This window comes from Haemophilus influenzae, from assembly GCF_019703545.1.
Taxonomy (GTDB): Bacteria; Pseudomonadota; Gammaproteobacteria; order Enterobacterales; family Pasteurellaceae; genus Haemophilus; species Haemophilus influenzae_E.
Map to the genome: position 1 here is coordinate 403701 of NZ_AP018771.1, position 115343 is coordinate 519043.

Consider the following 115343-nt stretch of genomic DNA (forward strand, 5'->3'; position numbering starts at 1 on the left):
GAACATCATCCGTAAACAAATATTCTACATCACTTAATTCGCCCAAGCGAACAATCGCTTGGCGCGAAAATTTAGAGTGATCGGCCACTAATAAGGTCTGACGTGAACTTTCAATAATCGCTCGCTTTACTTGTACTTCATGGTAATCGTAATCCAATAATGAACCATCTGCATCGATCGCACTAATTCCTAAAATCCCGAAATCTAGGCGAAATTGAGAAATAAAATTCACCGTAGCTTCGCCAATAATTCCACCATCCATTCGTAACGATCCGCCCGCCATAACAATATCAAAACTTTCATTTTGGCGTAAAAGATGAGCGGCATTCAAATTGTTCGTCACAATTCGGAGTTTTTCGTGGCCAAGCAATGCATTGGCGACAGCCTCAGGCGTGGTACCAATATCAATAAACAACGATGCACCGTTAGGAATCAACTTCGCAACTTCTTGTGCAATATTATTTTTTTGTAATGAAAAGAATTGTTTACGATCCACGTAATCAGAATTTTCTGCAGAAGATGGTGATGCCGCGCCACCGTGATGGCGACGGATTAAATCCAACTCCGCCAAAATATTCAAATCACGGCGAATCGTTTGAGGGCTAACATCTAAGGCTGCAACCAATTCTTCCGTGCTTAAATAGCCAGATTGTCCCACCAGTTTAATAATTTTTTGATGGCGTAACGATTGTTTCATAGCGAATCCTTTATCCAAATTAAACGGGCTTACTCTAGCGAATTTTTGCACAATTTGCTATCAATAAATCCCCAAATCAAGCCAACAATCAAGCCTGATATATGCGCTGCATTTCCCATTTCAACACCAAATAAGGGGCTAATAAAACCTAATGCGATCCCCACCAATAACATTGTGAAAAAACCTTCTGGCAGATCAAATAAATGATGATTCAATTTATCACGTATAAATACATAACCTAGAACCGCATATACAACACCAGAAAGCCCAAAGAAAGTGGGGCCAGACACATAATTTTGCACATAGCCTGTTATGGCAGATGCTACAACATACAACATCAATAATTTGACCGAACCAAAAGTGCGTTCAATCATTCCACCGAAAATAAAAAACCAAGACAGATTAAACAAAATATGCAAATTAGATAAATGTACCAATGTATGTGAAATATAACGCCACACTTCGCTATCTTGCTCTTCGTAAGCGGGATAATGCATCAAATACATAATATCGTCTTCAAACCCCAGCTGTTGAGCAAGATAAATAAGCGCACAAAGTGCGGTAAGAATTAACGTGATTTTTCCTTGTTGAGCTAAAAAGTTTTTCATTCGTGATCTCATACTTCTGTGCAAATTTAAAAATCGGACTTCGCATTAAAAGTCATTGTTTCCCCTGTAATGGGGTGGGTAATCGTCAATTCTTCTGCGTGCAAACATAATCTTGACGACATAGCTTTAGCCTGTGGATGAGAATAAAATTTATCGCCTAGAATTGGATGCCCCAATGCTAACATGTGCAAGCGTAATTGATGAGATCTGCCTGTCACGGGCGTCAGTTTCACGCGAGTACTGTTATTCGGCAAACGTGCTAAAACTTCGAATTTTGTGACCGCTCTTTTTCCTAAAACGAAATCCAAACGTTGGCGAGGTCGATTTTCCCAATCACAAATCATCGGCAAATTTACCTCGCCATAATCGTTCTCCAAATGCCCCCAAACAATCGCTTGATAATGTTTTTTCGGTTCACGTTCGCGAAATTGACGTTTTAATTCACGATCCGCCGCCTTACTTAAAGCAAACACAATAATACCACTCGTTGCCATATCCAAACGATGAGCAGGCTCACAAAAGCCAAATTTTTCTTTTACTCGACTCATTGCGCTATCATAATATTGTGGTTGATTGCCCGGCACGGAAAGCAAACCGCTCGGTTTGTTTACCACGCACAAATGATTATCTTGATAAATAATATCCAAATAAGGTTCAAGAGGCGGATTGTATTCAATCAATGCCATTTTTATTCCTTGTTCGTCACAATGACACGCAAGCAATCCAAACGCCAATTTGCTTTAGAAAGCTCATCCAGTGATTGTGTTCGTTGTTGTTCCAAAATATCAATTTCGCTTTGGCGAATATTTTTATTCACTGCTCGCAAAGCCTGTAAACGATTAATTTCTGCGCTTAATTGTTGATCTGCTTGATTTTTAGCTTCAGCAATAATCGGTTCAGCTAAAGATTTTACGAGTTGATCGCCTCGTGTAATCAAGGCTTCAATATTGGCACGTGCCATTTTCACCATTTGATTAGCAATATTTTTACCAAGTGGTTTCAATTTGCTATGCAATGTTTCAAAAGCAACCTGCTCACCAATGTTATTTCCTTTGTTATCAAGCAGCAGACGAATAGGCGTTGGCGGCAAGAAACGATTGAGCTGTAATCCTTTTGGCGATTGGCTTTCCACCACGTAAATCAATTCAATTAATAAGGTTCCAGCGGGCAGTTGTTTATTCACAAGCAATGCCATTGCGGCTTTGCCAATATCACCCGAAGCAACAAGATCAATACCTTGACGAATCATAGGATGATCCCAAGTCAAGAATTCCATTTCTTCGCGGGCAAGGGCAAGTTCGCGATCAAAGGTAACCGTCACACCTTCTTCTTTTAAACCTGGAAAATCGGGCACAAGCATTGTCCCAGTTGGACTAATTACAATACTATTAGCCCCAAGATCTTCTTGCTCTACGCCAATAATATCAAATAATTTTAAAGCAAAATTCACAAGCTCTGGCGAATTATCTTCATCAGCAATTTGATCCGCTAATGCTTGTGCTTGCTCACCGCCATGAGAATTTAGCTCTAATAAACGATCGCGACCTTTTTCTAACTCAATCTTGAGTTTTTCCCGTGCGGTTTTAGTTTGTTTTAATAATTCGGAAAATTCATTCTCTGAAAGTGCGGTAGAATTTGACCGCACTTTTTCCAACTCATCGGCAAACTGAGAAAATAATGCCATTCCCATTGGACAAGTTTGTTCAAAAGCATTCAATCCCTCATTGTACCAACGTGCTAAACGACTTTGAGGCGAATCTTTCGCACAAGGCACATAAATTTGCACATCACGTTTTTGTCCAATACGATCTAATCGGCCAATACATTGTTCCAATAAATCGGGATTTGTCGGTAAATCAAATAACACTAAATTTGTTGCGAATTGGAAGTTACGCCCTTCCGAGCCAATACTCGAGCTCAGTAAAACCTGTGCGCCGTTTTCTAAATCCGCAAAATAAGCCGCGGCTCTATCACGTTCAATAATCGACATTTTTTCGTGGAACACTGCGGCGCGAATCGCCTCACGTTCACGTAAAATTTGTTCTAACTGAATCGCAGTTGCCGCCGTCTGGCAAATCACAAAGATTTTTTCATCGCGATGTAGTTTGAGGAAATCAATCAGCCAATCAATTTTATCATTCTCTTCAGAGAGAGTAATTTGATGATAAACACGGTGCGGAAAACCTTTCACCCCTTGACGTGTATTGCGGAATAACATTCGCCCCGTGCCGTGACGATCAATTAAGGCTTGAATCAATTCCTGACGGGCACGCTGTTGTTCTTCATCATTATTTGATGCAATTGCTTTAAAAAGTGGCTCGACATCTTGTTCAAGCAATAAATCAGAAATATGATTTTTTTCGACCGCACTTAATGCCTTATTTGCCAACAAAGATTCAACGGCATTAACCACAGGTTGATAGCCTTTCTGCTCTTTCACAAAGGTTTGATAATCAAAGAAACGTTCTGGATCCAGTAAGCGCAAACGAGCAAAATGACTTTCTTGCCCAAGTTGTTCTGGGGTTGCCGTGAGTAACAAGACGGATGGAATGATACGAGCAAGCTGTTCAACTAATAAATAAGCTGCACTTGGCGAGGTTTCAGACCACACCAAATGATGGGCTTCGTCCACAATTAAACAGTCAAATTGAGCATTGAGTGCCTGCTCCACTCGGTTTGGATGAGTTTCTAACCAATTCAGCGAACAGATAATTAAACTTTCAGTCGTGAATGGATTAACCGCATCAAGATCAAAATCGTTGCAACGTTCTTCATCAAAAAGTGCAAAATGCAAATTAAAACGACGAAGCATTTCCACCAGCCATTGATGTTGCAAGGTTTCTGGCACGATAATAAGAACACGTTGCACTTTCTCAGCAAAAAGTTGATTCTGCAAAATCATTCCTGCTTCAATGGTTTTCCCTAAACCAACCTCATCCGCCAATAACACGCGAGGATTAACTCGATTACCAACCTCTGTTGCAATATGAAGCTGATGGGGAATTAAACCCGCACGCGTTCCGTGTAAACCACGCAATGGCGATTTAAATTGTGCTTGCTGATGACAAAGCGTGCGATAACGCAATGCAAAATGAGTGCTGCGATCAATTTGTGCTGAAAACAGACGATCTTTCGCTTGACTAAAAGAAATAATCGGCGAAATATCACGTTCTTGCACAATAACATCTTCATCTTGTGGATTTTTAACTAAATAAAACAACAAACCGTTCATATTTTGAACGTCTAAAATCTCGCCTTGCCAGCCAGCTTGATGGGATAATGTTTCGCCTTTGCTAAATACAATTCGACTTAAAGGCGCTTGTGCAGCAGCATATATCCTCGTTTCATCCGCCGCAGGGAAATAAATCATGACGGTTCGTTGATCTAATGCGGTAATGATACCTAATCCTAAAGCGTTTTCACTTTCACTTAACCAACGCTGACCAATGGCAAAGGGCATAATTATTCTCTTTCTGATTTACATTGATAAAACTTGGGGGCGTATTGTAGCTTGCATACTCTTGAAAAGAAACTCACAAAAAATTGACCGCACTTTTAGGAAGATATACGTCACCCCAATATAATTTATCCTTGGATTTTCAATATACTCAAGCGTAAACTAGAATCTCGACTAAATCCACCGTATAGGGAAAAGAGATGAATTATCGTGATGAATTAATTTTACAATGGGTAAATCAACAAGGAAAAGCCAGCGTAATAGAACTTGCACAGCATTGTGATATTTCGGTGGAAACCATTCGTCGCGATTTGAACAAATTAGCGAACAAAGGCTTATTGCACCGAACCCACGGAGGAGCAGTAAGTAATAAAACCAAAGATTTAGGTTCATTTTTCCAAACTCGAAAACATATTAATGCAACAGCTAAACGACATATTGCCCAAAAAGCCTTGGATTTGCTATATGAAAATGCCGTTATAGGTTTAGATGCAAGCTCAACAAGTTGGTATTTTGCTTATTTAATGCCCGATATTCCTTGTACAGTAGTAACCAATTCAATGTTTAACATTAATGCCCTAGTTAATAAATCCAATGTTAAAACTATTGTTACTGGCGGAGTTTATTCAGCAAAATATGAAGCATTTTACGGTCCCTTATCTGAGTACTTATTACAACGATTACATATTAATTTTTCAGTGTTTTCTTGTTCAGGAATTGATAAAAACGGTAATATCTGGGAATCAAACGAGCTGAATGCCTCTTTAAAACGAAAAATGATGGAAGCTTCAGAACGTGCTTATTTGTTAATTGATTCTTCTAAATTTGAAAAAACAAGTTTGATTCAACTTGCCGATTTAAGCAAAATTAATACCATTTTTTCTGATCGGTCACTTCCCGATAACTTACAAAAATATTGTGAGCAACACGATATAATGACCGTTTTATAAAAATAGATGACCATTTTGACCGAAAATTACTAAAAATTGAAAGAATCGGTCATATACATTTCCTTAAATATAGTCAATTTTCGTGATCTGCTTCGCAGTTTTGCAACAAAATTTCATTTCTTACTGTTTTCCTTATCATTTTTCTTTCACACTCTAATTCAATGAAAACACAATTTGTTCTGCAGTGATTTCATCATTCTTACTTAAGCACAAACAAAGGAGTGTAACTATGGCTCTTGCTACTCAATCAAATCGTATAAAAATCGGTATTCGTCCAACTATTGATGGTCGTCGAATGGGGGTTCGAGAATCTCTTGAAACCCAAACAATACGTATGGCTCAATCTGTTGCTCAATTATTACAAACACATATTCGTCATACAGATGGTACTTTCGTTGAATGTGTAGTTGCAGATAGCACTATCGGCGGTGTAGCCGAAGCTGCCGCCTGTGCGGATAAATTTAAACGCGAAAACGTTGGATTAACCATTACCGTTACCCCTTGTTGGTGTTATGGCTCAGAAACCATTGATATGGATCCTCACATGCCTAAAGCAATTTGGGGATTTAACGGTACGGAACGCCCAGGTGCGGTTTACTTGGCTGCCGCCCTTGCTGGTCATTCTCAATTAGGACTACCAGCCTTTTCCATTTACGGCACAGAAGTTCAAGAAGCCGATGACACAAACATTCCTGAAGATGTAAAAGAAAAATTATTGCGTTTTGCTCGTGCTGGGCTTGCTGTTGCAAGTATTCGAGGAAAATCCTATTTATCTATTGGGTCAGTTTCCATGGGAATTGCAGGTTCTATTGTAAATCAAGCTTTCTTCCAAGAATATTTAGGTATGCGTAATGAATATGTGGATATGATGGAAATTAAACGCCGTTTAGACCGCAAAATTTATGATCAAGAAGAAGTTGATTTAGCCTTGAGTTGGGTTAAACAATATTGCAAAGAAGGGGTTGATGTAAATAGCCTAGAGAATCAACGCAATGCGGAAGAGCGTGCAGAACTTTGGGAAAATGTTGTGAAAATGACCATTATCACTCGTGATTTGATGGTAGGAAATCCAAAATTAGCAACATTAAATTATGCAGAAGAAGCCTTAGGTCATAATGCCATTGCAGCAGGTTTTCAAGGGCAGCGTCATTGGACTGATCATTTGCCAAACGGCGATTTTATGGAGGCAATGCTCAATTCAACTTATGACTGGAATGGCGTTCGTCCACCTTATATTCTTGCCACGGAAAATGATAGTTTAAATGCAATAGGAATGTTATTTGGGCATCAATTAACTGGCAAAGCTCAAATTTTCGCAGATGTGCGTACTTATTGGAGTCAAGATTCGGTTGAGCGTGTTACTGGATGGCGACCTGAAAGTGGATTCATCCATTTAATCAATTCAGGTTCAGCTGCACTTGATGGAACGGGAGAACATCAAGATGCTCAAGGCAATCCAACTTTAAAACCAGCATGGGATGTTACCGAAGAAGAAGCAAAACGCTGCTTAGAAAATACACGTTGGTGCCCTGCTGTTCACGAATATTTTCGAGGGGGCGGTTTATCTTCTCAATTCCTAACCAAAGGTGGCATACCGTTTACAATGCACCGTATTAATCTTATTAAAGGTTTAGGTCCCGTTTTACAAATTGCGGAAGGCTGGTCAATCGACTTACCTCAAGATGTACATAATAAATTAAATCAACGTACTAATGAAACTTGGCCAACAACATGGTTTGTTCCACGTTTAACTGGAAAAGGTGCATTTACTGATGTGTATTCAGTCATGGCAAATTGGGGAGCAAATCACTGTGTAGCGACTCACGGTCATGTGGGGGCTGATCTAATCACTCTTGCTTCAATATTACGCATTCCAGTCTGTATGCATAATGTATCAGAGAAAAATATTTTCCGCCCTAGCGCTTGGAATGGATTTGGTCAAGACAAGGAAGGGCAAGATTATCGAGCTTGCCAAAACTTTGGTCCGCTTTATAAATAACCCCTAATTTGTTTTTATAAAAAAGTGCGGTCAAAAACATAATGATTTTTGACTGCACTGAGGAGAGTTTTTATGGCTATCGCATTGATTTTTGACTGTGGCGCAACAAATTTACGCACCATTGCGATAAATGAAACGGGACAAATTCTTGCCTCTCATCACCTTGCTAATAATACAAAACAAGGAATGGAATCATCTGATTATCATATTTGGGATATTGAAGAAATCTGGCAAAAATTAATCTCTTGTGCAACTCAAACCTTCAATCAATTAATGCAACAAGGTATTGATTTAAAAGATATTGTAGGAATATCTGTTACCACTTTCGGCGTAGATGGCGCACCTTTTGATGAACATGATCAACAACTTTATCCGATTATTTCATGGAAATGCCCACGAACCATACCAGTAATGGAAAATCTATCTAATCAATTAGATATCAAATCTCTTTATCAACGTAACGGCATTGGTCAATACAGTTTTAATACTTTATTTAAATTACATTGGTTAAAAACACACAAGCCAGATGTTTTCCAAAAAATGGCTAAATTCGTTTTTATTTCGTCAATGCTCACTCAACGCTTAACTGGTCAATTCACTACAGATCACACAATGGCGGGAACATCAATGATGACAAACCTTACTAGCGGTAATTGGGATCCATCGATTTTAGCATCGCTGGGTTTAAGTAATAACCATTTCCCTCCTATGCGTTATGCAGGTGAAAAAGTTGGAAAATTACGTACACCGTTAGCCCAGAAATGGGGATTAAATCCCGTACCTGTCATTTCTTGTGGACATGATACTCAATTTGCTGTGTTTGGGTCTGGTGCAGGGCTGAATCAGCCTGTGTTAAGTTCTGGCACCTGGGAAATCTTAATGGCTAGAACCCAGCACGCAGAACCTAGATTTGAGTTTGTTTCTCAAGGCTTAACCACTGAATTTGATGCACAATCCAATTGCTTTAATCCAGCGGTACAATGGGTGGGTTCTGGCGTCATAGAATGGTTAGGTAAATTATTATTTTCCGATGTTTATGGTAGCGATCACTATTACACCACAATGATCAAAGAGGGAGAAAAAGCTTTTAATGCGGGAAAAAGAGCGGTCAATTTTGAAGGTATTTTTAGCCAAAAAGGACAAGGTAATATCAGTGGACTTTCCATGTTTGCTACTCGTGGAGAAATTTATGTCAGCGCATTACAACATATGGCAAATAAACTCAAAAACGGTTTATCCGTGCTACATCAAGTCAGTCAGTTCCAAGCTAAAAGCTTAATTTGTGTTGGGGGTGGTTCAAAAAATGTATTGTGGAATCAAATCCGTGCAAACACCTTAAATTTACCGATTGATGTTGTGGACATTTCTGAAAGTACTGTACTTGGTGCCGCAATGTTTACCTTTGCAGGCGTAGGCATTTACGAAAATGTAAACGCGGCACAGCAAGCGATGCAACCAACAAGAAAACGAATTTACCCAAACTAGAAGGAACAACAAAATGCTAAAAGGTATTCACCCAGCTCTTTCTCCTGAATTACTAAAAACCCTAGCCGAAATGGGGCATGGCGATGAGATAGTTCTAGCTGACGCCCATTTTCCCGCACATTCACTACATAAAAATGTAATACGTGCAGATGGTATATCTATAGATATTTTACTTGAAGCAATAACTCCCTTATTCGAATTTGACGCTTATGTTGATGCCCCTCTGTTGATGATGAAAGCAGTTGAGGGAGATTCTTTAGATCCGAATGTTGAAACTCGTTACTTAAATGCGATTGAAAGTGCGGTCGGTTTCACACCAAATTTAACCTGTCTAGAACGCTTCGATTTTTATACACGTGCCAAACAGGCTTATGCTGTTGTTGCCAGTGGTGAGATCGCAAAATATGGCAACATTATCATTAAAAAAGGGGTTACTCCCATTTTATAAACAATAGAGGTACTACAAAATGAACAGAGCAGAATTATCACAAAAAATCATTGATACTTGTCTTGAAATGACAAAATTAGGTTTAAATCAAGGCACAGCGGGAAACGTTAGTGTTCGTTATAAAGATGGAATGCTGATTACCCCGACAGGTATGCCATATCACTTAATGAAGACAGAAAATATTGTTTATGTTGATGGAAATGGCAAACACGAAGAAAATAAATTACCATCAAGCGAATGGCAATTTCACTTGAGTGTTTATCATACTCGCCCTGAAGCAAATGCCGTTGTCCACAATCATTCCATTCACTGTGCAGGCTTATCCATTCTCGAAAAACCTATTCCTGCAATTCATTACATGGTAGCCGTAAGCGGCACAGATCATATTCCTTGTGTACCTTATGCAACATTTGGTAGTCACGAATTAGCTAGTTATGTCGCAACGGGAATCAAAGAAAGCAAAGCCATTTTACTAGCACACCATGGTTTAATCACTTGCGGAGAAAACCTAGATAAAGCCTTATGGCTCGCACAAGAAGTAGAAGTATTAGCGTCTTGGTATTTGAAATTACTCTCTACAGGCTTAGAAATTCCACTGCTCAGCAAAGAGCAAATGCAGGTAGTGTTAGGTAAATTCCACACCTATGGATTACGTATTGAAGAATCCTAAATCTTGTTATACCCCATCACTTACATGAGGAAAACATTATGAACGCCAAAGTTTTAGAAAAGAAATTCATCGTCCCCTTTGTGCTTATTACTAGCTTATTTGCTCTTTGGGGATTTGCCAACGACATTACCAATCCGATGGTTGCGGTATTTCAAACAGTAATGGAAATTCCAGCCTCAGAAGCGGCATTGGTACAATTAGCTTTTTATGGAGGATACGGCACAATGGCTATTCCTGCGGCATTATTTGCCAGTCGCTATAGCTACAAAGCGGGGATTCTTCTGGGGCTTGCTCTTTATGCAATAGGTGCATTTTTATTTTGGCCAGCTGCACAATATGAAATATTTAATTTCTTTTTAGTCTCCCTTTATATTTTAACCTTTGGGCTCGCTTTTTTGGAAACCACTGCCAATCCTTATATTCTCGCAATGGGAGATCCTCAAACAGCTACTCGACGTTTAAATTTCGCACAATCATTTAATCCACTTGGTTCAATTACAGGTATGTTTGTTGCTTCCCAGTTAGTCCTAACTAATCTTGAATCTGACAAACGTGATGCTGCAGGTAATTTGATTTTCCACACCCTGTCTGAAGCAGAAAAAATGGGGATTCGCACCCATGATTTAGCTGAAATTCGCGATCCTTACATAGTACTTGGTTTTGTCGTAGTTACAATGTTTATTATCATTGGGTTGAAAAAAATGCCTGCTGTAAAAGTAGAAGAAAGTGGACAAATTAGCTTTAAAAGCGCAATAAGCAAACTGGCTAAAAAAGCTAAATATCGTGAAGGCGTGATCGCACAAGCCTTTTACGTGGGTGTTCAAATTATGTGTTGGACATTTATCGTACAATATGCTGAACGTTTAGGTTTCACTAAAGCTGAGGGGCAAAACTTTAACATCATTGCTATGGCTATTTTTATTAGCAGTCGCTTTATTAGCACGGCATTAATGAAATATTTAAAAGCAGAATTTATGCTGATGCTCTTTGCTATTGGTGGTTTTTTAAGTATTCTCGGAGTTATCTTTATTGACGGTGTATGGGGTCTATACTGCCTAATTTTGACCTCAGGTTTTATGTCTTTAATGTTCCCTACCATTTATGGTATTGCCCTCTATGGCTTAAAAGAGGAATCGACATTAGGAGCTGCAGGTTTAGTAATGGCTATTGTAGGCGGCGCATTAATGCCACCACTACAAGGAATGATTATTGACCAAGGCGAAGTTATGGGACTTCCAGCAGTAAATTTCTCCTTTATCCTACCATTAATCTGTTTTGTAGTAATTGCCGTTTACGGCTTCAGAGCTTGGAAAATACTTAAATAACCAAAATATTGTTTTTATCTGCATCATCAAGAGTGTATTTAAGCTTCTTCACTCAAATGATGCAGATCACGAACATAAAATCTAACAAACTAAAAGACTTATATTTGAAAAAACTAGACAGAGTCTAGTTAAACAAATAACAAATGGCACGCCCTAAAGGATTCGAACCTTTGACCCACGCCTTAGAAGGGCGTTGCTCTATCCAGCTGAGCTAAGGGCGCATTCAAAGGATTTCTTTTGTAAAAATTTCAAGAAAATATGAAAGAAGTGGTCGGCGAGATAGGATTTGAACCTACGACCCACTGGTCCCAAACCAGTTGCGCTACCAAGCTGCGCTACTCGCCGACAAGTGCGGTCAATTATAAGTTTGTTTTTATTTCAGTCAATGAAATTTTTGATTTTTCAACTTGATTGTTCAAAATTATTCCACTTTAGGAAAAATCCCCCCTTTTTCATTGTAAAAAAATCATTGTTCGTTAAAATAGCAAACGCTTTCTTTTTCATCACATAATCATATTAAGGATAGCTCAATGGCCGCAAAAATCATCTCTGGTACTGAACTTTCAAAACAAATTAAAGCTCGTTTGGCAGATAAAATAACCCATTATATTGAACAAGGAAAACGCGCTCCGGGACTTGCTGTAATCCTCGTTGGTGCTGATCCTGCTTCGCAAGTTTATGTGGGCAATAAACGTAAAAGTTGTGAAGAAATCGGTATTCTCTCTAAATCTTATGACCTCCCTGAAACAACTACGCAAAATGAATTATTAGCGATTATTGACCAACTTAACGCAGATAAAAATATTGACGGTATTTTGGTGCAGCTCCCCTTACCAAAACAAATTAATGCAGAAGCCATTATTGAACGTATCGATCCTAAAAAAGATGTAGATGGCTTTCATCCTTATAATGTTGGGCGGTTATGCCAACGTATTCCAACTTTACGTGCTTGTACACCTTATGGTGTGATGAAACTATTAGAAACAACGGGCATTGATTTACACGGCAAGCACGCAGTAATTGTAGGCGCATCTAATATTGTCGGTCGCCCAATGTCTTTAGAATTATTACTAGCAGGTGCAACCGTCACAGTAACACATAGATTCACTAAAGATTTAGAAAACCACGTTCGCCAAGCAGATATACTTGTCGTCGCGGTAGGTAAACCAAATTTAATTTCTGGCGATTGGATCAAAGAAAGTGCGGTAGTAATTGATGTTGGAATTAACCGTGTAGATGGAAAATTAGTAGGCGATGTAGAATTTGACAAAGCAGCCGAAAAAGCGGCGTATATTACGCCAGTACCTGGTGGTGTTGGGCCAATGACTGTTGCAATGTTGATGAGCAATACGCTTTATGCTTATGAACACAATAAATAGCTTTTGTATAGAACTGTTATAAAAAATGGGTTAAAGCTTTCATTTGCTTTAACCCATTTATTTAAATGGCTTTATTGTACTTCTCACGTTTAAATTTATAATCTTCAATCATCATTTAAACTTAAAAGTAAACAATCCTATATCATTTAAGCCAGAACATATAAGCTACAGTGGCAATCACGACAACACAGACTAAATTCAGTAAGAAACCAACTTTGACCATTTCACTTTGTTTTACTTGACCAGAGCCAAATACAATCGCATTTGGTGGTGTCGCCACTGGTAGCATAAAGGCACAAGATGCACCAATACCAATAATTAATGCTAAACCAATTTCTGGCATACCCAATGATTGAGCGATAGAAATAAAGATAGGTACAAGTAACGCCGCACTCGCTGTGTTAGAAGTAAATTCAGTTAAGAAAATAATGAACGCCGCAACTAATAAACCAATAAGATAGAAATGTTGTCCATCAATCATAAAAACAATACTATCCGCTAAAATTTTACTTGCACCAGAATCCTTCAATACAGCACTTAATGTTAATCCACCACCAAAAAGCATTAATACGCCCCAATCGGTATTTGATTGAATTTGTTTCCAACTTGCAACACCTGTTGAACAAATAACAATTGCCGCCAATAGGGCTACGATACTATCAAAACTTGCAATATTTTTTTGTAAGCCTAGCAATCCTGAAATAAACGGATTAATTTTACCGCTAAATATCCACGTTAAAGCAATGACTGAAAAAATAATAAACGTCAATATACGCATAGGATTCATTTCAATATTTTCAAAGGTCTGTTCAAAATTGAGATGAAGTTTTGGTTTGAAAATAATGTAAAGAATCCCAATCATCAACGGCAACAAAATAATCATTATTGGTAAGCCATACCATAACCAATCAGAAAAAGTTAAATTTAAATTACTTGCTACAATTGCATTTGGTGGACTTCCTACAAGGGTTCCCATACCACCAATTGATGCACTATAAGCGATCCCTAATAGCACAAACACATAAGTATTATGATCTTTTTCACGATCAAGCTGGCTTAAAATACCCATTGCAAGCGGTAGCATCATTGCAGCAGTTGCAGTGTTACTCATCCACATAGAGAGAAAAGCTGTAATCAAAAAGAGATAAATAACTGCGATAAATAAATTACCGCGTGCTAGTGCCATAATCTTATTGGCAATCAATTTATCAAGTTTTTGAATATGCAATGCTGTCGCCAAGGAAAAGCCACCAAAAAATAAAAATATTGTCGGATCAGCAAAACCAACTAAAGCTTGTTTAGTGCTAACTAATCCCAATGCCACAGCCAAAAGTGGAACTAATAACGCAGTAATAGTAACGTGCAATGCCTCACTTAACCAAAGTACTGCGATAAAAGCTAATAATGCCAAACCAGAATTAGCTTTTGGTTCAAAAGGTAATACATTTAATAACACAAAAAACAGCACAATATCTAAAATAAAAATAATGCCGTTTTTATGACTTTTTAAAGATGCCATCTCACCCATAAAGTTCCTCCGTTAGGGCTATCACTTAAATAGGGTTCAATGTTAAATGAATGTTATAAAGATGCAACGAGCAATATTCAGAAATGTGATCGAGAGCAACAAATTTTAATAAAAAACACAATGTACCATATCTTTATTTCAAGATTTTGCTCGAGCAAACGCCGCAGCTTCAGCGATTAATTCATCGCTTGGGCGTTGATACGTATAAAGTTCAAATTGTTCTACAGCCTGAAGTACAATCACTTCTGCACCAGAAATAGTTTGTTTTCCTCGTGCTTGAGCATAACGAATAAAGGGCGTTTCAACAGGCATAGCCACTACATCAAACGCGACACTAGCATTATCAATGAACGCTTTTGGAAAGGCTAAATCCATTTCTTCCTTGCCGCCTTTCATGCCGATTGGCGTAACATTGACTAAAATATCTGCCTGTTGGTTTTCTAAAGAATTGATGTATGCGTAGCCATAAAGTGCGGCGAGATATTGACCTGTTTTTACGTTGCGTGCGTAAATTTTTAATTTCTCAAAACCTGAATTTTTAAAGGCAGCCACAACAGCTTTTGCCATACCACCACTGCCATGAACAATGACGTTAGCATTTTTATTTAAGTGATATTTTTCAATTAATTTTACGATGGCAATGTAATCAGTGTTATATGCACGCAAAAAGCCATTATCGTTCACGATGGTGTTTACGGATTCAATGGCTTGTGCTGACGGATGAATTTCATCTAAAAATGGCATACAAGTTTCTTTGAATGGCATTGAAACAGCACAACCACGGATGCCTAATGCACGAACGCCTTTGATGGCGTGCTCAATATCTTGCGTGGTGAATGCTTTATAAATGAAATTCAATCCTAGCTTGTCGTACAAATAATTGTGAAAGGTAGTACCGAAATTACTCGGACGACCTGATAAAGACATGCAGAGTTGGGTATCTTTATTAATCATTTTATTTCCTTAAATATTCAAATTCATGTCATCATCAATGCCGATAAAATATTGGTTCATATCAAAAGCAGGTTTTGCTGCTTTATCTTGACTTACAATTCGAGCAGGTACACCAGCTGCTGTGGCATATTCCGGCACAGGGTTAAGCACAACAGAGTTTGCCCCAATTTTGGCGTATTTGCCCACTTCAATATTACCGAGAATTTTTGCACCCGCTCCAATCATAACACCCTCGCGTACTTTGGGATGACGATCGCCTGATTCTTTTCCCGTACCGCCAAGCGTTACCCCTTGCAAAATTGAAACATCATTTTCGATTACAGATGTTTCACCCACAACAATACCTGTTGCATGGTCGAACATAATACCGTGGCCAATTTTCGCCGCTGGGTGAATATCTACATCGAAAGCTACTGAAATTTGGTTTTGTAAATAAAGGGCAAGGGATTTACGATTTTGATTCCATAAATAATGGGTAATTCGATAACTTTGAATCGCATGGAAACCTTTTAAATAAAGCAATGGAGTAGACCATAACTCCACAGCAGGGTCTCGGTGGCGGACAGCTTGGATATCGCAAGCAGCGCAATCAATAATCGAAGGATTAGATTGATAGGCTTCCTCGATAATTTCACGGAGAGAAATAGCTGGCATAATAGGATTGGCTAATTTATTCGCCAATAAATAACTTAGTGCACCGCCCAGATTTTGATGTTTTAAAATCGTAGAATGAAAAAAACTGGCAAGCATAGGTTCGTTTTCGGCAAGTTCTTTAGCTTCTTGGCGAATATGTTGCCACACATCTAATGTCATAATTTCTCCTTTTATTTTATTCGCCTTTACATGCTCGCCCCAAAAGGCTGATGGCTACATCTTGTGCGCTTTTGCCACAAAACAGCATTTGATAAATTTGTTCTGTAATCGGCATTTCCACACCTTGTCTTTGTGCAAGCAAATAGGCTTCTTTTGTATTATAAAAACCTTCTACGACTTGCCCGATATTTTCCATAGCCATTTGGGCATCTAATCCTTTACCTAGCATTAATCCAAAACGTCGATTGCGCGATTGATTATCGGTGCAAGTTAGCACTAAATCGCCCAATCCAGACATTCCCATAAATGTATTGGTATTTGCACCGAGCGAGATACCTAAGCGGGTAATTTCTGCAATACCTCGAGTAATCAGTGCTGTGCGAGCATTTGCGCCAAATCCCATACCGTCTGAAATACCCGCGCCAATTGCGATCACATTTTTAATTGCACCACCAAGTTGAACGCCAGTCATATCCGAATTTATATAAACTCGGAAACCTTTACTACAATGAATACGAGACTGAAATTCCCGCGCGAATTGCTCGTTATTGGCAGCAAGCGTAATAGCTGATGGTAGACCTTGCGCTAATTCTTTTGCAAAAGTTGGTCCAGAAAGTACAGCTAGTGGATATTGCGTTCCGAGTTGTTCTTCAACTACGGTTTGTAGTAAACGCCCTGTGTTACGTTCCAGACCTTTTGTTGCCCAAATTAATCGGTGATGGGCTTTTAAGTGCGGTTTGATTTTTATAAGAATTTCACCGAAAGCATGGCTTGGCACCACGATTAAAATATCTTGAGAATATTCCATTGCTTGTGCAAGATTACTTTCTAAATGAAGATCCTCAGGAAAGATGACATCCGGCAAAAAACGATAATTTTGTCGTTCTGTCTGCATTTGTGCGATATGGGCGGGATTGTGCCCCCATAAGTGAGTGGGAGAACCATTTCGAGAAAAGGTAATTGCCAGTGCAGTTCCATAAGATCCCGCACCTAGCACAGTGATTGGTGTTTGCGAAGTTATCATATCTACAATTTATCTAGTAAAAGAGGAAATAAGTATAGATATCTTTCGGTAACCTATCAACCACAGGAAAATATTACTTATTCATTTGGCGGAATTTAAACGGCACAATGGATATGCCATTTTTTCCATTTTGTAGTTGATAAAATTGAGGGTAGTTAAAATTATGTTGAACGATATTGTAAGGATTTTTATCGCCTTCCTGTTTGGCGTTTTGATAAAGTTGATTAATCTCCCGCACTTTTTCATCTTTTTCACCATCGCAGTGGCGATAGATTTCGAGATGATTAGATTCATCTAAAATATAAACATTGAAGCTGTGATCAGAATTATCTTCAAAAAAGAATTGTAGGAATCCTTCACTTGCGAAGGCATCCATTTCTGGTGGATAGCGACGACTTTCTTGGTTTGTCTCGCCATCTTCAATTGGTGTTTGTAAAACTTCGTCAAAATCCACCGCACTTTCAGCGTCATTACAGACCGATTCATTTCCGATTTCTTGTAAGCTGATGCCGCGATCTTCAAAAAATAATTGCCAGTTTTTACCCGCTACGCGTAAACGTGACGTTTGGCAAGGTTGTTGAATATCGCCGACTTGGATGCTAACGCATCGATTGACTAATCCCATCACTAATTGACGTAAATCTTGGCGATAACGTTCGCTATAGCAATAGACTTGGATGGAATCTGGGCGATTAACGCCACGATAAATTTTGTTAGAAAGTACTTTTAGCGCAAGCAAAATGGCATTTTGCCCTTCAAAATGGAGCGTTCGGATTTCGTTCCACACGTTACGATAAGTAAAATCGATACTGCCCACAAGGCTTTGCTCGAGGGATCCAAAACTAAATAAATCTCGCGATGAAATACCCGTTAATACTTCTTCTATTTTGGATGTTGGATCGGTCGTGAGATTTATGGCAATAAACAAGCTACGAATTTCACATTGATTTAATAAATCGCTGTTTTTAGGTTGTTTGGCGATAGTGCTTGGAAAAGACTGACGCAAGTTAGTGACAAAGCTTTGTAATGTACTTAAAGTCACATTCTTGCTAAAAATTGACAATTCGGTTTTTTCAGTGAGTAAATGATTGAAATAAGCCCAAGAAACTAATTTATTCAGGCTTTCTCCGTATTCGATCACCCGTTCTTTGGAGAACATAATATGGTGTATTGGTTGATTGATAAGGTACCAACCATCTTTAAAATGTTTATTGCCACGAACTTCCACAAAAGTCAGGTGTGTTTCTGATAAATTGTGAGATATCTGTGTGTTGAGTAAGGACACTTTGCCGGGAAGTTCTTCAAAAGCAGTATAAAGTTTACGAGAAAGAATGTTGATATCTTGTGGCACGACGCTCGAGTGAATATGATGCTTTCGAGCAAATTCCACTAAATTACGATAACTCAACATTAAAAATTTCATTATGTTATCGTGGTTTTCTTTTACTGCCTTAATTTTCCAAAATGGACGCTTATTGAGATGTTTTACCGTTTCTGCAGACCATCCCCATTCTTGCGCAAGGATTTCCATATAACGAATACGCCAATTATTGGCTTGGTAACGTGCAAAATCTTCCGTTGCTTTCACATAGAAACAACGGTGCACAAAATCCAAACGTTTAAATTCAGAAAGTGCGGTTAAATATTGGGTTACTTTTGCAAGAATGGCAATGTAAGGATCAAAATGGTGATCAGGATTGGTATTGCCTGAAAGTAAATCTCGCTTAAAAGTGCGGGCAATTAAGCAAGTGTTTGGGTATTCCTTGGAATAGGCTTCCAACAACAAAATTTTGAGCACAGATTTATAAGGTGAATCAATCCCTTTATAAAGATGCCATAAACTGGCACCGAAATATTCGTTTGCAGAAAATTGTCCTAAACCGCCGAAATCTACCCAATCATTTGGATCGATTTCCCCTTCCGTAATTAAACGTGCCACCTCTTTTTCATAGTCTTTTTCATTTTCCACCCATAAATGCAACCAAAGTAGAGGTTTACCAGCCAAGCGTACGGCGGAGCGATAGAACTCATCAAGCAATAACATATATTGCGCAGAGCCGCTATTTTCAATAGTTAGTGGGTCAGCATAATGTTCATTGCGGAAACGTTGTTGATCCATCAGATAAAAATTAATTTCCACATTAAATTGCATTGCCCATTCACTAATCCGTTTAGTTTTTTGGGTAAGAAGCGCGTGTTCATCAGGAGTTAAGCCGTCTCGGACACAAATCCAAGTATCAAGATCTGAAGAAGAGGTTTGACTTATTGAGCCAAAGCTACCCATTACATAAACACCTAAAATTGGTGGAAAAACTTCGTGAAAATTTACCGCACTTTTGAGTGTTGATGGCTTATGATCGGCATAGTGAATACCGTATTCATTGGTGATCCATTTTTTTTGATAATCAGAAGCAAGGAAATTCGCAATGCCAGAGGGGGCGTGAATAACATAGCCGGGAAGTTGCGGATGGTTTAGGTGTAGAAGTAAAGGTGCAATCGCTAAAACGTGTTGGAATGCATCGCCTGAACCTTGTAATGCACGCTCAAAACGGCGTTGATCCAAGGCGCTAACCCATTGTTTTGCTTGTGCTAGATTACATTCCACGTGGCGTCCCTACCAGAACAACAAAAATTGGCGAACAATTTACCACTTAGGGAGTATAAATGCAAAAAAATGTGACATAAATCACAATTTTTTTAAAATATATTATAAGTTTTACCTATCAACAATCAAAATGACTTTTTTACCTAAGAGTGGTAGGATAGCAGCTAATTTTATTGCGTAAATAGCTTAATTCTGCCGATATAAAAATCTATATTTTCTATTATTAGTGGATAGCTTGATATTTTTCTTATCAACGCAAAGTATTATAAAATACCTTACTCAATATCACTTATTAAGGAATTGATATGGCAAAAGAGCAACCTAACGATCTCACTGAACAACTTACAGATACGCCAAAAACAGCTGTTGAACAAACTGAAACAATGCAGTCTGTTCCGCAAACTATTGTAAAAAAAACGGGTACAGCATTGAGTTTATTAGCAATACTTGTTGCGCTAGGTATTGGTGGAGCTGGATACTATTTTGGTCAGCAACAAATAGCTGAAATTCAACAGAAATTAACCGCACTTGAAAATCAAACGGGAGCAAATCTTTCCTCAAATAACACCAACAACAATAAACGACTTACACAATTAGAACAGAGTTTAAAAACTGCACAAGAAAATATAGCGCAACTGGAACAATTAATTGTAAGCAAAACAGGGGAAATAACATCCTTACAAACTCAAATGAAACAAGTAAGTCAGCTTGCCATCGCACAACAACCAAGCGATTGGTTATTTTCCGAAGCTGATTTTTTACTAAATAATGCCCTGCGTAAACTTGTTTTAGATAACGATGTTGATACAGCGGTTTCTTTATTAAAATTAGCTGATGAAACCCTCGTCAAGGTTAATAATTCACAAGCAAATGAAATTCGTAGTGCAATCAATCAAGATTTAAAACAACTTCTTTCACTTTCAAGTGTGGATCAAAATGCGATAATGCAAAAACTGTCACAACTTGCAAACACAGTCGATGAATTACAGGCTTTGAATGTAAATTTTGATGAAACATCTAAAAATAATGATAAATTATCCAACAACATTACTGACTGGCAACAAAATATTGAAAAAAGCGCAACCTCTTTCCTAAATCATTTTATTCGTATTTCGCCAAAACAAAATTCAAATAAAAAAGAATTACTTGCACCAAATCAAGATATTTATCTTCGTGAGAACATTCGTCTACGTTTACAGCTTGCGATTATGGCAGTTCCTCGTCAGCAAAATGAACTTTATAAGCAATCTCTAGAAGCTGTTTCTTCTTGGGTTCGTAGCTATTTTGATACAAACGCTGAAGTAACACAAAATTTCTTAAAATTAGTAGATGGATTGACTGATACTTCTATTTATGTAGATGTACCAGAGCAATTAAAAAGTTTAACATTACTTGACAAATATCTTAATCGTACAGCTTTAGATCTACAAAAAGTGGAAATTGAAGCAGACAAGGCGATTGATACAATGCCTAAAGTAGAAGCTGTTAAACCAACACAATCTGAATCACAACAATAAGGATAAGTCTATGTTTAGAGTGCTTTTTTTAATGCTGACATTGCTTGTAGGACTTGTAGCAGGGCCTTATATTTCTGGTCAGCAAGGTTATGTGCGCATTGAGACAGCAAATCGTATTATAGAAATGTCCATCACTACCTTAGTGATTTTTTTCATTATTTCTTTAGCAATAATTTATGCTTTTGAATGGGGCATCACTCGTTTCTTTCGTTTAAGTCGTAGCTCTTATCAATGGTTTTCTAATCGCAAACGTGTAAAAGCACAAAAACAAACCCTTGAAGGCTTGGTAAAAATGAATGAAGGGGATTACGCTAAAGCAGAAAAATTAATTGGCAAAAATGCTAAACATTCTGCTGAACCTGTACTAAATCTCATCAAAGCAGCAGAAGCCGCTCAACAACGTGGCGACGAATTTAGTGCAAATCGCTATTTAATTGAAGCAACAGAATTAGCCGGCTCTGATAATTTGCTCGTGGAAATTGCCCGTACTCGCATTTTATTGCAACAAAACAAGTTACCTGCAGCGCGCAGTTCTGTAGATAGCTTATTAGAAATGGCTCGTCGCAATAAAGAAGTATTAAAACTTGCGGTAGAAATTTATCTTCGCTCTAAAGCCTATCAAGCTCTAGATAAAATTTTAGACAATGTTGCGAATAGCGGTTTATTCAATGATGAAGAATTCAAAGATCTTCGCTCTAAAACCGAAAATGGTTTACTCGACGAGAAAATGAACGAAGAAGGAATTGATGGCTTACTAACTTGGTGGAATCAGCAACCTCGTCATCGCCGTAACAATATTGAACTTAAAATTAGCCTTATTCAACGTTTAATTGACTGTAATGATCATGAATCAGCTACTGAATTGACATTTGAAATACTGAAAAAACTCGGTGACAATACAGCAATCAGTTTACCTCTTTGTACTCAAATTACACGTTTACAACCAGAAGATAACAGTAAACTTCTCAAGCTAATAGAAAAACGTGCAAAACGTGTGGATGAAAAACAAAAATGCTGTATCAATCGTGCTTTGGGCTATTTATATGTTCGTAACAATGAATTTCTTAAAGCAGCAGATGTATTCAAAAACGTCATCGCTTGCCCTGAACAATTAGAACAAAATGATTTGATGATGGCATCTTATGTATTTGAACAAGTGGGCGATAAAGCATTAGCTGAACAAGTTCGCCAAGAGAGTTTGAAATCAGTGATGGCAATTCAGGATGTCATTCCAGAAAGTGCGGAAGAAAAAACAGAAGAAAATTCAACCGCACTTTTAGAAAGCAAATCTGAGTAGCTCAACTAAAAAGACAAAACGCACTTCAAATGAAGTGCGTTTTTTGTTGTTTTGAATCTAAAACTATATATTTTTCAGTTTATTAGAATATAACACCAAAAAGAGTGCGATCACCATAATCAAAATTGCTCCTGCAAATAAGATGGTATCCACCGAGCTTTCATGATTAACAATGATTAAACGCAACATCGCAGTGATCCCAGCATAAATAAAATAGCGTAAAGGGAAGTCATATCCGCTTTTAAAATACTGCACAATCAAACCAATAAACCCGAAATATAAGAAAAACATTACTGCTTGTTCAGCAACATCATAAGGTACAACAGACGAAGTGTTAAGCACCATCATAGATAAAGTATAAGTTATTTTTACAAGGGCAATAATAAGCACAATCGCTAGCGCAATCAACGCTGTACAAAGCACAATTTTCAATACATCAGTAATGATTCGTGGCAATTTTTCTAATTCTGGGACTCTTCCATTTTTATTCCTTACAACAAAATTAAGACTCGTATACTAATGTAAAATTATAAAACTGGTCAAAATTATTTAAAAATAATGTTCAAAAAACTATTACTTATAATATTAAACAAAATTAATTATTAGAAATTATTATATTCCCACGCATTTAAATGCGATCACTAATAAAGTTTATGAATAAATGTCACATTTACACTACAAGAATAGGATTATTTCTCACAAGAAAATTTTTACAATGTAGTAAATTATTGAAAATGAAAGGTTTTTTATGGCAGGGGCGGAGAGGCTCGAACTCCCAACACCCGGTTTTGGAGACCGGTGCTCTACCAATTGAACTACGCCCCTATTGGTATCAATAAACTATGATATGAATTGGCGGAATGGACGGGACTCGAACCCGCGACCCCCTGCGTGACAGGCAGGTATTCTAACCAGCTGAACTACCACTCCGCTAAAAATGATGATTGGCAGTGCCTTACTCTCACATGGGGAAACCCCACACTACCATCAGCGTTACAACATTTCACTTCTGAGTTCGGTATGGTATCAGGTGGATCTATTGCACTATCTCTGCCAAAAATTTTTTATTTTTTTAATTTACTCAATGAATAAACTAAAAAAATAAAACCTGGCGGTGCCCTACTCTCACATGGGGAAACCCCACACTACCATCGGCATTACAGCGTTTCACTTCTGAGTTCGGTATGGTCTCAGGTGGGTCCACCGCACTATCGCCGCCAGGATAATTCTTTGATAACTCGTCTTCTCTTTTATCTCTCGTCTCTTTTATCTCTCGTTACTCAGTCTTTCCTCTACCTTTCACTCGTTCTTATTGGTCACAAGCTGAATCCGATTTTCTTTCTATTGAGTCTTCTTATTTGATTTGTTTGTCTAGCCTTCTCTTTCGCTCTTTCACAAAAACACTTGAGCGTTGTATAGTTAAGCCTCTCGGGCAATTAGTATCTGTTAGCTCAATGTATCACTACACTTACACACCAGACCTATCTACGTCTTAGTCTTAAACAACCCTTACAATCTCTTAGATTGGGAGAACTCATCTCTTGGCAAGTTTCGTGCTTAGATGCTTTCAGCACTTATCTCTTCCGCACTTAGCTACCCGGCAATGCGTCTGGCGACACAACCGGAACACCAGTGGTGCGTCCACTCCGGTCCTCTCGTACTAGGAGCAGCCCCAACCAATTCTCCTACGCCCACGGCAGATAGGGACCGAACTGTCTCACGACGTTCTAAACCCAGCTCGCGTACCACTTTAAATGGCGAACAGCCATACCCTTGGGACCTACTTCAGCCCCAGGATGTGATGAGCCGACATCGAGGTGCCAAACACCGCCGTCGATATGAACTCTTGGGCGGTATCAGCCTGTTATCCCCGGAGTACCTTTTATCCGTTGAGCGATGGCCCTTCCATTCAGAACCACCGGATCACTATGACCTACTTTCGTACCTGCTCGACTTGTCTGTCTCGCAGTTAAGCTTGCTTATACCATTGCACTAACCTCACGATGTCCGACCGTGATTAGCAAACCTTCGTGCTCCTCCGTTACGCTTTGGGAGGAGACCGCCCCAGTCAAACTACCCACCAGACACTGTCCGAGACCACGTTTCGTCATCTTCGTTAGAACATCAAACGTTAAAGGGTGGTATTTCAAGGTCGCCTCCACAATGACTGGCGTCACTGCTTCAAAGGCTCCCACCTATCCTACACATCAAAATTCAATGTTCAGTGTCAAGCTATAGTAAAGGTTCACGGGGTCTTTCCGTCTAGCCGCGGGTACACCGCATCTTCACGGCGATTTCAATTTCACTGAGTCTCGGGTGGAGACAGCCTGGCCATCATTATGCCATTCGTGCAGGTCGGAACTTACCCGACAAGGAATTTCGCTACCTTAGGACCGTTATAGTTACGGCCGCCGTTTACTGGGGCTTCGATCAGGTGCTTCTCTTGCGATTACACCATCAATTAACCTTCCAGCACCGGGCAGGCATCACACCCTATACCTCCACTTTCGTGTTTGCAGAGTGCTGTGTTTTTAATAAACAGTTGCAGCCAGCTGGTATCTTCGACCGGTTCAACCTTCAGGGGCTAGCCCTTACAATCTACGCCGGCGCACCTTCTCCCGAAGTTACGGTGCTATTTTGCCTAGTTCCTTCACCCGAGTTCTCTCAAGCGCCTGAGTATTCTCTACCTGACCACCTGTGTCGGTTTTCAGTACGGTTTAGTAAAGCCTTTCGCTTAGTGGCTTTTCCTGGAAGTGTGGTATCAGTTACTTCAGCTCCGTAGAGCCTCGTCATCATCTCTCTGTGTTAAGGAAGTCCGGATTTGCCTAAACTTCCCACCTACCAACTTAAACGCACATATCCAACAGTGCGATAACCTAACCTACTCCGTCCCCACATCGCAGCTTTACCAAGTACAGGAATATTAACCTGTTTCCCATCGACTACGCTTTTCAGCCTCGCCTTAGGAGCCGACTCACCCTGCCCCGATTAACGTTGGACAGGAACCCTTGGTCTTCCGGCGAACGGGTTTTTCACCCGTTTTATCGTTACTTATGTCAGCATTCGCACTTGTGATACGTCCAGCCCACCTCTCGATGAACCTTCTTCCGCTTACACAACGCTCCCCTACCCAACAGGCGTATCACTAATAATCCTCACTCTAAGATGCCCGACTCAACGTTCGGGTTGCTTGAACAACCTTTCATGTCGCTTCGCACCATTCTAGCTTGTTAATCGTAAGGCGTATTAGTGATACGCCTGATGCCGCAGCTTCGGTGCTATATTTCAGCCCCGTTACATCTTCCGCGCAGGCCGACTCGACTAGTGAGCTATTACGCTTTCTTTAAATGATGGCTGCTTCTAAGCCAACATCCTAGCTGTCTAAGCCTTCCCACTTCGTTTCCCACTTAATATAGACTTGGGGACCTTAGCTGGCGGTCTGGGTTGTTTCCCTCTCCACGACGGACGTTAGCACCCGCCGTGTGTCTCCTGAGTATCACTCTTTGGTATTCGTAGTTTGCATCGGGTTGGTAAGCCGGGATGGCCCCCTAGCCGAAACAGTGCTCTACCCCCAAAGGTGTCACCTCAAGGCTCTACCTAAATAGATTTCGGGGAGAACCAGCTATCTCCCGGTTTGATTGGCCTTTCACCCCCAGCCACAAGTCATCCGCTAATTTTTCAACATTAGTCGGTTCGGTCCTCCAGTTAGTGTTACCCAACCTTCAACCTGCCCATGGCTAGATCACCGGGTTTCGGGTCTATACCTTGCAACTACTCGCCCAGTTAAGACTCGGTTTCCCTTCGGCTCCCCTATTCAGTTAACCTCGCTACAAAATATAAGTCGCTGACCCATTATACAAAAGGTACGCAGTCACCCCATCACTTAATCCCACTGCTTATTTTGGGTGGTTTGACTCGCTTCGCTCCTCTTACCATTGTTTAAGTGCGGTTGCTTTTCATCACCTTCCAATCGGATTAAGTGATGGGGCTCCCACTGCTTGTACGTACAAGGTTTCAGGTTCTATTTCACTCCCCTCACCGGGGTTCTTTTCGCCTTTCCTTCACAGTACTGGTTCACTATCGGTCAATCAGGAGTATTTAGCCTTGGAGGATGGTCCCCCCTTCTTCAAACAGGATATCACGTGTCCCGCCCTACTTCTCGTTAGCTTAGTACCACAATATGGTTTTTAGATACGGGATTATCACCCTCTTTGATTGTGCTTCCCAACACATTCTCCTAACTATACTGCTATCACTTACTGGCTCTTTCGCTTTCGCTCGCCGCTACTGACGAAATCTCGGTTGATTTCTTTTCCTCGGGGTACTTAGATGTTTCAGTTCTCCCGGTTTGCCTCAACAAGCTATGAATTCACTTGTTGATAGTAGATTCTTCATCTACTGGGTTTCCCCATTCGGATATCTTGGATTAAACGCCTCTTATCGACTCATCCAAGCTTTTCGCAGATTAGCACGTCCTTCTTCGCCTCTGATTGCCAAGGCATCCACCTTGTACGCTTAGTCACTTAACTATACAACCTCAAATGTTTTCTATCACTTTAAGTTTTCACTTCAAAGTGCGGTCAATTTGATGCGTATTTTCATTCAACTAAACACTTGATTGCTTTTGTTCAATCAAGATTTTATGCAAAACAGGTTTTGTTTTTAGAGTTTCCTTTTCAGTTCCCTCCTCTCACTTTCCTATCTTGCCTACTCAGACTTTCTCTCGAAAATCTCTTGTTTTCAGCTTGTTTCCAATTTTTTAAAGAACAGTTGATAAAACTTTTCAGTTATCATCGTTAAATAAACTAAAAAAATTAAATTTAAAATTAAACTTAAAACTAAGAATAAAATAACCTAATATTTAAAATAGCTTAATACTATCTCAATACCTTATTACTTTGTCTTTTTCTAATTTACTTAACGATGATAAGTGGTGGAGATAAGCGGGATCGAACCGCTGACCTCCTGCGTGCAAGGCAGGCGCTCTCCCAGCTGAGCTATATCCCCATTTCATCATAATTTAATAACTAATCATTTATGTCTTAGTTATTAGTTATTTACACTACACCTTTCGTTTCACTCACTCTCAGAGTGGTGGGTCTGAGTGGACTTGAACCACCGACCTCACCCTTATCAGGGGTGCGCTCTAACCACCTGAGCTACAGACCCAAGGGTAATGTTTTCTTCTGCTCATTTGTCTACAACTATCAGCCAATCTGTGTGAGCACTCGCTGTCTCTCGTCTTCAGTAAGGAGGTGATCCAACCGCAGGTTCCCCTACGGTTACCTTGTTACGACTTCACCCCAGTCATGAATCATACCGTGGTAAACGCCCTCCAAAAGGTTAAGCTATCTACTTCTGGTACAACCCACTCCCATGGTGTGACGGGCGGTGTGTACAAGGCCCGGGAACGTATTCACCGCGACATTCTGATTCGCGATTACTAGCGATTCCGACTTCATGGAGTCGAGTTGCAGACTCCAATCCGGACTTAGACGTACTTTATGAGATTCGCTCCACCTCGCAGCTTCGCTTCCCTCTGTATACGCCATTGTAGCACGTGTGTAGCCCTACTCGTAAGGGCCATGATGACTTGACGTCATCCCCACCTTCCTCCAGTTTATCACTGGCAGTCTCCTTTGAGTTCCCGACCAAGTCGCTGGCAACAAAGGATAAGGGTTGCGCTCGTTGCGGGACTTAACCCAACATTTCACAACACGAGCTGACGACAGCCATGCAGCACCTGTCTCTAAGTTCCCGAAGGCACAAGCTCATCTCTGAGCTCTTCTTAGGATGTCAAGAGTAGGTAAGGTTCTTCGCGTTGCATCGAATTAAACCACATGCTCCACCGCTTGTGCGGGCCCCCGTCAATTCATTTGAGTTTTAACCTTGCGGCCGTACTCCCCAGGCGGTCGATTTATCACGTTAGCTACGGGCGCCAGAGTTAAACCCCAACCCCCAAATCGACAGCGTTTACAGCGTGGACTACCAGGGTATCTAATCCTGTTTGCTCCCCACGCTTTCGCACATGAGCGTCAGTACATTCCCAAGGGGCTGCCTTCGCCTTCGGTATTCCTCCACATCTCTACGCATTTCACCGCTACACGTGGAATTCTACCCCTCCCTAAAGTACTCTAGTTACCCAGTCTGAAATGCAATTCCCAGGTTAAGCCCGGGGCTTTCACACCTCACTTAAATAACCGCCTGCGTGCCCTTTACGCCCAGTTATTCCGATTAACGCTCGCACCCTCCGTATTACCGCGGCTGCTGGCACGGAGTTAGCCGGTGCTTCTTCTGTATTTAACGTCAATGATGTGTACTATTAGCACACACCCCTTCCTCAATACCGAAAGAACTTTACAACCCGAAGGCCTTCTTCATTCACGCGGCATGGCTGCGTCAGGGTTCCCCCCATTGCGCAATATTCCCCACTGCTGCCTCCCGTAGGAGTCTGGACCGTGTCTCAGTTCCAGTGTGGCTGGTCATCCTCTCAGACCAGCTAGAGATCGCAGGCTTGGTAGGCATTTACCCCACCAACTACCTAATCCCACTTGGGCTCATCCTATGGCATGCGGCCTCTCAGTCCCGCACTTTCATCTTCCGATAATACGCGGTATTAGCGACAGTTTCCCGTCGTTATCCCCCTCCATAGGCCAGATTCCCAAGCATTACTCACCCGTCCGCCACTCGTCAGCAAGAAAGCAAGCTTTCTCCTGTTACCGTTCGACTTGCATGTGTTAAGCCTGCCGCCAGCGTTCAATCTGAGCCATGATCAAACTCTTCAATTCAAGTTCAATCGCTCAATAAACTGCTTAGCTATAAATAAAAACACTACTTAAAAAAGTAATGATGAATTTTCAGTTAAGCACCTATTAAGACTTCAAAATTAAAAAATAGTTTTAAAACAAGTCAATCAACAAGTGCCCACACAGATTGTCTGATATATTGTTAAAGAGCAAAAAATAACGACGCACTTGGAAACTTAAAAAACTTCACAACAGTGCGTCGTTGTGTGCGGTGCATTATAGGGATTTTCAAATCCCTTGCAAGTACTTTTTTGTAAAAAATTATTTGAATGAACAAATTTTATTCATCATCTAATTTTCTATAGCCTTTTAAACCATTTTTTCTCAAAACTTCGTTTAATTTCTTCAATAAACGCTCTTTTTCAGCTTGACTTAACATCTGACTATTTTTATTTTGCAAAGCACATACTAATTTCCAATAAAAATCAAGCGTAGCACCACTGCCACTTTTCTTTAATTCCACCAATGCATTTTCTGCGCCAATCTCTCTTAGCATCGCAACATTTGTAATACCAACTTTTATTAAAGCTCTTTCATGTTTAATCGTTAAATTGGGTAAATCCTTTAATCGATTCAATTTTCTTAACGTACATTCTAGCTTCTGCTCAAGAATCTGCTTAATAGAAAGAATAATCAATTTTCTACACAATCTATTACTACGTAAAACCTGATCAGAAAGTGCATAATATTGTGAAAGCACAAACCGTTTATTCAATTCATTCGTTGTAAAAGGTTCACAACCTAATTTAGTTAATTGAATTGCGAGAACACCCTCACCGCGTAAATAAAGTTTTTTATTTTGCCAAATGGCAAACATTGTCTCTTCCTTGTGAAACAAACCGTAACCAGTAAAAAGATTTTTAAAGGAAACATTTCCTACTAACTGATCTAACAAGGAGCAAACGCTATCTATATGCTCATCCTTTATATTCATATTAAACCTCCAATGAATAATTATTTTAAAAGAGTCAGTAGAAGTACTTCTGATTTCATTTATATCATGAAATTTTTACTACACCTAAATATAAATCTCAGATTTGTGAGCCAGATCGTAAATTTAAAATTTATTTTTATCTAAACGATTGGTTTATATATAAATATACTATATTTAAAACTTTTTCTGAGATTATTATTGTATATAATTTAATCTAATTCTTCTGTTAAAAACTTTTATTTTAAGCCTTCCCTATCCTCTTTACTGAAATGTGTATCTCATATTTTTTTATTAATATAAACATTTTTCTTGACCTGTACATCAATACAGATATAATCATAAAAAATTGAACATTCAAACAGGATTTTAATTATGGCAACTCAAGAAGAAAAACAAAAAGCACTAGCAGCTGCATTAGGGCAAATCGAAAAACAATTTGGTAAAGGCTCAATTATGAAATTAGGCGATACCAAAACGTTAGACGTAGAATCTATTTCTACTGGATCACTTGGCTTAGATGTTGCACTAGGAATTGGTGGTTTACCTATGGGACGAATTGTAGAAATTTTCGGGCCTGAATCATCGGGTAAAACAACATTAACTCTTTCCGTCATTGCTCAAGCACAAAAAGCAGGAAAAACCTGTGCATTTATTGATGCAGAACACGCACTTGATCCTATTTATGCAGCAAAACTTGGTGTAGATGTAAAAGAACTTTTTGTTTCTCAACCAGATAATGGGGAACAGGCACTTGAAATCTGTGATGCATTAGTTCGCTCAGGTGCAATTGATGTAATTATTGTGGACTCCGTTGCCGCACTGACACCAAAAGCTGAAATTGAAGGGGATATGGGCGATTCTCATATGGGTCTGCAAGCACGTTTAATGTCTCAAGCTTTGCGTAAACTCACAGGTCAAATTAAAAATGCAAACTGTCTAGTTGTGTTTATTAACCAAATCCGTATGAAAATAGGTGTGATGTTTGGTAATCCTGAAACTACTACGGGCGGTAATGCATTAAAATTCTATTCTTCTGTTCGCTTAGATATTCGCCGTACAGGTTCTGTAAAAGATGGCGAAAATATTATTGGAAATGAAACCCGCGTAAAAGTAGTGAAAAACAAATTAGCGGCACCATTCCGCCAAGTGGATTTCCAAATTCTCTATGGAGAAGGCATTTCAAAAGCAGGTGAATTATTAGAACTTGGTGTAAAACACAAACTTGTAGAAAAATCAGGTGCTTGGTATTCCTACAATGGTGAAAAAATTGGTCAAGGAAAGGCTAATTCAATGAAATGGCTTAACGAAAATATAGAGAAATCAGATGAATTAGAAGCTCGTTTACGTGCTGAATTAGTGGCTAATCCAGAACAAGCCTTAATGGCGGATATTGAACAATCTGAAAATAACACTGAATCAGAAAGTGATTTTGAATAAAGAAAATTACAAATGCCAAAAGTGCGGTTAAAAATGACCGCACTTTATATCAACTCAATAAAAATAAAGGAATCATTCCTTGTCATCCCTTGCTTTTAATTACATAGTTAATCTTCTTTCTCGCAGAGAATATAGTGAATTCGAGCTCCGCAATAAAATGCAGGAAAAGAACTTTTCGGAAGAAGAAATTGATGAAGCTTTATCTCGATGCCAAGCAAAAAATTGGCAAAGCGATCGTCGTTTTTCAGAAAATTATCTAAATTCACGCTCACAAAAAGGTTATGGTGTAGGAAGAATTCGACAAGAATTACGCCAATTAAAAGGTGTGTCTTCTGATATTATTGATGAAGTTTTAATGGAATCAGAAATTGATTGGTATGAAATGGCTGAGAACTTGTTACGTAAAAAATTCCCAAATTATAACGAGCAGCAAACGCCTAAAATGAAACAAAAAATTTGGCAATATATGCTATCACACGGATTTCGTAGCGATGAATTTGCTGATTTAATTGGGCAAAACCAAAGTGAATGGGATTAAGATAAAAGTTGAGAACAAATTTTATATATCCAAATGCCTAACACAGTCATAGCTAAACATCCGAATAAATGCATCATTAATACACAAAATCCATTTAACCACTTGTCATTAAAAAATAATTCCACAACTTCGGAAGAAAAAGACGAAAATGTGGTTAGCGATCCTAAAAAACCCGTAATTAAAAATAACCGCCATTCAGAACTAATTTGTGGAAATTGCCAAAAAAGCCCAAGTAATACACCAATAATTAAACAGCCAAACAAATTAGCGATTAAAGTCCCAAAAGCAAACGAAGAAAATAAAGGATTAAATAACAATCCTATAGCCCAACGCAATGACGCGCCTAATATTGCACCACAACTTATGAATAATAATGCCTGCATTAATAATCTAATCCAAATTGGGTTCGCAAATAACGAGCGACTGATTCTTCTTTATTTGAGCCAATAACTTCTAACTCTGGACAAGCTTTTTTTAAACGAATATCTGCATCTTGCATGATACAGCCTTTACCAGACCAAGAAAGCATTTCTACATCATTCATTCCATCACCAAAAGCAATACAGTCTTTTAACTCATACTCGCGTGATTCGAGTAAATGTTTTAATGCATCCCCTTTTGAAACATTCTTATTCATTACTTCCAAACAAGCTAATGCTGAATAAACAATTGTCGCTACGTCACCAAACTTATCTCGTAAATAAGTTTCTACTTCAACTAAATCCTCTGGAGTTTTACCAATAAAAAAGACTTTTTCTGTCCCACGTCCATGATGTTTAGAAAAATCGACAACGTTATAATCAAATCCAGATTCTTTATGGAACTGACGCATTGCAGGAATATCTTTATTAGTAAACCAACCTTCATCTTGATAGCTATTCATGCATACTTTGGAAGTATCAAATGGCGTTTTGTAAAGCTCAAGAACTAATTCTTCAGGCAAACTATTGCTATAAAGCAAATTACCCTGTAAATCCCGTACACGAGCACCGTTTGATGTAATCATAGCCGCACGTTCCGCACCAATTTTTCCAAGAATGGATGACACATCGGTATGATTGCGTCCTGTTGCCAAAATAATATCTACGCCTTTTTGCTCTAATGCTCTCAGCGTATCAATGGTAAGATCACCCACTAAATGTTCAGGTGTTAAAAGTGTGCCATCTAAATCAGACACCATTGCTCGAAAAGGTAAATTCATAAAAACCTCAAAAAATAAACAATGTTTATCATATCACTAAATATACAAATGGTACTTGCTGAAGATCAATATATTAAAAACTGCAATAAAAATAACCGCACTTTTATTAAGTATAGATAGACACATTCCTCTTCATCAAAAATAAACTAAAACATATTTTCGTTTAAATTCATCTACTATTAGAAATCAAACAAATAACAATAAAGAGTTAGATTATTTTTATTAAATTCTAATAATACTAAAAATCTCGCAATAAAATTCTACATACTGGCATTACCAGTTGAAAAACGACAACAAATTTCATTTTACCTCTCTTATAATGCAACTGTTCGAACAACAAGCAGTATCTCGAATGATGTATGTTTATTCCCCAATGTATAGTCAAAACACAAGGAGATTATTATGGCTTTCAATATGAAAAATAGACATTTACTTAGTCTTGTTCATCACACAGAACGTGAAATTAAATATCTCTTAGATCTCTCCCGAGATTTGAAACGAGCCAAATATGCCGGCACAGAACAACAAAAATTAAAAGGCAAAAATATCGCGCTCATCTTTGAAAAAACCTCCACCCGCACACGCTGTGCATTTGAAGTCGCCGCTTATGATCAAGGCGCACAAGTCACCTACATCGACCCTAATTCCTCTCAAATTGGCCACAAAGAAAGTATGAAAGATACCGCCCGCGTATTAGGCAGAATGTATGATGGCATTGAATATCGTGGCTTTAAACAAAGTATCGTTCAAGAACTGGCTGATTATGCTGGAGTGCCAGTATTCAATGGTTTAACCGATGAATTCCACCCAACACAAATGCTTGCCGACGTACTTACCATGATTGAACATTGCGACAAACCATTAAGTGAAATTAGCTATGTATATATTGGGGATGCTCGCAATAACATGGGTAATTCACTTTTATTAATTGGTGCAAAATTAGGTATGGATGTTCGTATTTGTGGACCTAAAGCATTATTACCAGAAGCAAATCTTGTGGAAATGTGCGAAAAATTTGCGAAAGAAAGTGGAGCTCGTATTACTGTAACTGAAAATATCGACAAAGCGGTGAAAGGCGTAGATTTTATCCATACTGATGTGTGGGTTTCAATGGGTGAACCATTAGAAACTTGGGGCGAACGCATTAAATTATTACTTCCTTATCAAGTCACACCTGAATTAATGAAACGCACTGGTAATCCAAAAGTGAAATTTATGCACTGCTTGCCAGCCTTCCATAACAGCGAAACCAAAGTTGGTCGTCAAATTGCTGAAAAATATCCTGAATTAGCTAATGGTATTGAAGTAACTGAAGAGGTATTTGAATCGCCAATGAACATTGCATTTGAACAAGCAGAAAACCGTATGCACACAATTAAAGCGGTAATGGTAGCAAGTTTGGCATAAGGAGAACGTATGAGAATAGTGATTGCATTAGGCGGTAATGCATTATTACGACGCGGAGAACCAATGACAGCCGAAAATCAACGACAAAATGTTCGCATTGCTTGTGAGCAAATTGCTAAGATTTGGCCAAATAATGAATTAGTGATAGCACACGGTAATGGCCCACAAGTGGGTTTGCTCGCCTTACAAGGTGCTGCCTATACTGATGTGCCAACCTATCCTTTAGATGTATTGGGAGCAGAAACAGCTGGAATGATTGGTTATATGATTCAACAAGAACTCGGTAATTTAGTTCCATTTGAAGTGCCATTTGCAACGTTATTATCTCAAGTAGAAGTTGATATCAACGACCCAGCTTTCAAAAATCCAACTAAGCCAATAGGCCCTGTTTATACGAAAGAAGAAGCTGAACGTTTGGCAAAAGAAAAAAATTGGTCTATCGCACAAGATGGTGATAAATATCGTCGCGTTGTGCCAAGCCCATTACCAAAACGTATTTTTGAAATTCGTCCGGTCAAATGGTTGCTTGAAAAAGGCAGTATCGTAATTTGTGCGGGGGGCGGTGGCATTCCAACCTATTATGATGAACACCATAATTTACAAGGTGTTGAAGCCGTTATCGACAAAGATTTATGTTCAGCTTTACTTGCAGAAAATCTTGACGCTGATTTATTCATCATCGCAACTGATGTTTCCGCAACTTTCGTAGATTGGGGTAAACCTAATCAAAAAGCAATTTCAGTTGCCTCACCTGAAGCTATTTCAGAACTTGGTTTCGCTTCAGGTTCCATGGGGCCGAAAGTACAAGCCGCGATCAACTTTGCGAAACAAACAGGAAAAGATGCAGTAATAGGATCTTTATCTGATATTGTGGACATTGTGAAAGGCAAAGCTGGTACTCGTATTACGAAAAAAGCTGAAGGCATATCCTATTATGCTTAAATAATAAAGGAACTTTGGGAAGCCATTCTCAAGGTAAAAAGTGCGGTTGGTTTAACCAATGTTTTACCAACCGCACTTTAAACGTTAAACATAAGGAGCTCGCTATGGATGCGTCCAAAAAGAAGAAAACGTTTAATTTCCCATCAGCGTTTACCATTTTATTTGCAATATTAATTCTCGCTGTTGGATTAACCTGGGTTATTCCATCCGGTTCATATTCAAAATTAACATATAATTCCACTGATAATGTATTTGTTGTCAAAGCTTATGGCGTTGATGATAAAACTTATCCCGCCACAACAGACACTCTTGATAATCTCAATATCAAAATTAAACTCTCCAACTTCACCGAAGGCGTGATCAAAAAACCAATCGCTATTCCTGGCACCTATCAACGTGTAGAACAACACCACAAAGGCATTGAAGACATTACCAAAAGTATGGTAGAAGGTACCATTGAAGCCGTTGATGTTATGGTCTTTATCTTTGTATTAGGTGGTATGATTGGTGTCATTAACCGTACTGGTTCTTTTAATGCTGGTTTGATGGCTCTCGTGAAGAAAACCAAAGGCAATGAGTTTTTTATTGTATTCTGCGTATCCGTCTTAATGGTGTTAGGCGGCACAACCTGTGGTATCGAAGAAGAAGCAGTGGCATTTTACCCGATTCTGGTGCCAGTATTCTTGGCTCTGGGATATGATGCGATAGTCTGCGTAGGGGCTATATTCCTTGCTGCATCTATGGGAACTGCATTCTCTACAATTAACCCATTCTCCGTTGTTATCGCATCAAATGCGGCTGGTATTCAATTTACTGAAGGTATTGGTTTCCGTGCTCTAGGTTTAGTTTTAGGGGCAACTTGCGTAATCGCATATCTTTATTGGTACTGTAAAAAAATCAAAGCTGACCCAAGCTTTTCTTATACTTACGACGATCGCGAAGAATTCCGTCAACGTTATATGAAAAACTTTGATCCGAACACAACTATCCCATTCTCAGCTCGTCGCAAATTAATCTTAACGCTTTTCTGTATCTCATTCCCTATTATGATTTGGGGTGTAATGATTGGCGGATGGTGGTTCCCTCAAATGGCTGCATCTTTCCTTGCCATTACCATCATCATTATGTTTATTAGTGGATTGTCTGAAAAAGATGTTGTGGAATCTTTCACTGAAGGTGCATCAGAATTAGTAGGCGTATCCTTAATCATCGGTCTTGCTCGTGGCGTGAACTTAGTGCTCGAACAAGGTATGATTTCTGACACTATCCTTGATTATATGTCTAATGTGGTTAGTGGTATGCCGGGTAGCGTATTCATCTTAGGCCAATTAGTCGTATTTATTTTCCTAGGTTTAATCGTACCGTCTTCTTCTGGATTAGCTGTACTTTCAATGCCAATTATGGCGCCACTTGCTGACTCAGTGGGTATTCCACGCGATATCGTGGTTTCAGCTTACAACTGGGGACAATATGCAATGCTATTCTTGGCTCCGACAGGATTAGTGTTAGTGACACTCCAAATGTTGCATATTCCATTTGATAGATGGGTTAAATTCGTCATGCCAATGATTGGATGCTTATTGCTAATTGGTTCCATTTTATTAGTAGTACAAGTATCCTTATATAGCGTTTAATTAGTCAAAAATACCTATCTTAATTCTAGGCTTGGCATTAAAACCTTAAAATCAGAAGTTACTCTAAAAACGGTCAAATCAACAACTGAGTTGCCTTTATAAAATCATCATAATGATTGCTCCTAAAATAAAAAGAAGCACGCATAGAATGATGCGTACTTAATGTAGGGTGGGCTTCAGCCCACCAAAATATCTTACGATTGTTTGATGGTGGGCTGAAGCCCACCCTACAACTACTAACGCCACCCAATTCCACAACACCGTGACGCCAATCCATTTTTTGCTGTCAACCACCGTGTTAATTAGGCGTTTATCTATCATCATAATGATTACTCCTAAAATAAAAAGAAGTACGCATAGAATTATGCGTACTTAATGTAGGGTGGACTTCAGCCCACCAAAATATCTTACGATTGTTTGATGGTGGGCTAAAGCCCACCCTACAATTACTGAAGCCCACCCTACAATTACTAATATCAACAATCAACGGCTCGCATTATAGGAAACAAGCACGTTTAAATACAGAAAATAATGAGAATAGTTTTTATTTCTTGATTTTGATCAAAAATACACTTTTAGTATTGTGAGAGAATACTTTTTTCTATAATATATTTGAGAATTATTATTATTTTTTTATGGGATTAAATATGACCAATTTTAGATTAAACGTGCTTGCCTATTCCGTTATGCTTGGGCTAACGGCAGGCGTTGCTTATGCTGCCCAACCAACCAACCAACCAACCAACCAACCAACCAACCAACCAACCAACCAACCAACCAACCAACCAACCAACCAACCAACCAACCAACCAACCAACCAACCAACCAACCAACCAACCAACCAACCAACCAAAATAGTAATCTTTCTGAACAACTAGAGCAAATTAATGTATCTGGTTCTACCGAAAATAGTGATACAAAAACACCACCAAAAATTGCTGAAACGGTAAAAACGGCTAAAACGCTGGAAAGAGAACAAGCAAACAATATTAAAGACATCGTTAAATACGAAACGGGCGTTACTGTTGTTGAAGCTGGGCGTTTTGGGCAAAGCGGTTTTGCCATTCGTGGTGTAGATGAAAATCGCGTCGCAATTACGGTTGATGGTGTCTCTCAAGCAGAAACATTATCTTCTCAAGGCTTTAAAGAGCTTTTCGAGGGTTATGGTAACTTCAATAATACGCGTAATGGAATTGAAATTGAAACTTTATCTGATGTCAAAATTACCAAAGGTGCAGATTCTCTCATGTCTGGTAGTGGTGCATTGGGTGGTTCCGTCATCTATAAAACTAAAGATGCAAGAGATCTTCTGCTTAACAAAAACTACGCTTTTAAATATAAAACTGGTTTTACCAGCGAGAATGATGAAAGATTAAATTCTATTACTTTTGCAGGGAAAGCCAATATCTTTGATGTACTAGCTATCGGCACTTGGCGTAATGGTCATGAAATCAAAAATTATGATTACAAATCTGCAGACGACATTCTAGGAAAACTCAGAGAAAGGACCGATCCTTATAATAAAAAAGACCGCAGTCTTTTATTGAAAATTGGTACAAATCTTGGTGAAAATAATCGTATTGCCGTAGCCTATGATAGAAGACGGGTTGAAAATAAAGGTCTAGACAAATCTTACTCATTACATGGATGCACTAGATATGTTTGCAATGATAATGAAATAGATACTCGTCATACTCATGATGAGAGCATTAGAACTAGTAAATCTATCACATTTGAAAATACAAATGTAAACCCACTTTGGGATACTTTAAAACTCTCTTATACAGATCAAAGCATCACTCAACGAGCAAGAACTGACGATTATTGTGAAGGAGAGCAATGCCCAGGAGTACAAAATCCACTTGGATTACATTATAACGATAATAATAAACTTGTTGATAGAAATAATAATCCTGTAACCTATAAATTAGAAAATACTTCAAAAATACACTACTCTTATATTGATAAAAATATTTTTAATAAATACGCTAACTTTAAGAAAGAAGTTCCAGAAGAACTTGCTACCAAGTGGAAACTTCGGAAGCAATATGATGAAAAATACTATCTTGAAGGATCTTGCTATGACAGACACAATGATCCTGGACAAATGGGAAAATGCAGACTACGAGTGGATATAAAAGAGAAAAAGGAAACGCTATTAGCCAATAATATCACTTATGATTTAAACAAAGATTCTTTTATCAAAAACAGTATCAACCAAAGAATAACCAATTCTGATAATTTATTATCTTGCGATGGTATTAATTGTGATAAAGGGATGATTCAAGGTTTCGAAGCTGATGGAACGCCTAAGAATTTACCAATAAAAATAATCCAAAAAGAAGGTAAAAAATTTGCACTTATTAAAAAAATTTTAGATGCAAATGGCTTCAATATTGGTCCAGAGAAAGCATCTCGTTTTCTAGTACCTAATTCGCCTGGTTATAATAGAAACCTCTGGAAAAAACGTGACCTTGATACTCGTACTCAACAAATTAATTTGGATTTAACAAAACATTTTGAACTAGGAAAAAGCCAACATGATTTATCTTATGGTTTAGTTTGGAGTAAAACAACAAAATCAATGATAAATAAAGAAGGGTTAAAAGTTAATAGTGGAAAATGGTGGATTGATTATCCAAAAGACTGTGAATCGAGTACATCAGATTTATGTACAAAAAATAGTACAGCATCATTTCTTATTCCTGTAGAAACAAAAGATGGGTCTCTCTATTTTAAAGATGAATTTAGAGTAAATAATTATCTTGGTTTTGATATTGGTTATAGATATGACAAAGTCAAATACAAAACCAATTATCAACCGGGTATAACGCCAAAAATCCCTGATGATATGTTAGTTAATTTATTTATAAAAGAACCTGTTGTAAAAAACGAACGGAGTCTAGACCCTAATAATCTAAATGAAATTAATCGACGAAAAAATGCAGAAGCTAATATTAATTATATTTCTCAACCCAAAAAATTTAGTGCAAGTTCTTATGCTTTCAGCACAAAATTCGATCCGTTAGATTGGTTACAAATTCAAGCAAAATATAGTAAAGGTTTTAGGGCACCAACAGCTGATGAATTATACTTCACGTTTAAGCATCCTGATTTTACGGTACTCCCTGGTTCTCAATTAAAAGCAGAAATTGCAAAAACTAAAGAATTATCATTAACTTTACATGATGATGAAATTGGTTTCATTTCAGGAGGCTATTTCATTACGAACTATGACAATTTTATTGATCTAGACTATAGAGGAGATACGGATTTTGGTTCTGCAGCTACTGGAAATAATGCAGAAGGGGCATCAGGCGGGCAATCTAAATATCCAACATATCAAACTGTGAATTTTGCGCATGCAAAAGTAACTGGCTTTGAATTAAAAGCTAAATTTACATTAGGAAAATGGGTATCATGGCTGAAAAATGTTGATTTTGGCTATAAATTAACCAAACAAAAAGGTAAATCAAGCGGTCTTCGTCATGTTAGAGATAATCCTCCTCGTTATATAACTAGCCCAATGAATGCCATTCAACCAATGACACAAGTGGTAAGTTTAGCTTATACACATCCTGATAATTTATTTGGTTTGAATTTATATGTGACCCATGTTTCCCACAAGAAAAAAAATGAAACATATAATATCCTTTCAGAAACAGCAGAAAAAGGGGATAAAAGTTATGTGAGAGATAAACATCTTAGATGGCGTAATAAAAGTTATACGGTGACAGATTTTACTTTCTTCGTAAAACCAATGAAGAATTTAACTTTACGAGCGGGTGTTTACAATTTATTTGACAAAAAATATATTACTTGGGATTCAGCTCGTTCAATTCGTATGTTTGGTACAAGTAATTTGATTAATCAAGAAACAGGAGCAGGTATCAACCGCTTCTACGCGCCAGGTAGAAATTATAAGATGTCAGTTCAATTTGAATTCTAATCTGTGGTAAAAATAACGAGCATTTCCTGTTTAGATTGAGTTTGACACTCATATACTAAACAGGAAATGCTCATTTTTATTGTGATTTGTTAAATACCATAATGATCATACGCATCTATTGATCTATAAATAGCATTTCTTAATGAAACCTCATATATATTACATAGTTCAAGAAAATAGCCAGCTATTTCAGAATTCCATTCATATAAAGCAACGATGTTATCATTAATACTTTCTGATGTTTTATTTTTCACATAGTTTTTGTATGTAGATAATCTTTCCTTACTAAGTGCTTTTTCTAAAACAAGAAATTGCGTTGCTGATAACATATAATCCTACTTATCACTTGACATTTGAATTATTTAACCATACGACTCCGCCCCCGACGATAGGGAACGTTGGTCACTGATAGCATTATCAACCCCCCCTACAATATTGAGGCAAGGCCACCTAAAAGGTGGCTTTTGTCATTTTTAATTCCTGAAAAGCATCTTTTTCAACTAAATCAATAATGCTACGCAATCCATAAAAATCCAGCTTTTATGCTGGATTTTGTTTTTAGCTTAGGCATAATAGTAATAACTTTTCATCCCTAAAAAGGATTATAAATATGAAAAATATGTTACTGCTCAGTAGCTCAAAATACAAGAACACGGGTTATCTTGAACACACCCTACCTTGGTTACAAAATTTCTTGGCTGATTATCGTGGTAAAACAATTGCTTTTGTACCTTATGCTGGGGTGAGCCGCACTTTTGATGAATATGAAAAAACTGTGCAAAATGCACTTTCTGATTTAGGGATGAATATTGTTTCCGTTCATCATGGTAAACAGCATCGGGATATTATTGAACAAGCAGATGTCATCGCTATTGGCGGCGGGAATACATTTTGTTTGTTAAAACAGCTTTATGAACACAATTTGATTGATATCATTCGTGAAAAAGTAAATAACGGTACGCCTTATTTTGGTTGGAGTGCTGGGGCCAATGTAGCTGGCGCATCTATTATGACAACTAATGATATGCCGATTACTTATCCTCCTTCATTTCAAGCGTTACAAATTTTTCCTCATCAAATTAATCCGCACTTTATTTCAGGTAAAATGCAAGGCCACAATGGTGAAAGCCGAGAAGAACGTTTAGCCGAATTTTTACTCGTTAATCCAACCGCACTTGTATATGCATTACCTGAAGGTTCTGCGCTTAATATACAAAATGAAATGGCAACCGTATTGGGCGAAAATCCTATTTTGTGCTTCAGTGAAAATATGGAATGTGGCACATTTGATATCAATACAACTTTTTCTTATTAACTTAAAGGGAACATATAATGGAATTATTTAAATCCATCGTTGCAGTGATTGGCATTATTGCCACAATTTATTTTCTGATTAAAAAAGCCGAAACCCGAACTGTTTTGATTGGTGTCGGTTTAATAATGTCCATTCTAACGCTGAATCCAATGGGTGCATTAGATGCTTTTGCCAAAAGTATGACATCTGGCGGATTAATTATGGCTATCTGTTCCAGTATGGGTTTTGCTTATGTAATGAAATACACTCAATGTGATACTCATCTGGTACATTTACTTACCAAACCATTAAGCGGATTAAAATTCTTCTTAATTCCAATTGCAACCGTCATCACCTTTTTCATCAATATTGCTATTCCTTCTGCTGCTGGTTGTGCTGCTGCGGTTGGCGCAACATTAATTCCCGTTTTAAAAAGTGCGGGTGTTCGACCAGCTACTGCTGGTGCAGCTATTTTAGCAGGGACTTTTGGATCAATGATGAGCCCAGGTTCTTCTCACTCAGCAATGATTAGTGAAATGTCAGGCTTAACTATCACTCAAGTAAACCTTTCACATGCACCATATAACATGATTGCGGGAGCAATAGGTGCTATTGTTTTAACAATTCTTGCGCTTGTTTTTAAAGATTATGGTGAACAACATCGTAAAGCTTATCTTGCAGAACAAAAAGAAAGTGAAATTAAAGTTGTTGAAGGCGTCAATGTACTTTATGCTCTTGCACCATTAATACCATTAGTTATTTTAGTGATTGGTGGAACATCATTACAACAAGTGCCAGGTCTTGAATGGACTAAAATGGGCGTTCCTCAAGCAATGCTAATTGGTGCAATTTACGGCATTATCGTCACTCGTATTTCCCCAGTAAAAATCACTGAAGAATTTTTCAATGGTATGGGAAATTCTTATGCAAACGTACTTGGTATTATCATTGCAGCCAGTGTATTTGTGGCAGGATTAAAATCTACGGGCACAGTGGATGCTGCAATTTCTTTCTTAAAAGAATCCAACGAATTTGTACGTTGGGGTGCAACAATTGGACCATTCTTAATGGGCTTAATTACAGGTTCTGGCGATGCAGCAGCGATTGCCTTTAACACTGCCGTCACGCCACATGCTGTAGAACTCGGCTACACTCATGTAAATCTTGGTATGGCAGCAGCCATTGCTGGTGCAATTGGTCGTACAGCTTCACCAATTGCAGGTGTAACCATTGTTTGTGCAGGCCTTGCGATGGTAAGCCCAGTAGAAATGGTAAAACGTACCGCACCAGGCATGATACTTGCTGTTTTATTCTTAGCATTATTTATGTTGTAAAAATAGTAAAAAATTGACCGCACTTTATTTAAGTGCGGTCTGTTTTTATAGCCTTTTAAAGGAAGAAAAAAATGAACTTAGATTTAAATCAACTTGTTAAATGGCGTCGTGAATTTCATCGTTTTCCAGAAATTGGCTGGAGTGAATTTTGGACAACTTCTCGCATTGCGGATTACTTGGAAGACTTAGATTGTTTTGAAATTTTTCTTGGCAAACAAATTATAAATCCAGACTTTGTTCGTGGACGAAAACAAGCCGTAGTAGATAAAGGTTTAGCTAATGCAAAAGCCTATGGAGCCAATGAAAAATGGCTCGAAAAAATGGAAGGATACACTGGTTGTGTGGCATTATTTGATTCAGGTAAACCAGGAAAAACCATCGCGTTACGTTTTGATATCGACTGTGTGAATGTAACGGAAACTCGCTCACCCGAGCATATTCCAAATAAAGAAGGTTTTGCCTCAATTAACGATGGTTTTATGCATGCTTGTGGACATGATTCACATATTACAATAGGTTTAGGTGTTGCATTATGGATCGCTCAGAACAAAGATAAACTCACTGGAAAAGTAAAAATTGTATTCCAACCAGCAGAAGAAGGTGTTCGAGGTGCAGCAGCCATTGCACAAAGTGGCATAATTGATGATGCAGATTATTTTGCTTCTTCACACATTAGTTTTTGCGCGAATACAGGCACAGTTATTGCTAATCCAAGAAATTTTCTTTCCACTACAAAAATTGATATTCGCTATAAAGGTAAACCTGCACATGCAGGTGCTGCGCCCCATTTAGGTCGTAATGCTTTATTAGCTGCAGCGCATACAGTCACTCAACTTCATGGTATTGCACGCCATGGTGAAGGCATGACAAGAATTAATGTGGGTGTGCTAAAAGCGGGTGAAGGACGAAATGTCATTCCATCTTCTGCTGAATTACAATTAGAAGTGCGGGGAGAAAATAAAGCAATTAATGAATACATGACTGAACAAGTCATGCAAATAGCCAAAGGTATCTCCATAAGTTTTGATGTCGCATATGAAACTGAAATTGTAGGTGAAGCCGTGGATATGAATAACGATGTTGAACTTATAAAACTCATCGAAGAAATATCTCTTGAACAACCACAAATAAATAACGTAAATTCAGATTATGCTTTCAATGCAAGTGAAGATGCGACTATTTTAGGTAGACGTGTACAAGAACACGGAGGCAAAGCTATTTACTTCATTCTTGGTGCAGATCGCACAGCAGGTCATCACGAAGCTGAATTTGATTTTGATGAAAATCAATTACTTACTGGAGTTAATATTTATACTTCCTTAGTACAGAAATTATTAGCTTAATTAAATAAAAATATTTTTACTCCTTTCTTTTAAGAATCCGCTATTTTTCTTAGAATAAAGGGAATATTTACTCACCCTAATAAGGAAAACTCTATGATGAACAGACGTCATTTTATTCAAATTGGTGCGACCAGTATTCTTGCATTAAGTGCAAACCGTTTTGCGATGGCAAAAGGAAAGAGCGATGTTGAACTACGCATTGTGGCAACAACAGACGTTCATAGTTTCTTGACCGATTTTGACTATTATAAAGATGCACCAACCGATAAATTCGGTTTTACTCGTGCAGCCAGCCTTATTCGTCAAGCACGTGCTGAAGTAAAAAATAGCGTATTGGTAGATAATGGGGATTTAATTCAAGGTAATCCAATTGCAGACTATCAAGCCGCACAAGGCTATAAAGAAGGCAAATCTAACCCTGCGATCGATTGTTTAAATGCGATGAATTATGAAGTGGGTACATTAGGTAACCACGAATTTAACTATGGTCTCAATTATCTTGCAGATGCCATCAAACAAGCTAAATTCCCGATTGTGAATGCTAACGTAGTAAAAGCGGGGACAGAAGAACCTTATTTCACACCTTATGTCATTCAAGAAAAATCAGTTGTTGATAATCAAGGTAAAACACATAAATTAAAAATTGGTTATATCGGTTTTGTACCACCGCAAATCATGGTTTGGGATAAAGCAAACCTTCAAGGCAAAGTTGAAACCCGTGATATTGTAAAAACAGCGCAAAAATATGTACCTGAAATGAAGAAAAAAGGGGCTGATATTGTCGTTGCATTAGCTCACACTGGCCCATCTGATGAACCTTATCAAGAAGGTGCTGAAAACTCTGCATTCTATTTAGCGGATGTTCCACACATTGATGCGGTTATTTTTGGTCACTCACACCGTTTATTCCCAAATAAAGAATTTGCGAAATCACCAAATGCAGACATCGTAAATGGTACCGTAAAAGGCATACCAGAAAGTATGGCTGGTTACTGGGCAAATAATATCAGCGTGGTGGATTTAGGCTTAACAGAACACAAGGGTAAATGGATCGTGACTTCTGGCAAAGCGGTGCTTCGTCCAATTTATGATATAGAAACCAAAAAAGCACTTGCAAAAAATGACCCAGAAATTACCGCACTTTTAAAACCAGTTCACGAAGCGACACGTAAATATGTTTCTCAACCTATCGGCAAAGCCACAGACAATATGTATAGTTACCTTGCATTAATACAAGATGATCCAACCATTCAAATTGTAAACCAAGCACAAAAAGCGTATGTAGAGAAAGTTGCACCAAGTGTTGCAGCAATGGCTGGCTTACCTATTTTAAGTGCAGGCGCACCATTTAAAGCAGGCGGTCGTAAAAATGACCCAACGGGCTATACCGAAGTAAATAAAGGTGAATTAACTTTCCGTAATGCAGCAGACTTATACCTTTATCCAAATACGCTAGTGGTTGTTAAAGCGACAGGCGAGCAATTAAAAGAATGGTTAGAATGTAGTGCTGGTATGTTTAAACAAATTGATCCTACAAGTGATAAACCACAATCATTAATCGACTGGGAAGGTTTCCGCACTTATAACTTTGATGTGATTGATGGTGTCAATTATGAATACGATCTAACCAAACCAGCTCGTTACGATGGTGAATGTAAATTAATTAACCCTGAATCGCATCGTGTAGTGAATCTCACTTATCAAGGTAAACCAGTTGATCCAAAAGCAGAATTTTTGATTGCAACGAATAACTATCGTGCTTACGGCAATAAATTCCCAGGTACTGGCGATCAACATATTGTTTACGCATCACCAGATGAAAGCCGTCAAATTTTGGCTGATTATATTAAAGCAACCAGTGAGAAAGAGGGTTCAGTCAATCCAAATGCGGATAAAAACTGGCGTTTTGTTCCTATCACAGGTAACGATAAATTAGATGTTCGTTTTGAAACCTCACCAAGCGAACAAGCGGTGAAATTTATTGCAGAAAAAGCACAATATCCGATGAAACAGGTGGGTACTGACGAAATCGGTTTTGCAGTGTATCAAATTGATTTATCTAAATAATAATTAGGAAAATAAAATGCCATCTAAATATTAAAATTTAGGTGGCATTTTTTCTTCCTAAAGAGCGGTCAAATTTTTGAGTATTTTTACAAATTGCATTCGCTTTTCAATCCTTCTATTGCTTTACATTCCTCTTCATTATGTTCACTTTCAGTAACAATTGACTGTAAAAAATCTTTAATTTTATTTCCTTAACTATTTGATTTGAAGGAAGTATAAAACCTGTAGTAACTACAAAGCCAAATCATAAAACGTACATTTAATAAAATTAATTGTTTAAAAAAACTAAATTATAGGGATTTCAATAAAAATTCATTTTTATCTGTGGATAACTCATAAATAATCTGTCATAAAACTGTTTTTACTCACTTGGTAACTTTGAGCAAAAATAAAATTGTTAATAACTTTCCATTTTACACACAAGATTTTTAAAGAAAATGATCGCATTTTCACAAGATTTTTGGATCCTATAACACCTGTTTCCGTAAGGATCTAATAAGGTTACTCACAACCAAAAAAGATCTTAATAATAACAATAATAAGATCTTTATATATAAAAAGAGATCTTATTTACTAATACAAACCTGATCTTTCAAAGGATCAATAGATCCATTCTTTTTTTGTCAGGTGTTTTAAATTTCTGTAGAATAACGCCAATTTTTTGATCCGAATAAATAGAGATAGATATGTTTTACACTGAAACTTATGATGTGATTGTGATCGGTGGTGGCCATGCGGGTACAGAAGCCGCGCTTGCACCAGCTCGTATGGGATTTAAAACCCTTTTATTAACACATAATGTAGATACTTTAGGGCAAATGTCTTGTAACCCTGCAATTGGTGGGATCGGTAAAGGTCATTTAGTAAAAGAAGTAGATGCAATGGGCGGTTTAATGGCGCATGCTGCAGATAAAGCAGGGATCCAATTTCGTACTTTAAATAGCAGTAAAGGCCCAGCAGTGCGTGCTACTCGAGCTCAAGCTGACAGAGTTCTATATCGCCAAGCTGTTCGTACTGCATTAGAAAATCAACCTAATTTAGATATTTTCCAACAAGAAGCGACTGATATTCTGATTGAGCAAGATCGAGTTACAGGCGTTAGCACAAAAATGGGATTAACTTTTCGTGCTAAATCAGTGGTATTAACTGCAGGTACTTTCTTAGCTGGTAAAATTCATATTGGTTTGGAAAATTATGAAGGTGGCCGTGCAGGGGATCCTGCTTCTGTAAATCTTTCACATCGATTAAGAGATCTCGGATTACGTGTAGATCGCCTTAAAACGGGTACACCACCACGTATTGATGCGCGTACGATCAATTTTGATATTTTAGCTAAACAACACGGTGATGCTGTTTTACCTGTGTTTTCTTTTATGGGATCAGTGGATGATCACCCTCAACAAATTCCTTGCTATATCACCCATACCAATGAACAAACCCATGAAGTGATCCGTAATAACTTGGATCGCAGTCCAATGTATACTGGTGTGATTGAAGGGATCGGTCCGCGTTATTGCCCATCTATTGAAGATAAAGTGATGCGTTTCTCGGATCGTAATTCACATCAAATTTATTTAGAACCAGAAGGCTTAACCAGTAATGAAGTGTATCCAAACGGGATCTCTACCAGTTTGCCGTTTGACGTGCAAATGGGCATTGTGAATTCTATGAAAGGTTTAGAAAACGCACGTATTGTGAAACCAGGTTATGCCATTGAATACGATTATTTTGATCCACGCGATTTAAAACCAACATTAGAAACTAAATCAATTTCGGGTCTATTCTTCGCAGGTCAAATTAACGGTACAACCGGTTATGAAGAAGCTGCGGCACAAGGTTTATTGGCCGGGATTAACGCAGGTCTTTATGTACAAGAGAAAGAGGCATGGTATCCACGCCGTGATCAATCTTATACTGGCGTATTGGTGGATGATCTTTGCACACTTGGTACCAAAGAACCATATCGCGTATTTACTTCTCGTGCGGAATATCGTTTATTATTACGTGAAGACAACGCAGACATTCGTTTAACGCCAATTGCCCATGAATTAGGTTTAATTGATGAGGCTCGCTGGGCACGTTTCAATCAAAAAATGGAAAATATTGAACAGGAACGCCAACGCTTACGCAACATTTGGTTGCATCCGCGTTCTGAATATTTAGAAGAAGCGAATAAAGTGCTTGGTAGTCCACTTGTACGTGAGGCTAGCGGTGAAGATTTATTGCGTCGTCCTGAAATGACCTACGATATTTTGACTTCTTTAACGCCATATAAACCAGCAATGGAAGATAGAGAAGCCGTAGAACAAGTGGAAATAGCTATTAAATATCAAGGCTATATCGAGCATCAACAAGAAGAAATCGAAAAACAAAAACGCCACGAAAATACGGCTATTCCAGCTAACTTTGATTATAGCAAAGTGTCTGGTTTATCTAATGAAGTACGTGCGAAATTGGAACAACATCGTCCGGTTTCCATTGGACAAGCGAGCCGAATTTCAGGTATTACCCCTGCAGCAATTTCAATTATTTTGGTTAATTTGAAAAAACAAGGGATGCTGAAACGTGGGGAATAAAATTTTTTATTAAAAAACAAAAGTGCGGTAAATTTTAATCTAGTTTTAATCCTAGAGCATATTGTTTAATTATTGACAATAAAGCGTAAAACTATTAGAATTCGCCGTCTATTTCTGTATAGAAGTAGATTTTTTGAACAACATTCTATTCTTGAATAACATTTAAACTGGAGCTTTTTTAATGGCAACTATCAACCAGCTAGTACGCAAACCGCGTGTGAAAAAGGTTGTAAAAAGCAACGTTCCTGCATTAGAGGCTTGCCCGCAGAAACGTGGTGTATGTACTCGTGTATATACTACAACTCCTAAAAAACCAAACTCAGCGTTACGTAAAGTATGTCGTATCCGCTTAACTAACGGTTTTGAAGTAACTTCTTATATCGGTGGTGAAGGTCATAACCTTCAAGAGCACAGTGTTGTATTAATCCGTGGTGGTCGTGTTAAAGACTTACCGGGTGTGCGTTACCACACAGTACGCGGTGCATTAGACTGCGCAGGCGTTAAAGATCGTAAACAAGGTCGTTCTAAATACGGCGTTAAACGTCCTAAAGCTTAATGGTTCTCCGTTAAGTAAGGCCAAACGTCTAAATTAGCAAAACAATTTAAACCATAAACTCCAGTCAAAAAGCGCTTTGCGCTGCAAATTTTCTCAATGAGAAATATTGCTGATGGGTTTTGGATATCCTGAAGATTAAAATACGGAGAAATTCGCAATGCCACGTCGTCGTAGTGTTGAAGCACGCAAGATTCTTCCAGATCCGAAGTTCGGTTCAGAATTACTTGCAAAATTTATTAATGTAATCATGGTAGACGGTAAAAAATCCGTTGCTGAATCAATCGTTTATGGTGCTTTAGAAACTTTAGCACAACGCACAGGTAAAGAGCCTTTAGAAGCGTTTGAAGTTGCACTTGAAAACGTACGTCCAACTGTTGAGGTTAAATCTCGTCGTGTTGGTGGTTCTACTTACCAAGTACCAGTTGAAGTGCGCCCTGTACGTCGTAACGCATTAGGTATGCGTTGGATCGTTGAAGCAGCACGTAAACGTGGTGATAAATCAATGGCTTTACGCCTTGCAAACGAATTATCTGATGCTTCAGATAATAAAGGTGCGGCAGTGAAAAAACGTGAAGATGTTCACCGTATGGCTGAAGCTAATAAAGCATTTGCTCACTACCGTTGGTAATAAGTTTTTGAATTTAAAGGGCTTCATCGTTGATGAAGCCTTACCCTTATATAAACTGATATTAAATAAACAAGGTTATAATAATGGCTCGTACAACCCCTATTGAAAGATATCGTAATATCGGTATCAGTGCGCATATTGATGCGGGTAAAACTACTACTACTGAGCGTATCTTATTCTATACTGGTGTTAGCCACAAAATCGGTGAAGTGCACGATGGTGCAGCAACGATGGACTGGATGGAACAAGAACAAGAGCGTGGTATCACCATTACCTCTGCGGCAACAACTGCATTCTGGTCTGGTATGTCACAACAATTCCCACAACATCGTATCAATGTTATTGATACTCCGGGACACGTGGACTTTACTGTTGAAGTAGAACGTTCTATGCGTGTTCTTGATGGTGCGGTAATGGTTTACTGTGCGGTTGGTGGTGTTCAACCACAATCTGAAACCGTATGGCGTCAAGCTAACAAATATGAAGTTCCGCGTATTGCGTTCGTAAACAAAATGGACCGTACTGGTGCTAACTTCTTACGTGTTGTTGAACAATTAAAAACTCGCTTAGGTGCTAATGCTATTCCTCTTCAACTCCCTGTTGGTGCAGAAGAAAACTTCACAGGTGTAGTTGATTTGATCAAAATGAAAGCGATCAATTGGAATGAAGCAGACCAAGGTATGACTTTCACTTATGAAGAAGTGCCTGCTAATATGCAAGCAGACTGTGAAGAATGGCGTCAAAACCTTGTTGAAGCGGCAGCTGAAGCGTCAGAAGAATTAATGGAAAAATACTTAGGTGGCGAAGACTTAACTGAAGAAGAAATTAAGTCAGCATTACGTCAGCGTGTATTAGCAAATGAAATTATTTTGGTAACCTGTGGTTCTGCGTTCAAAAACAAAGGTGTTCAAGCAATGCTTGATGCAGTTGTTGAATACCTACCAGCACCAACTGATATTCCTGCTATTAAAGGTATCAATCCAGATGAAACTGAAGGTGAGCGTCACGCAAGTGATGAAGAACCATTCTCTTCATTAGCATTTAAAATTGCAACTGACCCATTTGTAGGTAACTTAACATTCTTCCGTGTATATTCTGGAGTGATTAATTCTGGAGATACAGTATTGAATTCTGTACGTCAAAAACGTGAACGTTTTGGTCGTATCGTACAGATGCATGCTAATAAACGTGAAGAAATTAAAGAAGTTCGTGCAGGTGACATCGCAGCTGCTATCGGATTAAAAGATGTAACTACTGGTGATACATTATGTGCAATTGATGCGCCAATTATCCTTGAGCGTATGGAATTCCCTGAGCCAGTAATCTCTGTTGCGGTAGAACCAAAAACTAAAGCTGACCAAGAAAAAATGGGCTTAGCATTAGGTCGTTTAGCACAAGAAGACCCTTCATTCCGTGTTCACACAGATGAGGAATCTGGTGAAACCATTATTTCTGGTATGGGTGAGTTGCACTTAGATATCATTGTTGATCGTATGAAACGTGAGTTCAAAGTGGAAGCTAATATTGGTAAACCACAAGTATCATACCGTGAAACTATCCGCACTCGTGTTAATGATGTCGAAGGTAAACACGCTAAACAATCTGGTGGTCGCGGTCAATATGGTCATGTTGTTATCGACTTATACCCATTAGATCCAGAAGGTCCTGGTTATGAATTTGTAAACGAAATCAAAGGCGGTGTAATTCCTGGTGAATACATTCCAGCCGTTGATAAAGGTATTCAAGAACAACTTAAATCTGGTCCATTAGCGGGTTACCCAGTAGTTGATCTTGGTGTACGTTTACACTTCGGTTCATACCATGATGTGGATTCATCTGAGTTAGCATTTAAACTTGCTGCGTCTTTAGCATTTAAAGCAGCATTCTCAAAAGCAAACCCAGTATTACTTGAGCCAATTATGAAAGTTGAAGTTGAAACTCCACCTGAGTATGTTGGTGATGTAATTGGTGATTTAAGCCGTCGTCGTGCTATGGTTAACGGTCAAGAAGCGAATGAATTCGTTGTTAAAATCGATGCGGAAGTTCCACTTTCAGAAATGTTCGGTTATGCAACAGACTTACGTTCACAAACTCAAGGTCGTGCATCATACTCAATGGAACCGTTAAAATATGCTGAAGCTCCAACAAGTGTGGCAGCTGCAGTAATTGAAGCGCGTAAAAAATAATTTTTGTAAACCAGCGGTGTAAAATATGATTGTTTTATACCGCACTTCTTAGGAAACATTAGCAATGTCTAAAGAAAAATTTGAACGTACAAAACCGCACGTAAACGTGGGTACAATCGGCCACGTTGACCACGGTAAAACAACTTTAACAGCAGCAATCACAACCGTATTAGCAAAACACTACGGTGGTGCAGCGCGTGCATTCGACCAAATTGATAACGCACCAGAAGAAAAAGCGCGTGGTATTACCATCAACACTTCACACGTTGAATATGATACACCGACTCGTCACTACGCACACGTAGACTGTCCGGGACACGCCGACTATGTTAAAAATATGATTACTGGTGCGGCACAAATGGATGGTGCTATTTTAGTAGTAGCAGCAACAGATGGTCCTATGCCACAAACTCGTGAACACATCTTATTAGGTCGCCAAGTAGGTGTACCATACATCATCGTATTCTTAAACAAATGCGATATGGTAGATGATGAAGAGTTATTAGAATTAGTAGAAATGGAAGTACGTGAACTTCTTTCTCAATATGACTTCCCAGGTGACGATACTCCAATCGTACGTGGTTCTGCATTACAAGCATTAAACGGCGTAGCAGAATGGGAAGAAAAAATCCTAGAATTAGCAGGTCACTTAGATACTTATATTCCAGAACCAGAACGTGCGATTGACCAACCGTTCCTTCTTCCAATTGAAGACGTATTCTCAATCTCTGGTCGTGGTACAGTAGTAACTGGACGTGTAGAACGTGGTATCATCCGTACTGGTGATGAAGTAGAAATCGTCGGTATCAAAGATACAGCGAAAACTACTGTAACAGGTGTTGAAATGTTCCGTAAATTACTTGACGAAGGTCGTGCAGGTGAAAACATCGGTGCATTATTACGTGGTACCAAACGTGAAGAAATCGAACGTGGTCAAGTATTAGCGAAACCAGGTTCAATCACACCACACACTGATTTTGAATCAGAAGTATACGTATTATCAAAAGATGAAGGTGGTCGTCATACTCCATTCTTCAAAGGTTACCGTCCACAATTCTATTTCCGTACAACAGACGTAACTGGTACAATCGAATTACCAGAAGGCGTGGAAATGGTAATGCCAGGCGATAACATCAAGATGACAGTAAGCTTAATCCACCCAATTGCGATGGACCAAGGTTTACGTTTCGCAATCCGTGAAGGTGGCCGTACAGTAGGTGCAGGCGTTGTTGCGAAAATCATCAAATAATTGATGAATTCTTGAATGTCTTAAAGATAAAAGACAGAAGAAGTAAAAAGAAAAGTGCGGAGAAAATTCTCCGCATTTTTTTATTCTATATTTGATACTTTGCTTGAGTATTTACTATATTATTTGATTTTTATAGTGATAGCTGTGGTAAATAATTTTCAGTGATTCCAACAAGTTCTTCTATTGATATTAATTTTATCTTGTTGCTTTGAGGTAAAAGTGCGGTGAGATTTCTTGCTAAAATATCTTGTTTTAATATCATGCAATTCCCTTTACATTTGGCAAAATAATCAGGATATTTTATTGCCAATAACACACCGTCTTGCCATAAGACTACCGCATCTTTTTCTGTAATATATGAAAAATAGTCATCGAGTTCAGTTTTGGGATAATCTGATTGAGAAAATGTATAAAGCATAATATTCCTTAGAAAGTAAACAATTTTTCTGCTTGATTAAGCTTTTCTAGCAATAAAGAGCGGTCAATTTTTTCACAAGATAGGATAAGTTCTCTATTATCTAATTTAAATTTCTGCAAAGACGCTGTGCAGATAAAGCGTTGTTCTACATCATATAAATCTAATAATTTAAAGGTTCTAATGAAATCTTTTTGTTGAATGATTTCGGGTTGTTGGTTATCGATAAGATTTAATACGCCATCATCGATAAAAAATATCCCAATATCATTGGGTTCACAAAAAGCTGTTGTGGCAAGAATTGCATCTAAGCCTTCTCGTGAAATGGATGTGCCATGTGGAGATGTGCGAAATAAAAAGGCTATCTTCATAGGGTTATTACTCGATCTGCGTTTAAACTTGCTACTATAAATTCTCCAAGACCTGCAATTGTGAATCCCTCTGCAAGATTGTAGTGAGCTGTAGTTGGTGTAGTTAAGTTATCAACAACACCTCGTCTTTGAGATGCTGCAACACATAAATGTAAAGGAACATTGTAGGTAATAGAAAACATTTGCCAATGTTTTTGTAAATTAACTTCATCATTGGCTGGATACACTAATGCATTTCCGTTACTTACTCCATCTTGGAAGAAAAAAATCTGTGAGATTTCGTGTCCTTTTTTGATTAAGGCATCTGCAAATTGATAAGCTAAAAATGCCCCTTGTTTTCCGTAAATAGGGCTTTTGACGGCGATAACATAGCGCATTATTCTTGCTCTTGTTTGATTTGACGGATGTACAGGTAAACCGTATGTCGGGAAATATCTAAACGTTCAGCGACTAAATTAATCGCATCTTTAATATCAAAAATACCTTTTTCGTAAAGAGAAAGGACGATTTGTCGGTTTTTAGTATTATTGGCAACAGCTCGATCCGCATTGACTTCTTCTATTGTTTTTTCAATAGTCTGCGCAACCAAGTCTTCCACTGAATTCGCAAAGTTCACTGAAGATGTTTCATTCGTATGCTCCGTTGGCATAAAGCATTGCAAAAATTGAGACATGGGTACATCTAAATTGATATTGATGCAAAGCAAACCAATAATACGTTGAGTTTTATTACGAATAGCGATAGTAACTGATTTCATCAGTACGCTGCCTTTTGCTCGTGTAAAATAAGGTTTTGAAACACTTTCGCTTTGCATATTTCGTAGCGAACGTAAGGCAAGATCAGTAATTGGCGAACCAACTTGTCGATTAGTGTTATGTCCGTTGGCAATACAAATAGCAGAATGTTCAATATTTTCCAGAGAATGAAGCACGATTTCGCAGTGCTCGCCAATCAGTGCGCTGACACCATCAACGACTGCTTTGTAGGAATTTATGATAGCCTGATCTTCATCAGTGAAAGGATATTTATCGTTTAATGTCATAGCGTTAGGTTAAAAGTGCGGTAAAAATTCCGCTCGTTTTTTATAATAAAAAGCACGCGTTAAAGAACGCGCGCTATTAAACTTATCCGTTATTTTTCAGATTTCGGATTGACGTCTAATACTTCCACATCAAAAATTAATGTTGAATTTGGTGGAATAGATGCGCCAGCACCTTGTTCGCCATAGCCTAATTCAGGTGCAATAACTAATTGAATTTTTCCGCCTTTTTTCACTAATTGAAGACCTTCAGTCCAGCCTTTAATCACTTGATCAAGTTGGAATTCTACAGGTTGTCCGCGCTCGACAGAGCTATCAAATACTTTTCCATTTGGTAATTTACCCGTGTAATGTACTTTAACCGTATCCGTTGATTTGATTGTATCGCCTTTACCTGCACTTTCAATTTTATACATTAAACCAGATTGCGTCGTTTTTACATCTTTCCCTTTAGCAAATTCAGCACGGAATTTATCGCCTTCTTCTTTTGCTTGTTTAGCAATCGCTTCTGCTTTTGCTTTTGATGCAGCCACTAATTTTGCTTCAATAGATTCTAAGGTTTTTTGGATTTTTTCATCTTTACGAACATCCACTTTGCCTTCTAAAGCATCTTTTAAGCCATCTAAAATACGTGCATTATCATATTTAATGACTTCTTTGTGGGAATCAACAAGATCTTTCATTTGACTGCCCATGAGCGTACCTACTGCATAAGATGCCGCTTTTTCATCGAATGTGTTATCTTCTGCAAAAACTTGACCAGAAATTACCGCACTTACCATTAATGCTGCGATAGATAATTTTTGAATTTTTAACATATAAGTTAATCCTTTATAATGAATGGAATATTACAGGGAATAGATTAAATGGCTTTCTATCTATTCTCAACTTTTTTTTAGAATTTAGAGAAAATTTATGCAAATTCAACAAATGTTAGAAAATCGCATCGAAGAACTTGAAATGAAAATTGCATTTCAGGAACAGTTATTAGATGAATTAAATCACGCTTTAGTTCAACAGCAATTTGATATTGATAAAATGCAAGTCCAATTGCGTTATATGGCAAATAAATTAAAAGACTTTCAACCCTCTAATATTGCAAGTCAATCTGAAGAAACGCCACCGCCCCATTATTGATTTTTGCAATAAATTCGTACAAATGAAAAGGGCGCTTAATGCGCCCTTTAAATTACATTCTCAAATAATAATCAGCTAAATACTTGCCTACTTATGCAAAGTATTTTTCCAAATCGTCGCTACCGCCAATGTGTTTACCACCGATAAACACTTGTGGAACAGTAGCACGACCTGAAACTGCACGTACGCTCACGATTGTTGCATCGTGACCTAATATGATTTCTTCAAAGCTTAAGCCTTTATCGTGTAAAAGTTGTTTTGCTTTTGCACAGAAAGGACAGCCAGGTTTTGTGAAGATTGAAATAGACTCTTGCACTTGGTGTTGTGGTGCAAGGTATTTCAACATAGTGTCAGCATCGGATACTTTGAACGGATCGCCTGGTTCGTTTGGTTCGATAAACATTTTTTCAACTACGCCGTTTTTCACAAGCATAGAATAACGCCATGAACGTTTACCGAAGCCTAAATCTTCTTTACCAACTAACATACCCATGCCTTCGGTAAATTCACCATTACCATCTGGAATGAAAGTGATGTTTTCAGATTTTTCATCTTCTTTCCATGCGTTCATTACGAAAGTATCATTTACAGATACAACAAGAATATCGTCTACACCGTATTTTTTGAATACTGGCGCTAATTCGTTGTAACGTGGTAAGTGTGATGATGAGCAAGTTGGAGTGAATGCGCCCGGTAATGAGAACACGATCACTGTTTTGTTATCAAATAACTCTGAGGTAGTTACATCAACCCATTTATCACCCTGACGAGTGCGGAATGTCACTTGAGGGACTTTTTTTCCTTCCATACTAGACATTGTTTTTTCTCCTATTGGTTGTTAATTTAAATTTTACGTGCTGTATTATAGGGAAAATTATGATATAGTCATAATCAATTAATTCTATTCTTTTAATTGAATTTTTCTATAGGGAAAATCTCATGAATATCCGTGATCTAGAATATCTTGTTGCCTTATCTGAATATAAACATTTCCGCCGTGCTGCCGATTCTTGTAATGTGAGCCAACCAACATTAAGTGGGCAAATTCGTAAGTTAGAAGATGAGCTTGGTATTATTTTGTTAGAACGTACTAGCCGTAAAGTGTTGTTTACTCAATCTGGGATGTTATTGGTTGATCAGGCTCGCACAGTTCTTCGAGAAGTAAAATTATTGAAAGAAATGGCGAGTAATCAAGGTAAAGAGATGACCGGGCCATTACACATCGGTTTAATTCCAACGGTTGGTCCTTATTTGCTCCCTTATATTGTGCCAATGTTAAAAGCGGCATTCCCTGATTTAGAAGTTTTTCTTTATGAAGCGCAAACGCATCAATTATTAGAACAATTGGAAACGGGGCGTTTAGATTGTGCTATCGTTGCCACTGTTCCAGAAACTGAGGCTTTTATTGAAGTACCTATTTTCAACGAGAAAATGTTACTCGCCGTATCAGAGCATCATCCTTGGGCTCAAGAAAGTAAACTTCCAATGAACCAATTAAATGGTCAAGAAATGTTAATGCTTGATGATGGTCATTGTTTGCGCAATCAAGCGCTAGATTATTGCTTCACTGCTGGTGCAAAAGAAAATTCCCATTTCCAAGCAACTAGTCTTGAAACTTTGCGCAATATGGTGGCAGCGAATGCTGGTATCACTTTTATGCCTGAATTGGCAGTACTAAATGAAGGTACGCGCAAAGGTGTGAAATATATTCCTTGTTATTCGCCAGAGCCATCACGCACCATTGCGTTGGTTTATCGTCCTGGTTCGCCATTACGTAATCGTTATGAGCGTGTGGCAAGTGCGGTCAGCGATGAAGTTAAATCTATTCTAGGTGGGTTGAAATAATGGCTGGTGTTCGTGCTGTTCAAAAAGAAAAGACTCGTCGCGCTTTAGTGGATGCGGCATTTAATCAACTTAGCGCAGAAAAAAGTTTTTCTAATTTAAGTTTACGAGAAGTGGCACGCGAGGCTGGTATTGCGCCTACCTCTTTCTATCGCCATTTTAGTGATATGGATGAACTTGGCTTAGAAATGGTGGATGAAGCTGGTTTGATGTTGCGCCAATTAATGCGTCAAGCGCGTAAACGTATTGATGCTGGCGGTAGCGTTATTTCTGTTTCTGTGGATACATTTTTTGAATTTATTACTAATAGCACGAACGTTTTTCGCTTGCTATTACGCGAAAGTTCAGGCACTTCTCAAGCTTTTCGTACTGCGGCAGCACGAGAAATTAAGCATTTTGTTGATGAGTTAGCAGAATATATTTCCTACAAACATCAATATTCGCAATATGTTGCTTATGTTCAAGCGGAAGGCATCGTAACAATCGTATTCACTGCAGGGGCGAATGCTTTAGATATGAGTAAAGCTGAACGTGAGCAACTTAAAGCTCGAGTGATTTTGCAGTTGAGAATGCTTGCAAAAGGCGCTGATTTTGCAGCGAATAAGGAAAGAGGCAAGTAAGATAGTTTATACCTAGCCTATTAGTTTTCTCTTTGTGCTTAGATATTCACCATCTTTTATTTTTCCGAGTTATTATCATACCAAATTTTATTCACATAAAGTGTGATAAAACCTGATGGCGTTTCTACCCGCACTTCGTCGTCTAATGTTTTTCCGATTAAAGCTCGAGCAACTGGGGAATCAATGGATATCCAATTTTTCGCAGGGGCAAATTCATCACAACCGACGATACGGTATTGCTTAATTTCACCTTCTTCATTTTCTAATTCCACCCACGCACCGAAGAAAACTTTTCCCTCTTGCTTTGGATTGTAATCGACAATTTGTAGCACTTCCAATCTTTTGGTTAAAAAACGCACGCGGCGATCAATTTCACGTAAGCGACGTTTACCATAAATATATTCGGCATTTTCGCTACGATCGCCTAGTGCAGCTGCATCTGAAACGGCTTGAGTGACTTTTGGGCGTTCTTCTTTCCATAAAAACTTGAGTTCTTGGTCAAGCGCAAGCCAGCCTTGACGGGTAATATAATTTGATTTTGCCATAATAAAATAAAAGAAAGTTTTTTGAATTATATTTGAGCCAGCCCGCTAAAACCAGTATTCTATCTTCGTTTTTTTATAATAAAGAAGTACGACAATGTTAAATCAACAAATTAGCCAAATTATTGCGGCAGAATTAACCGTTCAACCCCAACAAATTCTTGCTGCCATTCAATTATTAGATGATGGCAACACCATTCCATTTATCGCCCGTTATCGTAAAGAAGCCACAGGGGGCTTAGATGACACCCAACTTCGTCATTTTGAAACCCGTTTAATTTATTTGCGTGAATTAGAAGATCGTCGTCAAACTATTTTGAAATCTATTGAAGAGCAAGGAAAATTGACCGATGAATTGCGTGACAAAATCCATGCGACACAAAGCAAAACCGAATTAGAAGATTTGTATTTGCCGTACAAACCAAAACGTCGCACCAAAGGGCAAATTGCCATTGAAGCTGGTCTTGAGCCATTGGCTAATTTACTTTGGAATGAGCCAAAAAATGATCCAGAATCAACCGCACTTTCCTTTGTTGATGCTGATAAAGGCGTGACAGACACCAAAGTAGCCCTTGATGGTGCACGCTATATTTTAATGGAACGTTTTGCTGAAGATGCAGGTTTATTAGCGAAAGTCCGTGATTATTTAGCGAAAAATGCCGTTATCGTATCTAAAGTGATCGAAGGCAAAGAAACGGAAGGTGCAAAATTTCAAGATTATTTTGACCACCAAGAATTATTGAAAAATGTGCCTTCTCACCGAGCATTGGCTATGTTCCGTGGACGTAATGAGGGCATTTTACAATTAAGTTTAAATGCTGATCCTGATGCGGAAGAGGGAAGTCGCCAAAGCTATTGTGAAGAGATTATTCGTGATTATTTAGATGTACGTTTCACGGGGCTCCCAGCGGATAAATGGCGTGAGCAAGTGATTGCGTGGACGTGGAAAATCAAAGTTTCGTTGCATTTAGAAACGGAATTAATGGCAAGTTTACGTGAAAAAGCGGAAGAAGAAGCCATTGATGTTTTCGCCCGAAATCTGACCGCACTTTTAATGGCGGCACCGGCTGGTGCGAAAAGTACCATGGGCTTGGACCCAGGTTTACGTACGGGAGTTAAAGTTGCAGTAGTGGATAACACAGGTAAATTATTAGATACCACTACCATTTATCCACACACGGGGCGTGAAGCCGAAGCACAAGTGGCGATTTTCAGCTTAATCCGCAAACATAACGTGGAATTAATTGCTATTGGTAATGGTACAGCTTCTCGTGAAACAGAACGTTTTGCGAAAGACGTGATTAAAGAAATTAAAGAAAATAAACCGCAAACCGTTGTGGTCAGTGAAGCTGGCGCGTCCGTTTATTCAGCTTCTGAATTTGCCGCAAATGAATTCCCGAATTTAGATGTATCTTTACGTGGTGCGGTATCAATTGCGCGTCGTTTACAAGATCCATTGGCAGAATTAGTGAAAATCGAACCGAAAGCCATTGGTGTTGGGCAATATCAACACGATGTAAACCAAACCCAACTTGCGCGTAAACTTGATGCAGTAGTGGAAGACTGCGTAAACGCGGTAGGCGTAGATTTAAATACCGCATCCGCGCCATTACTCGCTCGCGTGGCTGGAATGACGAAAACCTTAGCACAAAACATTGTGGAATATCGTGATGAAAATGGGCGTTTTGAAAGCCGTGCAGAATTGAAAAAAGTGCCACGTTTAGGGCCAAAAGCGTTTGAGCAATGTGCAGGCTTTATGCGTATTGCAAACGGGAAAAATCCACTTGATGCTTCAGGTGTTCACCCAGAAGCTTATCCTGTGGTCGAAAAAATTTTGCAAGCTACCGCGCAATCTATTCAAGATTTAATGGGTAATGCGGGTGTGGTACGTCAGCTTGATGCAAAACAATTCATTGATGAGCAATTTGGTTTACCGACCGTCCAAGATATTTTCAAAGAGTTGGAAAAACCAGGGCGCGATCCACGCGGCGAGTTCAAAACCGCTGTATTTGCTGAGGGCGTGGAAGAAATAACGGATTTAAAATCTGGAATGATTTTAGAAGGAACTGTTACTAATGTAACCAATTTTGGCGCATTTGTGGATATTGGTGTTCATCAAGATGGTTTAGTACATATTTCATCATTAAGCGATAAATTTGTGGAAGATCCCCATCAAGTGGTAAAAACAGGCAATATTGTAAAAGTCAAAGTGTTAGAAGTAGATGTGTCACGTAAACGCATTGCATTGACGATGCGATTAGATGAAAGTGCGGTCAAAAATGACGGTAAATCTGACCGCACTTTATCCGCAAGACCTCGTGCAAATACGCAGCGAGAGGCGCGTAGTTCAAGAGGTAATAATGCGATGGGCAATGCCTTTGCTGATGCGCTAAAAAATTGGAAAAAATAACAAGTTATAGGGCGAAATTATTCGCCCTTTTTTTATCGCTTTCCTTTCCCGAAAAGCATCGCCAAAACGGCGATTTTTTGCTATAATCTCGCCCAATTTTTATTTACAAAAGAATGAGATAAATTATGTCAGAAACGACCAATGATAACTATGGTGCATCGAGCATTAAAGTATTAAAAGGCCTTGATGCGGTGCGTAAGCGTCCTGGTATGTATATCGGCGATACCGATGACGGTACTGGTTTGCACCATATGGTATTTGAAGTGGTGGATAATGCCATTGATGAAGCCCTCGCTGGCCATTGTTCCGATATTATCGTGACAATTCACGATGATAATTCTGTATCGGTGCAAGATGATGGGCGCGGGATTCCTGTGGATATTCATCCTGAAGAAGGCGTTTCTGCAGCGGAAGTGATTATGACTGTGCTTCACGCAGGCGGTAAATTTGACGATAACTCTTATAAAGTATCGGGCGGTTTACACGGCGTGGGCGTATCTGTAGTGAATGCGCTTTCTGATAAGTTACAATTAACCATTCGTCGTCAAGGTCACGTTCACGAGCAGTTTTATCATTTAGGGGAGCCTCAATCGCCATTAACAGTGATTGGCGAAACAGAGGCAACGGGGACAACGGTTCGTTTCTGGCCAAGCTCAGATATTTTTGCTATCACAACCTTTGATTACAAAATCTTAGCAAAACGCTTACGCGAGCTTTCTTTCTTGAATTCTGGCGTATCTATTCGTTTAATCGATAAACGTGATGGATCTGAAGATTATTTCCATTACGAAGGCGGTATTCAAGCATTCGTAGAATATTTGAACAAAAATAAAAACCCAATTCATCCAAAGCCATTTTATTTTACCGCTGAGAAAGATGGTATTGGCGTAGAAGTTGCATTGCAATGGAATGATGGTGTAAATGAAAACGTGTACTGCTTTACCAATAACATTCCTCAACGTGATGGCGGTACTCACCTAGCTGGTTTCCGTGGGGCTTTAACCCGTAGCTTAAATAGCTATATGGAAAACGAAGGCATGCTGAAAAAAGAAAAAGTGGCGACTTCAGGCGATGATGCGCGTGAAGGTTTGGTGGCGATTATTTCCGTTAAAGTGCCTGATCCAAAATTCTCATCGCAAACTAAAGACAAGCTCGTGTCTTCAGAAGTTAAAAGTGCGGTGGAATCAGCGATGAATGAAAAAATGCAGGAATATTTATTGGAAAATCCTGCAGATGCAAAAATCATTGTAAATCAAATTATTATGGCAGCTCGTGCGCGTGAAGCAGCACGCAAAGCGCGTGAAATGACGCGTCGTAAAGGGGCATTAGATATTGCAGGTTTACCAGGTAAACTAGCAGACTGCCAAGAAAAAGATCCTGCACTTTCTGAACTTTACTTGGTGGAGGGGGACTCCGCGGGTGGTTCTGCGAAAGTTGGTCGTGATCGTAAAACTCAAGCAATTTTGCCATTGAAAGGTAAAATCTTAAACGTAGAAAAAGCACGTTTCGACAAAATGTTGTCTTCCCAAGAAGTGGGTACATTAATTACTGCTTTAGGCTGCGGTATTGGTCGTGATGAATATAACCCAGATAAATTACGCTATCATCATATCATTATTATGACCGATGCTGATGTGGATGGTTCTCACATTCGTACGTTGCTTTTAACCTTCTTCTATCGTCAAATGCCAGAGCTGATTGAGCGTGGTTATGTTTACATTGCTCAGCCGCCACTTTACAAAGTGAAAAAAGGAAAACAAGAACGCTACATTAAAGATGCGGATGAAATGGAGCAATATGAATTAACCCTTGCGTTAGATGGCGCAGAATTACATATCAGTGCAAATGCACCAGCAATGAATGCCCTTGTATTTGAAAAATTGGTGGCAGAATATAACAGCGTACAAAAACTTATCGGTCGCTTAAACCGTCATTACCCAGTGCCTGTATTGCAAGGATTAATTTATCAGTCGCCAATTTCTGTTGAAATGATGAAAAACGAAAGTGCGGTGGAAAATTGGGGTAAATCTTTTGTTGAACAACTGACTGCAAAAGAAACAGAAGCACATCAATATTCAGTGCGTACACAATTTAATGCGGAACGCCAAGTGTATGAAGCGGTGATTACTGTTCGCAAACACGGTATTGATACCGATTATTTCTTGAATTTTGATTTTGTTCACGGCAATGAATACGCGAAAATTGTTTCTCTTAATAAACAACTCAATGGTTTATTAGAAGAGGGTGCTTATGTTATTCGTGGCGAAAAAGTACAACCAGTACGTAGTTTTGAACAAGCCGTTGAATGGCTAGTGAAAGAATCTCGTAAAGGCCTTGAAGTACAACGTTATAAAGGGCTTGGTGAAATGAACGCAGATCAACTTTGGGAAACCACAATGGATCCAAATTCACGTCGTATGTTGAAAGTTTCTATTAAAGATGCTGTTGCAGCAGATCAACTCTTCACGACCTTAATGGGAGATGAAGTTGAGCCACGTCGTGAGTTCATTGAGCTGAATGCGTTAAGAGCAAATCTGGACGTGTAAATTTTCGTCTATTTATATTCATGACTGAAAGGGCATTTAGATGCCCTTTCTTTGTTTATCTTGTTATTTCATATAAGGATTACTATTGGTTTTTTGAACTTAAGTGAGTAAACTAAATGCACTCATTTTCTCAAGGGAGAACCTTTATGAAACCTTATCTTATCGCCCCATCAATTCTTTCTGCCGATCTTGCGCGTCTTGGCGATGACGTACAAAACGTACTTAATGCAGGCGCGGATGTTATTCATTTTGATGTTATGGATAATCATTATGTACCTAATCTCACTTTTGGGCCTGCGGTATGTCAAGCTTTACGCGATTATGGCATTACCGCACCGATAGATGTGCATTTAATGGTAAAACCGATCGATCGCATTATTCCCGATTTTGCTAAAGCAGGTGCGAACTACATCACTTTTCACCCAGAATCTAGCGAACATATTGACCGCTCTTTGCAGCTTATTCGCGATTGTGGTTGTAAATCTGGATTAGTTTTTAATCCTGCGACGCCGTTGAGCTATTTAGATTATGTTTTGGATAAAGTGGATGTGGTTTTATTAATGTCAGTTAATCCCGGATTTGGCGGACAATCTTTTATTCCAGCAACATTGAAGAAATTACAACAGGCTCGTAAGATCATTGATGAAAGTGGTTATGACATTCGTCTTGAAGTAGATGGTGGTGTGAAGGTTGATAATATTGCAGAAATCGCCGCGGCAGGTGCTGATATGTTTGTGGCAGGTTCCGCAATTTTTGGTAAGCCAGATTATAAACAAGTTATTGACCAAATACGTACACAGTTAGCAAGTGTTAGCGCATAACCGTTATTTTAATAAAATACGATCGTAATAGAACAGAGAAAAACAATGAATACACAATTTAAACTTATTGGCTTTGATTTAGATGGCACCTTGGTAAATAGCCTGCCTGATTTAGCGTTATCGGTAAATTCTGCCTTGGCTGAATTTGATTTACCGAAAGCGCCAGAAGAATTAGTTTTAACTTGGATCGGTAATGGCGCGCCTGTATTAATTGCTCGAGCGTTAGATTGGGCGAAAAAACAAACAGGAAAAGTGCTAACTGAAACAGAGGTTAAGCAAGTAATAGAACGTTTTAATTTTTATTATGGCGAGAATTTATGTAATGTCAGCCGCTTGTATCCAAATGTAAAAGAAACTTTAGAAACCTTGAAAGAAAAAGGCTATGTCCTAGCAGTTGTTACGAATAAACCGACAAAGCACGTTCAACCTGTGTTGGCAGCATTTGGCATTGATCATTTATTTAGTGAAATGTTGGGCGGTCAATCCTTGCCTGCCATTAAGCCACATCCAGCTCCACTTTATTATTTATGCGGAAAATTTGGTTTTGAACCACGCCAAGTGCTTTTCGTGGGCGATTCTAAAAATGATATTATCGCAGGTCACGCTGCGGGCTGTGCAGTTGTTGGTTTAACTTACGGCTACAATTACAATATCCCTATCCGTGAATCCAATCCAGATTGGGTGTTTGATGATTTTGCCCAGCTATTAAGTATTCTTTAAGTTTTCCATCTAATAAAAAGTGCGGTTAATTTTTACCGCACTTTTGTTATCTACTTAATTGATTTTAAAGAATGTTTGAAAATTCTTCTAACATTTCTTTTGGCCATACGCTTGATTGCACTTCACCGATATGTTTTTTACGAAGTAAAAGCATCGCTAAGCGAGATTGACCGATACCACCGCCGATAGTTAATGGCAATTTCCCGTTTAATAAATCTTGGTGCCAATCCATTTTTAAACGGTCTTCATCGCCTGTTAAGCCAACTTGTAAACGTAATGCACTTTCATCTACGCGGATACCCATTGAGGATAGTTCAAAGGCTTTGCCTAATTGGTCGTTCCATACCAAAATGTCGCCATTTAAGCCTTTGTAGCCATTTTCAGATTCTGTTGTCCAGTCATCATAGTCAGGCGCACGACCATCATGAGGTTTGCCATCTGAAAGTTTGCCACCAATCCCGATTAAGAATACTGCACCGTATTCTTTACAAATTGCGTTTTCACGCTCTTTACTGCTTAAATCTGGATAGCGTTTTACTAAATCTTCGCTATGCACAAAGGTAATCTGTTTTGGAAGAATGGAAGGAATATCAAAACGTGCTTCTACGGCTAATTCCGTTAAACGAATAGCACGATAAATAGCGTTTACCGTTTCTTTTAAGTATGCAAAATTACGACGACCTTCAGGAATCACTTTTTCCCAGTCCCATTGATCTACATAAACAGAGTGCGTTGGATCAAGAGAATCTTCATCGGGACGCAATGCTTTCATATGAACAAACAAGCCTTCGTCTTCTTTAAAGTTGAAACGAGCTAATGTATGGCGTTTCCATTTCGCAAGAGAATGCACAACTTCAAATACGGCATTTGGAATGCATTTCACATTAACCTGTACGGCTTTTTCAATGCCTGATAAGTTATCTTGCATTCCGTTACCCACTTGGCTCAAAATTGGGCCTTGCACTTCAATAATGCCAAGTTGCTCAATAAGATTTTGGGTAAAAGTGTTCTTCACAAAGCTGATTTCTTGTTGTTGTAAAATAAATGTCTTTTTCATTTTGATAACCTTTTTTAACGAGGAGTAATATTTTTGAGTATTATTCAGTAAATAATGATTTTATTTCAAGTATTTTATTTACTTTCTTTTCTTGGTTGAATATCATCTAATTCATTGTGAAAAAATTAAATAAAATCTAAAGGAGGAAGTTTTATGCACAACATTGATAGTTTAGATCAAAAAATATTACGTGTACTCACTAAAGATGCGAGAACACCATACGCAGAAATGGCTAAAAATTTTGGTGTTAGTCCAGGAACGATTCACGTTCGGGTCGAAAAAATGCGTCAATCGGGCATTATTAAAGGCACAAAAGTAATTATTGATGAACGTAAATTAGGCTATGATGTATGTTGTTTTATCGGCATTATTCTAAAAAGTGCAAAAGATTATGAAAAAGTGATCAAAAAGCTAGAAAGTTTTGATGAAGTAGTCGAGGCCTATTATACAACGGGCAATTACTCGATTTTCTTAAAGGTGATGACACACACAATTGCAGAATTACATTCCGTTTTGGCGACCAAGATTCAGTTAATTGATGAAATTCAATCCACTGAAACCTTGATTTCAATGCAAAATCCAATTTTGCGAGATATTAAACCTTAAGAACATAGAAAGTGCGGTGAAATTTTTATTCAAATTTATCTTGGTGTTTAAATTTCAATAAATCTCTCCGCTCTTTTTTATTTGGGCGACGATCAGGATGGGGCATTGAAAGGGAATTATTTTTTCTTGCCCACGCGATTTCTTCTCTTTTTTTCACGCTACTTTCGGTTTCTTGGTAGAGTAATTGTGCTTCTGGCGCACCTCGGCGTTGATCGCTTAAGGCGATAATTTTTATTTCTTTTTCTTCGTTTCCCTGGCGAAGTTTTAACATTGCACCCACTTCCACAATTTTACTTACTTTCGCACGTTGATTGTTGTAATGCACTTTACCACTTTCAATCATCGCTTTAGCAATGCTCCGTGTTTTGTAAAATCGGGCAGCCCACAACCATTTATCTAATCTGACTTCTTTTTCTGCCATTATTTTCTCCTTATTTTGATAAGACAAAATAGTACCACAAAGTATGCTAATGAACTGTTATTAAAAATTTTATTCTTTAATAGGATTTTTATTAAATGAAAAAAAATAAAAACAGGTTAATTTAAACATTTTTCAATAAAACAAATTTTATGTTAAAAAAACTTGAAAAATAGTCAAATTTTTGACAAGGTTGAGCGGTTTTCTTTTTTTAAGCTCAAGGAACAATTTATGCATAACGAAAACTTAAAAGAATTGACCGTTCGAGGAATTATTCTCGGTGCATTGATTACGGTAATTTTCACTGCATCCAATGTGTATCTCGGTCTAAAAGTGGGGGTGACATTTGCGTCATCTATTCCAGCGGCCGTCATTTCTATGGCAGTACTCAAATTTTTCAAAGATTCTAGCATTCTTGAAAATAATATGGTGCAAACTCAAGCATCTTCAGCAGGTACGCTTTCTTCTGTGATCTTCGTCTTACCTGGTTTATTAATGATGGGCTACTGGCAAGATTTTCCATTCTGGCAAACGATGTTGATTTGTGCAGCTGGTGGTACATTGGGCGTGTTATTCACTATTCCATTACGCCGTGCAATGGTGGTAAATAGTAATTTACCTTATCCTGAAGGGGTAGCCGCTGCAGAAATTTTGAAAGCAGGTAATCATGCAGATGGCGATAGCGGCGTGAAAGATATTGCTTACGGTGGTGTTTTAGCAGGATTAGTTGCATTTTTAACTAATGGTTTACGCGTTATGGCTGATGGTGCAAGTGCTTGGATTCAAACAGGAAAAGCGGCGTTCCAATTACCAATGGGCTTTTCACTTGCCTTACTCGGTGCTGGTTATTTAATTGGTATTGTGGGCGGTATTGCGATGTTAATCGGTGTTATTTTGACTTGGGGTGTGGCAGTGCCATATTTCACAATGTCAGAAGATATTGCCGCGGATGCAAGTTTAATTGATTCTGCGATGACTGTTTGGAAAACCAAAGTGCGTTATATTGGTGTGGGTACAATTGGTATTGCTGCGATTTGGACATTGCTGATTTTAATGAAACCAATGATTGAAGGGATGGTTCATTCTTTCCGTATGCTGAAAGGTGGGCAAGAGGCATCAGAACATCGTATTGATATTGACCTTTCTCCAAAAACAATGATTTATATCTTAATTGCGACGGTTGCGTTAATTGTTATTTCATTACATCACTTTATTGCGGCGGCACCAATTTCGCCTGAGCTTTCCATTTTATTAGTGGTAGTTTGTACTTTCTTAGCGGTATTTATCGGCTTCTTTGTGGCAGCTGCTTCTGGTTATATGGCAGGTTTAGTGGGTTCATCTTCAAGCCCAATTTCTGGTATCGGAATTATTTCTGTTATCGTGATTTCATTAGTATTGGTGTCAATCGGTAACGCCTCGGGCTTATTTGAAACTGTAGATGGTCAGAAATTTTTAACCGCACTTACATTGTTTACGGCATCTATCGTAATCACTACAGCTTGTATTTCTAATGATAATCTACAAGATTTAAAAACGGGTTTATTAGTTGAAGCAACACCTTGGCGACAACAAGTTGCATTAATTATCGGCTGCTTTGTCGGTGCACTTGTTATCGCGCCAGTGTTAGAAATCTTGTATCACGCGTATGGTTTCAGCGGTGCGTTACCACGCCCAGATATGGATCCTTCACAAGCCTTATCTGCACCACAAGCAACGTTAATGACCGCCATTTCTCAAGGTATTTTCACAAATAAATTGGAATGGACTTACATCTTAACAGGTGTAGGTTTAGGCGCTGTGTTAATTACGATTGATGCATTTTTGAAAAAAGTCAGCAACAAAGTCTTTAGCTTGCCAGTTATTGCTGTGGGGATTGGTATTTACTTACCACCATCAATTAATACGCCTGTGATTGTCGGGGCATTCTTAGCGTGGATTATGGCACGCCATATTGCAAAACTTGGAAACAAAGAAATGTCAGCTAAAGCAGAACGTTTCGGTACGCTTTTCTCTGCAGGTTTAATTGTAGGCGAAAGTTTAATGGGTGTCATTTTAGCATTTATTATTGCGGCTTCTGTTACCACCGGTGGTTCTGAAGCGCCATTATCCTTAAATCTTGAAAATTGGGATACGATTGGCGAGTGGTTAGGTTTAATCGTATTTATCGTGGGCATTGTGATTTTTGCATCTCGCGTATTACGTGCGAAAAAATCTGATTAATCCTTAAATTTATTTTAGAATAGGTTATCTTCTGGATAACCTATTTTTCACTATGAAATCTTACTTAAAAACACTTATTTTTTTCCCTCTGATTTTACAGGTCATCGTTACCGCACTTTTGATTTGGTTCGATGATGATTCAAGTGGTGTTATCGTTCCTTTTTCTAGCTATGCTCTCACAGCATTTCTTCTCGCCACAATTCCCGCATTTTTAACCGCACTTTTAGCCGCAAAATTCCGTTACACTCGTTATAACATTGCCTCGATTGTATTAGTTTCCTCTATCATTTCATTTGTTTATTGCAATATGGCATCTTATTTTTATTTGTTATTGCTAGGCGAACAAGAAACGTCCTTTTGGGGCTGGTTGACCGAAGGGGGATTATCCCTCGGGTTAATAAGCACATGCGGAATGGTATTTTATGCTCTATTTGTAATGCCTTGGTTATTACCAAAAACAAGAGAATGATTTTATGCTGACGTTAAATGAACATTTACTCAACCAAGTATTGTTGATTGCTTATCAAGCAGGTAAGCATTTGCAACAGTTTTATCAAAAACAGGTTCATGTTGAATTGAAAGAAGACAACACGCCTGTGACGGAAGCGGATCTTTTTGTGAGCCAATTTTTAACAGAAAAATTGACCGCACTTTTCCCTAATGTCCCTGTTCTTTCGGAAGAAAATTGCCATATTTCCTTTGAAGAACGTAAAAATTGGAAAGAATATTGGTTGATTGATCCTCTTGATGGCACACAACAATTTATTAATCGTACCGATCAATTTTCTGTGTTGATTACCTTAGTTCGTAAAAATAAACCAGTGTTAAGCATTATTCATGCACCAATTTTATCGACAACTTATTATGCGATGCGTGATTTCGGCGCGTTTAAAAAACAACTGGATCAGGTAAAAAAACTCACTAAAAACACGATTAATTTTGACCGCCCTTTACGAATTGCGGTAGGTGCAACGACTTCACAAGAAAAAGTGCGGTCGATTTTGCCGAAGGATTTTCCTTGTGAATTTGTTGTGGTTGGTTCAAGTAGCTTAAAAAGCGGTTTGGTGGCTGAAGGCGCAGTAGATTGTTATGTTCGTTTAGGACAAACAGGCGAATGGGATACCGCTGGGGCAGAAGTTCTGCTTGCTGAAACTCACGGTGCCATTTTTGACTCTCATTTTGAGCCTTTAACCTATAACCAGCGTGAAACCTTGATTAATCCGCATTTTGTCATGGTGGGCGATCAATCACTCGATTGGCGTTCTGTCTTTCAATTTAATTGATTGGTTCGATTGGTTTTTTTCTCTAGAATACGGCATTATTTTCGACATTACTCGGAATCTTATAAGGAATAATTATGCAAACAGATAATAACTGTATCGTCATCTTTGGCGCGTCTGGTGACTTAACTCACCGTAAACTCATTCCAGCTCTTTATAATCTCTATAAAATCGGGCGTTTGAGTGAAAACTTTTCCGTTCTTGGTGTTGCACGTTCTGAGTTGAACGATGAAACTTTCCGCGAAAAAATGCGTGAGGCGTTAATCCATAATGAAGAAACAACACCAGAAACCTTAGATGCTTTCTGCTCTCATCTTTATTACCAAGCTGTGAATACATCTGATGCTCAAGATTATGGCAAACTTGTTCCACGTTTAGACGAGCTTCACGATAAATATCAAACCTGTGGTAACACCCTTTACTATATGTCCACTCCGCCAAGTCTTTATGGCGTGATTCCTGAGTGTTTGGCTGCTCATGGTTTAAATACGGAAGAATATGGCTGGAAACGAATTATCGTTGAAAAACCTTTTGGTTATGATGAAAAAACAGCGCAAGCCCTAGACGTACAAATCCACCATTTCTTTGAAGAACACCAAATTTATCGTATTGACCATTATTTAGGTAAAGAAACCGTTCAAAACTTGCTCGTATTACGTTTCTCAAATGGTTGGTTTGAACCGCTTTGGAACCGTAATTTCATTGATTATGTAGAAATTACTGGCGCAGAATCTATCGGCGTGGAAGAGCGCGGTGGCTATTATGATGGTTCTGGCGCAATGCGCGATATGTTCCAAAACCATTTATTGCAAGTATTAGCGATGGTGGCAATGGAGCCGCCTGCGATTATTAATGCGAATTCAATGCGTGATGAAGTAGCAAAAGTGATGCATAGTTTGCGTCCATTAACCGCCGAAGATATGGAGCATAATCTCGTTTTAGGTCAATACACTGCGGCTCAAATTAACGGCAAAATGGAAAATGGCTATTTAGAAGAAAAAGGCGTACCGACAGATTCTCGTACTGAAACCTACATCTCATTGCGTTGTGAAATTGAAAACTGGCGTTGGGCTGGCGTGCCGTTCTATGTTCGTACGGGTAAACGCTTACCAGCTCGTGTGACTGAAGTTGTGATCCATTTTAAAACTACGCCACATCCTGTATTCAGCCAAAATGCACCAGAGAATAAATTGATTATTCGTATTCAACCTGATGAAGCTATTTCAATGCGTTTTGGTTTGAAGAAACCAGGTGCAGGTTTTGAGGCGAAAGAAGTATCAATGGATTTCCGTTATGCAGATTTAGCAGGCACTCAAGTATTAACCGCTTATGAACGTTTATTGTTGGATGCGATGAAAGGCGATGCAACCTTGTTTGCGCGTACTGATGCTGTGCATGCTGCATGGAAATTTGTGCAACCGATTTTAGATTACAAAGCCAATGGTGGCCGTATTCACGAATATGAAGCTGGCACTTGGGGGCCTGTTGCAGCTGATAAATTAATCGCAAAACAAGGCAAAGTGTGGCGTAAACCAAGTGGATTGATGAAGAAAAAAGTTTAACTAATCTAATGTAGGGTGGGCTTTAGCCCACCGATCTTACTATCTAACATAATAAATTGTGGGCTAAAGCCCAACGGAAAATCAATGAACTATATCAGCTTCCCAACTGCTCAACACGCAGTCGATAAGATTGCACAAGAATTTTTGATTTATGGTCAATTAAATCACCCTGTGCATATTTCCCTTTCTGGTGGTTCAACGCCTAAGTTATTATTTAAAACCCTAGCTAAATCACCTTATGCTGAACAAATTAACTGGAAAAATCTGCATTTTTGGTGGGGAGATGATCGTATGGTTCCGCCAACAGATTCAGAAAGCAACTATGGTGAAGTGCAAAAACTTTTATTCGATCATATTCAAATTCCAACGGAAAATATCCATCGAATTCGTGGCGAAAATGAACCGCACTTTGAACTAAAACGCTTCGAAGAAGAATTAAGTGCGGTCATTCCAAACGGTGTTTTTGATTGGATTATTTTAGGCATGGGAACAGACGGTCATACCGCTTCTCTCTTCCCACATCAAACCAATTTTGATGATGAAAACCTAGCTGTCATTGCTAAGCATCCTGAAAGTGGTCAAATTCGCATTTCTAAAACAGCTAAACTCATTGAACAAGCCAAACGCATTACCTATTTGGTAACGGGCGAAAGCAAGGCGGATATTTTAAAAGAAATCCAAACGACTCCTGCAGAAAATCTGCCTTACCCTGCTGCCAAAATTAAAGCAAAAAATGGGGTGACGGAGTGGTACTTAGACAAAGCAGCGGCAAGGCTGCTCTAATGGAAATTTTAGCCCATATTTTAACTGCACTTGTCACCCTTGAACATTTCTACATTCTCTATTTAGAAATGTTCACCATTGAAAGCAAAAGTGGTGTTCGCCAATCAAGGGTTATACAACGGCTTTTTGGCAGCAGGGATTATTTTTGGTTATGCCATCAACCAAATTTCGGTGATTTATTTCTTTTTAGGTTGTGTGATTATCGCCGCAGTTTTTGGGGCGGTTACGACGAAGAATAAGGGGATATTGGTAAAGCAGGGGTTGCCTGTGTTGGCAATAGTTTTGCAAATGGTTGCATAAAATTGATCGCTTGTAGGGGAAAATTACATTTGCCCTATAAAAACAATTACAGCGGAATGTATGACTACGAAATATAATGCAGGTATTCATCATCGAAGATCGATTCGTTTAAAACATTATAATTATCGTTCTGAAGGATTTTATTTCATCACCATTTGTTGTAAAAATAAAGAATGTCTATTTGGGCATATCATTAATCAACAAATGCAATTAAATGATTTAGGGAATTACGTAAAACAGTGTTGGGAAAATATTCCAATGTTCTTTCCACAAGTACGAATTGATGAATTTGTTATTATGCCAAATCATTTACACGGTATTATTGAAATTATTGAACAGGTAAAGGGCAAATGTAATTTGCCCCTACAATCGAGAGCAACACAGTTGCCACAAAAGGGAACATCTCAAACAATTGGCTCAATAGTTCGTGGATTTAAAGCAGGTGTAACATCTTGGGCAAGAAAAAATAGTGAAATTTTTGATGTTTGGCAGCGAAATTATTATGAACATATTATTCGTGATGAAAAATCCTATTTGCAGATTTATGAATATATTCAAAATAATCCTATTTTATGGGAACAAGATTAATTATATGTAGATTAAAAGGGCGAATGTAATTCCCTCCTACAATTTATCTACATCATAGACAAAACATGTAGGGGCTAATTATATTAGCCCTCATCATAAACAAAGATTTAGTAATCCAACAGGAGAAAACAATGTCAGTAAAAGGCGACATCGGTGTTATCGGCTTAGCCGTAATGGGGCAAAACCTCATTTTAAATATGAACGACCACGGGTTTAAAGTCGTGGCATATAACCGTACCACTTCAAAAGTGGATGAGTTTTTACAAGGTGCGGCAAAAGGCACGAATATTATCGGTGCATACTCTTTAGAAGATTTAGCTGCTAAATTAGAAAAACCACGTAAAGTGATGTTAATGGTGCGCGCGGGTGATGTGGTGGATCAATTCATTGATGCGTTACTACCGCACTTAGAAGAAGGCGACATCATTATTGATGGTGGTAACTCAAACTATCCAGATACGAACCGTCGAGTGAAAGCCTTGGCGGAGAAAGGTATTCGCTTTATCGGTTCGGGTGTGTCTGGTGGCGAAGAAGGGGCGCGTCACGGGCCTTCAATTATGCCGGGCGGTAATCAAGAAGCGTGGCAGTATGTGAAACCTATTTTCCAAGCAATCTCAGCTAAAACAGAACAAGGCGAACCTTGTTGTGACTGGGTCGGCGGCGAAGGTGCTGGTCATTTTGTGAAAATGGTTCACAATGGTATTGAATATGGCGATATGCAGTTAATTTGCGAAGCATACCAATTCTTAAAAGAAGGTTTAGGCTTAAGCTATGAAGAAATGCAAGCCATCTTCGCAGAATGGAAAAATACTGAACTTGATAGCTATTTAATCGATATCACCACTGACATTCTTGGCTATAAAGATGCAAGTGGAGAACCTTTAGTCGAAAAAATCTTGGATACTGCAGGTCAAAAAGGGACAGGTAAATGGACAGGTATCAATGCGTTAGATTTTGGTATTCCATTAACTTTAATCACTGAATCCGTTTTTGCACGCTGCGTGTCTTCCTTTAAAGATCAACGTGTTGCGGCTAATCAATTATTCGGCAAAACTATTACACCAGTTGAAGGCGACAAAAAAGTATGGATTGAAGCGGTACGTAAAGCATTATTAGCGTCAAAAATTATTTCTTACGCACAAGGCTTTATGCTGATTCGTGAAGCCTCTGAACAATTTGGTTGGGATATTAACTATGGTGCAACTGCGTTGTTATGGCGTGAAGGTTGTATCATTCGTAGCCGTTTCTTAGGTAATATTCGCGATGCTTATGAAGCAAATCCAAATCTTGTTTTCTTAGGTTCAGATAGCTACTTCAAAGGCATTTTAGAAAACGCATTAAGTGACTGGCGTAAAGTGGTGGCAAAATCTATCGAAGTGGGTATCCCAATGCCTTGTATGGCGTCTGCGATTACTTTCTTAGATGGCTATACTTCAGCACGTTTACCAGCAAACTTATTGCAAGCACAACGCGACTACTTCGGTGCTCATACTTATGAACGCACAGATAAACCTCGTGGCGAGTTTTTCCACACCAACTGGACTGGTCGTGGCGGTAACACAGCATCAACTACTTATGATGTGTAGTTAAAAACATCAATAAGAATTACCGCACTTTAAACTATTGCTATAAATTTGGATAGTTTATTAATTTGCTGAAATATTGGGCTCTGCATAATGTAGAGCTCAATTATTTATACTAAGGGTATACTTTATTGATGGCAGCGATCGTAAAGCGGTTGTAATTGTTGAATGGTGTGTGTAATAAATAAAACGGGATCTATTTGATTTAATTCGGCTTTTTCAATACTTTTTCCTATGCACCAAAAATCCTCATCTGAACGTAAGATCAGATTTTTTTCAGAAATGACCTTCACTTGGCGAAAATCATCATATTCACTTTCATCCTCTCGCCAAATCTCAAAATCAGCAAATTGTTTGAAATCAAATTGATCAAGCCACTGATTATATTGTTGCACATTAATTTGTGAGCGATCTGCACGATAGCAATGCCAATCTAAACACACTCTTAGTCGGCGACGATTTAATAGCACAGAAAAGATTGCGGCAGAATTTTGGTTAAACTCGTATTTAAAATAAGCGAAGAAATGAGCCCGCACTTGCCAACCATTGGTCCAGCTTTCAATATGCGGTTTCGCAAAAGGCGTACCGAGTTGTGCTGAAACAGATTGAATTATCGCTTTCCAATTATCCCAATGTAATTTGTAATCCGCTTTAATCGCTGGAATATCTTCTGGGCAGAATTTTTTTATTTGGGCGAATTGGTAGAAAGGAATGTTGAACAGTTCGCAAGATTCAGTCGTAAGCGAGAGCATAGTGTTTCCTTAAAAATCACTGTAATTTTTGACCGCACTTTGAGTGAAGAACTGCTTGTCTTCCCAATGCAGCAGGGTCATTCGATTATTCCACACACAACCCGTATCTAAGGCATAAATACCTTTTGGAGTAGGCTCATCGACTAAACTTGCCCAATGCCCAAAGACAATGGGAATCTGTTTATAAAGTGGATTATCTAAATTAAACCAAGGCGTGAGCTCCGCTGGCGCATCTTTTAAAGGGGATTTACAGGCAAAATCAAAGCGATGATCCAAATAGCAAAAACGCATTCGAGTGAAAGCATTAATAATGTAGCGATGACGTGCTAAGCCCTGTAAATCTGGCGACCAGCGATCAGGCTGTTCAGAATACATATTTTCAATAAGATAATGAAAATCGCCGTGCTGTAAAATTTGTTCAACTTCAGCCGCACAAGATTTCGCAGTTTTCAAATCCCAATCTGGGGAAATGCCTGCGTGTGACATCAGGAAGTTTAACTTTTCATTATGCACAAGTAATGGCTGATGGCGTAACCAATGAATCAACTCATCAAAATCGGGCGCATTAAAAATGGCATCAACACGATCACGCGATTTCACTTTTTTAATGTCCAGTGCAGTCGCAATTAAATGTAAATCGTGATTCCCTAGTACGGTTTGCGCTGCATTACCAAGTGATTTTACAAAACGAAGACATTCAAGTGATTTATCCCCACGTGCCACAAGATCCCCCACAAGATAAAGTTTATCTTGCGTAGGATTGAAATCTACACGTTCTAATAAAAGCTGTAATTCATCATAACAGCCTTGCAAATCACCGACGAAATAGGTTGCCATTTTTGACCGCTCTTTTATAAATAAATTTTGAAAATTTTAACACAGACTTTTATTGTTGATTTATTCTTTTTGTATAGTAGAATGCGAAAAATTTAGTTATTTCCATTTTTATTTAAATATGAGTGCTATTGAAAATATTGTCATTAGTATGGAAAATGCAACTGAACGTCGCAAACATATTACTAAGCAATTTGAATCAAAAAAACTTTCATTTAGTTTCTTTAATGCGTACACTTATCAATCAATCAATCAATCAATCAATCAATCAATCAATCAATCAATCAATCAATCAATCAATCAATCAATCAATCAAACTCCATATTACATAATATAGAGGAATCTAGAATACTTACTAAAGGAGAAAAAGGCTGTTTAATTAGCCATTTCTTATTATGGAATAAGTGTGTGAATGAAAATTTAGAATATCTCAAAATTTTTGAAGATGATGTAATTCTTGGCGAGAATGCGGAAGTATTTTTGAACCAAAATGAATGGTTAAAAACACGTTTTGATTTTAATGATATTTTTATTATTCGTTTAGAAACTTTTTTACGGCCAGTTAAACTTGAGAAACAAACTAAAATTCCACCTTTTAATTCTAGGAACTTTGATATTTTAAAATCAACTCACTGGGGGACGGCAGGTTATATTATTTCTCAAGGTGCGGCTAAATATGTAATTGAATATTTAAAGAATATTCCTTCTGATGAAATTGTTGCAGTTGATCAACTTATTTTTAATAAATTAGTTGATGTTGATAATTATATTGTCTATCAACTGAATCCAGCAATTTGTATTCAAGAACTCCAAGCGAATCAAAGTAAAAGTGTATTAACAAGCGGATTGGAAAAAGAACGACAAAAACGTCCAAAAATCCGTAAGAAAAAGACATTGAAACAGCGTTTAACTCGGATAAAAGAAAATATTATACGAGCTTTAAATAGAAAAAAATGGAAAGAACAACAACGTATTAAAGAAATGCAAGGTAAAGAAATTGTTCGTTTTATGTAGAGAGCCAAGGTGTAACAAGGGTTACACCTTTATTATTTTTATTCTTCTGAATCTAAGATTTCATCTTTATTGACATCTGCTGGTGGATTATCCGCTAACCAGTTCGCTAAACGTGCATAATCTGCGATAGCCAAATTTTCTGCACGTGCATTTAAATCAATACCAAGTGCGGTCAGATTTTCAGGTGAAAATAGAGTTGAGAGTGCATTGCGTAATGTTTTTCGACGTTGATTGAACGCTTGGGAGCAAACAAGGTTCAACCAATATAAATCTTTTACAGGGTGCGGTAATTCCTTATGCGGAATTAAACGCACAACGGCTGAATCTACTTTCGGTGCAGGTTTGAATGCCGAAGGTGGTACTTCAAGCACAGGCATCACTTGGCAGAAATATTGCGCCATAATCGTTAAACGACCGTAGGCTTTGCTATTTGGTGCGGCACATAGGCGTTTTACCACTTCTTTTTGCAGCATAAAGTGCATATCTTGAATCACATCATGATATTTAAACAAGTGGAACATCAATGGCGTAGAAATGTTGTAAGGCAAGTTACCAAACACACGCAATTTTTGCCCTTTTTCTGCCAAATTTTCTTTTGTATAAAGCTCACCAAAATCAAATTGCATCGCATCCGTTTCAATAACGGTGAGCTTTTGATGTAAAAATGGATGGTGACGTAAACGTTCTGCAAGGTCTCGGTCAAGCTCTACCACAGTCAGATGATCGACAAGTTCACCAACAGGCTCTGTTAATGCACCAAGTCCCGGACCAATTTCCACTAAGAATTGATTGGGTTGTGGGTAAATCGCCGCCACGATACCTTGAATGACAGAAGTATTATGTAAAAAGTTTTGACCAAAGCGTTTACGCGCCGTATGGCCTAAGTGTTTTTTTGAATTCATAAGTACTATTTAATAAGAAAAGTGCGGTTATTATAGAGCCTGTATTTCTTTTGTAAATTTTAGTGTAACAGTCATGGGCAATATCATTTAGCGATGAGTTCCAGTATTGCTTTAATATGATGACTCAAACTTGGATTATAACGAATACAGTCCATTGGATTGAGAATACGGTGTTGCTGTTCAGATGCTTGTTTTACTGATTTTTGAATTGCATCATCTAAAGTACTTATGTTTTCTCTAGAAAATGTATAGCCAAATTCGTTTTGTAATACTTCTAGGCATCCCATGTTTTCAGAAAAAATAACTGGCGTACCAGATAATATAGATTCTAGCCCAACCAGCCCAAATGGCTCATATTGAGATGCCATAATGGTGAAATCTACCGCTTGATATAATTCAGGCATATTTTTGCAAAACCCAAGTGAAGAGATTTTAGGACTTTCTTCTACAGGCGTTCCTGCTACCACTAAGCGAATGGGTAACTGGGTGTTTTCAAAATATTGTTTTAAAATATCAAAGCCTTTTCGCGTATGTCCTGTTGAAGGGAATAGGTAAATAATCTCGTCTTTTTTAAAACCTAATTTTTCTCTGAGTTGCTCTCTTCTATATTCATCGATTTGTGTGAATTTATCTGTATTAATGGGGGGATAAATCACATCAATTTTGTTTTCAGAGATATGATATAACTCAACGAGTTCTTTTTTCATCAATGCAGAATGAGCGATGACATATTTGGACTGATTTAAGGATTTTTGTTCACCCATGATTTTAAATCGATCTGATATGCTTGGCTTTTTCTTTGATGCTTGTAGATATCCTTTATGATTACCACCACAAATAACCACGTCAGATAGGGTATAAGAGGTGGTAAGTGAGACTTCTGATGTTTCTTTATATTTATTTGAAAAATAGGAAAGAAACGAGGTTCTCCATTTTTTAGGAACAAAAGAAAGATTAATCTTAATTGGATTAATTAGATTATATTCTGATAATGTCGTATCAAATTTGGCAGAGTAAATTTTAGGTGTAATGTTAGCCTGAGATAATCCATTAACAATATCAATAAGATATCGTTCCATACCTCCACCGTATTGAAATTTTTGACAGGTTAATGAAATATTTGGGTGATTATTATTACTTAGTAATGTTTTATTCATTTGTATCTACCTAGTAATGGGGTTATTTATGTTGATTATAGGGGGTGTTTTGATTTTGTAAATCATTTTTCAGTTATGTCGAATTGAGTTTTTTATGAACAATATTATTTTTTCTTTCGCAGAAAGCTAAAAACGGCTATAATCCGCCCGTTTTTCTTAACTTTTCCGCCTAAAGTGCGGATAAAAAATCGATTATTTTTAGAGGATACAATGGCGAAAGAAGATTGCATTGAGATGCAAGGCACAATTTTAGAGACTTTACCGAATACTATGTTCCGCGTGGAGTTGGAAAACGGTCACGTGGTTACTGCGCATATTTCTGGAAAAATGCGTAAAAACTATATCCGTATTTTGACTGGGGATAAAGTGACTGTAGAAATGACCCCTTATGATTTAAGTAAAGGTCGTATTATTTTCCGTAGTCGTTAATTACAGAAGATTTGAGATAGGCCGATATTGTTATAATATCGGTCTTCTTTTTTGCTCAAAAAGAACTCAAATTGGTTGCGGAACGTAAAAAAATCAGTATAATCCGCAACCCTTAGCCACATTGAATTTTTCGTTCCTTGCCTTTGCAGATTGGTGGCTGATCTACGTCAAAGGCTGATTAACCCGTAAGGAGCAGTAATGCGTCACTACGAAATCGTGTTTATGGTTCATCCGGACCAAAGCGAGCAAGTACCAGGTATGATCGAACGTTACACCGGTTCTGTAAAAGAAGCTGGTGGTCAAGTTCATCGCCTAGAAGATTGGGGTCGTCGCCAATTAGCGTACCCAATTAATAAATTACACAAAGCACATTATGTGCTTATGAATGTAGAAGCGCCTCAACAAGTCATCGACGAGCTAGAAACGACTTTCCGTTATAACGATGCTGTATTACGCAGTCTTGTTATCCATACTAAGCACGCCGTAACAGAAGCGTCCCCAATGAAAGCGGCTAAAGAAGAACGTAAACCTTTAGCTGAAGTTGAAAACAACGATTTTGAGGATGCTGAAGAGTAATTTGAAAATTGATAATCGTTTTTCGGTTATGGGAGTCGTTTCTCAGTTACCAAAGCGATTAAAAAGCCCTAGTGGAATTGAGCATTGCAAGTTTTTGTTAGAACATCGTTCTGATCAGATTGAAAGTGGTTTCACACGTCAAGCTTGGTTAAAAATGCCAGTTCAAATTAGTGGTAATCAATTGATAGAAAAAACTCAAAGCATTACGGTCGGTAGTAAAATTTTGGTGGTGGGATTTATTACATCACATAAAACCCAAAGTGGGTTATGCCAATTAGTTTTACATGCCGAGCAAATCGAATTTATAGATTAGGAGACTAGCCAAATGGCACGTTATTTCCGTCGTCGTAAGTTCTGCCGTTTCACAGCGGAAAATGTTGTTGAAATCGATTACAAAGATATCGCTACATTAAAGAACTATATTTCAGAAAGCGGCAAAATTGTACCTAGCCGTATTACCGGTACTCGTGCGAAGTACCAACGTCAATTAGCTCGTGCAATCAAACGCGCTCGCTATTTAGCGTTACTTCCATACACTGACAATCATCAGTAATTAAGGAGATACGGTAATGCAAGTAATTCTTTTAGATAAAATTGTTCACTTAGGTCAAGTGGGCGATCAAGTAAATGTTAAATCAGGTTTTGCACGTAACTTCTTAATCCCACAAGGTAAAGCAGTTATGGCAACTAAAGCTAACATTGAACACTTTGAAGCACGTCGTGCAGAATTAGAAGCGACAGCGGCAGCAAATCTTGCAGCAGCTCAAGCTCGTGCAGCAGAAGTTACTGCATTAGGTTCTGTGACTATCGCATCTAAAGCAGGTGATGAAGGTCGTTTATTCGGCGCAATCACTACTCGTGATGTGGCAGAAGCAGTAACTGCAGCAGGCGTTAAAATTGCGAAAAGTGAAGTTCGTTTACCAAACGGTCCAATCCGTACTCTTGGTGACCACGATGTTCGTTTCCAACTTCACGGTGAAGTATTTGCAGCATTAGATGTAATCGTTGTTGCAGAATAATTTATCCAATAGATAAAATAAAACCCAGTTTAAAACTGGGTTTTTTTTATTTTTATCATATATAAATTTAGAATAGGGTAATAAAAAATATCCCTTATTTTAGTAGATTTGAGCCCTAAGTCATATAGAGCTCAAATTTTCTGTTGGGATAGATTTTTTACTCGTATAAGCGAATTACATCATTCCGCCCATTCCACCCATACCGCCCATTCCAGCAGCACCTAAATCGGCTTTATCATCTTTTGGAAGATCAGTTACCATACATTCAGTGGTAATCATTAAGCCTGCTACAGAAGCTGCGAATTGCAATGCAGAACGAGTGACTTTAGTTGGATCTAAGATACCCATTTCGATCATATCGCCGTACAGTTCTGTTCCTGCATTATAACCAAAGTTTCCTTCGCCATTTTTAACCGCACTTGCCACAACTGAAGCTTCTTCACCTGCGTTAGTGACGATTTGACGTAAAGGTGCTTCCATCGCACGTAATGCAAGTTTGATACCCACATTTTGTTCTTCGTTGTCACCTTTTAGGCTTGCTGCAACTTTCGCTGCTGCGCGAACTAATGCAACGCCACCACCAGCAACGATACCTTCTTCAACCGCTGCACGAGTTGCATGTAATGCATCATCTACACGATCTTTTTTCTCTTTCATTTCAACTTCAGTTGCTGCGCCCACTTTGATTACTGCCACACCGCCTGCTAATTTAGCCACGCGTTCTTGGAGTTTTTCTTTGTCGTAGTCAGAAGTTGATTCTTCGATTTGCTGACGAATTTGAGCCACACGACCTTTGATTTGTGCTTCATCGCCGATACCATCAATAATGGTTGTGTTATCTTTATTGATAACAACACGTTTTGCTTGACCTAAATCTTCCAATGTTGCTTTTTCAAGCTCCATACCAATTTCTTCAGAAATCACAGTACCCGCTGTTAAAATTGCAATATCTTGTAACATCGCTTTACGACGATCACCAAAACCTGGTGCTTTCACTGCTGCAACTTTCACGATACCGCGCATAGTGTTTACCACTAAGGTTGCAAGCGCTTCGCCTTCCACATCTTCAGCGATGATTAATAACGGTTTACCTGCTTTCGCAACGCCTTCTAACACGGGAAGTAATTCACGAATGTTAGAGATTTTTTTATCTACAAGAAGAAGATATGGATTATCTAATTCAACCGTTGCAGTTTCTGGTTTGTTGATGAAATATGGAGAAAGGTAACCACGGTCGAATTGCATGCCTTCAACCACATCTAATTCATCTTCAAGACCCGTACCATCTTCAACAGTAATTACCCCTTCCTTGCCCACTTTTTCCATTGCTTGTGAGATTAATTGACCCACAATGCTGTCAGAGTTTGCAGAAATGGTACCTACTTGTTCAATTTCTTTTGCTGTTTCACAAGGTTTAGATAAATTTTTAAGTTCAGAAACAACCGCACTTACTGCTTTATCAATACCACGTTTTAAATCCATTGGATTCATACCTGCAGCTACTGCTTTCAAGCCTTCATTTACGATAGCTTGCGCAAGTACAGTTGCAGTAGTTGTACCGTCACCTGCAGCATCATTTGCTTTAGATGCCACTTCTTTCACCATTTGTGCCCCCATGTTCTCGAATTTATCTTCTAATTCGATTTCACGAGCAACAGACACACCGTCTTTAGTGATAGTTGGTGCGCCAAATGATTTATCTAAAATTACATTACGACCTTTCGGGCCAAGGGTTACTTTTACTGCATCCGCTAATACATTCACGCCTTTAAGCATTTTTACGCGTGCGTCATTACCAAATTTTACGTCTTTTGCTGCCATTTTCTTTCCCCTTATTTAATAATTATTCTACAATTGCTAAGATGTCGTTTTCAGAAATGATTAACACTTCTTCACCATCGATTTTTTCGCTTTTCACGCCGTAACCGTCGTTGAAAATTACGGTATCGCCAACTTTAACATCTAAAGGTTGAACGGTGCCATTTTCTAAAATACGACCTTTACCCACAGCTAATACTTTCGCACGGGTTGATTTGGTCGCGGCTGAACCGGTTAATACGATACCGCCAGCTGAACGGGTTTCGACTTCTTCACGTTTAATAATTACACGATCGTGTAAAGGACGAATATTCATGATTAATTTCCTTCTTAAGAATTTGTAAGTGCGGTTTCTATATAAGGAGGATTTTTTTTCTTTCAAGGGGCTTACAAAAAATTCTGACAAAATATTTTTCCTATTTTAGATTTTTTACGTAAAATTCGCTGACTTTCGTATAATAAATTAAGGAATGAAAATATGCACTTAACTTCCAGAGAACAAGAAAAGCTGATGCTTTTCCTCGCGGGTGAACTTGCGGCAAAACGCAAAGCCCGCGGCGTTAAATTAAACTATCCAGAAACTATTGCTTATATTGCTAGTCATTTACAAGAGGCAGCAAGAGAAGGAATGAGTGTAGCGGAAGTCATGCAATATGGCTCAACACTTTTAACCGTTGATGATGTCATGGAAGGTGTGGCAGAAATGGTTCATGAAGTCCAGATTGAAGCTACTTTCCCAGATGGTACAAAACTTGTTACCGTGCATAATCCAATCAGATAACCGTAGGGTGGGCTTTAGCCCACCAAAATAAAAATATCAATGGTGGGCTAAAGCCCACCCTACAAGGAACAAGGATATGATCCCAGGCGAATACCAATTAGCCGAAGGCGATATTCTCGCTAATGTCGGCAGAAAAACCGTAAAAATCGAAGTAACAAATTCAGGCGACCGCCCAATTCAAGTTGGCTCGCATTACCATTTTTTTGAAACCAATAATGCCCTTAAATTTGACCGCACTTTGGCGCGTGGAATGCGCTTAAATGTTCCATCTGGCAATGCGGTGCGTTTCGAACCAGGCGAAGCCAAAACGGTTGAGTTAGTAGCTTTTGGTGGTAACCAAATCATTTATGGTTTCCATAATCAAATTGATGGCAAATTATAAGGTAGGGCAAGATGGCATTAACAATTTCAAGAGCTCAATACGTAGCAACTTATGGCCCAACCGTTGGTGATAAAGTCCGTTTAGGCGATACCAATTTATGGGCAACCATTGAACAAGATTTATTGACCAAAGGTGATGAGTGTAAATTTGGTGGCGGTAAAAGCGTGCGTGATGGTATGGCTCAAAGCGGTACGGCAACTCGCGACAATCCGAATGTATTGGATTTTGTGATTACCAACGTGATGATCATTGATGCTAAATTAGGCATTATCAAAGCAGATATTGGTATTCGTGATGGGCGTATTGTGGGCATTGGACAAGCAGGTAACCCTGACACCATGGATAACGTCACACCAAACATGATTATCGGTGCAAGCACGGAAGTCCATAATGGTGCACATTTAATTGCAACCGCTGGTGGTATCGATACCCACATTCACTTTATTTGTCCACAACAAGCACAACATGCAATTGAAAGTGGCGTTACCACGTTAATTGGTGGCGGAACTGGCCCTGCTGATGGTACGCACGCAACCACTTGTACCCCTGGCGCATGGTATATGGAACGTATGTTTCAAGCGGCAGAAGCCTTGCCTGTAAACGTCGGATTTTTTGGTAAAGGCAACTGTTCAAGCCTAGATCCTCTGCGTGAGCAAATTGAAGCGGGTGCATTAGGTTTAAAAATCCACGAAGACTGGGGCGCAACGCCTGCCGTGATTGATTCTGCATTAAAAGTAGCAGATGAAATGGATATTCAGGTTGCTATTCACACGGATACCTTAAATGAAAGTGGCTTCTTAGAAGATACCATGAAAGCGATTGATGGACGTGTCATTCACACTTTCCATACGGAGGGTGCAGGTGGCGGACATGCGCCTGACATCATTAAAGCAGCGATGTATCCAAACGTATTGCCCGCTTCAACTAACCCGACTCGTCCGTTTACCAGAAACACCATTGATGAACATTTGGATATGTTGATGGTTTGCCATCACTTAGATAAACGCGTGCCAGAAGACGTAGCTTTTGCCGATAGCCGTATCCGCCCTGAAACCATTGCAGCGGAAGATATTTTGCATGATATGGGCGTCTTCTCCATTATGAGTTCAGACTCTCAAGCGATGGGACGTATTGGCGAAGTCGTTATTCGTACATGGCAAACTGCAGATAAGATGAAAATGCAACGTGGTGAGCTAGGTAATGAAGGAAACGATAACTTCCGTATTAAACGCTATATCTCGAAATACACCATCAACCCAGCAATTGCACATGGTATTGCGGAGCATATTGGCTCGTTAGAAGTGGGTAAAATCGCAGATATCGTGTTATGGAAACCGATGTTCTTTGGCGTAAAACCTGAAGTCGTCATTAAAAAAGGCTTTATTAGTTACGCGAAAATGGGCGACCCAAATGCCTCAATTCCAACGCCGCAACCTGTATTCTACCGTCCAATGTACGGTGCACAAGGTTTGGCGACAGCACAAACAGCGGTATTTTTTGTTTCACAAGCCGCTGAAAAAGCCGATATTCGTGCGAAATTTGGTTTACACAAAGAAACCATTGCCGTAAAAGGCTGCCGCAGCGTAGGTAAAAAAGATCTGGTTCATAATGATGTAACACCAAACATTACTGTTGATGCTGAACGTTATGAAGTTCGAGTGGACGGAGAGTTAATTACCTGTGAACCAGTGGATAGCGTACCATTGGGTCAGCGATATTTCCTATTCTAAAGGACTGTTTTCATAGACGAATTAGTGTAAAAGGGCGTGTACGATACGCACCTTACTTGATAAATAAGAAATCATTGTAGCTGTAGTTTTTCTTTCGAAGAGAAGAAAGTGGATTTATAGAGGAAAGATGAAAATAATTAACCCAATTCTCCCTATTATAGAAAATATCTTGGGAAATTTAACCGCACTTCAAGCAGAGGGCAAAATTACCACACAGCCCATTGAACGAATAGCATTGCAGTGGTATGAAAGCGAACGGAATATTTTGCGTAAAACTACAAATACGGGGCGTGAAGTAGCATTTCGTTTGCTCAAAGAGGGGCAACGCTTGAAACACGATGATGTAGTTTTTATTAGCGATGAATTAGTGATTGCGATTGAAATTTTACCGAGTGACGTGATTGTGCTGTCGCCCAAAACCTTGCCTGAAATGGCTCGAGCTTGTTATGAAATCGGCAACAAACATTCGCCGCTTTTTTTAGATGGCGATGAAGTAACATTACCTTACGATAAGCCGATGTTTGAATGGCTGCAAGCTGCGGGATTTCATCCGCAAAAAGCAGAACGCCGTTTAAGCCAAGCGTTAAGAGCAAATTCTGCACAAGGGCATGGACATTCTCATAGCCATTCGCATGATCATCATGGCTATCATCATCACGGAGATGGACATTGGCACAAACATTAAACCGCTCTTTAACGGATTTAGGTGCGTTGTTGCACTTGGTCGATCCAACTTTACCGATTGGTGGATTTAACCATTCCAATGGCTTGGAAACCTTCGTCCAGCAAGGCGTTGTTTCGACTAAAGCAACACTCGAAGAATATGTGCAAACCCAGCTTTTACAAAACTGGATTTACAACGACGGGGCGTATCTTTCCCTTGCCTTCGATGCAATGTGTGAGGGGAATTTTGACCGCTTGTGTGAACTGGATTGGCAACTTTCCGCCACCAAAGTGGCACGTGAAAGCCGTGAAGGGAGTTTCAAACTCGGCGTACGATTGTTGAAAATTTTTATTCGCTATGAAACACATACGTTGCTCACAGCTTACCAGCAAGCGATTGCAGAAAAACGCGTTCAGGGCTATTTCCCAATAGTGTTTGCAATGGTTGCTCAAGCCATGGGCTTAACCAAAGCCGACACGCTCTATGCGTTCTACTATAACGCAGCGGTTGGTGTAATCACTAACGGTGTGAAGCTAATTCCTCTCAGCCAAATGGATGGGCAAGATATTCTGTTTGACTTGCGTGGCTCACTCGTACAAGCGGTGGAATTAAGCCTTGACCCCGACGAAGAATGGCTTGGTGCGGCAACGCTGGCGAATGATATTCGGGCTATGCAACACGAAGTGCTTTATACGCGACTTTATATGTCGTAAGTGCGGTTATTTTTTATTGAGATTTTACTTGTAGGGGCAAATCACATTTGCCCTTGAACATTCGTTGATATATTGGGGCAAATGTAACTTGCCCCTACACCCATGAGCAACACAGTTGCTACGATGATAAACAAAAGGAACATTATGCGTAACTACATTAAAATTGGCGTGGCTGGCCCTGTTGGGGCGGGTAAAACGGCGTTAATTGAAAAACTCACTCGTGAAATAGCGTCAAAATATAGCGTAGCAGTCATTACTAACGATATTTACACCCAAGAAGATGCGGAATTTTTAACGAAAAATAGTTTGCTTCCGCCTGAGCGAATTATGGGTGTGGAAACGGGCGGTTGTCCGCACACAGCAATTCGTGAAGATGCCTCGATGAATTTAGAAGCGGTTGATGAAATGGTGGCTCGTTTCCCTGATGTGGAAATTGTATTTATTGAATCGGGCGGCGATAACCTTTCAGCGACTTTCAGCCCAGATTTGGCAGACGTGACAATTTTCGTGATTGACGTGGCTCAAGGGGAAAAAATCCCTCGTAAAGGTGGGCCAGGTATCACTCGTTCAGATTTACTTGTGATCAACAAAACTGATCTTGCTCCATTCGTTGGTGCTGACTTAAGCGTCATGGAACGTGATGCTTGTCGTATGCGTAACGGTCAGCCGTTTATCTTTACCAACTTAATGAAGAAAGAAAATTTAGATGGTGTGATTGGCTGGATTGAAAAATATGCGTTGTTGAAGAATGTGGAAGAACCTGCATCTTTGATTCGTTAATCAGGGGTAAATTACATTTGCCCAATTATTGGTGAAATATCGGGGCTAATGTAATTAGCCCTTACAAAATCTATGAACAGTAAATTATCCCTTTCCAGCAAACTTTCCTCCAGCGGTAAAACTCAGCTTGCCGAATACTTTGCTATGCCACCGTTTAAAGTGATAACGTTGCCAAGTTACGATGATGCGTGGGCGAATGGCTTGAATGCGATGCAGATGTCGTCCTCCCCTGGCGTGCTGGCGGGCGATGTGTTAGAGATTGATATTTCGTTGGCAAAATTGACCGCACTTTCTTTAAATACGCAGGCATTTACTCGGGTGCAGGCGATGAATGAAGGCGACAGTGCGATGCAAACAACCCATATTTTGCTTGCGGAAAACAGTCGTTTATTCTATTTGCCGCATCCGTTGGTGTTACATAAAGATTCCGTTTTTAAGCAGCAAACCCATATTGAAATGGGCGAACAAAGCGAGCTGATTTACGGTGAAATCGTGGCGATTGGGCGAGTGTTGAATGATGAACGTTTTGCTTTCCGTCAGTTTTCTTCCCATTTGAAGATTTACGCTTTGCAAAACGATGGTAAAAAACGACCGCTTGTCAGTGATTGTATCCAGTGGCTGCCGTCTAAAATGAATCTTACCGCTTTGAGTCAGATGGAAAATTATTCCCATCAAGGTTCGCTGACTTATCTAAATTTGGCGAAAAATAATGCGGAAATCAAACAACAGGTGCAAGCCTTGCAGCAACAAAGTGCGGAAGAAAAAGATCTACTGATAGGCATATCACAACTCAATGAATATGGTTTAATGGTGCGGGCACTCGGGTGTCGTGCAGAGCAAATTCAGAAATTATTTGAGAAAATTGGTAGGCTATTGAAATCTGTGTAAGATTGATAGATAGAACATTTTTCCCTAAAAAAACTAATCCGAAAAATGAAAATATGTCTTGAGAGCATTTTTTGAAAATGTGATCTTCATCAAGTTTTTTCTTCTTGAAATTTCTATAATGACGATAAATTAACTAACCCAAAAAGGTGATTAAAATGACTCAATTTAGAAAAGAAGTGGATTTACTCGGAGAACGTGAAGTACCAGCAGACGCATACTGGGGGATTCATACATTAAGAGCGGTAGAAAATTTCAATATTTCTAACGTAACCATTTCTGACGTGCCTGAGTTTGTACGTGGTATGGTAATGGTAAAAAAAGCAACGGCTTTAGCCAATGGCGAATTAGGTGCAATTCCAAGTGATATTGCAAAAGCGATTGTAGCAGCTTGTGATGAAATCCTTACCACTGGAAAATGCTTAGATCAATTCCCATCAGATGTATATCAAGGTGGTGCAGGCACTTCTGTCAATATGAATACTAATGAAGTGGTTGCTAATCTTGCCCTTGAAAAAATTGGTCATAAAAAAGGCGAATATAACGTGATTAATCCGATGGATCACGTTAATGCAAGCCAATCAACCAACGATGCGTATCCTACGGGTTTCCGTATTGCAGTGTATAACAGCATCTTAAAATTGATCGATAAAATTCAATATTTACACGACAGTTTTGATAATAAAGCAAAAGAGTTTGCAAATATCTTAAAAATGGGTCGTACCCAATTGCAAGATGCGGTGCCAATGACTGTTGGTCAAGAATTCAAAGCTTTCGCCGTATTACTTGAAGAAGAAGTGCGTAACTTAAAACGTACAGCAGGTTTATTACTTGAAGTAAACCTTGGTGCAACGGCAATCGGTACTGGTTTAAATACGCCACAAGGCTATACAGAATTAGTTGTAAAACATCTTGCTGAAGTAACTGGATTAGCTTGTGTACCAGCAGAAAACTTAATTGAAGCAACATCTGACTGTGGTGCTTATGTCATGGTTCACGGTGCATTAAAACGTACTGCAGTGAAACTTTCTAAAGTATGTAATGACTTGCGTTTACTTTCTTCTGGCCCACGTGCAGGTTTAAAAGAAATTAATCTTCCTGAATTACAAGCGGGTTCTTCTATTATGCCAGCAAAAGTAAACCCAGTTGTTCCTGAAGTGGTGAACCAAGTATGCTTTAAAGTAATTGGTAACGATACCACTGTGACCTTCGCATCTGAAGCAGGTCAATTACAATTAAACGTAATGGAACCAGTGATTGGTCAAGCAATGTTCGAATCTATCGACATCTTAACCAATGCTTGTGTGAACTTACGCGATAAATGTGTGGATGGCATCACTGTAAACAAAGAAATTTGTGAAAACTACGTGTTTAATTCAATTGGTATTGTGACTTACTTGAATCCATTTATCGGTCACCACAACGGCGACTTAGTGGGTAAAATCTGTGCACAAACAGGCAAAGGCGTACGTGAAGTTGTGTTAGAAAAAGGTTTATTAACAGAAGAACAATTAGATGACATTCTTTCTGTAGAAAACTTAATGAATCCAACTTACAAAGCGAAATTAAATAAATAATTTACGCCAAATATCAAAAAAATTTACCGCACTTTAATCTGTGCCTTAAAGCTGAATAAATAAACCAGCTAATTGGGGCGCAGATTTTTTTATGATTAAAATGTTTTAAATAACCAATATTTGTTGCCATTGTTAAATGTTAATGGCTTATCTAACTAAAATAGTTGAAATTTGAATGCATATTAATGCGGTGCTTTAAGTAAAAGGACTAAATTCTGCGGATTATAGAATTTAGTCCTTAAACAAATGTATCTGATTTTTTAAGATTAGATCGATTTTTCTCTTTTATGTTTCTCTCTATTCATCTAAAAAACTTCTCAGTGTTTCAGAACGGCTAGGATGACGTAATTTACGTAATGCTTTTGCTTCAATTTGACGAATACGTTCGCGTGTTACATCGAATTGTTTACCCACTTCTTCAAGTGTATGGTCGGTATTCATATCAATGCCAAAACGCATACGTAATACTTTTGCTTCACGTGGCGTCAAGCCTTCTAGCACTTCGTGAGTTGCAACTTTTAAACTTTGTGCTGTGGCAGAATCAAGAGGAAGTTCTAAGGTTGAATCTTCAATAAAATCCCCTAAATGCGAATCATCGTCATCGCCAATAGGTGTTTCCATAGAAATCGGCTCTTTTGCAATTTTCAGTACTTTACGGATTTTATCTTCTGGCATTCCCATACGTTCTGCCAATTCTTCTGGTGTTGCTTCCCGTCCCATTTCTTGTAACAACTGGCGAGAAATACGATTAAGTTTATTGATTGTTTCAATCATATGCACAGGAATACGGATTGTACGCGCTTGATCCGCAATAGAGCGAGTGATTGCTTGACGAATCCACCAAGTAGCATATGTAGAGAATTTGTAGCCACGTCGATATTCAAATTTATCTACCGCTTTCATTAAACCGATATTCCCTTCTTGAATTAAATCTAAGAATTGTAAACCTCGATTTGTGTATTTTTTCGCGATGGAAATTACTAAACGCAAGTTAGCTTCAACCATTTCTTTTTTAGCTCGACGTGCTTTTTGTTCGCCTCGTGCGACTGCATCGCAAATGTCACGCATTTGAGTAATGGTAAGTTTAGTATTTTCTTCTGTTATCGCTAGATTGTTTAAGGCTTCATAAATACGATCTTCATATTTAATTAAACGTTTAGCCCAAGGTTTGCTAGATTTTAATGCTTTTGCTACCCATTCACTGTTACTGCCATTAGTGGTAATAATTTTTTCAAAATCATCCTTTGGCATTCCTGCTATATCCACTAATATTTTTTGTAGCTGACGTTCTTGGTAGCGCACACGTTTCATCATTTCTTTCATTGATAGAACGAGTAAATCAAATTGTTTTGGTACTAAACGGAATTGTTTAAAAATTTCGCCAAGTAGTGCAATTTGATCTTGGGCGCGTTTTCCAGAGCGACCGTGTTTTTCAATAACAGCAAGGGTTTTAGAGTGCTGTTCTCTTAATTGCTGAAATTTTTCGCGAGCAACTTCAGGATCAATACTGTTATCAGAGTCGCTTGAATCTGATGTAGATTCTGATTCATTGTCTTCTTCATCTTCATTGTCTTCCACATCTGCATTACTAGATTCTTCTTCATCATCTTCGTCAGAAAAATCTTCATCAAGTCCGTTGTGTTCTTCTATTTCGGCATTTGGATCAACAAAACCCGTAATTAAATCGGTCAAACGGAAATTACCTTTTTCTACATCATCATAATTTTTTAGTAATCCATTTAATGCTTCAGGATAGGCTGCGATAGAGGTTTGAACTTCATCGATCCCTCCTTCAATACGTTTTGCAATGCTAATTTCATCTTCACGAGTAAGAAGATCCACCGTTCCCATTTCGCGCATATACATGCGTACGGGATCCGTTGTTCGACCGATTTCAGATTCTACATTTGAAAGAATTTGAGTTGCTTCTTCCACTGCATCTTCATCAGGGATGGTATCACTCAACATCATATCATCGCTTTCTGGTGCTTCATCTAATACAGGGATACCAGCATCATTTTGCAACGTTTGTAGCAATTTGTCGTAATATTCAGGATCAATAGCATCTTCGGGCAATAAGTCATTGATTTCAGCAAAAGTTAAATACCCTTGTGTACGACCTAGCTCCATCAATTGCTCAATTTGTTCTGAATATTGTTCAGCCGTAGATTGTTGATTTTTTTCCATTTTTATACTCGTTTTGCTTGATGTGATTGAGAAGATAAGATTTTTTATGAACTTGAGATTCTACCATTGTTATAGCGGATTCACTAACTGTTTTTTCTGCTGTTCTTTACCAGCTAAAAGATGTACAAGTACCGTTTTTTCTTCATTAGTGAGACCCTCTGTTCGTTCTTTAGCAATAAGTATTTCAATATCGCGCTCAATAGCTTGAATATTTAAGCGACGGTAATTTTGAGAAAATGCGTTGATTATGTCGGATTCGTCCAATAAATGATCCCAAGTTGCCAGTATTTCAAGGGGATTACTGTAAGATGTATTGCGGAAGTATTCCAAAATTTGCCCCGTAGTAATGCCCTCTCGTTGGCGACAAAGTGCGGTCAATTTTTCCAGAATTTCAAACCCTGCTTCCGCACGTAATGCTTGCACGCCGCTTTCAGACATACGTTTTACTAACTCAGGATTTTGCAGAAGCAATGAAATGACCATTCTCATCGGTGTCTTCTTGATCTTATTATGAGTGACTTTTTGTTGTGTATTGGCTTGTTCTAATTTTTTGGGAATAAGATTTTCCAGCTGAGTTTGATCAAAAATCCCAAGTTTTTGAGCAAGCATATTGCGTAGCGATAAGCGAAGCATTTCTCCTGGAATTTGGTGAATTAACGGCGCAGCTAGCGCAACTAATTTTCCGCGCCCTTCTTTGCTAGAAAAATCAACTTGTGGGCTTAAGTGAGCAAACATAAACTCGCTTAAAGATTGCGCACTTTCGATGTATTCTTCAAATTTTTCTTTGCCGTATTGACGAATGTAAGTATCAGGATCTTCTCCATCTGGCAAGAAAATAAATTTGAGTTGTCTGCCATCTTCTAAATAGGGCAACGCATTTTCTAATGCACGCCACGCTGCATCACGCCCTGCACGGTCACCATCGTAACAACAAACAACCTGTTCGGTCGAACGAAAAATAAGTTGAATTTGTTCTGATGTCGTGGACGTACCTAAAGAAGCGACCGCATAATCCACGCCAAATTGTGCTAATGCCACTACATCCATATAACCTTCAACAACAAGTAATTGTTTGGGTTCATCGTTGGTTTGCAAGGCTTCATACAAACCATAAAGTTCCTTACCTTTATGATAAGTAATGGTTTCTGGCGAATTCAGATATTTCGGTTTTTCATCTGTTAATACACGCCCACCAAAAGCCACTGTGCGACCACGTTTATCACGAATCGGAAACATGATGCGATTTCGGAATTTATCGTAAATATTGCCACGATCATTTCGAGAAAGCATGCCTAATTCAATGAGTTTTTGTTGTTCTTCACGATTAACACCAAATTTACGCAGTACAGTATCCATTGCATTCGGCACAAACCCAATTTGGAAACGCTCAATAATTTCAGCTGAAAGCCCACGTTGTTGTAAATATTCTTGTGCTTGAGAATTTAATGGCAATTGGTTTTGATAAAACGTGGCAATCTCTTGCATTAATTCATAGAGATTTCGTTTGGTTTGGTAATTAGCTTGAGGTTTTCCGCTGTGATTAGCACGTTTTTCGTAAGGTATTTCAAGCCCTGCCATAGCTGCAAGTTCTTCAATGGCTTCGACAAATTCAAGTTTGTCATAGTCCATTAAAAAGGAAATCGCATTACCATGTGCGCCACAACCAAAGCAATGATAAAACTGTTTCTTTTGGCTAACTGTGAAGGATGGTGTTTTTTCGTGATGGAAAGGGCAGCAGGCTTGATAATCGCGGCCAGCTTTTTTTAGTTTTACGCGGGTGTTAATCACATCGACAATATCGGACTTTGTCAGCAAATCATCAATAAAGGGGCGAGGAATAGAACCTTTCATTGTCGAGCCTCCGTGATCGTGGTGTGAAAGTGCGGTCGTTTTTGGCGTAGATTTTTGTTGTGCTTAAAGTAACAAAACCGTGAGTCCAAAGGATTCACGGTTTGTCTTAACTCGAGTCAGAAAATACTATAAATTAGTATAAACGGGTATTGCGCGCGTTTTCGCGAGCGTTGCGTTTTGCGTGACGTTTTGCAAGTGTTGCATTTTCACGTTTACGAATTGTAGTTGGTTTTTCGTAAAATTCGCGAGCGCGTACTTCAGCTAAGATTCCCGCTTTTTCGCAAGAGCGTTTGAAACGACGTAAAGCTACGTCAAATGATTCGTTTTCACGTACTTTAATTACAGGCATAAGCCAATCACCTCAATGAGTTTAATTTAATTGCAATTTAAAATTTTATTTTTGCCAAAGCACCTGTGTGTAAATGACAAATTTAATAAAGGACGCAATTCTAATCTATTTTTAGGGAAAAAGTAAAGGATAGAATGCCAATTCACCTTAATATTTGTGGTTTCAACTGGTTAAAACCGCTTAAACAGGGTAAAATCGTGCAACATTTTAGGTAATAAATTAAGAAAATCAATGAAAATCTTAGGCATTGAAACTTCCTGTGATGAAACGGGCGTGGCGATTTATGATGAAGAAAAAGGGTTAATTGCTAATCAACTTTATACTCAAATTGCCCTGCATGCAGATTATGGTGGTGTGGTTCCTGAATTAGCATCACGTGATCATATTCGGAAAACAGCGCCTCTTATTAAAGCGGCATTAGAGGAAGCCAATTTAACCGCGAGCGATATTGATGGTATTGCTTATACGAGTGGCCCTGGGCTTGTTGGCGCATTGCTTGTTGGTGCTACGATTGCACGTTCTTTAGCCTATGCTTGGAATGTTCCTGCGATTGGTGTTCATCATATGGAAGGGCATTTACTTGCGCCAATGCTTGATGAAAATTCACCGCACTTTCCTTTTATTGCTTTGTTGGTATCGGGTGGCCACACTCAATTAGTGCGTGTCGATGGTGTAGGAAAATATGAAGTGATTGGCGAATCTATTGATGATGCTGCTGGCGAAGCCTTTGATAAAACAGCAAAATTACTTGGACTAGATTATCCAGGTGGCGCGGCACTTTCTCGTTTAGCGGAAAAAGGCACGCCAAATCGCTTTATATTTCCACGTCCAATGACAGATCGTGCAGGTCTTGATTTTAGTTTTTCTGGTTTAAAAACATTTGCCGCGAATACAGTTAATCAAGCGATTAAAAACGAGGGCGAACTGACAGAACAAACTAAAGCGGATGTTGCTTATGCTTTCCAAGATGCGGTGGTGGATACTCTTGCCATTAAATGTAAGCGTGCATTGAAAGAAACAGGCTATAAACGTTTAGTGATTGCGGGAGGGGTGAGCGCAAATAAAAAACTCCGAGAAACGCTTGCGCACTTAATGCAAAATTTAGGTGGCGAAGTGTTTTATCCTCAACCTCAATTTTGTACAGATAATGGCGCAATGATTGCTTACACAGGTTTTTTACGTTTAAAACAAGGTCAGCATAGCGATCTGGCTATTGATGTTAAACCTCGTTGGGCAATGGCGGAATTACCGGCAATTTAGGAGAAAAAATGGCGAAACTCTACTTCTATTACTCCACAATGAACGCTGGAAAATCAACGACGTTGCTACAATCTTCCTATAACTATCGTGAGCGTGATATGAACACATTAGTTTACACGGCTGCGATTGATGATCGTTTTGGCGTGGGGAAAGTTACATCGCGTATTGGCATTTCGCAAGATGCCTTTTTATTTCGCTCGGAAACCAATTTGTTTGATGAAATCGATGAACACTTAAAAAAAGAAAAAGTGCATTGCGTGCTGGTGGATGAAGCTCAATTTCTTAGCAAACAACAAGTTTACCAGTTGAGTGATGTTGTTGATAAACTCAAAATCCCTGTGCTTTGTTATGGCTTGCGTACAGATTTCCAAGCGGAACTTTTTGAAGGAAGTAAATATTTACTGGCTTGGGCGGATCAACTCGAAGAATTAAAAACAATTTGTTATTGTGGCCGCAAGGCTAATTTTGTTTTGCGTTTAAATGATCAGGGCGAGGTCATTAAAGAAGGCGCACAAATTCAAATTGGAGGCAATGATTCTTATCTTTCTGTTTGCCGTTTACACTATAAAGAAAAGTGCGGTCAAATTTAAATTAGTTTTTAAACACAACATTATAAGGACAATTTTATGCTAAAAAACAAAACTTTTGGGAGTGCGCTGATTATTGCAGGCACAACCATTGGAGCAGGTATGCTTGCTATGCCGCTTACATCAGCGGGCATGGGCTTTGGTTATACCGTGTTATTGCTCGTTGGCTTGTGGGCTTTGTTGGTTTACAGTGGATTGTTGTTTGTAGAAGTGTATCAAACAGCGGAGCAGTTGGATGATGGTGTCGCCACGCTCGCTGAAAAATATTTTGGGGTTCCTGGACGAATTTTAGCCACGTTGAGTTTGTTAGTTTTACTTTATGCACTTTCAGCCGCTTATATTACTGGTGGTGGATCTTTACTTTCAGGCTTGCCAACGGCTTTTGGAATGGACGCAATCTCACTTAAAACTGCAATTATTATTTTTACGGTGGTATTAGGTTCTTTTGTCGTTGTAGGAACGAAAGGCGTGGATGGCTTAACTCGCGTGTTATTTATTGGTAAGTTAGTCGCCTTTGCTTTTGTACTGTTTATGATGCTTCCAAAAGTAGCAACAGATAATTTAATGGCATTGCCTTTGGATTATGCTTTTGTGGTTTCTGCGGCACCAATATTTTTTACTTCTTTCGGTTTCCACGTTATTATGGCGAGTGTGAATAGCTACTTAGGTGGAAGTGTTGATAAATTTCGTCGTGCCATTTTGATTGGTACTGCGATTCCATTAGCTGCTTACCTTGTATGGCAGTTAGCAACTCATGGTGTATTAAGTCAAAGTGAATTTGTGCGTATTTTACAAGCTGACCCAACGCTAAATGGCTTAGTGAATGCAACACGTGAAATCACAGGTTCTCATTTTATGGGAGAGGTTGTGCGTGCGTTTTCATCACTTGCACTGATCACTTCTTTCTTAGGCGTAATGCTTGGTGTATTTGAAGGCTTAGGTGATTTATTCAAGCGTTATCATTTGCCAAATAATCGCTTTGTTTTAACTGTAGTCGCATTTTTACCGCCACTTGTATTTGCATTGTTTTATCCTGAAGGATTTATTACAGCATTAAGTTACGCAGGTTTATTGTGTGCGTTCTATTGCTTAATTTTACCAATTGGCTTGGCATGGCGTACACGTATTGAAAATCCAACATTGCCATATCGTGTTTCTGGCGGTAATTTCGCTTTGGTGTTTGCGTTATTAATTGGCGTCGTGATTATGCTCATTCCATTTTTAATTCAATGGGGATATTTACCAGTGGTGGCGGGGTAATATTTGATTTTTCCCTAGAGAAAACACTTTTCTTCCTCTGTTTGCAGGGGAGCTGCGAAGGTTGAGGGGAGATATAGAAAGCCCCCTTCCGCCCTTCGGGCACCTTCCCCCACAAGTAGGGGAAGGGAAGTTATTTTCTACAATTTATCCGAATGATGAATCATTACAAAGCGTTCCCAAAGCTGTTCTTCGGTTTCTTGATGTTCAGGATCGGGCTTAATACAGTTAGTGATTGGGCAAACTTTTTGGCAGGTCGGGGTGTCGTAATGACCGACACATTCCGTACAAAGTATAGGATCGATCACATAAATTTCATCGCCAATGGAAATGGCTTCGTTTGGGCATTCAGGCAAGCACATATCGCAGTTGGTACATTTGCTAGTGATGAATAATGCCATTGTGATCCTTAATAGAAAGTTGAAAGCCGCAAATTATAGCCGACAAAAACTTGATTGACAAAAACTTGATTGACAAAAACTAAACAAAATTTATGAAAAAACTTACTTCCATTCTTTCTCTTATTGTTCTCGTTATATTAGCAATTTGGCAATATTTTACCGATACAACCAAAACTAAACATCAATCATCTTCTCCCGTAATTGAGCAGGCGAAGCAAACAAAAGTATCTGAGCCTAAATTTGAGCCTAAATTTGAGACAAAGCGGACGGATATTGAAAAAAGTGCGGTAAAAAATCCAGATGTTTTTGCAAACTATGATGTGATTATGCGCAATGATCATATTGGGCAAAATGCAAAGGCACCGGTCGATTATTATATGTTGGCATTATCTTGGTCGCCTGGATTTTGTGATATTCAGCGTGAAAAATATGGCGATCAGTTGCCTTATTCCTCTCAATATCAATGTGGAAATAACCGCACTTTTGGTTGGGTTGTACATGGGCTATGGCCTCAAAATGCAAATGCTCGCACTGTTTCAGATCATCCTCGTTTTTGCAAAGGCGATTTACCCGCCTTGCCAAAAGGTTTATTAGCACAATATTTGGCGATTTCTCCGGGCGAGAAATTATTGCAAGGCGAATGGGAAAAACACGGTAGTTGCGCCTTTGATTCTGCCCAGCAATATTTTGCTAAGGAGCAGGAATTATTTAACGCATTAAAATTACCGAATCAAAAATTAAGTAGAGATGAACTTTTTGGTTGGATGAAGCAACATAATCCACAATTAAAAAATGCGTATTTGAGGGCTAGTCGAAATGAATTATTTATTTGTTATGATAAAAAATGGCAGGTAATGAATTGCCAAAGCAAATAAGAATTTCTTTGATCTAAATCGTTACAACCTAGCACGAAGTAGGTATAATACGAAAAGTTTTCAATTTTAATTTTAACTTAACAAGAGGATAGATTATGTCAGTAATCAAAATGACCGATTTAGATTTAGCGGGTAAACGTGTATTTATCCGTGCAGATCTTAATGTGCCAGTAAAAGATGGCAAAGTGACCTCAGATGCGCGTATTCGTGCGACCATTCCTACTTTAAAATTAGCCTTAGAAAAAGGCGCGAAAGTGATGGTAACTTCTCACTTAGGTCGTCCAACTGAAGGAGAATTCAAACCAGAAGATTCTTTACAACCAGTTGTTGATTACTTAAAAAACGCAGGCTTTAATGTGCGTTTAGAACAAGATTATTTAAATGGTGTAGATGTTAAAGATGGCGAAATCGTTGTTTTAGAAAACGTACGCGTAAACAAAGGCGAAAAGAAAAATGATCCAGAATTAGGTAAAAAATATGCCGCACTTTGCGACGTATTTGTAATGGATGCCTTTGGTACCGCTCACCGTGCGCAAGCTTCAACTTATGGCGTTGCAGAATTTGCGCCAATCGCTTGTGCAGGCCCATTATTAGCGGCTGAGTTAGATGCATTAGGTAAAGCATTAAAAGAACCTGCTCGTCCAATGGTCGCGATCGTAGGCGGTTCTAAAGTTTCAACTAAATTAGAAGTATTAAATTCTCTTTCAAAAATCGCTGACCAAATTATTGTGGGCGGTGGCATTGCAAATACTTTCATTGCGGCAGCTGGTCACAATGTAGGTAAATCTTTATATGAAGCTGATTTAATTCCAGTTGCGAAAGAATTAGCCGCAAATACAGATATTCCAGTTCCAGTTGATGTGCGTGTAGGTTTAGTTTTCTCTGAAACGGCAGCAGCAACAGAAAAAGCGGTAAATGAAGTGAAAGATGATGAATCTATTTTTGATATTGGCGATAAATCAGCAGAACAATTGGCTGAAATTATCAAAAATGCAAAAACCGTTTTGTGGAATGGCCCAGTTGGTGTGTTTGAGTTCCCTCACTTCCGTAAAGGGACTGAAATCATTTCTCACGCCATTGCAAACAGCGATGCATTCTCTATCGCTGGTGGCGGAGATACTTTAGCGGCTATCGATTTATTCGGTATTGCAGATAAGATCTCTTACATTTCAACAGGTGGCGGTGCGTTCTTAGAATTTGTAGAAGGCAAAGTATTACCTGCAGTAGAAATTCTTGAAAAACGTGCGAAAAATTAACCGCACTTTTCCTCTATAACATATTGATGGTGGCATCAAAAATGCCATCATCAATACAAATTCTTCAAATTGCGGGCTTGTCTCGCTAAACATAAAAAAGGAAACACAAGTATGGCTAAATTATTAGATATCGTGAAACCCGGTGTTGTAACAGGCGAAGATGTGCAAAAAGTTTTTGCTTATGCAAAAGAGCATAACTTTGCTATTCCTGCAGTAAACTGTGTGGGTTCTGACTCCGTTAATGCTGTGTTAGAAACTGCTGCTCGCGTAAAAGCTCCAGTGATTATTCAATTCTCAAATGGTGGCGCAGCTTTCTATGCAGGTAAAGGTATCAAACCAACGAGTGGTACTCGTCCTGATGTTTTAGGGGCGATCGCTGGTGCGAAACAGGTTCATACTTTAGCGAAAGAATACGGTGTGCCTGTTATTCTTCACACTGACCACGCAGCGAAAAAATTATTACCTTGGATCGACGGTTTATTAGATGCAGGCGAAAAACATTTTGCTGAAACGGGTCGTCCACTTTTCTCTTCACATATGATTGATTTATCAGAAGAACCAATGGAAGAAAATATGGCGATTTGCCGTGAATATCTTGCTCGTATGGATAAAATGGGTATGACCCTTGAAATCGAAATTGGCATTACTGGTGGCGAAGAAGACGGCGTAGATAATTCTGATGTTGATGAATCTCGTTTATATACTCAACCCTCTGACGTACTTTATGTTTATGACCAATTACACCCAGTAAGCCCTAACTTTACCGTTGCTGCGGCATTTGGTAACGTACACGGTGTTTACAAACCAGGTAACGTGAAATTAAAACCATCTATTTTAGGTGCATCACAAGAGTTCGTTGCGAAAGAACGTAATCTTCCTGCGAAACCAATTAATTTCGTCTTCCACGGTGGTTCTGGTTCTAGCCGCGAAGAAATCCGCGAAGCAATTGGCTACGGTGCAATCAAAATGAATATTGATACCGATACTCAATGGGCATCTTGGAATGGTATTTTGAATTTCTATAAAGCAAATGAAGCATATCTTCAAGGTCAATTAGGTAACCCTGAAGGCCCTGATGCGCCAAACAAAAAATATTACGATCCACGTGTTTGGTTACGTAAAATGGAAGAATCTATGTCTAAACGCTTAGAACAATCTTTCGAAGACTTAAACTGTGTTGATGTTTTATAATCCACAAAAATAACATAAAATACGACCGCACTTTGTTAGTGCGGTTTTTTATTTTAGCGGAGAAATTATGGAAAAGATCTTAGTTATTCGTAACGATAAATTAGGCGATTTTATGCAAGCATGGCCTGCTTTTGCAATGTTGAAAGCCTCAAATCCAGAGCTAAAATTAACCGCACTTGTGCCGAGTTACACTGCACCTCTAGCGGAAGTTTGTCCGTTTATTGATCATATTATTATTGATAGTAAAAAAAATGATAAAACGGATTTCAAACGTCTTGTGCAGGAAATCAAAGTGCAGCAGTTTGATGGAATGATTAGTTTCTTTTCCAATACCCATAATGGAAAACTCGCTTGGAAAAGTGGGATTAAATATCGCCTTGCACCTGCGACTAAATGGGTTCAAATTCTTTATAATCATCGTCTAACACAACGCCGCTCTCGTTCTGAAAAATCAGAAGCAGAATACAATCAAGATTTAGTCCGCGCTTTTTTGCAAAAGCATAATATGCCAATTGTTGAACCTAAACCACCTTATTTAACTTTTGAGAAAAGTGCGGTGGAAAATCAACGAATTTTATTGCAAGAGAGTTTAGGGCTTTCTGCGAATAAAAAATGGATCTTTGTACATAGCGGTTCTGGTGGTTCAGCTACGAATCTTTCTTTAGTGCAATATGCAGATTTAATTAAAGGCTTACTCGCTGAATTTGATTGCGATGTTGTGCTGACAGCAGGGCCTGGCGAAAGTGAAAACGCCCATAAATTGGCAGCTCTTGTGAATGATTTACGCGTAGTTGTTTACGATAAGAATAAAGGTTTAGTGGATTTTGCCTATTCTTTGGCTTGTGCTGATTTATTTATTGCAGGTTCTACAGGCCCATTGCATTTAAGTAGTGCTTTTAATATTCCGACCATTGGGTTTTATCCAAATAGCCGTTCTTCTCAGCCGAGACGCTGGAAACCCATTAATGATATAGATAAGCATCTTGCTTTTTGCCCACCTGCGGGAAAAGAGACTCAAATGAATTTAGAGTTAATTTCAATAGACAATGCGTTAGCTGAAATATCACTTTTCATACGGAATATGTGGCAAACGAGCAATAATATTTAAGAAGAATTGAACAACGCTGCCTATGCTGGTGGCGAAAAGGACAGTACCCAAGCCAACGACACCGCCAAGTAAAAAACCAAGCAAACAAACCGAGATTTCAAGGCTTGAGCGTACCACGTTGATGCTTAAATGAAAACGTTGGCAAATACCAACCATTAATCCGTCTCGAGGGCCTGCGCCTAAGTGACAAGTGAGATATAAGGCAGTTCCAAAACCATAGAGTAATATACCGATCAGACAGAAGATCATTCGTGAAAAAAGTGCGGTTGGCGGCGTCAGTATTTTTGTTGTGATCCCTAGAAATAGAGCAATAATGATAATATTTAATAATGTCCCAAGCCCAAGGCGTAATTTGAGTGGTTTCCATACCAACATTACTGCGCAACTAATTAAAAAAGATGACCAGCCAATATCAAAATTTGTCTGTATTGCTATGCCTTGTGAAAGTACAGTCCAAGGTGTCGATCCTAAACCTGACAATACAATAAGCCCATCTCCAATACCTAAAATAGAAAGAGCAAAAAGTAAGATTGAAATGGTTTTATATTGCACTGTCCATAATGATGTGGCAGCCCAAGATGTGTGGGGTATAACGCGTGCTTTTTTCTTCATATTTATTACCTTTTATATTCCGTTTTATCATAAAAGGAAAGACGCAAAAACAGAAATAATTTTGTCACTTCATTTATATCAAAAACATATTATTTATTTTGAGTAACCGTTTGCATAATGTTTATTTTCTAAAACTGTGATCTTCCTCACGTTTTCAAAATTGTCTATTTTGTTACCATTGCGTACAATACAAAACCATTTTTAAAGGGGATGTTATGTTAGCTTCACTTCAAGATATTCTCGATACGGTTAAAGCCAATAATCTGACTTATCATCAAAAATTAATGACATTAGGCAATATTGCTGAGCGTTTATTTGATCCTCGCGATTTGCTTGGCTATACCGATGAAGAATGGAGCTTTTTACAGAATCAGATGATTTGTGATTTATGTGAAGGTTACGCGATTTATCGCCCTCGCTATATCCTGCCTGATTACAATGTGTATATTAAAAAAGGCTGCGAATTTTTAGAGCTGCCGCCACCAAAAGATCTTGATGAGGCACTTGATGGATTATTGATTCTTTACTCCCACGTGCCATCCATTACAACTTATCCTGTTTATGTTGGTCGTCTTGATGTGTTGCTCGAACCGTTCATTACTGATGAAGAAAAAGATTACATCAAAATTAAACGCTTTTTAAATCATATCGACAAAACTGTGCCTGATTCATTTTGTCACGCCAATATTGGGCCTTATGATACGAAAGCGGGTCGCTTGATTTTACGCGCCGTGATTGAGCTTGAAGCGCCAACACCGAATATGACTATTCGTTATGATAAATCCAAAACGAGCCGTGAGTTTGCTGAACTTGCAGCAAAAGCCTGTTTATTAGTTTCTAAACCATCTTTTGCGAACGATGCTTACTATATTTCCGATCTTGGTGAAGAATATGGCGTAGCAAGTTGCTATAACGCACTGCCTGAATGTGGCGGTGCTTATACATTAACGCGTTTACGTCTAGGGACAATTGCTCGCACCTGTAAAAGTGCGGATGAAATGGTAAACGAATTATTACCACGTGTGGCAAAATGCGCTCTTTCGACGATGGATAAACGCCATAAGTTTGTAGTGGAAGAAAGTAATTTCTTTAACAGTTCATTCCTCGAAAAAGAAGGCTTTATCAAACGTACTAATTTTACGGGAATGTTCGCAATTGTAGGCTTGGCTGATGCCACAAATCACTTATTGCAATGTGAAGGCTTAAATGAAACCTTTGGTAAGAGCGTTCGTGGCGATGACATTGCCACAGCGATTATGGATAAATTGAAAGAAATTACTGATGCGCACGAAGGAGTTTATGCCGAACGCACTGGCAATCGTTATTTATTACACGCACAAGTGGGCGCAAGCAACCACGAAGAAGACAAACGCAACGCACCAGCGCATCGTATTCGTGTAGGCGAAGAACCGACTTTACTTGCGCATTTGAAACAGTCTGCACCGTTCCATAAATATTTCCCATCTGGTACAGGGGATTTATTCGCCTTTGATCAAACCTATGTAGATCACTGCGATGCGGTGGTGGATATTATTGATGGGGCATTCTCTTTGGGTTATCGCTATATTACCACCTATTTGAAAAATACAGATTTAATTCGTGTTACAGGTTATTTAGTGAAGAAAAGCGAAGTTGAAAAATATCGCAAAGGCGAAGTCGCATTACGCGATACAACTTGGTATGGCTCGGGTACGGATGAATGTGCCAACGTGTTTGATCGCCAATTACGCGATGAGAAAGATGTCATTGCTGAAAAATAATTGAAAAAATGACTGCACTTTCTGAGATTTTTGTGCCGTTGCATCGGATTATTCCGTTTTCAAATGTAGAAGGGCAAGGCAATCGTACCAGTATTTTTTTACAAGGCTGTAAACTAAATTGCTTGTATTGCCATAATCCAGAAACCATTCCACGTTATACGGAAAGTGCAAAATTAGTCAGTTTACAGTACTTATGTGATCAAGTGATGGAAGCTACGCCCTTTATTCGAGGTGTAACGGTTTCTGGTGGAGAACCCACTATTCATCACAAAAAACTTGTGCCACTCTTTAAGGCTTTACGTTCGCAAGGATTGACTTGTTATTTGGATAGTAGTGGCTTTTTTGAGTTTGATCGTGTTTGTTCGTTAATTGATGTCACTGACAAATTTTTATTTGATCTCAAAGGCGAGGGCATTGGCTTGCAAATACTTTGTTTCGATCGGAAAAATCAAGCAGGTATTGTACCACAGCAAGTGATACTAGAACGTTTGCATATAAAAAACGATAAACTGGAGCGGAATTTGCAAAATTTAGCTGCCTTGTTGCCATTAAATAAAGTGGAAGAAGTGCGGTTGGTTTTTTTAAAGCATTTTTTTGATGCGGAACATTTGGTGGGCAAAGTTGCTCAACTACTACGAAATTATCCTGATGTGGCATTAAAAATTATCCGCGTGCATAGCAAAGGCGTACGTGATGAAGCTGGGTTATCAGTGCATATCCCAAGTGTGGAAGAAACTAATGCGCTATCTGCTTATGCACGTCAATGTGGAATTAACAAGGTTTTGACTATTTTATAGACGTTTACAAAAAGTGCGGTGAAAATTCGCCGACTTTTCATAAGAAAACAAGTAGAATAAGCCGAATTTTATTAACTTAACTAATCTAGGGGAATCAAATGAGTGTGTTAAGCAGCATTTTGGGAATGGTCGTATTAATCGCTATTGCCGTGTTACTTTCTAATAATCGTAAAGCGATTAGTATTCGAACCGTAGTAGGGGCGTTAGCAATCCAAGTAGGATTTGCCGCCCTTATTTTATATGTGCCAGCAGGTAAACAAGCGTTGGGTGCCGCTGCGGATATGGTATCCAATGTTATTGCCTATGGTAATGACGGGATTAATTTCGTTTTCGGCGGATTAGCGGATCCAAGTAAACCATCCGGTTTCATTTTTGCAGTGAAAGTATTACCGATTATCGTATTCTTCTCTGGCTTAATTTCTGTGCTTTACTATCTCGGCATTATGCAAGTCGTGATTAAAGTATTAGGTGGTGCATTACAAAAAGCATTGGGTACGTCAAAAGCGGAATCAATGTCAGCGGCGGCGAATATCTTCGTCGGTCAAACTGAAGCACCATTAGTTGTTCGCCCTTACATTAAAAATATGACCCAATCTGAATTATTTGCCATTATGGTGGGTGGTACAGCGTCTATCGCGGGTTCAGTAATGGCAGGTTACGCAGGAATGGGCGTGCCATTGACATACTTAATCGCTGCATCATTTATGGCGGCACCAGCAGGTTTATTATTTGCGAAATTAATGTTCCCACAAACCGAACAATTCACAGATAAACAACCAGAAGACAATGATTCAGAAAAACCAACTAACGTACTTGAAGCAATGGCGGGCGGTGCGAGTGCAGGTATGCAACTTGCGTTAAACGTAGGTGCAATGTTAATCGCATTCGTTGGTTTAATTGCATTAATTAATGGTATTTTAAGTGGCGTAGGCGGATGGTTCGGCTATGGCGACTTAACCTTACAATCTATCTTTGGTTTAATTTTCAAACCATTAGCATACTTAATCGGTGTAACTGATGGTGCTGAAGCAGGTATCGCAGGACAAATGATCGGGATGAAATTAGCGGTTAATGAATTTGTGGGTTATCTTGAATTTGCAAAATATTTACAACCAGATTCTGCAATTGTATTAACTGAAAAAACCAAAGCGATTATTACTTTCGCGCTTTGTGGTTTTGCTAACTTCAGCTCAATTGCAATCTTAATTGGTGGTTTAGGTGGTATGGCACCAAGTCGTCGTAGTGATGTTGCTCGTTTAGGTATCAAAGCCGTTATCGCTGGTACTCTCGCTAACTTAATGAGTGCAACTATTGCTGGTTTATTTATCGGCTTAGGTGCTGCAGCACTTTAATTTATCTTAATCAATTAAAAAGTGCGGTAAAAAATGACCGCACTTTATTCATTTTTATTCATTATTAAAAATAAGGAAAAATTATGACTCCACATATTAACGCACCTGAAGGTGCATTTGCTGATGTTGTTTTAATGCCTGGCGATCCACTTCGTGCAAAATACATTGCAGAAACTTTTTTACAAGATGTTGTTGAAGTAACGAATGTTCGTAATATGCTTGGTTTTACAGGAACTTATAAAGGTCGTAAAATTTCTATTATGGGGCACGGAATGGGGATTCCATCTTGCTCTATTTACGCGAAAGAATTAATCACTGAATATGGCGTGAAAAAAATTATCCGTGTAGGTTCTTGTGGCACTGTTCGTATGGACGTGAAAGTGCGCGATGTGATTATCGGTTTAGGTGCATGTACTGATTCAAAAGTAAACCGTATTCGTTTCAAAGATAACGACTTTGCAGCTATTGCTGACTTCGATATGGCACAAGCTGCTGTTCAAGCTGCAAAAGCAAAAGGCAAAACCGTTCGTGTCGGTAACTTATTCTCGGCGGATTTATTCTATACACCCGATGTAGAAATGTTCGATGTAATGGAAAAATACGGCATTTTAGGTGTGGAAATGGAAGCTGCTGGAATTTATGGTGTGGCTGCAGAATATGGTGCAAAAGCATTAACGATTTGTACCGTGTCTGACCATCTTCGTACTCACGAACAAACCACGGCAGAAGAACGTCAATTAACATTCAATGATATGATTGAAATTGCGTTAGATTCAGTATTAATTGGTGATGCGCAATAATATCTTCTATCGAATTTAAGAAGTGCTTGAAAAACAACCGCACTTTTAATATAATCTGCGTCCATTATGAGCCGTTCGTGGCTCATATTTTTGTGTGGTGCAATATGTTGCACTGAAAATTATCGGGGAGCTATTTAATAGCGTTATTACCCAATTAGAGGAAAACTAAAATGGCAAAAAAAGTCCAAGCCTATGTTAAGTTGCAAGTTGCAGCTGGTATGGCTAACCCATCACCACCAGTTGGTCCTGCATTAGGTCAGCAAGGTGTGAACATTATGGAATTCTGTAAAGCATTCAACGCTCGTACTGAGAGCTTAGAAAAAGGTTTACCAATTCCAGTTGTTATCACTGTATATGCAGACCGTTCATTTACTTTCGTCACTAAAACTCCACCAGCAGCAGTATTATTGAAAAAAGCTGCAGGTATCAAATCTGGTTCTGGTAAACCGAACAAAGATAAAGTGGGTAAAGTAACTTTAGATCAAGTTCGTCAAATCGCTGAAACTAAAGCAGCAGATATGACTGGTGCGACTATCGAAACCAAAATGAAATCAATTGCTGGTACTGCTCGCTCTATGGGCTTAGTGGTGGAGGAATAATACGATGGCTAAATTGACTAAAAAAATGAAAGCAATCAAAGCTGGCGTAGATTCTACTAAAGCATATGAAATCAACGAAGCGATCGCGGTATTAAAACAATTCGCAACAGCTAAATTCGTTGAAAGTGTTGATGTTGCAGTAAACTTAGGTATCGATCCTCGTAAATCTGACCAAAACGTTCGTGGTGCAACTGTATTACCACACGGTACTGGTCGTGAAGTACGCGTAGCTGTGTTCACTCAAGGTGCTAACGCAGATGCAGCTAAAGAAGCGGGTGCTGATTTAGTAGGTATGGAAGATTTAGCAGAGCAAATCAAAAAAGGCGAAATGAACTTTGATGTTGTTATCGCTTCTCCTGATGCAATGCGTGTTGTTGGTCAATTAGGTCAAGTATTAGGCCCACGTGGTTTAATGCCAAACCCTAAAGTTGGTACTGTAACACCAAACGTTGCTGAAGCAGTTAAAAATGCTAAATCTGGTCAGATCCGTTATCGTAATGATAAAAACGGTATCATCCACACCACTATCGGTAAAGCAAACTTCTCTGAAGTTCAATTAAAAGAAAATCTTCAAGCATTATTGGTTGCTTTAAATAAAGCAAAACCAACTACTGCTAAAGGTATTTTCATCAAGAAAGTAAGCATCTCTACCACTATGGGTGCAGGTGTTGCTGTTGATCAAGCTTCTTTATAATTTAAAGAATTGATAGATTTTAAACCGCACTTTTTGAAAGTGCGGTTTTTTTTCATAAAATTTCTATATAAGTTTTAAACTTGACGAGAAAGCTGCATTCATTTAAAATTTACCGCCTTAAAATTAGCAAAGATTTAGATTGATTTTTAATCAATCTTGACTTTTATTGCTTAATTTAACCGTGTTTTTGATAGAAAGCACATCTACACAATGACAAATTCACCGTTATTTGTCGTTGTTTTGCTCAAGTTGTCGTTCTATGTAATTTGAGTTGTCACCCCACTATAGAAGTAAGGTTCAGAGTGCGGTCATTTTAACGGTCATTCACGTCACAGTTAGTTTGTGGCTAGGTCACTGAACAGTTAGCAGAGGAAAACCAATGGGTTACTCCTATTCTGAAAAAAAACGAATTCGTAAAGATTTCGGTAAACGTCCGCAAGTTTTAAATGTTCCTTATTTATTAACCATTCAGTTGGATTCTTTTGATAAATTTATTCAAAAAGATCCTGAAGGTCAGCAAGGTTTAGAAGCGGCATTCCGTTCTGTATTCCCTATTGTAAGCAATAATGGCTATACAGAATTACAATATGTAGATTATCGTTTAGAAGAACCTGAATTTGATGTACGTGAGTGCCAAATTCGTGGCTCAACTTATGCAGCAGGCTTACGTGTAAAATTACGTTTAGTGAGCTACGATAAAGAATCTTCTTCACGCGCAGTTAAAGATATTAAAGAAAATGAAGTTTATATGGGGGAAATCCCATTAATGACTGATAACGGTACTTTTGTAATTAATGGTACCGAGCGTGTTATCGTTTCACAATTACACCGTAGTCCGGGCGTATTCTTCGATTCTGACAAAGGTAAAACCCATTCTTCAGGTAAAGTGCTTTATAACGCACGCATTATTCCTTACCGTGGTTCTTGGTTAGATTTTGAATTCGATCCAAAAGATAACTTATTTGCGCGCATTGACCGTCGTCGTAAATTACCGGCAACAATTATTCTTCGTGCATTAGGCTATACCACTGAAGAAATCTTAAACTTATTCTTTGATAAAATTACCTTTGAAATCGCTGGCGATAAATTGTTAATGACTTTAGTGCCAGAACGTTTACGTGGTGAAACGGCTTCTTTTGATATTGAAGCAAATGGCAAAGTGTATGTTGAACGTGGTCGTCGTATCACTGCTCGTCACATTAAAGCATTAGAAAAAGATAATATCTCACAAGTGGTTGTGCCTTCTGAATATATTTTAGGTAAAGTTGCGTCGAAAGATTATGTTGATTTAGAGTCTGGCGAAATTATTTGTCCTGCAAATGGCGAAATTTCGTTAGAAACCCTCGCAAAATTAGCACAAGCTGGTTACACCACGATCGAAACTTTATTTACTAATGATTTAGATTACGGTCCATATATTTCTGAAACGCTACGTGTCGACCCAACTTATGACAAAACCAGTGCGCTTTACGAAATTTATCGTATGATGCGTCCGGGCGAGCCACCAACACCAGAATCTTCAGAAGCGTTATTCAATAATTTATTCTTCTCTGCAGAACGTTATGATTTATCTACAGTAGGTCGTATGAAGTTCAACCGTTCTTTAGCTTTTCCAGAAGGGGAAGGTGCGGGTATTTTAAGCAATGAAGATATTATTGCGGTAATGCGTAAATTGATCGACATCCGTAATGGTCGTGGCGAAGTAGACGATATTGACCATTTGGGTAACCGTCGTATCCGTAGCGTGGGTGAAATGGCTGAAAACCAATTCCGTATTGGTTTAGTGCGTGTAGAAAGAGCGGTCAAAGAACGCTTATCTTTAGGTGATTTAGATGCAATCACACCGCAAGACTTAATTAACCCGAAACCGATTTCTGCGGCAGTAAAAGAATTCTTTGGTTCTTCACAGCTTTCGCAATTTATGGATCAAAACAACCCATTGTCAGAAGTGACACACAAACGTCGTATTTCTGCATTAGGTCCGGGCGGTTTAACGCGTGAGCGTGCAGGCTTTGAAGTGCGTGACGTACATAATACTCACTATGGTCGTTTATGTCCGATTGAAACCCCTGAAGGTCCAAACATCGGTTTGATCAACTCACTTTCTGCGTTTGCACGTACTAATGATTATGGTTTCTTAGAAACCCCATATCGTAAAGTGGTTGATGGTCAAGTTACTGAAGAAATTGAATACTTATCTGCAATTGATGAAGCAAACTACATCATTGCACAGGCAAACTCAAACTTAGACGAAAATAACCGTTTTACTGATGCTTTCGTTACTGCTCGTGGTGAACGTGGTGAATCTGGTTTATATAAACCCGAAGATATTCACTATATGGATGTTTCAACACAACAAGTGGTATCTGTTGCGGCTGCATTAATTCCATTCCTTGAGCATGACGATGCGAACCGTGCGTTGATGGGTGCGAACATGCAACGTCAAGCAGTTCCAACATTACGTGCTGACAAACCATTAGTTGGTACAGGTATGGAAAAACCAATCGCACTTGACTCAGGTGTTGCGGTTGTTGCAAAACGTGGTGGTACCGTTCAGTACGTTGATGCGTCTCGTATTGTGATTAAAGTAAATGAAGATGAGACCATTGCAGGTGAAGCTGGTATTGATATTTATAATTTAATTAAATACACCCGCTCTAACCAAAATACTTGTATTAACCAAATTCCTTGTGTGAA

The 115343-nt window shown here is 38.7% G+C and carries 100 protein-coding genes, 6 tRNA genes, 4 rRNA genes and 5 pseudogenes (2 of these 115 cut by a window edge); 69 read left to right on the forward strand and 46 right to left on the reverse strand.

The annotated features are described in order from the left end of the window. The 4 genes in view from K6J66_RS02025 to rapA are tightly spaced (at most 29 nt apart) and all read right to left on the reverse strand, a layout consistent with a single transcriptional unit that may run on beyond the window. Window positions 1-697: the 5' portion of a DeoR/GlpR family transcriptional regulator gene (locus tag K6J66_RS02025; protein WP_038439499.1), read on the reverse strand. Its footprint begins 71 nt before the window's first position; only the first 697 of its 768 coding nucleotides appear in the window; its start codon is at window positions 695-697; its stop codon lies off the left edge, out of view. Window positions 698-726: 29 nt separating this feature from the next. Next, window positions 727-1305, reverse strand: a complete 579-nt coding sequence (locus K6J66_RS02030; RefSeq protein ID WP_038439498.1) for a rhomboid family intramembrane serine protease — start codon at window positions 1303-1305, stop codon at window positions 727-729. A gap of 26 nt (window positions 1306-1331) precedes the next feature. Further along, window positions 1332-1991 (reverse strand): bifunctional tRNA pseudouridine(32) synthase/23S rRNA pseudouridine(746) synthase RluA, encoded by a 660-nt coding sequence (rluA, locus tag K6J66_RS02035; RefSeq protein WP_038439497.1) that lies wholly within the window; start codon window positions 1989-1991, stop codon window positions 1332-1334. A gap of 2 nt (window positions 1992-1993) precedes the next feature. Further along, on the reverse strand, window positions 1994-4765 hold the full coding sequence (rapA, locus tag K6J66_RS02040) for an RNA polymerase-associated protein RapA (RefSeq protein ID WP_110442685.1): 2772 nt from the start codon (window positions 4763-4765) through the stop codon (window positions 1994-1996). A 197-nt stretch (window positions 4766-4962) separates the two neighbouring features. Between rapA and K6J66_RS02045 the strand changes: the two genes are divergently transcribed. From K6J66_RS02045 to fucP, 6 genes are all read left to right on the forward strand, one after another. Continuing rightward, window positions 4963-5712: a DeoR/GlpR family DNA-binding transcription regulator gene (locus K6J66_RS02045; RefSeq protein WP_005661551.1), complete on the forward strand. Its 750-nt coding sequence runs from the start codon at window positions 4963-4965 to the stop codon at window positions 5710-5712. A gap of 229 nt (window positions 5713-5941) precedes the next feature. Beyond that, window positions 5942-7711: an L-fucose isomerase gene (gene fucI / locus K6J66_RS02050; RefSeq protein ID WP_038439495.1), complete on the forward strand. Its 1770-nt coding sequence runs from the start codon at window positions 5942-5944 to the stop codon at window positions 7709-7711. Window positions 7712-7783: 72 nt separating this feature from the next. Then, window positions 7784-9196, forward strand: coding sequence for an L-fuculokinase (gene fucK, locus K6J66_RS02055; RefSeq protein ID WP_038439494.1), 1413 nt, complete (start codon window positions 7784-7786; stop codon window positions 9194-9196). 13 nt (window positions 9197-9209) lie between these two features. Then, window positions 9210-9644 (forward strand): L-fucose mutarotase, encoded by a 435-nt coding sequence (gene fucU / locus K6J66_RS02060; protein ID WP_038439493.1) that lies wholly within the window; start codon window positions 9210-9212, stop codon window positions 9642-9644. A 19-nt stretch (window positions 9645-9663) separates the two neighbouring features. Further along, window positions 9664-10314 (forward strand): L-fuculose-phosphate aldolase, encoded by a 651-nt coding sequence (fucA, locus tag K6J66_RS02065; RefSeq protein ID WP_005648575.1) that lies wholly within the window; start codon window positions 9664-9666, stop codon window positions 10312-10314. Between the two features lie 38 nt (window positions 10315-10352). Continuing rightward, window positions 10353-11639 carry an L-fucose:H+ symporter permease gene (gene fucP / locus K6J66_RS02070; protein WP_038439492.1) on the forward strand — a complete coding sequence of 429 codons (1287 nt, stop codon included), beginning with the start codon at window positions 10353-10355 and terminating at the stop codon, window positions 11637-11639. A 144-nt stretch (window positions 11640-11783) separates the two neighbouring features. Here the strand turns inward: fucP and K6J66_RS02075 are convergent. Then, window positions 11784-11860, reverse strand: a tRNA-Arg gene (locus K6J66_RS02075). Window positions 11861-11907: 47 nt separating this feature from the next. After that, window positions 11908-11984: transfer RNA gene (locus K6J66_RS02080), tRNA-Pro, on the reverse strand. A 185-nt stretch (window positions 11985-12169) separates the two neighbouring features. Here K6J66_RS02080 and folD point away from each other — a divergent pair. After that, window positions 12170-13018 (forward strand): bifunctional methylenetetrahydrofolate dehydrogenase/methenyltetrahydrofolate cyclohydrolase FolD, encoded by an 849-nt coding sequence (gene folD, locus K6J66_RS02085; RefSeq protein WP_038439490.1) that lies wholly within the window; start codon window positions 12170-12172, stop codon window positions 13016-13018. A 142-nt stretch (window positions 13019-13160) separates the two neighbouring features. Here folD and K6J66_RS02090 read toward each other — a convergent pair whose 3' ends face one another. From K6J66_RS02090 to K6J66_RS02110, 5 genes are all read right to left on the reverse strand, one after another. Beyond that, window positions 13161-14546 (reverse strand): DASS family sodium-coupled anion symporter, encoded by a 1386-nt coding sequence (locus tag K6J66_RS02090; protein ID WP_038439489.1) that lies wholly within the window; start codon window positions 14544-14546, stop codon window positions 13161-13163. 138 nt (window positions 14547-14684) lie between these two features. Next, window positions 14685-15500, reverse strand: a complete 816-nt coding sequence (locus tag K6J66_RS02095; protein ID WP_038439488.1) for a shikimate 5-dehydrogenase — start codon at window positions 15498-15500, stop codon at window positions 14685-14687. Window positions 15501-15509: 9 nt separating this feature from the next. After that, complete coding sequence (gene cysE / locus K6J66_RS02100; protein ID WP_014550529.1) at window positions 15510-16313, reverse strand: serine O-acetyltransferase; 804 nt, start codon at window positions 16311-16313, stop codon at window positions 15510-15512. Between the two features lie 16 nt (window positions 16314-16329). Next, window positions 16330-17337: an NAD(P)H-dependent glycerol-3-phosphate dehydrogenase gene (gene gpsA, locus K6J66_RS02105; RefSeq protein ID WP_005694541.1), complete on the reverse strand. Its 1008-nt coding sequence runs from the start codon at window positions 17335-17337 to the stop codon at window positions 16330-16332. Between the two features lie 73 nt (window positions 17338-17410). Next, window positions 17411-19942 carry a class I adenylate cyclase gene (locus K6J66_RS02110; RefSeq protein ID WP_038439487.1) on the reverse strand — a complete coding sequence of 844 codons (2532 nt, stop codon included), beginning with the start codon at window positions 19940-19942 and terminating at the stop codon, window positions 17411-17413. A gap of 305 nt (window positions 19943-20247) precedes the next feature. Between K6J66_RS02110 and K6J66_RS02115 the strand changes: the two genes are divergently transcribed. Both K6J66_RS02115 and K6J66_RS02120 read left to right on the forward strand, forming a co-directional pair. Continuing rightward, entirely contained in the window at window positions 20248-21459 is a 1212-nt protein-coding gene (locus K6J66_RS02115) for a uroporphyrinogen-III C-methyltransferase (RefSeq protein WP_005661527.1), read from the forward strand. Between the two features lie 10 nt (window positions 21460-21469). Then, window positions 21470-22756, forward strand: a complete 1287-nt coding sequence (locus K6J66_RS02120) for a heme biosynthesis protein HemY (protein WP_038439486.1) — start codon at window positions 21470-21472, stop codon at window positions 22754-22756. A 63-nt stretch (window positions 22757-22819) separates the two neighbouring features. Here K6J66_RS02120 and psiE read toward each other — a convergent pair whose 3' ends face one another. From psiE to tfoX, 10 genes are all read right to left on the reverse strand, one after another. Further along, window positions 22820-23212 carry a phosphate-starvation-inducible protein PsiE gene (psiE, locus tag K6J66_RS02125; RefSeq protein WP_038439485.1) on the reverse strand — a complete coding sequence of 131 codons (393 nt, stop codon included), beginning with the start codon at window positions 23210-23212 and terminating at the stop codon, window positions 22820-22822. A 293-nt stretch (window positions 23213-23505) separates the two neighbouring features. After that, window positions 23506-23581: transfer RNA gene (locus tag K6J66_RS02130), tRNA-Trp, on the reverse strand. Between the two features lie 28 nt (window positions 23582-23609). Beyond that, window positions 23610-23686 (reverse strand) — tRNA-Asp (locus K6J66_RS02135). A gap of 12 nt (window positions 23687-23698) precedes the next feature. Beyond that, window positions 23699-23814: ribosomal RNA gene (gene rrf / locus K6J66_RS02140) — 5S ribosomal RNA — on the reverse strand. A 48-nt stretch (window positions 23815-23862) separates the two neighbouring features. Then, a 5S ribosomal RNA gene (rrf, locus tag K6J66_RS02145) occupies window positions 23863-23978 on the reverse strand. A 193-nt stretch (window positions 23979-24171) separates the two neighbouring features. Continuing rightward, window positions 24172-27285: ribosomal RNA gene (locus tag K6J66_RS02150) — 23S ribosomal RNA — on the reverse strand. Window positions 27286-27687: 402 nt separating this feature from the next. After that, a tRNA-Ala gene (locus K6J66_RS02155) sits at window positions 27688-27763 on the reverse strand. 85 nt (window positions 27764-27848) lie between these two features. After that, window positions 27849-27925 (reverse strand) — tRNA-Ile (locus K6J66_RS02160). A gap of 79 nt (window positions 27926-28004) precedes the next feature. Further along, window positions 28005-29544: ribosomal RNA gene (locus K6J66_RS02165) — 16S ribosomal RNA — on the reverse strand. Together the 16S, 23S and 5S rRNA genes with 4 tRNA genes alongside form the textbook arrangement of a ribosomal RNA operon. Before the next feature lie 298 nt (window positions 29545-29842). Next, window positions 29843-30496, reverse strand: coding sequence for a DNA transformation protein TfoX (tfoX, locus tag K6J66_RS02170; protein WP_006995324.1), 654 nt, complete (start codon window positions 30494-30496; stop codon window positions 29843-29845). Between the two features lie 372 nt (window positions 30497-30868). Here tfoX and recA point away from each other — a divergent pair, with 372 nt between their 5' ends. Next, window positions 30869-31933, forward strand: coding sequence for a recombinase RecA (gene recA, locus K6J66_RS02175; protein WP_005654959.1), 1065 nt, complete (start codon window positions 30869-30871; stop codon window positions 31931-31933). A gap of 79 nt (window positions 31934-32012) precedes the next feature. Next, window positions 32013-32471 carry a recombination regulator RecX gene (gene recX, locus K6J66_RS02180; RefSeq protein ID WP_038439484.1) on the forward strand — a complete coding sequence of 153 codons (459 nt, stop codon included), beginning with the start codon at window positions 32013-32015 and terminating at the stop codon, window positions 32469-32471. Here the strand turns inward: recX and crcB are convergent. Further along, entirely contained in the window at window positions 32468-32854 is a 387-nt protein-coding gene (gene crcB / locus K6J66_RS02185) for a fluoride efflux transporter CrcB (protein WP_005658943.1), read from the reverse strand. The genes recX and crcB overlap by 4 nt on opposite strands. Then, complete coding sequence (locus tag K6J66_RS02190; RefSeq protein WP_038439483.1) at window positions 32854-33672, reverse strand: Cof-type HAD-IIB family hydrolase; 819 nt, start codon at window positions 33670-33672, stop codon at window positions 32854-32856. The genes crcB and K6J66_RS02190 overlap by 1 nt, the downstream gene beginning before the upstream one ends. Before the next feature lie 402 nt (window positions 33673-34074). On the opposite strand from K6J66_RS02190, the gene K6J66_RS02195 reads away from it, so the two are divergent. The 4 genes and pseudogenes from K6J66_RS02195 to K6J66_RS09705 all read left to right on the forward strand — a co-directional run. Next, entirely contained in the window at window positions 34075-35079 is a 1005-nt protein-coding gene (locus K6J66_RS02195; RefSeq protein ID WP_038439482.1) for an ornithine carbamoyltransferase, read from the forward strand. A gap of 9 nt (window positions 35080-35088) precedes the next feature. Further along, window positions 35089-36021: a carbamate kinase gene (arcC, locus tag K6J66_RS02200; protein ID WP_005661976.1), complete on the forward strand. Its 933-nt coding sequence runs from the start codon at window positions 35089-35091 to the stop codon at window positions 36019-36021. Between the two features lie 104 nt (window positions 36022-36125). Continuing rightward, window positions 36126-37655, forward strand: a complete 1530-nt coding sequence (locus tag K6J66_RS02205) for a YfcC family protein (protein ID WP_005665578.1) — start codon at window positions 36126-36128, stop codon at window positions 37653-37655. A gap of 3 nt (window positions 37656-37658) precedes the next feature. Next, a pseudogene (locus K6J66_RS09705) lies at window positions 37659-37757 on the forward strand (Lrp/AsnC ligand binding domain-containing protein); the annotation flags it as partial. Between the two features lie 132 nt (window positions 37758-37889). Here K6J66_RS09705 and K6J66_RS09710 read toward each other — a convergent pair. Then, window positions 37890-37979 (reverse strand): annotated as a pseudogene (locus tag K6J66_RS09710) (ABC transporter); the annotation flags it as partial. Between the two features lie 323 nt (window positions 37980-38302). Between K6J66_RS09710 and K6J66_RS02210 the strand changes: the two are divergent. Then, a pseudogene (locus K6J66_RS02210) lies at window positions 38303-41604 on the forward strand (TonB-dependent hemoglobin/transferrin/lactoferrin family receptor). A gap of 89 nt (window positions 41605-41693) precedes the next feature. Here the strand turns inward: K6J66_RS02210 and K6J66_RS02215 are convergent. Next, on the reverse strand, window positions 41694-41933 hold the full coding sequence (locus K6J66_RS02215) for a hypothetical protein (RefSeq protein WP_005651317.1): 240 nt from the start codon (window positions 41931-41933) through the stop codon (window positions 41694-41696). Between the two features lie 281 nt (window positions 41934-42214). On the opposite strand from K6J66_RS02215, the gene pepE reads away from it, so the two are divergent. From pepE to cpdB, 4 genes are all read left to right on the forward strand, one after another. Then, window positions 42215-42919, forward strand: coding sequence for a dipeptidase PepE (gene pepE / locus K6J66_RS02220; RefSeq protein ID WP_038439479.1), 705 nt, complete (start codon window positions 42215-42217; stop codon window positions 42917-42919). A gap of 17 nt (window positions 42920-42936) precedes the next feature. After that, window positions 42937-44232 (forward strand): C4-dicarboxylate transporter DcuC, encoded by a 1296-nt coding sequence (gene dcuC, locus K6J66_RS02225; protein WP_038439478.1) that lies wholly within the window; start codon window positions 42937-42939, stop codon window positions 44230-44232. A 71-nt stretch (window positions 44233-44303) separates the two neighbouring features. Beyond that, the gene (locus K6J66_RS02230) at window positions 44304-45575 is read left to right on the forward strand and encodes a M20 family metallo-hydrolase (protein ID WP_038439477.1); all 1272 of its coding nucleotides are present in this window, start codon (window positions 44304-44306) and stop codon (window positions 45573-45575) included. A gap of 93 nt (window positions 45576-45668) precedes the next feature. Then, on the forward strand, window positions 45669-47642 hold the full coding sequence (gene cpdB / locus K6J66_RS02235; RefSeq protein ID WP_038439476.1) for a 2',3'-cyclic-nucleotide 2'-phosphodiesterase: 1974 nt from the start codon (window positions 45669-45671) through the stop codon (window positions 47640-47642). Between the two features lie 86 nt (window positions 47643-47728). On the opposite strand, the pseudogene K6J66_RS09595 reads toward cpdB, so the two are convergent. Further along, window positions 47729-47827: pseudogene (locus K6J66_RS09595) on the reverse strand (MerR family transcriptional regulator); the annotation flags it as partial. A gap of 501 nt (window positions 47828-48328) precedes the next feature. On the opposite strand from K6J66_RS09595, the gene mnmG reads away from it, so the two are divergent. From mnmG to tuf, 5 genes are all read left to right on the forward strand, one after another. Continuing rightward, the gene (gene mnmG, locus K6J66_RS02240) at window positions 48329-50218 is read left to right on the forward strand and encodes a tRNA uridine-5-carboxymethylaminomethyl(34) synthesis enzyme MnmG (RefSeq protein WP_038439475.1); all 1890 of its coding nucleotides are present in this window, start codon (window positions 48329-48331) and stop codon (window positions 50216-50218) included. A 181-nt stretch (window positions 50219-50399) separates the two neighbouring features. Continuing rightward, window positions 50400-50774 (forward strand): 30S ribosomal protein S12, encoded by a 375-nt coding sequence (rpsL, locus tag K6J66_RS02245; protein WP_005543325.1) that lies wholly within the window; start codon window positions 50400-50402, stop codon window positions 50772-50774. 157 nt (window positions 50775-50931) lie between these two features. After that, complete coding sequence (gene rpsG, locus K6J66_RS02250) at window positions 50932-51402, forward strand: 30S ribosomal protein S7 (protein ID WP_005626581.1); 471 nt, start codon at window positions 50932-50934, stop codon at window positions 51400-51402. An 83-nt stretch (window positions 51403-51485) separates the two neighbouring features. Further along, entirely contained in the window at window positions 51486-53588 is a 2103-nt protein-coding gene (fusA, locus tag K6J66_RS02255) for an elongation factor G (protein WP_005651039.1), read from the forward strand. Window positions 53589-53652: 64 nt separating this feature from the next. Continuing rightward, a complete protein-coding gene (tuf, locus tag K6J66_RS02260) occupies window positions 53653-54837 on the forward strand; it encodes an elongation factor Tu (protein WP_005654658.1) in 1185 nt (394 codons plus the stop codon). 130 nt (window positions 54838-54967) lie between these two features. Here tuf and K6J66_RS02265 read toward each other — a convergent pair whose 3' ends face one another. The 5 genes from K6J66_RS02265 to fkpA form a co-directional block, all read right to left on the reverse strand. Further along, a complete protein-coding gene (locus tag K6J66_RS02265) occupies window positions 54968-55255 on the reverse strand; it encodes a DsrH/TusB family sulfur relay protein (protein WP_038439474.1) in 288 nt (95 codons plus the stop codon). Between the two features lie 8 nt (window positions 55256-55263). Beyond that, complete coding sequence (tusC, locus tag K6J66_RS02270; RefSeq protein WP_038439472.1) at window positions 55264-55623, reverse strand: sulfurtransferase complex subunit TusC; 360 nt, start codon at window positions 55621-55623, stop codon at window positions 55264-55266. Beyond that, the gene (tusD, locus tag K6J66_RS02275) at window positions 55620-56000 is read right to left on the reverse strand and encodes a sulfurtransferase complex subunit TusD (RefSeq protein WP_038439471.1); all 381 of its coding nucleotides are present in this window, start codon (window positions 55998-56000) and stop codon (window positions 55620-55622) included. Before tusD ends, tusC begins: the two co-directional genes overlap by 4 nt. Next, window positions 56000-56665, reverse strand: a complete 666-nt coding sequence (locus K6J66_RS02280; protein ID WP_005657913.1) for a helix-turn-helix transcriptional regulator — start codon at window positions 56663-56665, stop codon at window positions 56000-56002. Before K6J66_RS02280 ends, tusD begins: the two co-directional genes overlap by 1 nt. Before the next feature lie 89 nt (window positions 56666-56754). Next, window positions 56755-57480: an FKBP-type peptidyl-prolyl cis-trans isomerase gene (fkpA, locus tag K6J66_RS02285; RefSeq protein WP_005657915.1), complete on the reverse strand. Its 726-nt coding sequence runs from the start codon at window positions 57478-57480 to the stop codon at window positions 56755-56757. A gap of 97 nt (window positions 57481-57577) precedes the next feature. Between fkpA and K6J66_RS02290 the strand changes: the two genes are divergently transcribed. Continuing rightward, complete coding sequence (locus tag K6J66_RS02290) at window positions 57578-57799, forward strand: SlyX family protein (protein ID WP_005649565.1); 222 nt, start codon at window positions 57578-57580, stop codon at window positions 57797-57799. Window positions 57800-57890: 91 nt separating this feature from the next. Here K6J66_RS02290 and pgdx read toward each other — a convergent pair whose 3' ends face one another. Then, a complete protein-coding gene (gene pgdx / locus K6J66_RS02295) occupies window positions 57891-58616 on the reverse strand; it encodes a hybrid peroxiredoxin PGdx (protein WP_005649562.1) in 726 nt (241 codons plus the stop codon). Window positions 58617-58738: 122 nt separating this feature from the next. Here pgdx and oxyR point away from each other — a divergent pair, with 122 nt between their 5' ends. Beyond that, entirely contained in the window at window positions 58739-59644 is a 906-nt protein-coding gene (gene oxyR / locus K6J66_RS02300; protein ID WP_005687082.1) for a DNA-binding transcriptional regulator OxyR, read from the forward strand. Then, complete coding sequence (gene fabR, locus K6J66_RS02305; protein WP_005629669.1) at window positions 59644-60261, forward strand: HTH-type transcriptional repressor FabR; 618 nt, start codon at window positions 59644-59646, stop codon at window positions 60259-60261. The genes oxyR and fabR overlap by 1 nt, the downstream gene beginning before the upstream one ends. A gap of 56 nt (window positions 60262-60317) precedes the next feature. Here the strand turns inward: fabR and greB are convergent, their stop codons facing one another. After that, the gene (greB, locus tag K6J66_RS02310; protein WP_038439470.1) at window positions 60318-60806 is read right to left on the reverse strand and encodes a transcription elongation factor GreB; all 489 of its coding nucleotides are present in this window, start codon (window positions 60804-60806) and stop codon (window positions 60318-60320) included. 94 nt (window positions 60807-60900) lie between these two features. On the opposite strand from greB, the gene K6J66_RS02315 reads away from it, so the two are divergent. The 4 genes from K6J66_RS02315 (at window position 60901) to K6J66_RS02330 (ending at window position 67300) form a co-directional block, all read left to right on the forward strand. Further along, the gene (locus K6J66_RS02315) at window positions 60901-63213 is read left to right on the forward strand and encodes a Tex family protein (protein ID WP_038439469.1); all 2313 of its coding nucleotides are present in this window, start codon (window positions 60901-60903) and stop codon (window positions 63211-63213) included. A gap of 125 nt (window positions 63214-63338) precedes the next feature. Beyond that, window positions 63339-65759 carry a DNA topoisomerase (ATP-hydrolyzing) subunit B gene (gene gyrB / locus K6J66_RS02320; protein WP_038439468.1) on the forward strand — a complete coding sequence of 807 codons (2421 nt, stop codon included), beginning with the start codon at window positions 63339-63341 and terminating at the stop codon, window positions 65757-65759. 146 nt (window positions 65760-65905) lie between these two features. Then, a complete protein-coding gene (gene rpe, locus K6J66_RS02325) occupies window positions 65906-66580 on the forward strand; it encodes a ribulose-phosphate 3-epimerase (protein WP_005657929.1) in 675 nt (224 codons plus the stop codon). 45 nt (window positions 66581-66625) lie between these two features. Beyond that, complete coding sequence (locus K6J66_RS02330; protein ID WP_038439466.1) at window positions 66626-67300, forward strand: phosphoglycolate phosphatase; 675 nt, start codon at window positions 66626-66628, stop codon at window positions 67298-67300. A gap of 64 nt (window positions 67301-67364) precedes the next feature. On the opposite strand, the gene asnA is transcribed toward K6J66_RS02330, so the two are convergent. Further along, window positions 67365-68357, reverse strand: coding sequence for an aspartate--ammonia ligase (gene asnA / locus K6J66_RS02335; RefSeq protein ID WP_005664417.1), 993 nt, complete (start codon window positions 68355-68357; stop codon window positions 67365-67367). 153 nt (window positions 68358-68510) lie between these two features. Between asnA and asnC the strand changes: the two genes are divergently transcribed. Then, window positions 68511-68963 (forward strand): transcriptional regulator AsnC, encoded by a 453-nt coding sequence (gene asnC, locus K6J66_RS02340; protein ID WP_005649540.1) that lies wholly within the window; start codon window positions 68511-68513, stop codon window positions 68961-68963. A 25-nt stretch (window positions 68964-68988) separates the two neighbouring features. Here the strand turns inward: asnC and hslR are convergent, their stop codons facing one another. Beyond that, complete coding sequence (gene hslR, locus K6J66_RS02345) at window positions 68989-69384, reverse strand: ribosome-associated heat shock protein Hsp15 (protein WP_005654696.1); 396 nt, start codon at window positions 69382-69384, stop codon at window positions 68989-68991. A gap of 228 nt (window positions 69385-69612) precedes the next feature. Here hslR and K6J66_RS02350 point away from each other — a divergent pair, with 228 nt between their 5' ends. The 8 genes from K6J66_RS02350 to gnd all read left to right on the forward strand — a co-directional run bounded on the left by K6J66_RS02350 (window position 69613) and on the right by gnd (window position 77700). Then, window positions 69613-71601, forward strand: a complete 1989-nt coding sequence (locus tag K6J66_RS02350; RefSeq protein WP_038439464.1) for an OPT family oligopeptide transporter — start codon at window positions 69613-69615, stop codon at window positions 71599-71601. A gap of 52 nt (window positions 71602-71653) precedes the next feature. Continuing rightward, entirely contained in the window at window positions 71654-72070 is a 417-nt protein-coding gene (locus tag K6J66_RS02355; RefSeq protein ID WP_038439463.1) for a hypothetical protein, read from the forward strand. A 4-nt stretch (window positions 72071-72074) separates the two neighbouring features. Then, entirely contained in the window at window positions 72075-72884 is an 810-nt protein-coding gene (gene cysQ / locus K6J66_RS02360) for a 3'(2'),5'-bisphosphate nucleotidase CysQ (protein ID WP_038439462.1), read from the forward strand. Between the two features lie 74 nt (window positions 72885-72958). After that, entirely contained in the window at window positions 72959-74443 is a 1485-nt protein-coding gene (zwf, locus tag K6J66_RS02365; protein WP_110442580.1) for a glucose-6-phosphate dehydrogenase, read from the forward strand. Window positions 74444-74527: 84 nt separating this feature from the next. Then, complete coding sequence (gene pgl, locus K6J66_RS02370) at window positions 74528-75226, forward strand: 6-phosphogluconolactonase (protein WP_038439459.1); 699 nt, start codon at window positions 74528-74530, stop codon at window positions 75224-75226. Window positions 75227-75304: 78 nt separating this feature from the next. After that, complete coding sequence (locus tag K6J66_RS02375; protein WP_225732511.1) at window positions 75305-75526, forward strand: DUF1304 family protein; 222 nt, start codon at window positions 75305-75307, stop codon at window positions 75524-75526. Window positions 75527-75586: 60 nt separating this feature from the next. Beyond that, window positions 75587-76114 (forward strand): transposase, encoded by a 528-nt coding sequence (locus K6J66_RS02380; RefSeq protein ID WP_038439457.1) that lies wholly within the window; start codon window positions 75587-75589, stop codon window positions 76112-76114. 131 nt (window positions 76115-76245) lie between these two features. Further along, complete coding sequence (gnd, locus tag K6J66_RS02385; protein ID WP_038439456.1) at window positions 76246-77700, forward strand: decarboxylating NADP(+)-dependent phosphogluconate dehydrogenase; 1455 nt, start codon at window positions 76246-76248, stop codon at window positions 77698-77700. A 125-nt stretch (window positions 77701-77825) separates the two neighbouring features. Here gnd and K6J66_RS02390 read toward each other — a convergent pair whose 3' ends face one another. Beyond that, window positions 77826-78449 (reverse strand): glucose-6-phosphate 1-dehydrogenase family protein, encoded by a 624-nt coding sequence (locus K6J66_RS02390; RefSeq protein WP_038439455.1) that lies wholly within the window; start codon window positions 78447-78449, stop codon window positions 77826-77828. A 9-nt stretch (window positions 78450-78458) separates the two neighbouring features. Beyond that, entirely contained in the window at window positions 78459-79286 is an 828-nt protein-coding gene (gene apaH / locus K6J66_RS02395; protein WP_038439453.1) for a bis(5'-nucleosyl)-tetraphosphatase (symmetrical) ApaH, read from the reverse strand. A 118-nt stretch (window positions 79287-79404) separates the two neighbouring features. Here apaH and K6J66_RS02400 point away from each other — a divergent pair. Next, window positions 79405-80297, forward strand: a pseudogene (locus K6J66_RS02400) (glycosyltransferase family 25 protein). A gap of 38 nt (window positions 80298-80335) precedes the next feature. Here K6J66_RS02400 and rsmA read toward each other — a convergent pair. Beyond that, window positions 80336-81199, reverse strand: coding sequence for a 16S rRNA (adenine(1518)-N(6)/adenine(1519)-N(6))-dimethyltransferase RsmA (gene rsmA / locus K6J66_RS02405; protein ID WP_038439450.1), 864 nt, complete (start codon window positions 81197-81199; stop codon window positions 80336-80338). A gap of 83 nt (window positions 81200-81282) precedes the next feature. Continuing rightward, window positions 81283-82356: a glycosyltransferase gene (locus K6J66_RS02410; RefSeq protein ID WP_238144208.1), complete on the reverse strand. Its 1074-nt coding sequence runs from the start codon at window positions 82354-82356 to the stop codon at window positions 81283-81285. A gap of 210 nt (window positions 82357-82566) precedes the next feature. Here K6J66_RS02410 and infA point away from each other — a divergent pair, with 210 nt between their 5' ends. From infA to rplI, 5 genes are all read left to right on the forward strand, one after another. Beyond that, window positions 82567-82785 carry a translation initiation factor IF-1 gene (infA, locus tag K6J66_RS02415; protein ID WP_005627617.1) on the forward strand — a complete coding sequence of 73 codons (219 nt, stop codon included), beginning with the start codon at window positions 82567-82569 and terminating at the stop codon, window positions 82783-82785. A 198-nt stretch (window positions 82786-82983) separates the two neighbouring features. Continuing rightward, window positions 82984-83361, forward strand: a complete 378-nt coding sequence (gene rpsF / locus K6J66_RS02420) for a 30S ribosomal protein S6 (protein ID WP_005627620.1) — start codon at window positions 82984-82986, stop codon at window positions 83359-83361. After that, window positions 83348-83674 carry a primosomal replication protein N gene (gene priB / locus K6J66_RS02425; protein WP_005639404.1) on the forward strand — a complete coding sequence of 109 codons (327 nt, stop codon included), beginning with the start codon at window positions 83348-83350 and terminating at the stop codon, window positions 83672-83674. The genes rpsF and priB overlap by 14 nt, the downstream gene beginning before the upstream one ends. A 12-nt stretch (window positions 83675-83686) precedes the next feature. Then, on the forward strand, window positions 83687-83914 hold the full coding sequence (gene rpsR / locus K6J66_RS02430) for a 30S ribosomal protein S18 (protein ID WP_005598105.1): 228 nt from the start codon (window positions 83687-83689) through the stop codon (window positions 83912-83914). Between the two features lie 16 nt (window positions 83915-83930). Then, window positions 83931-84380: a 50S ribosomal protein L9 gene (rplI, locus tag K6J66_RS02435; RefSeq protein WP_005649511.1), complete on the forward strand. Its 450-nt coding sequence runs from the start codon at window positions 83931-83933 to the stop codon at window positions 84378-84380. 174 nt (window positions 84381-84554) lie between these two features. Here rplI and groL read toward each other — a convergent pair whose 3' ends face one another. Continuing rightward, window positions 84555-86201 (reverse strand): chaperonin GroEL, encoded by a 1647-nt coding sequence (gene groL / locus K6J66_RS02440; RefSeq protein ID WP_038439447.1) that lies wholly within the window; start codon window positions 86199-86201, stop codon window positions 84555-84557. A gap of 22 nt (window positions 86202-86223) precedes the next feature. Next, window positions 86224-86514: a co-chaperone GroES gene (locus tag K6J66_RS02445; protein ID WP_005629492.1), complete on the reverse strand. Its 291-nt coding sequence runs from the start codon at window positions 86512-86514 to the stop codon at window positions 86224-86226. Window positions 86515-86676: 162 nt separating this feature from the next. Here K6J66_RS02445 and ureA point away from each other — a divergent pair, with 162 nt between their 5' ends. The 8 genes from ureA (at window position 86677) to aspA (ending at window position 93710) form a co-directional block, all read left to right on the forward strand. Continuing rightward, complete coding sequence (gene ureA / locus K6J66_RS02450) at window positions 86677-86979, forward strand: urease subunit gamma (RefSeq protein ID WP_038439446.1); 303 nt, start codon at window positions 86677-86679, stop codon at window positions 86977-86979. A gap of 76 nt (window positions 86980-87055) precedes the next feature. After that, window positions 87056-87361 (forward strand): urease subunit beta, encoded by a 306-nt coding sequence (ureB, locus tag K6J66_RS02455; RefSeq protein ID WP_038439445.1) that lies wholly within the window; start codon window positions 87056-87058, stop codon window positions 87359-87361. 11 nt (window positions 87362-87372) lie between these two features. Beyond that, window positions 87373-89091 (forward strand): urease subunit alpha, encoded by a 1719-nt coding sequence (gene ureC, locus K6J66_RS02460; RefSeq protein WP_038439444.1) that lies wholly within the window; start codon window positions 87373-87375, stop codon window positions 89089-89091. 127 nt (window positions 89092-89218) lie between these two features. Then, entirely contained in the window at window positions 89219-89776 is a 558-nt protein-coding gene (ureE, locus tag K6J66_RS02465; RefSeq protein ID WP_005651929.1) for an urease accessory protein UreE, read from the forward strand. Next, on the forward strand, window positions 89761-90468 hold the full coding sequence (locus tag K6J66_RS02470; RefSeq protein ID WP_038439443.1) for an urease accessory protein UreF: 708 nt from the start codon (window positions 89761-89763) through the stop codon (window positions 90466-90468). Before ureE ends, K6J66_RS02470 begins: the two co-directional genes overlap by 16 nt. A gap of 102 nt (window positions 90469-90570) precedes the next feature. Then, window positions 90571-91248, forward strand: a complete 678-nt coding sequence (gene ureG / locus K6J66_RS02475) for an urease accessory protein UreG (RefSeq protein ID WP_074030223.1) — start codon at window positions 90571-90573, stop codon at window positions 91246-91248. 72 nt (window positions 91249-91320) lie between these two features. Then, entirely contained in the window at window positions 91321-92136 is an 816-nt protein-coding gene (locus K6J66_RS02480; RefSeq protein ID WP_038439442.1) for an urease accessory protein UreD, read from the forward strand. Window positions 92137-92291: 155 nt separating this feature from the next. Further along, window positions 92292-93710, forward strand: coding sequence for an aspartate ammonia-lyase (aspA, locus tag K6J66_RS02485; RefSeq protein ID WP_038439441.1), 1419 nt, complete (start codon window positions 92292-92294; stop codon window positions 93708-93710). 297 nt (window positions 93711-94007) lie between these two features. Here aspA and rpoD read toward each other — a convergent pair whose 3' ends face one another. The 3 genes from rpoD to rpsU form a co-directional block, all read right to left on the reverse strand. Then, window positions 94008-95897, reverse strand: coding sequence for an RNA polymerase sigma factor RpoD (gene rpoD / locus K6J66_RS02490; protein ID WP_005666402.1), 1890 nt, complete (start codon window positions 95895-95897; stop codon window positions 94008-94010). A 69-nt stretch (window positions 95898-95966) separates the two neighbouring features. After that, entirely contained in the window at window positions 95967-97748 is a 1782-nt protein-coding gene (gene dnaG, locus K6J66_RS02495; RefSeq protein ID WP_038439440.1) for a DNA primase, read from the reverse strand. Window positions 97749-97881: 133 nt separating this feature from the next. Then, window positions 97882-98097: a 30S ribosomal protein S21 gene (rpsU, locus tag K6J66_RS02500; RefSeq protein WP_005627632.1), complete on the reverse strand. Its 216-nt coding sequence runs from the start codon at window positions 98095-98097 to the stop codon at window positions 97882-97884. Window positions 98098-98328: 231 nt separating this feature from the next. Here rpsU and tsaD point away from each other — a divergent pair, with 231 nt between their 5' ends. Genes tsaD through K6J66_RS02515 form a run of 3 tightly spaced genes read left to right on the forward strand, consistent with a single transcriptional unit; the run spans window position 98329 to window position 101204 of the window. Next, complete coding sequence (gene tsaD, locus K6J66_RS02505; RefSeq protein ID WP_005664475.1) at window positions 98329-99357, forward strand: tRNA (adenosine(37)-N6)-threonylcarbamoyltransferase complex transferase subunit TsaD; 1029 nt, start codon at window positions 98329-98331, stop codon at window positions 99355-99357. An 8-nt stretch (window positions 99358-99365) separates the two neighbouring features. Then, window positions 99366-99947, forward strand: a complete 582-nt coding sequence (locus K6J66_RS02510; protein ID WP_038439439.1) for a thymidine kinase — start codon at window positions 99366-99368, stop codon at window positions 99945-99947. 36 nt (window positions 99948-99983) lie between these two features. Further along, the gene (locus K6J66_RS02515; protein ID WP_038439438.1) at window positions 99984-101204 is read left to right on the forward strand and encodes an aromatic amino acid transport family protein; all 1221 of its coding nucleotides are present in this window, start codon (window positions 99984-99986) and stop codon (window positions 101202-101204) included. Window positions 101205-101341: 137 nt separating this feature from the next. Here K6J66_RS02515 and K6J66_RS02520 read toward each other — a convergent pair whose 3' ends face one another. Then, complete coding sequence (locus tag K6J66_RS02520; protein WP_005651954.1) at window positions 101342-101602, reverse strand: YfhL family 4Fe-4S dicluster ferredoxin; 261 nt, start codon at window positions 101600-101602, stop codon at window positions 101342-101344. 92 nt (window positions 101603-101694) lie between these two features. On the opposite strand from K6J66_RS02520, the gene K6J66_RS02525 reads away from it, so the two are divergent. The 4 genes from K6J66_RS02525 (at window position 101695) to K6J66_RS02540 (ending at window position 106032) form a co-directional block, all read left to right on the forward strand. Further along, window positions 101695-102477 (forward strand): ribonuclease T2 family protein, encoded by a 783-nt coding sequence (locus K6J66_RS02525; protein WP_110442579.1) that lies wholly within the window; start codon window positions 101695-101697, stop codon window positions 102475-102477. Between the two features lie 95 nt (window positions 102478-102572). Continuing rightward, on the forward strand, window positions 102573-103733 hold the full coding sequence (pgk, locus tag K6J66_RS02530; protein ID WP_038439436.1) for a phosphoglycerate kinase: 1161 nt from the start codon (window positions 102573-102575) through the stop codon (window positions 103731-103733). A gap of 111 nt (window positions 103734-103844) precedes the next feature. Further along, window positions 103845-104924: a class II fructose-bisphosphate aldolase gene (gene fbaA / locus K6J66_RS02535; protein WP_038439435.1), complete on the forward strand. Its 1080-nt coding sequence runs from the start codon at window positions 103845-103847 to the stop codon at window positions 104922-104924. A 67-nt stretch (window positions 104925-104991) separates the two neighbouring features. Then, on the forward strand, window positions 104992-106032 hold the full coding sequence (locus tag K6J66_RS02540) for a glycosyltransferase family 9 protein (RefSeq protein ID WP_038439434.1): 1041 nt from the start codon (window positions 104992-104994) through the stop codon (window positions 106030-106032). Here K6J66_RS02540 and yczE read toward each other — a convergent pair. After that, a complete protein-coding gene (gene yczE / locus K6J66_RS02545; RefSeq protein ID WP_005658016.1) occupies window positions 105988-106644 on the reverse strand; it encodes a membrane protein YczE in 657 nt (218 codons plus the stop codon). The two genes, K6J66_RS02540 and yczE, sit on opposite strands and share 45 nt — an antisense overlap. A 215-nt stretch (window positions 106645-106859) precedes the next feature. On the opposite strand from yczE, the gene K6J66_RS02550 reads away from it, so the two are divergent. The 7 genes from K6J66_RS02550 to rpoB form a co-directional block, all read left to right on the forward strand. Next, entirely contained in the window at window positions 106860-108404 is a 1545-nt protein-coding gene (locus tag K6J66_RS02550; RefSeq protein ID WP_038439433.1) for a YjjI family glycine radical enzyme, read from the forward strand. 8 nt (window positions 108405-108412) lie between these two features. Further along, complete coding sequence (locus K6J66_RS02555) at window positions 108413-109201, forward strand: 4Fe-4S cluster-binding domain-containing protein (RefSeq protein WP_038439431.1); 789 nt, start codon at window positions 108413-108415, stop codon at window positions 109199-109201. Window positions 109202-109299: 98 nt separating this feature from the next. Next, window positions 109300-110553 carry a NupC/NupG family nucleoside CNT transporter gene (locus K6J66_RS02560; protein WP_005649475.1) on the forward strand — a complete coding sequence of 418 codons (1254 nt, stop codon included), beginning with the start codon at window positions 109300-109302 and terminating at the stop codon, window positions 110551-110553. Between the two features lie 83 nt (window positions 110554-110636). After that, window positions 110637-111353 (forward strand): purine-nucleoside phosphorylase, encoded by a 717-nt coding sequence (deoD, locus tag K6J66_RS02565; protein ID WP_110442578.1) that lies wholly within the window; start codon window positions 110637-110639, stop codon window positions 111351-111353. 170 nt (window positions 111354-111523) lie between these two features. Continuing rightward, window positions 111524-111952 (forward strand): 50S ribosomal protein L11, encoded by a 429-nt coding sequence (rplK, locus tag K6J66_RS02570; RefSeq protein WP_005630840.1) that lies wholly within the window; start codon window positions 111524-111526, stop codon window positions 111950-111952. A gap of 4 nt (window positions 111953-111956) precedes the next feature. Further along, window positions 111957-112646: a 50S ribosomal protein L1 gene (gene rplA, locus K6J66_RS02575; protein WP_005687003.1), complete on the forward strand. Its 690-nt coding sequence runs from the start codon at window positions 111957-111959 to the stop codon at window positions 112644-112646. Window positions 112647-113025: 379 nt separating this feature from the next. Beyond that, window positions 113026-115343: the 5' portion of a DNA-directed RNA polymerase subunit beta gene (rpoB, locus tag K6J66_RS02580; protein ID WP_038439425.1), read on the forward strand. The gene runs 1714 nt beyond the window's last position; only the first 2318 of its 4032 coding nucleotides appear in the window; it begins with the start codon at window positions 113026-113028; its stop codon lies off the right edge, out of view.

Bases quoted from the DNA above. Each gene is read 5' to 3' on its own strand.
- K6J66_RS02030 (WP_038439498.1), bottom strand. From the start codon at position 1,305: ATGAAAAACTTTTTAGCTCAACAAGGAAAAATCACGTTAATTCTTACC.
- rluA (WP_038439497.1), bottom strand. From the start codon at position 1,991: ATGGCATTGATTGAATACAATCCGCCTCTTGAACCTTATTTGGATATT.
- rapA (WP_110442685.1), bottom strand. From the start codon at position 4,765: ATGCCCTTTGCCATTGGTCAGCGTTGGTTAAGTGAAAGTGAAAACGCT.
- K6J66_RS02045 (WP_005661551.1), top strand. From the start codon at position 4,963: ATGAATTATCGTGATGAATTAATTTTACAATGGGTAAATCAACAAGGA.
- fucI (WP_038439495.1), top strand. From the start codon at position 5,942: ATGGCTCTTGCTACTCAATCAAATCGTATAAAAATCGGTATTCGTCCA.
- fucK (WP_038439494.1), top strand. From the start codon at position 7,784: ATGGCTATCGCATTGATTTTTGACTGTGGCGCAACAAATTTACGCACC.
- fucU (WP_038439493.1), top strand. From the start codon at position 9,210: ATGCTAAAAGGTATTCACCCAGCTCTTTCTCCTGAATTACTAAAAACC.
- fucA (WP_005648575.1), top strand. From the start codon at position 9,664: ATGAACAGAGCAGAATTATCACAAAAAATCATTGATACTTGTCTTGAA.
- fucP (WP_038439492.1), top strand. From the start codon at position 10,353: ATGAACGCCAAAGTTTTAGAAAAGAAATTCATCGTCCCCTTTGTGCTT.
- folD (WP_038439490.1), top strand. From the start codon at position 12,170: ATGGCCGCAAAAATCATCTCTGGTACTGAACTTTCAAAACAAATTAAA.
- K6J66_RS02090 (WP_038439489.1), bottom strand. From the start codon at position 14,546: ATGGGTGAGATGGCATCTTTAAAAAGTCATAAAAACGGCATTATTTTT.
- K6J66_RS02095 (WP_038439488.1), bottom strand. From the start codon at position 15,500: ATGATTAATAAAGATACCCAACTCTGCATGTCTTTATCAGGTCGTCCG.
- cysE (WP_014550529.1), bottom strand. From the start codon at position 16,313: ATGACATTAGATGTGTGGCAACATATTCGCCAAGAAGCTAAAGAACTT.
- gpsA (WP_005694541.1), bottom strand. From the start codon at position 17,337: ATGATAACTTCGCAAACACCAATCACTGTGCTAGGTGCGGGATCTTAT.
- K6J66_RS02115 (WP_005661527.1), top strand. From the start codon at position 20,248: ATGGCAAAAGAGCAACCTAACGATCTCACTGAACAACTTACAGATACG.
- K6J66_RS02120 (WP_038439486.1), top strand. From the start codon at position 21,470: ATGTTTAGAGTGCTTTTTTTAATGCTGACATTGCTTGTAGGACTTGTA.
- tfoX (WP_006995324.1), bottom strand. From the start codon at position 30,496: ATGAATATAAAGGATGAGCATATAGATAGCGTTTGCTCCTTGTTAGAT.
- recA (WP_005654959.1), top strand. From the start codon at position 30,869: ATGGCAACTCAAGAAGAAAAACAAAAAGCACTAGCAGCTGCATTAGGG.
- crcB (WP_005658943.1), bottom strand. From the start codon at position 32,854: ATGCAGGCATTATTATTCATAAGTTGTGGTGCAATATTAGGCGCGTCA.
- K6J66_RS02190 (WP_038439483.1), bottom strand. From the start codon at position 33,672: ATGAATTTACCTTTTCGAGCAATGGTGTCTGATTTAGATGGCACACTT.
- K6J66_RS02195 (WP_038439482.1), top strand. From the start codon at position 34,075: ATGGCTTTCAATATGAAAAATAGACATTTACTTAGTCTTGTTCATCAC.
- arcC (WP_005661976.1), top strand. From the start codon at position 35,089: ATGAGAATAGTGATTGCATTAGGCGGTAATGCATTATTACGACGCGGA.
- K6J66_RS02205 (WP_005665578.1), top strand. From the start codon at position 36,126: ATGGATGCGTCCAAAAAGAAGAAAACGTTTAATTTCCCATCAGCGTTT.
- K6J66_RS02215 (WP_005651317.1), bottom strand. From the start codon at position 41,933: ATGTTATCAGCAACGCAATTTCTTGTTTTAGAAAAAGCACTTAGTAAG.
- pepE (WP_038439479.1), top strand. From the start codon at position 42,215: ATGAAAAATATGTTACTGCTCAGTAGCTCAAAATACAAGAACACGGGT.
- dcuC (WP_038439478.1), top strand. From the start codon at position 42,937: ATGGAATTATTTAAATCCATCGTTGCAGTGATTGGCATTATTGCCACA.
- K6J66_RS02230 (WP_038439477.1), top strand. From the start codon at position 44,304: ATGAACTTAGATTTAAATCAACTTGTTAAATGGCGTCGTGAATTTCAT.
- cpdB (WP_038439476.1), top strand. From the start codon at position 45,669: ATGATGAACAGACGTCATTTTATTCAAATTGGTGCGACCAGTATTCTT.
- mnmG (WP_038439475.1), top strand. From the start codon at position 48,329: ATGTTTTACACTGAAACTTATGATGTGATTGTGATCGGTGGTGGCCAT.
- rpsL (WP_005543325.1), top strand. From the start codon at position 50,400: ATGGCAACTATCAACCAGCTAGTACGCAAACCGCGTGTGAAAAAGGTT.
- rpsG (WP_005626581.1), top strand. From the start codon at position 50,932: ATGCCACGTCGTCGTAGTGTTGAAGCACGCAAGATTCTTCCAGATCCG.
- fusA (WP_005651039.1), top strand. From the start codon at position 51,486: ATGGCTCGTACAACCCCTATTGAAAGATATCGTAATATCGGTATCAGT.
- tuf (WP_005654658.1), top strand. From the start codon at position 53,653: ATGTCTAAAGAAAAATTTGAACGTACAAAACCGCACGTAAACGTGGGT.
- K6J66_RS02265 (WP_038439474.1), bottom strand. From the start codon at position 55,255: ATGCTTTATACATTTTCTCAATCAGATTATCCCAAAACTGAACTCGAT.
- tusC (WP_038439472.1), bottom strand. From the start codon at position 55,623: ATGAAGATAGCCTTTTTATTTCGCACATCTCCACATGGCACATCCATT.
- tusD (WP_038439471.1), bottom strand. From the start codon at position 56,000: ATGCGCTATGTTATCGCCGTCAAAAGCCCTATTTACGGAAAACAAGGG.
- K6J66_RS02280 (WP_005657913.1), bottom strand. From the start codon at position 56,665: ATGACATTAAACGATAAATATCCTTTCACTGATGAAGATCAGGCTATC.
- fkpA (WP_005657915.1), bottom strand. From the start codon at position 57,480: ATGTTAAAAATTCAAAAATTATCTATCGCAGCATTAATGGTAAGTGCG.
- K6J66_RS02290 (WP_005649565.1), top strand. From the start codon at position 57,578: ATGCAAATTCAACAAATGTTAGAAAATCGCATCGAAGAACTTGAAATG.
- pgdx (WP_005649562.1), bottom strand. From the start codon at position 58,616: ATGTCTAGTATGGAAGGAAAAAAAGTCCCTCAAGTGACATTCCGCACT.
- oxyR (WP_005687082.1), top strand. From the start codon at position 58,739: ATGAATATCCGTGATCTAGAATATCTTGTTGCCTTATCTGAATATAAA.
- fabR (WP_005629669.1), top strand. From the start codon at position 59,644: ATGGCTGGTGTTCGTGCTGTTCAAAAAGAAAAGACTCGTCGCGCTTTA.
- greB (WP_038439470.1), bottom strand. From the start codon at position 60,806: ATGGCAAAATCAAATTATATTACCCGTCAAGGCTGGCTTGCGCTTGAC.
- K6J66_RS02315 (WP_038439469.1), top strand. From the start codon at position 60,901: ATGTTAAATCAACAAATTAGCCAAATTATTGCGGCAGAATTAACCGTT.
- gyrB (WP_038439468.1), top strand. From the start codon at position 63,339: ATGTCAGAAACGACCAATGATAACTATGGTGCATCGAGCATTAAAGTA.
- rpe (WP_005657929.1), top strand. From the start codon at position 65,906: ATGAAACCTTATCTTATCGCCCCATCAATTCTTTCTGCCGATCTTGCG.
- K6J66_RS02330 (WP_038439466.1), top strand. From the start codon at position 66,626: ATGAATACACAATTTAAACTTATTGGCTTTGATTTAGATGGCACCTTG.
- asnA (WP_005664417.1), bottom strand. From the start codon at position 68,357: ATGAAAAAGACATTTATTTTACAACAACAAGAAATCAGCTTTGTGAAG.
- asnC (WP_005649540.1), top strand. From the start codon at position 68,511: ATGCACAACATTGATAGTTTAGATCAAAAAATATTACGTGTACTCACT.
- hslR (WP_005654696.1), bottom strand. From the start codon at position 69,384: ATGGCAGAAAAAGAAGTCAGATTAGATAAATGGTTGTGGGCTGCCCGA.
- K6J66_RS02350 (WP_038439464.1), top strand. From the start codon at position 69,613: ATGCATAACGAAAACTTAAAAGAATTGACCGTTCGAGGAATTATTCTC.
- K6J66_RS02355 (WP_038439463.1), top strand. From the start codon at position 71,654: ATGAAATCTTACTTAAAAACACTTATTTTTTTCCCTCTGATTTTACAG.
- cysQ (WP_038439462.1), top strand. From the start codon at position 72,075: ATGCTGACGTTAAATGAACATTTACTCAACCAAGTATTGTTGATTGCT.
- zwf (WP_110442580.1), top strand. From the start codon at position 72,959: ATGCAAACAGATAATAACTGTATCGTCATCTTTGGCGCGTCTGGTGAC.
- pgl (WP_038439459.1), top strand. From the start codon at position 74,528: ATGAACTATATCAGCTTCCCAACTGCTCAACACGCAGTCGATAAGATT.
- K6J66_RS02380 (WP_038439457.1), top strand. From the start codon at position 75,587: ATGACTACGAAATATAATGCAGGTATTCATCATCGAAGATCGATTCGT.
- gnd (WP_038439456.1), top strand. From the start codon at position 76,246: ATGTCAGTAAAAGGCGACATCGGTGTTATCGGCTTAGCCGTAATGGGG.
- K6J66_RS02390 (WP_038439455.1), bottom strand. From the start codon at position 78,449: ATGCTCTCGCTTACGACTGAATCTTGCGAACTGTTCAACATTCCTTTC.
- apaH (WP_038439453.1), bottom strand. From the start codon at position 79,286: ATGGCAACCTATTTCGTCGGTGATTTGCAAGGCTGTTATGATGAATTA.
- rsmA (WP_038439450.1), bottom strand. From the start codon at position 81,199: ATGAATTCAAAAAAACACTTAGGCCATACGGCGCGTAAACGCTTTGGT.
- K6J66_RS02410 (WP_238144208.1), bottom strand. From the start codon at position 82,356: ATGAATAAAACATTACTAAGTAATAATAATCACCCAAATATTTCATTA.
- infA (WP_005627617.1), top strand. From the start codon at position 82,567: ATGGCGAAAGAAGATTGCATTGAGATGCAAGGCACAATTTTAGAGACT.
- rpsF (WP_005627620.1), top strand. From the start codon at position 82,984: ATGCGTCACTACGAAATCGTGTTTATGGTTCATCCGGACCAAAGCGAG.
- priB (WP_005639404.1), top strand. From the start codon at position 83,348: ATGCTGAAGAGTAATTTGAAAATTGATAATCGTTTTTCGGTTATGGGA.
- rpsR (WP_005598105.1), top strand. From the start codon at position 83,687: ATGGCACGTTATTTCCGTCGTCGTAAGTTCTGCCGTTTCACAGCGGAA.
- rplI (WP_005649511.1), top strand. From the start codon at position 83,931: ATGCAAGTAATTCTTTTAGATAAAATTGTTCACTTAGGTCAAGTGGGC.
- groL (WP_038439447.1), bottom strand. From the start codon at position 86,201: ATGGCAGCAAAAGACGTAAAATTTGGTAATGACGCACGCGTAAAAATG.
- K6J66_RS02445 (WP_005629492.1), bottom strand. From the start codon at position 86,514: ATGAATATTCGTCCTTTACACGATCGTGTAATTATTAAACGTGAAGAA.
- ureA (WP_038439446.1), top strand. From the start codon at position 86,677: ATGCACTTAACTTCCAGAGAACAAGAAAAGCTGATGCTTTTCCTCGCG.
- ureB (WP_038439445.1), top strand. From the start codon at position 87,056: ATGATCCCAGGCGAATACCAATTAGCCGAAGGCGATATTCTCGCTAAT.
- ureC (WP_038439444.1), top strand. From the start codon at position 87,373: ATGGCATTAACAATTTCAAGAGCTCAATACGTAGCAACTTATGGCCCA.
- ureE (WP_005651929.1), top strand. From the start codon at position 89,219: ATGAAAATAATTAACCCAATTCTCCCTATTATAGAAAATATCTTGGGA.
- ureG (WP_074030223.1), top strand. From the start codon at position 90,571: ATGAGCAACACAGTTGCTACGATGATAAACAAAAGGAACATTATGCGT.
- K6J66_RS02480 (WP_038439442.1), top strand. From the start codon at position 91,321: ATGAACAGTAAATTATCCCTTTCCAGCAAACTTTCCTCCAGCGGTAAA.
- aspA (WP_038439441.1), top strand. From the start codon at position 92,292: ATGACTCAATTTAGAAAAGAAGTGGATTTACTCGGAGAACGTGAAGTA.
- rpoD (WP_005666402.1), bottom strand. From the start codon at position 95,897: ATGGAAAAAAATCAACAATCTACGGCTGAACAATATTCAGAACAAATT.
- dnaG (WP_038439440.1), bottom strand. From the start codon at position 97,748: ATGAAAGGTTCTATTCCTCGCCCCTTTATTGATGATTTGCTGACAAAG.
- rpsU (WP_005627632.1), bottom strand. From the start codon at position 98,097: ATGCCTGTAATTAAAGTACGTGAAAACGAATCATTTGACGTAGCTTTA.
- tsaD (WP_005664475.1), top strand. From the start codon at position 98,329: ATGAAAATCTTAGGCATTGAAACTTCCTGTGATGAAACGGGCGTGGCG.
- K6J66_RS02510 (WP_038439439.1), top strand. From the start codon at position 99,366: ATGGCGAAACTCTACTTCTATTACTCCACAATGAACGCTGGAAAATCA.
- K6J66_RS02515 (WP_038439438.1), top strand. From the start codon at position 99,984: ATGCTAAAAAACAAAACTTTTGGGAGTGCGCTGATTATTGCAGGCACA.
- K6J66_RS02520 (WP_005651954.1), bottom strand. From the start codon at position 101,602: ATGGCATTATTCATCACTAGCAAATGTACCAACTGCGATATGTGCTTG.
- K6J66_RS02525 (WP_110442579.1), top strand. From the start codon at position 101,695: ATGAAAAAACTTACTTCCATTCTTTCTCTTATTGTTCTCGTTATATTA.
- pgk (WP_038439436.1), top strand. From the start codon at position 102,573: ATGTCAGTAATCAAAATGACCGATTTAGATTTAGCGGGTAAACGTGTA.
- fbaA (WP_038439435.1), top strand. From the start codon at position 103,845: ATGGCTAAATTATTAGATATCGTGAAACCCGGTGTTGTAACAGGCGAA.
- K6J66_RS02540 (WP_038439434.1), top strand. From the start codon at position 104,992: ATGGAAAAGATCTTAGTTATTCGTAACGATAAATTAGGCGATTTTATG.
- yczE (WP_005658016.1), bottom strand. From the start codon at position 106,644: ATGAAGAAAAAAGCACGCGTTATACCCCACACATCTTGGGCTGCCACA.
- K6J66_RS02550 (WP_038439433.1), top strand. From the start codon at position 106,860: ATGTTAGCTTCACTTCAAGATATTCTCGATACGGTTAAAGCCAATAAT.
- K6J66_RS02555 (WP_038439431.1), top strand. From the start codon at position 108,413: ATGACTGCACTTTCTGAGATTTTTGTGCCGTTGCATCGGATTATTCCG.
- K6J66_RS02560 (WP_005649475.1), top strand. From the start codon at position 109,300: ATGAGTGTGTTAAGCAGCATTTTGGGAATGGTCGTATTAATCGCTATT.
- deoD (WP_110442578.1), top strand. From the start codon at position 110,637: ATGACTCCACATATTAACGCACCTGAAGGTGCATTTGCTGATGTTGTT.
- rplK (WP_005630840.1), top strand. From the start codon at position 111,524: ATGGCAAAAAAAGTCCAAGCCTATGTTAAGTTGCAAGTTGCAGCTGGT.
- rplA (WP_005687003.1), top strand. From the start codon at position 111,957: ATGGCTAAATTGACTAAAAAAATGAAAGCAATCAAAGCTGGCGTAGAT.